Raw genomic sequence first — 86,701 nt, 5'->3', positions numbered from 1 at the left:
TTCATTAAGCTGTGGATTATGAGGTGTTTCTGTAATTCTTGCTCTTAAATCGCCAGATTCAATAGTCTTGGCTGTGGCGACTGATTGTTCCACTGCTTTAGAATCTTGTTGCAAACCATTTTTGGTAGAAGCAATATTTTCGTTGATAGCCTCTCCCATTGCTCCAAGCTCATCACGACCCCTAATGACAAGTGGTTCTGGTGCTACTTTGATTTTATGATTGAGGTAATCAAAAAATTCAAAAAGCGTATGCGAAATATGGCGAATTCTGCTTGCGATTGTAGACTTGATATATATAAACATAACAAGCGATACAAGAGCAACAGCAACTATGCCCACGATTACAAGCGCTATTTGTAGTGTAACGATAGGTTTGTTGATTGCACTAAATGGTGCAAGTGAAACAACGGTCCACCATAAGTCGGTACCGGGCCATATTTCAAAACTATTAAGTGCTACTTTTGAGTTTTGACCAATTATATTTGTATATGTATAAATTCCACTTTGATGTTTTTTTGCTGCTTCAACTATCTCTTTTGCGCTAGGGTGAGTATTGACATTTCTTAAATCTTGCGAACGCCATTGAGCTCTCTCCTCCGTTGCACTATTAAATATGATTGACCCATTGGTGTCAATTACTATTCTTTTATCACCTTCAAATACTCTTAAACCAGGGGAAGCCAAAATATCATCAATCATTTCCAAATTGAGGAAATTCCCTATAACACCCACATGCTTACCATTTTGTATAATTGGAACGATTGCAGCCTTGAGATATTGTGTCTTACCCTTAATATTGACTTGACGCGAAGGTGTCATATCTACGCTGCTTTTATTGAGTGAGTTTAAGATACTAGGCATTTCCTCTAACAAATCCTTGGGCATAATGCCTGTAGAAACACCACCTAATGCTGCATCTTCATCTATTGATAAGATTGCAAATTCGCCCGTTGGCAAGAGGTAATGATCACCTTTGATATTTTTCTGTGTATAGTCTTTTTTTATTATAATAAAGCCACCCACAGAATATCTGTTTGTATCTACAACATTTTCAAGTATGTTGATTAGTTGTCCCTCATCAAACGTAAAGCCTTTCCCTATCATCGACTCTATTACTGCATTTGCACTTATAGTAGATGAAAATATTTCACCAGTAGCCCCTACGATAAGATTTTTGTATCGTGCAGCCGTGTTGCTTAAGAGATTATCACTTTCGCGTTCCAATGTTTGCGAAGCAAAAAATGAAACAACAAGAACAATCAGTATGACACAGAGTATAACGATAAACGAAACGACGGAGATAATCTTCGTCCCAATGTTCAAGCGACCAAAAAAGCCCATGGCAACCTCCTAAAATTATTTGTGGTTTAAGTTCTTAAATACTTCGCACTTTAGCAATATACAAGTGGAAATTTAGAGAGACTAAAAAAATAGCGATTGTAGCATAAATCTAGCGTTAAGTCTATAAAGCGGAATAAAATTTGACAATTTTTTTACACCATTTGTATTTTTTATTTTTTAAGTGCTGTTCGTGTGAAAAATATAACATACTTTTTTCTATAAAATATTAAGCATACCTAGATTCTGTAGCTTATTGAATCTGGTATGTTTGGCTTTGCGTGAGGAGAGCAAAACGCGCGATTTATTCTTTTTAGATTCTATAAATTATTGCAAAATCTAAAGCGCGTTAGCCATAAGCTTATAGACTTCTTAAAATCAAATCATTGAGCTGTGCATTAAAAGTTTTCGCATTCTCTAGCGCACCACCCTCAAGCACTACCGCAGCCCCAAAGAGCAAAAGTGCACTTTGTTTGATTTTGTCCTCTTGTGCGTTTTTAAGCTTTTCAAAAATGCTATGTGTGATGTTTAGCTCAATAGTTGGCTTAGATTCTGGCATTTTTTGCCCCATTTGTGCCATAAGATTTGCCATCATAGGATTAGAATCCTCTTTAATAAGCGTGAGTGGAGCTTCGCCTAGGGTGGAGAGTTTCACTTCGGCTATTTGCCCTCCTAGCGCGTCTTTAAATCCTTTCACAACCCCTTCAAAAGCCTTTTGAATTTCTTCAGGGATAGAATCTTCCCCTAGCTCCTCTAATGCCTCTTTGGAGTTAATGCTCCTTAGGGGCGTTTTGTCATACTCGCCCACCATTGGCATAACCACCGCGTCAATCTCATCGCTTAAAAGCAATACATCAAAGCCTTTTTGTGCGAATTTTTCAAGCAGAGGTGCATTTTTGAGTGAATCTTTATTTTCGCCTAGTATATAATAGATACTCTTTTGCTCGCTACTCATTGCGTCTTTGTAGGCTTTGAGCGAGAGATTCTCTACCTTGAAGCTATCAAAGCGTAAAAGTTCTAAAATTTTCTCTTTGTTTTCATAGTCGCTATATAAGCCCTCTTTAAGCACTTTACCAAATTCTTTATAGAAATCTTTGTATTCCTCATCTTTTTTTGCGATATTTGCTATTTCACCTAGAATCTTCTTTGTGGAGGCGGATTTGATATTGGCTAGAATCTTGTTTTGTTGCAAAATTTCTCGACTCACATTAAGTGGTAAATCCTCGCTGTCTATCACCCCACGCACAAAACGCAAGTATGGTGGCAAAAGCTCCTTGTCATCATCAGTGATAAATACGCGCTTGACATAGAGTTTTACGCCAGATTGGTAATCCACACGATAGAGGTCAAACGGAGCTTTTTTAGGGATATAAAAAAGAGTGGTGTATTCTAAATTTCCCTCGACTTTTGTGTGAATCCACCTCATAGGCTCGTTGTTATCGTGTGTGAGTGTGGCATAAAATTCTTTGTAATCATTCTCTTTAAGCTCGGCTTTTGGAATTTTCCACAAAGCTTTAGCAGTATTGACTTGTGAGACTTTATCTTCTTTTTTCTCCTGTCTGTTATCGCCCTCGCCCTCGAAGCTAGATTCAGTAAAATGGAGGAAAATAGGGAAAGCAATATGCTCAGAATATTTATGGATAATGCTTTCAATCTCCCACTTAGAGGCAAAATGCGCCTCATCTTCGCGCAAATAAAGCGTGATTTTTGTGCCTTGAGTATCCTTAATGCACTCTCCAAGCTCATACTCGCCTTTGCCCTCACTCACCCACGCGTATGCCTTTTCTTCACCGGCTTTTTTACTTTCTACCACGACACGATGTGCCACCATAAACGCAGAGTAAAAGCCCACGCCAAACTGCCCAATAAGTGCAGAATCTTTTTTCTTATCGCCACTAAGTTGGGCTAGGAAGCTCTTTGTGCCGGATTTTGCTATAATGCCTAGATGTTCTTTCATATCCGCTTCGTTCATACCCACGCCATTATCCTCGATTGTAATCGTTTTTTTCTCCTCATCAAAAGATATATCAATGCGCGCATCAAAGGCGAGTGATTTAAGATTATCCTGTGTAAGTGTGAGATAAGAGAGTTTATCGAGCGCGTCAGAGGCGTTGCTGATAAGCTCTCGCAAAAAAATCTCTTTATGTGAATACAATGAATGTATCATTAAATCTAAAAGCTGTGTAATCTCAGTTTCAAATTGATGTTTTGTTGCCATTTTTTCTCCTTAGAATCAAAAATAAATTGGCAATCATAGCAGAAAATGATAAATTTGTGTAAAGTTTATATTAATATTATAAACTTTTATGAGTTAATTCATATAAAAATTATTTAGTATCCTAATGATATATAAATGCTTAAAAAGCTTGTGATATAATCTCTCTCACTAGATTCTAAAATTATCAATAATGCAAAGAAAATATCATAATGCAAAACCTAAGGAGTAGCGATGAAAATAGCTATCGTGCTTGGTGGTGGCGGTTCAAAGGGTGCGTACCACATCGGTGCGTGGCGAGGGCTAAGAGAGATTGGCATAGAGTATCAAATCATTACGGGCACGAGTATAGGGGCATTTAATGGTGCGATGATGGTGCAGGGGGATTATGAGAGGGCTTTGAGGCTGTGGCGCGAGATTGATATTGAAAAAGTTGCGCTTAATGGTTTGAATCTACGCACGGATTTAAACTACTATAAACAGAATCTTGACAAACTCCTCCCTTTTTTGAAAAGCTATGCAAATCACAAGGGTATGGATATTACTCCACTTAAGAAAATTATAGAATCTATGGTGGATAGCACATTTTTTAGCTCACCTATTGATTATGGTTTAGTGAGCGTGAAGCTCCCCTCATTTAGCCCGATAGAAAAGGCAAAGAATGAGCTAAATGCTAAAAATCTTGCGCTATGGCTACTCGCTTCCGCTTCGTGCTTTCCGGCATTTCCCGTGTGTGAGATTGAGGGGGAGGGCTATATTGATGGGGGATACTATGATAATTTGCCTGTAAATTTTGCCTTTGCACTCGGCGCACAGCGAGTTATTGCTATCGCGCTTAATCCAAATCCGCATATTTATAGTAATCACCCGCTTGTGAGGACGATACAGCCTCTTATGCCGCTTGGTGGAATGCTTGATTTTGATAAACATAGCATTGATGAAAATATAGAACTTGGCTACCTTGATACGCTTAAAAGCTTTGGGAGGTTGTGGGGTAGGGCGTATAGCTTTAGAATCTGCAAGGAGTTTATGCAGAAATGCGCCTTTGCGTTTGAGGAGGCACTTTGTTTTATGCTCCATAGTGAGATTAGCAATACAAAAGCTTTACCCTTTAGTCTCCATAAGGCGTTTGAGGTTTTTTCCCCTGCACTTTCAAGCAAGATTCTGCAACTCTTAAGTGAAGAATCGCCCTATATCTCGCATATTGAGCGTGTATGTGCGAGTGAAACAAGTGAAATAACGCACCACAGCCCATATCACCTTGCTTTGCATTTGATAGAAACCATAATGACAGATTCTAAAGCCTTTCCATATACTAGAATCTACGAGCTAGAGGAGGTTTGCACGAAGCTAAAAAATCATCATTTGAAGCATTTTGACATAGATGAGCTAAGCACACAAAATAGCGATAGCGCGTTGCTTTGGGCATTTTTTAGCCTATTTGCTCGCTATTTATAGACAAGACATATCAAAATGGCGCAATTTGAAAAATTTTACATTGAGATAAGCGATTATTGTGGGCTAAACTGCACTTTTTGCCCTAGCCACTCGCGCAAAAGTGTGCGTGGAGCAATGCAAAAGGAAGTTTTTGAATCTATATGTAGGCAAATAGAGGGCAAAACAAAGCGCGCGTGCTTTCACATACTTGGCGATCCGCTGAGCGTGAAAAACTTTGAGGACTATACACAAATCGCGCATTCTTATCATCTTAAAATTGATTTGGTAACTACCGGCTTATTTTTGAAAGAGCGACATTTTGAACTTTTGCTGCAAGAGCCTTTTGTGCAGGTTTCATTCTCTTTAAGTGCATTTTTGGCAAATCCACTTTTGCTTCATACATCACATTTGTATAGAATCTTAAGCTTTTGTGAGGCGTGCATACACGCAAATTCACCTATTTTTATCAATCTCCGCCTCCATCAAAATGATATTTTGCAAAAAAGTAGAGATTTTAATATGATTTTAGAATCTATAAGAAGCTTTTTTGGTTTATCCGCTTATGTTTTGGAGCAGTTTTTAGCAGGGAGAGATATTCGCATAAAACTTGCACCAAAGATTTTTCTAAACGCTACGCGTAGCTTTAGCTGGGAGCAAGAGGATATAAAAAAGGTGGATACTATGCGCGGTGGGTTAGATTCTCATAATCAAGTAGAGATAGAATCTAAAGATTGCAAAATTTTTAAAGATTCTAAAACACAAAGAGAGGAAAAAAATCCGCGCAAACCATTGTGCTATGGTGCGATAAAGCAGTGTGGAGTGCTAAGCAATGGGGAGCTTGTGCCTTGCTGTATTGATTACAAAGGCAAGGCGAGTTTTGGCAATGTGAAAGAGCAAAGCATAAAAAATATTTTAGAATCCCCCTCTTTTAAGGGATTTAGGCATTTACTCAAAGAGGGCATAGCACCTTGTGATCTCTGCAAAAACTGCGGGTATAAAGATATTTTGTAGATTCTTATGTATTAAAATCTACGCGAAAGCACTTGTGTATGCACGATAGCGTGATTATAAAAATATAATCTTGCTCCGCTCAATCCTCTAAGATTCTCTACTAGCTCTACTCTCTATTTTGCACATTTTATGACTTTTGCAAACTTATGGAATTATTTTTGCTGGATACAGAGGTAATGCAGATTCTAAAAGGAATTAGAATATCTATGCTAAAAGGGATTTTATGAAAAGAATAATCTTGATTCTTGCCTGTGTATTTGGATTTATTGAGGTTGCAAATGCAGTTGATTGGGCGCGTTTGCTTCTTACTGGTCGTCCAAGCGGGCATATGGGGTTGTATTATCAAGGTATGACGGGTGGCGCACCGAGCTTTGTCGATGCAAATGTCTCACTTGCGTATCAAACGCAAAGGTATCATGGCATTGGGCTGGGCACTTCTATGTGGGCTGCAACAAAACTCTACCAAGCACACACGGGGGATTTTTCTCAAGTAAAAGATGGCTTTGTCTTGACAGAACTTAATGCAAGTTTTGTGAATCCCGGACGCATTAGTATATATGCTGGGAGATTTAAAACCGATAGCGAGTGGATAAAGCACTACACACAAGGAGCGGCGGTAAAGTATGAAGATATAGAAAATTTACAGGTTGATTTTATTTGGGCGTGGAAAAATGCGTATGTTACAAATTATCGCGTGGCAAACTTCTATAATCCATTTGGCGATGTAGGTGCAATGTATCTAGGCGCGTCCCTTATTTTGCCAAATTCTCCATTGCAGGTTACACCTTATGTATATACGGCTCCAAATGATTTTGTATCATTTGGATTAAAAGTCCTAGTGGCTGTCCCTGCAGGTAGCTTTACTCTCTATGGAAAAATGCATTTTCTTGGATTTTCGGGTAAAAATGATAAGGTCATTGATGGTTCAAGAACAAGTGGCGATGGTGGTTTTGTATGGTTAGAAGGTGGCGCAAAATGGGCTGGTATTAATGCTGGTGGAGGCGTCATCTCTATGAATAAAAGTGGCGCAAGGGGCATTGATGCTTTTGGGCAAAGTAGCTACTTTGAAAGGCGAGAAGGTTTATTTTATAATAATGCTACCACATTGTATGGATTCTTGGAATATGATTTAAAAAAGTATGTGCAGCTTGATGCGGCTATACGACACACTTCTATTAGCACAAAAAATATTTTTAACTGGGAAGTTGGATTGATATCTGAGCCACAAAGTAATATAAAAGTGGGTGTTAAAGTTATAGGAATGATAAATAATGCCGATTTTACACTAGATGATTCTGTTTTTGCTAACGATGGCAGGAATTATCTCCTAACTCGTCTTTTTGGACAAGTTAGTTTTTAAAAACTTATAAGGAGACAAAATGAAGAAAGTAGTATATGTTTCACTTGTTGCAGCTTCGGCTTTGGCAATGAGTGCAAATGCTGTAGAAGTTATTCCATTTGGGCATTTAGGTGCTTTTTATCATCAAGGGTTTGGCGGGTTGCCTACTACTGATAAAAATGGCAAAGAAGTGCAACGAGCTTATGCTGATGTAAGTGCAAGAGTTGGAATTGAGCTTGGTTTAAGTCAATCTCTTAGCGTGGGACTTGGTGGTTGGGGTGCATATCCATTCTATACCACAGGACATCAAAATAATTATGTAGGCGATATTGCTATTCCTAAAAATGGTGATGTGTCCGATGCGTATTTGCGCTATGATGGTGGAAGTTTAAGCTTTATTCTTGGACGCTTTGATATGGGGCAGTTTTATCTTGGCAAAGATGGTAAAAATTATACAGGCGTAGATTGGATTTATGGCAATGTGCAAGGTGCTGCACTCAATGTCGGTAGCAAGGCAGTAAGCTTTTGGGCATATTGGAGAAACTCTCAACTTGGTGCGGGACAAGCCTATAATAGAATGGGTTATGAACTTTCAAGCTTTAATACTTATCAAAATTATAAGAGTAGCACAAAAATTGGTGAGCTTGTAAGTGCAGGGTTGGATTTTGATTTTGGTATGTTAAAGGTTTCACCTTTTGTGGCTTATCTCACTGATATGAACACTTCTATCGACACAACAAAAAATAGTCCAGGCACAGATGATATATTAAATGCTGGAGCAAAGGCGCAACTTGAGCTTGGTAGTGGGAATCTCAAATCAATCACTACATTACGAGGTATTTATGGCACAAATAATATAGTAGGCAAGGGCAAGAACACAAACGGAGTAACTTTTTGGGTTGATGAGGAATTACGATTTAATGATATTTGGAAGCTCGGAGCCGGATATGTAAGCCAAAACAAAGATGCCCATCTTTTAAATTTTGGTGATAGAGCAAGATTCTATGGCTATCGTGGTGGCTTAAGCGGCGCAGGCTATGGTGCTTATCTAGGAGGAAGTGGTCTAAATAACCATAGCACTTGGTATGTATTTGGTGGTGTAGAAGCAAAACGCGTCGCACTTGATTTGCTCTATGCTGGCGGTGATTACGAAGAGCTTTCTGCGGTTGGTTCAGTAAAACTTTGGACAAATAGCGATAATATGTATTTCTCAGTAGGTGCTGGATATGTTGGGACAGGTAAAGGAAGTCCTTTCTACGCTGTATCTAATGATAAATGGCAGCATTCAGCTCTTGCATTTGCTAAATTTGGATTCTAAAATCCTTTGAAACTTTCAAAGGCTAGAGGGTTGTCTCTAGCCTTATTCTTTCTTCTCTCCATCATAAACTGCAAATAAAGCAGCAAACTTACAAATTTCCTTAAAAGTTAATGTATAATAGTAATTTTATTAGAGCTTAAGGAGCAAAAATGGAGTTTTTATACATTAAGGCATTTCATATCATTATGCTTGTTTCTTGGATGGCAATGTTATTTTATCTTCCGCGTTTATTTGTGTATCACGCGCAACATCGTGATAACGAATCTTTTATAAATATCGTAAAATTACAAGAGTTACGACTTTATAAATATATAGGTATGCCTGCGTTTGTGCTTACTTTACTTACGGGAATAACAATGATTGTGTTAAATCCTGTCTTTCTTAAAGTATCTGAATCTGGTTTGTGGCTTCATATCAAGCTTGTATGTGTATTCTGTCTCATTATCTATCATTTTATGTGTGGATACTTTATAAAAACTTTGGGGAATGCTTCTTGCACAAAAAACCACAAATTCTTTCGATTTTTTAATGAGATACCCACTATTTTGCTTATCATCATTGCTATTTTGACAGTGTGCAAACCTATATAGAGAAATGTAATGGCGAAGTTATGGGGAGGGCGATTTAGCCAAGAATCTAGCTCACTTTTAGAGGAATTTAATGCTTCGATTTTCTTTGACAATGCACTATGGCGCGAGGATATAGCTGGTTCAAAAGCTCACGCGCAAATGCTCGGTAAAATCGGTGTTTTGCAGCCTAATGAAGTGGAGCTTATTTTAGATGGACTTACAAAAATCGCGCAGGATATAGAAGAGGGTCATTTTCAATTTAAAGCAAGTGATGAAGATATACATATGGCAATAGAATCTGCTCTTACAGAGTGTATTGGTGATGTAGGTAAAAAACTTCATACTGCAAGAAGTCGCAACGACCAAGTCGCACTTGATTTTCGTTTGTATGTTTTAAAATATAATTGTTTCATTCGCTCCTTGCTTTTAGAGATTATGGAATCTATTTTGAATCTTGCTAAAGAGCATACACAAAGCATTATGCCGGGTATGACTCATTTACAACACGCTCAACCTGTAAATTTTGGCTTTCATCTCGTGGCGTGGGCGTGTAATTTTAAACGCGATATAGAGCGTTTGGAAGATGACTATAAACGCAATAACTTTTGCCCATTAGGCAGTGGAGCATTAGCTGGCACTCCTTATGGTAATGATAGGGTATATCTTGCAGAGATTTTGGGGTTTAGCGCACCTACGCTTAATGCAATGGATTCTGTAAGTGATAGAGATTTTGCCCTTGATATGCTTTATAGCCTTTCTATGGTGATGATGCACCTTTCTCGTGTGGCTGAAGAGCTTGTGCTATGGAGCACTCAAGAATTTGCCTTTATTACCCTAAGTGATGCGTATGCGACAGGAAGTTCGATTATGCCGCAGAAAAAAAATCCCGATGTCCCCGAACTTTTGCGCGGTAAGAGTGGGCGTGTATATGGTGCGCTTATGGGCTTACTAAGCGTGATGAAAGGCTTACCTTTAGCTTATAATAAAGATACGCAAGAGGATAAAGAGGGAGTATTTGATGCGCTTAAAAATGTAAGCATATGTCTTAAAATCGCTAAAGAATGTCTTGATACTATGAGTGTCTGCACTGACAATATGGCTAAAATGGCAAAAAAAGGACATATAAGCGCTACTGATTTGGCAGATTTTTTAGTGCGTGAATGTAATGTAGCATTCCGCGATGCGCATCATATCACCGGGCGCGTGGTGGCTTTAGCTGAAAGCAAGGGTGTGGATTTGAGCGATTTAGATGAGAGTGAGATTCTAAAAGTTGATTCACGCATTAAGGCGGGGGTAAAATCTGTGCTGGATTTAGAATCCTCGATGAACGCGCGAAATACACTTGGTGGCACTTCTAGTGTGCAGACTAACGCACAGATTGATGAGCTTAGAGCGTTTGTGAGTGAGCATAAGACACAGATTCAAAAGAGAGTATAAAAAAGAATCTAGATTCTAAATAAGGCATAAGATGAGTGATAAACAAGAGCAAATTGTGAATATGTTTAATGAAATTGCACCAAGCTATGATAGAGCAAATCGCGTAATGAGCTTGGGTATTGATGTAACTTGGCGTGTAACGGGTTGCAAAAAGGCGTTTGAAGCATTAGGCAAAGATGAAATAGAATGTGTGCTTGATGTGGCGTGTGGCACCGGCGATATGTTGTGGCATTGGGACAATCAGGCAAAAAAAGCACATAAACAAATAAAACAAATGCGCGGCATTGATCCTTCAAAAGGTATGCTTGATGTCGCAAAAGAAAAGCTTGCTCCACTCAATGAAAAGCTAAAACTTGAAATAGGCGAAGCAAAAGCACTCAATATAGAATCTGAAAGCGTGGATATTCTATCAATTGCCTATGGTTTGCGCAATGTCGTGGCACTAGATTCTGCTCTCGATGAATTTGCGCGTGTGCTGAAAAAGGGCGGGGTGCTCGTCATTTTGGAATTTATGAATGATGAAAATGTTGGGATTTTGCAGCGGTTAATGCGCTTTTATACACGCAAGATTCTGCCTTTGGTGGGGGGATTGATTTCGCATAATCACGCCGCATATCAGTACCTGCCAAATTCCATAAAGGATTTTGTGAGTGCTCAAACCTTACAGAAAAAGCTCCAAACTCGTGCCATCACAAGCTATTTTATGAAAGGATATAGTGCAAATATTTCTACACTTTATGTAGGGATAAAATCCTAAAAGATTTGCAAAATATGCTTCTGCACATTTTAATTGGTGTTGTGCTTCGCGTATGTGTTATGAGTTTTTTGAATTTTGCCCTAGGTATATTCGTTAAGATTTTAGTGGCAGATTCTAAAAAATGTAACATTAAGAATAAAAAAGCGATTTTGGTAACTAAAGTATAGTTTTATTTTACTTTTTATAAACATTATTTACAAACTTCGCTTATTATAAAGCGGACAGAAAAGATTTGGTTATTATACCACATAGGCATTTAGAAAGGGGTTAGAATGGGTGAAGATGCAGACATAGTTTTGGTTGGTGGGGGTGTGATGAGCTTCACCTTAGCGGCGATGATAAAGGAGCTTCAACCTTCTGCGCATATAAGCGTGTATGAAATGCTTGAAGATGTGGCGTTGGAGAGCAGTATGTGTTGGAACAACGCAGGGACAGGACATCAATCTTTTTGTGAGTTAAACTACACACCTAAAAAGGCAGATGGTAGTATTGATATTACAAAGGCTGTGAGTATTAATCAACAATACGAGCTTAGCAAAGAGTTTTGGGCATATTGTGTGCGGGTTGGGATTCTCAAAGAGCCTAAAACTTTTTTGAATCCTGTGCCACATCTTAGCTTTGTCGTAGATGATATCGTGTCTTTTTTGAAACAACGTTATGAAACGCTCAAAACTTGCCCACTTTTTTCAAATATGCACTATTCCGAGGATAGAGATCAAATCAAACAATGGGCGCCACTTCTCCTAGAGGGGCGAGATGACAAGCAGAGTATAGCGGTTACCTATATGGAGGAGGGTAGTGATGTCAATTTTGGCGAGATTGTGCGACAATTTAAGGACAAGCTTAGCCAAAAAGATGGATTTGATGTCTATGTAAATCATAAAGTCTGTGATATTAATAAAGATGGCAACGCTTGGCTTTTGGATGTGCTTGATAAGCAAAATGGCACAAAAAAACAAGTGAAGACGAAGTTTGTATTTTTGGGTGCTGGTGGTGGTTCGTTTCCATTATTGCAAAAGAGTGGGATACCTGAGGGTAGGGGTTATGGTGGATTCCCTGTAGGTGGGCTATGGCTCGTATGTAAAAATCGCGATATTATCGATAAGCACCACGCTAAAATCTATGGTAAAGCCTCTATTGGCGACCCACCTATGTCTGTGCCACACTTGGATACGCGCATTATTAATGACAAGAAAGAATTACTTTTTGGACCTTATGCGGGATTTAATACAAAGTTTTTGAAACACGGCAGTTTTTTTGACTTCCCTTTGTCTATGCGCGCAAATAACCTCTTGCCTATGATTCAGGCGGGAATTGATAATGTGCCTTTGACAGTGTATCTCATTAAGCAGATTCTAATGCTGGATAGACAGAGAATGAAAAAGCTCAATGTGTTTATTCCTGCGGCGGAGTTTAAAGATTGGCGAGCGATGTTTGCCGGGCAAAGAGTGCAAATCATCAAAAAAGACGCGAATGGCAGAGGAAGTTTGCAATTTGGCACGGAGGTGATTACCTCACAAGATGGCACTTTGGCGGCGTTGCTCGGTGCGTCTCCGGGTGCTTCAACCGTGGTGAATATTATGCTTCAGGTGCTTGAACGATGCTTTGGTGATAAGATGAACTCTAGTGATTGGCGAGAAAAACTTACGCAAATGGTACCCTCATATGGACGCTCTATGGAGGAAAATATCACTCGTTTTAATGAGTGTCGTTCAAAAACTGCGGAAACTCTACAAATGCCATTTTGTGCTATTTAGCTGCGACAAGAACAACACAAACTATGTGTGAGTGGCTTTTTTAAAGCCCACGCACGATAAAATCGATGATTTTCTGTTATAATACGCGTTTTATTTTACTATAAGGATTTAGGCGATTAGAAAATGTAAAGAACTAAAATTGCAAGAAAGCACATCGCCGAGCGAATGGGAATCTTAGGCTGGGAAAATATACGAATAGATTATGACTTTCTTTTTATTCTTACAGATTTAAAAACTGGACGTGTTGCATGGGATGATGAGGGGCATATCTCAAAGGTTGTGAAAAAAGCGCAAGCAGGAAATTTTAAAAGGCTAGGTGAGGGAACTTGTGATGGAGGCGATGTGGTTGATTGTAACAAATTAGCAAATGAAGCTTTTGATTTAGGTGATTATGAAAAATCATATGAGTTTTTTAACAAAGCCTGCAAACTTGGAAATAATACCTCTTGTGATAGTGCGAAATATACAAAAAAGAAGCATAAAGAACTAAAAAGAATAAACAGAGACTGGCATTTTGGATTTGTTTTAGGGGGTGATGTGGGTATAGGAACTGCAAATATATGGTTCCTATACCTTATATCTCTAATGGCAACAATAGTGGCACAATTCGTTTGAGTAAGAGTATTAAATCTGGAGATTTGATTTCGTTTATAATCCCATATATACTAAAAGCAGGTGTCTTTTTGCAACGAACAAGCGGTTTATATTTAAATGCAAATATCCTTTATGGTAACTATAGCTTTACGACAATTGATAGCGAACACGATTTTCAATGCACTGGTGATCGCTACGGCTCCTGCAGTTGGGAGGGTGTTTATCTCAGTGGATTAAACTTTGAACAAAAATTGCTCGGTTGGAATATAAGGGTTGGTCGGGGCTATTATAATAAAAATAGTAATGGCGCACTCTTTATCGGTGGAGGTGCTTTAACTGATTATGGCTCAAGAATGTATAGCCATGGGTGGATTTGTGATTAACAAAGAGCTTAAAAACACTTATCCTTTTTTTGGGAAATTGGAATTGTTTTTTCATTAAATCATATATTCTTTATAGAGGGGACATACAGATTTATGTTTGATGGCAAACCAAGCGAAGATTTTGTAAGCACTGCTTCGCTCAACCTAGGTGCAGGAATCTTTTTGCCCCTATGGTAAGCATATCCCCCTCAACAAATCTTAAGTATGTCTAAATCCCTACAATTGAAAAAAATTTACTCAAATGCTATAATACGCGCTTTTGAACAATTTTACTACTTCAAAGGATACAAAATGGCAATAGGAATGAGCGAACTCAAAAAAGGACTAAAGATTGAAATTGATGGGATTCCATATAGAATCACCGAGTATCAGCACGTAAAACCCGGCAAAGGCGCGGCATTTGTGCGGGCAAAAATCAAATCTTTTCTTGATGGCAAAGTGATTGAAAAAACTTTTCACGCAGGGGATAAATGCGAAGAACCAAATTTACAAGAAAACACAATGCAGTTTTTATACCACGATGATGGTGTGTTTCAGTTTATGGATACCGCTACCTATGAGCAAATAGGGCTAAACGATGAACAAGTAGGCGATGCGGCAAAATGGCTTATTGATGGTATGAATGCGCAGGTTCTATTCCACAATAATAAGGCAATTTCTGTCGATGTGCCACTTGTGGTGGAGCTTGTGATTACCGAGACTGCACCAAACTTCAAAGGCGATACGAGTAGCGGAGGCAAAAAACCTGCTACACTTGAAACTGGTGTGGTGGTGCAAGTGCCTTTCCACGTGCTAGAGGGAGAGAAAATCAAGGTAAATACCGAGACAGGCGAATATTTAGAAAAGGTAAAATAGTTTTAAGAATCTATCATAGGATCTTAGTAATAAGTTTCAGCAATATGAGTAGCCCAAATTGGTGCTACTTGCAAAGATATTAAATCCCAAAAACAATACTTTTAAATCGAGGCAGTTTGTTAGTGTAAATTTTGCTTTGATGAAAGTATCCATAGATAATCCCCACCCATAAAATTTTTATTCGTATTTATCGCGTGTAATGGCTATCCAAAATGCACTTTTATCTCAAAATTTGAGCCTATCAAAGAGAAATGTCCGCAATGTGGCGGAATAAGCGTAGAGCGTGAATATCGCAAAAAACAAGTGCGCGAATGTCTCAAATGCAAGCATAGAATAGAAATATAAAAATTATCAAATAATGTTACTTTTTCTCTAAAAAATAGATAAACCTCAAAAACCTTTTGCTTTTAAGCAAAATCGGGGTAGGGGGGTAGAATAGCGCTTATGCATTTGTAAAATAAAAAAGGGTGGCTTGACAATGAAAACAAAAAAATTGTTTGCAAGGTTGGCTGTAATTTTATTTTTTGTGGCTTCGGCGCTTGTGGCTGAAGAGAGTGGTGTGTTTGGAGGTAATGCTGTAGGTTATGGAACTCCTCATATTAAAGTATCAAATGTTAGTGGAGATACTAGTAAGACAGATTATAATGGTATAACCTTTGCATTTATTGCTGCTTATAAGCAATTTTTTACTCCTAACTTTGGATTGCGCTACTATATAAATGTAAATACAATTGCAAAAGATGTAGGTCAAAAATTTAGAGGAACTCTAATGGATTATGGGGTAAATATTGATATGCTCTATAATTTTATCGCTCGCCCTAATGCAAACCTTGGTTTTTTCTTAGGAGCTGGAGCAGGTGCAAATACTTGGGGTAAAGATATTGGTAAGGATATTGCAGATTCAAAAAATGTTAAAAAACTGCTTTTAGTGCAGGTTTAAATTTTGGTTTGCGTAGTGTGTTTGCTAAGCATTATGGGCTAGAAATTGCTGCTCGCGTGCCATTTACAAAAACTACTATTTTTGATGGAGATAATCAAGGCAACAAAATCAAAATGACAGCTTCATATGACTATAATCTTGGACTGCGTTATATTTTTAACTTCTAAGATAAGAATCTAAAGAAGCATAGGCTTTGTGCTTTATAAAAGCGCATTGCCTCAAAAAACAAGAATAAAAGAAACAAATAAGACAAAAAAGATTTACAAAAATTAAAAAGCTAGAATCTGCACCAAAGATTCTAAAAGCCAAAACTTTGAAACATTGTTTGTTTATGATAAGGGATTCCATAATTTAGTCCGCTAAAATCATATCCGTCAAAATTATAGATTTGCAAGATGATACATAGGACAAAAAAGAGTGCCCCAAGGCAAAAACCTATGATAATTTTTAATATGGTAAAAAACACAAGCGTAGCCTTAAGATGAGGCGTGTGCTTAAAAAAATCTTTAAGTGTGCTACCAACAATAGCAAAGCTTTGCCATATTACAAACCACGGAATCATAACAATCTGCACACTCAATGTAAGTGTGATATGTAATCCTGTAAGAACAAAAACTATAATAATAGCAAGACACACTCCAAATACGATATGGCTTCTTTGCATTTTGGGATTAAAAAGAAACAGCACAGGCAGATTGACAGCTATAAGATACTTGCTTAGCACTATCGCTCTGCCTACTAACTCAACAAAGCTATGATGGTCAATAGGCACTTGGGCTATAAAGCGGCGATAGAGAAGCACGAAGAGGATACACGCCCCAATATAGAAAATAAAGATAAAGAGAGCAAAGAAGAATTTGCGTTCGCTCTCACTGTTCTTTGTATCATTGGAGCTTGGCTCTGCGGGAGTTGAGGGCTTGTAGGATTTCAATGGATTAGCACTCTAAAAGCTTCATATTAGGATAATATCTTTACCGCAGTGCCATATACAAGCACTTCTGAAGTATTTGACATAAGCGATGAAGTGACATAAGAAATACCGATAATGCCATTTGCTCCAAGGGCGCGTGCTTCTTCTATCATACGTTCAGTAGCGATATTTCGTGCGTCATTAAGCATTTCGGTATAGCCTTTAATCTCGCCACCGACAATGCCCTTAAGCCCCGCCATAATATCGCGTCCTATATGCTTTGACTGCACCATTGAGCCTTTGACAAGCCCTAAGACTTCATAACTTTGTGGTATATAAGCAACACTATAAAGTTTCATATTGCCTCCTTATTTTAGTTCATTTTTTACGCGGATATGAAGTTCTTTAAGCTGTTCATTGCTCACTATACTTGGAGCTTGAGTAAGGGGACAAGTCGCCTTTTGTGTTTTGGGGAATGCGATAACATCGCGGATACTTTGCGCCTTGCTTAAAAGCATTATCAGTCTATCAAATCCAATAGCAATGCCCCCGTGTGGAGGTGCACCAAAGCTTAATGCCTCAAGCAAGAAGCCAAATTTCTCTTTTGCCTCCTCATCGCTAATGCCAAGTAACTCAAAAACTTGCTTTTGGATAGAATCTTTATGGATTCTAATACTTCCCCCGCCAAGCTCAATGCCATTGAGCACAACATCATAGGCAATAGATTCTATCTCCTCTACATCATCTTTGCTTAAATCTTTTGGCATTGTAAAAGGGTGATGTAGGGCTTTTGTTTTACCCTCATCTTTTTCAAACATAGGAAAATCCACCACCCATAAGAATTTATATTCATTTTCATTAATAAGCTTCATATCTTCAGCAACTTTAAGACGCAATCTCCCCATATAATCCCATACTATTTTTTTAGCTCCTGCGCCAAAGAAAATAATATCTCCAACCTCTGCTTTTACGCGCGATACAAGCTCATTGAGTGCAGATTGCGAGATAAATTTGACTAAAGGACCTTTGAGTTCATTTTCTTTTACTTGAATATAGGCTAGCCCTTTTGCGCCAAACTTACGCACAAAATCCTCCGCCTCGCCTAAGCTTTTGCGTGAAAAGAATGTATCGCCATCTTTGACGCATAGTGCCTTAATGCGATTGTTTTTAGAATCTTGTGCGATATTTTTAAAAATTGCATTGCTTGAATCTACAAATAAATCTCCCACCTCTACAAGCGGCATACAAAAGCGTAAATCAGGCTTATCGCTCCCGTAAGATTCCATAGCTTGTGCATAAGGCATACGCATAAAAGGTATTTCAATCTCCCTACCGCACACACTAAAAATGTCTTTAAGCAAGGTCTCTGCCATATTGATAATATCCTCTTGCTCACAAAAGCTCATTTCAATATCAATTTGGGTAAATTCAGGCTGCCTATCAGCGCGTAAATCCTCATCGCGGAAGCATTTTGCGATCTGAAAATATTTATCAAATCCACTCATCATAAGGAGTTGTTTAAAAAGCTGTGGGCTTTGGGGTAGTGCGTAAAACTCACCTTGATGCACACGTGAGGGCACAAGATAATCCCTTGCCCCTTCAGGTGTGGCTTTTGTAAGTATAGGCGTTTCTACTTCTAAAAAGCCCATTTTTTGCAAACTATTACGTGTAGCAATAGCTGCATCAGAGCGGATTTTGAATATATTATATGCTTTAGGTGAGCGCAAATCTAAATAGCGATATTTAAGTCGTAACTCCTCATTTACGCTTTCATCACCAATGGTAATGGGAGGTGTGGGCGATTTATTTTCAATAATAAGTGAGTTTAGCACGACTTCTATCATACCTGTCTTTAACTTTGGGTTTTCAAGTCCTGCACCTCTTGCTCTTACTTTACCTTTTGCAACGAGTACATATTCATCGCGTACACTTGAAGCGATAGTGTGAGCTTGAGTGCTTGGGTCGCATACAAGTTGGACAATACCACTTTTATCGCGCAAATCAATAAAAACTACACCTCCGTGGTCTCTGTAAGTATTGCACCAGCCGCAAACTTGCACTTCTTGCCCGATATGTTCTGTTCCTAATTCTGCGCACAAATGAGTTCGTAACATAGTTTTGCCTTTTATAAGTGAAATATTTGATTAAAAATCCATATCTGTAAGAAGCTTGCGTAGGGCTTGTTCGACTTCTGCTGGATTAGATTTGGTTATGAATCCATCCGCTTTGAGACGCTCCGCCATTTGATGATTGCTATCACTACTCATTGATGAATTAATAATTACGGGTATATGGCAAGTCGCTGGCGTTTCTTTGATATTTTTAAGCACTTCAAAGCCCGATACAATAGGCATTTCTAAATCTGTAATGATAGCACCTATTCTTGCAGCCACTCCCGGATTATGGAGATAATCAAGCAAAGCCTTGCCATTAGGGAAAGTAAAGTATTCTATATCAAGCGTTTCGATGATTTTTTGGAGAGATTTTGCCGCAGGTTTAGAATCTTCTGCCAAAAGCACAATTTTATCGGTTACAATTTTGCCCAAATCATTGAGTTCTAGCTCGTCCGCAGCACCTACCGATGGGAAAGCTTCGGTAAGCATTCTTTCTACATCAAGGATTTGTATCACTGAGCCATCATCATACTTTGTAGTAGCCGTAATCTTCATATCGCTATCTATGCCGAGATTCGAGCCAGTATCAATATCTTGCCAACTTCTGTGGATAATGCGCCTTACACCCATAATCTTAAGCCCAACGGTATTGTTAGAAAAATTACAAATAACTACAAGACTTTTTCTAGTATTAAGTGAAAATTCCCTCAAGTCTCTATCTGGATCTTCTTTGCTATAATAGAGCCATCGTCTCATATCTACAAGAGGAATTGTCTCATCACGCACCGTGAGGTAGCCTAGCACAACACCGCTATTATCCCCTGCAGTTTCAGTAAGCTCGTTGTCATAGTAAATAATTTCGCGTATTTTAAACACATTCATTGCATAGAGTTGATTTGTGCCATCTTTTTCTTCTTCGAGTGTGAAGCATAAAAACTGCACTTCGTTGTTGAGGTGGAGCGAAGTGGTTTTGTCGATTGATTCTTGTGCTTTTGCCAAAGCCTACCTCCAAAACTTAAAACTAAAATGATACAATTCTATCGCAAAATACATAAAATAAGCATTATAAACTTCAAAATTTAAGGATAAATCGCGTGGATATTGTTACAACAAAAGATGAGTATAAAAGCCAAGTGCAGATTCTCAAAAAAATGGCATACCATTATTATGTGCTTGATGAGCCAATTGCCACTGACGAACAATATGACACACTCTATCACAAGGTGCTAGAGTTTGAAAAGACTAATCCCGCTCTTATGGACCCCAGCTCCCCCACACAGCGCGTAGGCGATACACCTTTAGAATCTTTTAGCAAAAATACGCATTTGGTGCGTATGTGGAGTTTAGATGATATGTTTAATGATGAGGATTTGAGTGCGTGGATTCAAAGAATCTATAAAAGCCGAGCCCAAGCGACTTTTACTTGCTCTCCTAAATTTGATGGGGCAAGTCTTAACCTCCTTTATCGTGGTGGAAAACTCATAAGTGCCACTACAAGAGGAAATGGCATAGAAGGGGAGCTTGTAACACAAAATGCGAGGACGATTCAAAGTGTGCCGCTTGAGATTGCATTTAAAGATGACATTGAGGTGCGCGGGGAAGTCATCATCACAAAAGATGATTTTGAGGCGATAAATAACGAGCGATTAGAACAGAATCTTAGCCTTTTTGCAAACCCACGCAATGCCGCAGCAGGAAGCTTAAGACAGCTAGATTCTAAAATCACAGCCAAACGCAAACTGCGCTTTATGCCTTGGGGTATTGGCGCGGGGCTTGAGAAATTTTCTAGTTTCTATGCGGCATTACAGGAGATAGGGAATTTCGGCTTTGCACCTGTGCCTTTTTTGCGCCATTGCAAGAATATGGAGGAGATTACAACATTGTATCGTGAGCTTGTTTCAAAACGCAATAATTATCCCATAATGCTTGATGGTATGGTGATTATGCTTGATGAGATTGCCTTGCAGCAGGAGCTTGGCTGGACGATAAAATCACCTCGTTTTGCTTGTGCGTATAAATTTCCCGCAGTGGAGAAAAGCTCTAAGATTCTATCTGTAACTTTACAAGTAGGACGCACAGGACTTATCACGCCTGTGGCGGAGCTTAAGCCCGTGGAGATTGAGGGAGCGATGATTTCGCGCGCAACTTTACACAACTTTAGTGAAATTGAGCGCAAAGACATTCGTTTAGGCGATGAAGTGATTATTATCCGCAGTGGCGATGTGATACCTAAAATCATAAAGCCCCTTACCGCATTGCGTGATGGCTCACAAAAGCCCATTGCTAAACCTACACATTGCCCTGTGTGTGGCGAGGAATTGTTGATTGAGGAGATTTTCATCAAATGCCAAAATCTTAGCTGTGAAGCTAGGGTGATAGAATCTATTATTCACTTTGCCTCTAAAAAGGCACTTAATATTGACGGATTGGGTGAAAAAATCGTTATCCAACTCTACGAAAATGCGATGATACGAAGCATTAAGGATATTTATAGTTTAACTTTGGAGCAACTCCTTAAACTTGAAGGCTGGAAAGAAAAACGCGCTCAAAATCTTATAGATTCTATACGAGATACCATAGGCGTGGAGCTATGGCGTTTTATCAATGCGCTTGGAATCGAGCATATCGGCGAGGGTGCGAGTAAGAAGCTCGCTCAACATTTTGGGCTAGATACTTTTAAACTAGAGTTAGATTCTATACTCTCACTAGATGGTTTTGGCGAGGAAATGGCACGCTCACTTGTAGAGTTTAATGTCGCAAATAAGGCACTTATAGAGGAGTTAATATCTATCATCACTCCTCGCGTGGAGATTATCACATATGACAAAAATCATACTTTTTACAATAAAACGATTGTGCTTACAGGCACGCTTTCTAGCCCTAGAGATGAGATAAGCGCACTTTTAGAATCTAAGGGTGCAAAAATTGCCTCAAGCGTGAGTAAAAAGACGGATTTTGTGATTTATGGAGACAAGGCGGGGAGCAAATTGGAAAAAGCACAATCTCTAGGTGTAAAAACGCTCAATGAGCAGGAGTTTCTCGCACTTATAAAGTTTTAATATCTTAGGAATATGAGGCTTTTAGATTCTATAAATTTAGAATCTAAAAGCTTTTCATTGCAAACGCGCTTTTGTTTTTGGGACATATTTTAAGGGCAAAACGAGATTGAATAATGCTATAAACCAAGCAGACATACAGACACTTTAAGCACACTTTTTTTGACTTGTGCATATTGAGATGTAGGGCTTGTATTGCTATTTGAATCTTTGCTTAGCTCTAAGCCTCCCGCGTGAGTATCTTCGGGAAAAAATATCGCCAAATCTCCAGCGCGTAAAAGTAAATTTGTGCGATAAGGTATGTGTGAATCTGTTTTTAGCGGGAGCTTTGATTGAGATTTTAGCAGATTTTTATTTAAAGTGCTAGATTCTGTATAGAAATGCGGAAAAAGGTTGTTATATACGATTAAATCCTTGCGCTCATCATAGGGGATTTGCACCTCGAAGCTCTCTCTATCGCCAATCCTCATAAACTCATAGCCCTCAACTACAAGCTGAAAATCAATAAAAGCACGATGCGTTTCAAAAAAGGCATTTTTCGCGCTTTTTAAACGATAGGTTTGCTCGATTGCACGGACATTTTGCGAGAGTGGATAAGTTATTTCTTTGCGCTCCTCATTTTCTAACTTAAGACTTATGATTCTTTTGTGAATCTCATTTGTAGAATCTAGCGCATTAAGCATATATTCCCTTGCCTCATTGAGTGCAGGGTATGCTTTAAAAAACCAATCTAAATGTGTAAGTTTGCCAATAATTGCCATTGTCACTCCTTTATAAATTTACCTCTTATGTTTTCACACAAGCGGTGCGTTGTGCGGATTTTTAGCACTCTTTATGTATGATTGCAAAAAATCTACAAAAACATCGTGCAATGTGGAAACATCACTTATTTTCACGCGCTCGTTGATGGCATGGATTTTATCATTTGGCACACCAAGTTCTACGACATCTATGCCGTATTGTGCAAAAAATCGTGCATCACTCGTGCCACCACTTGTGCTTAAAGAGGGAGTAATATCGGCTACGCGCTTAATACTCTCACGGAGTAAGGCAATCAGCGCACTTTGAGAATCTGTAATAAATGGCAAGGAATTTGTTTTTAAAGAAAGCTCATAAGGGATTTCTTTAAAAACTTCCTTAATGTATGTGCGAATAGAATCTTCATTGCTTAAAGGTGAGTTACGCACATTAAACATTATTTTGAGATTCTGTGGTGTTACATTTACAACTTCCATACCGCTTCGAATATCGGTAATTACAAGTTTGCTCGGCGCAAAATGAGAATCCCCATTATCTAATTCTATGCCTGCTAATGCACCAAGCTTGCTCCCTAATAGTTCTATGGGATTGATACATTTTTGTGGATAGGCGACGTGTCCTTGTTTGCCTTCAATGATGAGTGTGCCATTGATTGAGCCACGTCTACCGATTTTAAGCATATCGCCTGTGCGATTTATGCTTGTAGGTTCTGCGACAATGCAGCTATGAGGAAGCAAATTGCGTTTTTTAAGCTCTTCAAGCATAAACTTTGTGCCATAGATTCCCTCTCCTTCTTCATCACTTGTAAGAAGGATTGAGAGCATAATGGGTAATGAAGAAGTATTATGGAATTCTAAAATATTACAAACGGCACATATAAAGGCACTTACGCCTCCTTTCATATCTTGCGTGCCTCGTCCATAGATATACTTTTCATCTTGTGTCCCACAAAATGGTTCAAACTCCCAACCCTCTCCCGTTGGCACAACATCAATATGTCCTGCAAAACAAAAATGATGCAGATTTGATTTGTCTGCACCTTTAGGTGCAATAAGATAAAAGAGATTTTTCACCCCCTCTTTTTCTTGCTCAATGATGAATGTATCAATATGTTCCTTTTGTATGAGAGAATTTAATTTATTAAGGATAATCTCATAAATACCGCATTCTTGAGGTGTGATACTTGGACGCTTGATGAGCTCTTGTAAAAGTGAAAGAGGCATATTAGTCCTTTTTAGATTTAAGATAAGAGAGTGCTTTTGTAGCAAAGGCACTAAAGTGTGGAAAATTCATTGAAAATTTCGTGCGATAAGGTGCATAGGTATAAAGGGGTTTAATGCTTTGAATAATATCAGCTTTTTCATCACTCCAAGGTAAGTTATTTAAAATGCGCATTATGCGTTTAAGCAAGGTACGAATACAGCGGTAATAAAAAGCATAGGTTTCATTACTCACATATTTTTTAACATTTTCACTAAAAGTAACAATTTCATGAGCAGTAATGGCATAACTTTTGGCACTTTTGAGAAGTTTATTCATATCCCCCCCCCCTCTTGTAGTTGAAAGCAAAGATTGTCGGTAGTCATAAAATCGTTTTGGGCTTAAAAATACTTTTTTAGCGTAGCTAAAGCATTTTAATCCAAAAAGTATATCTTGATGAAAAATATCCTTACAGAATTTTATTGCATACTGCTGCAAAAGATTTTTTGCAATTGCTCCTTGCCAAGTATAGGTAAAAAGCACAGCCTTTTGTTCATAAAGCGTTTGTAAAAGTTCATCGCCACTTTTTGTTTGCCCTGCTAAAGTGCTCATATTAAACCAAAATTTTTGATAACCAAGTGAATGTCCCTCATCGCTAATAAGATTAAACTCTGTATAGATAATATCTAATGTAGGGTCATTTTTAAAACACTGGGCGTAATATTCTAAAGCTTTAGAGTCTATTCTATCATCGGAATCCACAAAGACAATGTATTGACCTTTGGCTCTTTTTAAACCTTCATTCCGCGCAATGCTTTGTCCAGCGTTATTTTGATGAACAAGAGTAATAAATGAATGTGATTCTGCGTAAGTTTGTGCTATTTCTCCGCTTTTATCAGTGCTGCCATCATTAATGAGTATAATTTCAAAATCTTTATAACTTTGTCCTAAGAGCGAATCTAGGCATTCTTTAAGATAGGATTGCACATTATAAATGGGCACAATAATAGAAAAAAGAGGTGTATTTTTACTCATCATCTCTCCCTTGCTCTACCTGTATAGGCTGTGTCTGCAAATGTTGATTTTGCGTATAAGTCGCTAGGGCATTTGTGTCTTTGGGTGTATGCTCTGTGGGAATGAGTTCTGCGCCCGGAAGCTTGTATATACGTCCTACGCGCCCGATAAAATGAGGCAAAAATTTTAAATCCTGTTGATAAATTTCATCAGCAATATAAAATGAATCCACCTTTAAAAGCACACTTTTATTCTCCCCAAGCTCCAGCACATCATATAAATTACACATAAAGGCGACTTTCACACCCTTTGGCACAGGAGGAAAGCCAGATTTTAGCACTTCAAGCTCTATATCAAACTCCACCGCCTCACTCATATTATAGCCTAGCTCCGCACTCGTGCTATGTAGGGCGTTTAGGTGGGTAGATTCACACATACTGATTGTGGCTTTGCGCGTATCAAGTATGTTTTTATAGCTATCTTTGTGGGTGCCATCACTCTTTTGCATCATACAAATCGCAAAAATAGGTGGATTCACACTCAAAGGCGCAAAAAAACTAAATGGAGCGAGATTTATCGTGCCATTTGGAAAGCTCGTGCTAACCCACGCGATAGGGCGAGGCGTAATGGTATTGCTTAGAATCTTGTAGTTTTGTAAGGGTGTTGAAGTTTGTGTCTCAAGTATCATTGCTTAGCCTTTTTTCATTGTTTTTTAGCAGATTCATTGTATAAGTGATAACTTCTTGCGGTGTGATAAGCTTCATACAATTATGATGTTTCAAGGGGCATTCACGCTTCTTGCAAGGTGAGCAAGGCACATATTTGCAGAGTAAAATACAAGATTCATAAGGGTTTTGCGCGTGGTGTGAATCTTGTGAAACCTGCTGTGAATCCTGTGCAGTGATAGTTGCCCTGTCTTTATCCTGTGCGCTAGATTCTATAAATTGAGAATCTATAGAATCATCATTTGTGTGGAGTAAAAAAGGTAATTTTTTTAGCGATGTGGGCTTATATGGTGCGGTTTCTTTGATATTTGTAGGACCAAAAATCGCTACCATAGGCACTTTGAGTGCGGCGGCAATGTGCATAGGACCGCTGTCGTTGGTGATAAAGACATTCATTGCGTTAATATAATCAATAAGCTGATTGAGATTTGTCTTGTCTGTGAGGTTGTGAAAAAATCGTGCATTGGAATGAGAAGCGATAGAATCCGCAATTTGCGCGTTCGTGCCTTTGGTATCGCTTGAGCCAAAAAGATACACATCATAAGAGAGTGTGAGAAAATGTTTAATAATCTCCACAAAATAGGACTTTTCCCAACATTTTGCACTGCCAAAAGCTGCTCCGGGATTTATACCTATGGCGATATTTTGTGAATCTTGTGTGTTTTGCGTGGCGAGATTCAAAGGATATGAGATAAGGCTAAGTGGCTTTTTAGCGAGAATAGGGAGCAAATCTAGCCTAAATGGCAATGAGGGGGCAGATTTGTAGTCAAGGAGCAGCTGCTCTATGCGCTCCAACCATTGGTGTAGCTGCACACTATCTTGGGGCAAAAATTCCGCTTCGTTTTCACTATCAAGCATATCTTGATAAGCCTTGTAAGCTTGTTGTTGCACAGATTCTAAAGGCGCGATGAGTTTGAGGTATAAATGCACCTGATGTGTGCCTTTGATGTGGTGTAAGGGCAGGGCGTGGGTTAAGAGAAAACTTCTAGCGTTTTTAGCATAGCCTATACGCACCTTGCTTTTACTAAAAAATAAGAAGAGTGCGGAAAAAAAGGTATTTGCAAATGTAATTGAAATATCGTGTATACCTACATTTTTAGCAAGTTTTTTGATAGCATAGATTCTACATTTCGCACTTTTGCTTTCATCAATAAAAATATGCTTTACGCGCGAATCTCGCTCATAGATTCCACAACTTGCCTTTGTGCCTACAAGCGTAAAATCTGCATTTTTAAAGCTTTGTTTAAGCCATTCAAATGCAGGAGAGACCATTACACTATCACCTAACCAATTTGGCAAACGCAGAAGTATGCTTTTGACAGAATGAGTAGGGATAGTATCTTGCGCTAAAGACATTTTTGCTCCACAAAATTTTTGTTATTTTTTAAGAATTTTAAATTTATGATGATGTTTTGAGTGTTATTGTAAAGTTAAAAAGCTAAAAATCTGCTATGAAGTGTGGAAATTTTACCAAAATAGCGTTCAATGTAGCTAAAATAAAAGATTTTTAAGATAAAATGAGTGCTTTTTAATATGTTGAAATATTGTAAAAAGTTTAAGGAGGAATGCAAAATGGCGTTGGTTACCCCTCGCACATTGAGCGGATTTAAAGATAGACTACCTAAGGAAGCCCTAGCAAAGGCACTTTTACTCAATCAATTAAGTGATGTATTTATGAAGTTTGGTTTTGTGCCTATTGAAACACCGCATTTAGAATATGCTGATGTGCTTGTGAAACAAGGAAGTGATGAGATTCAAAAAGAATTATATCGTTTTACGGACCACGGGGGGCGCGATGTGGCGTTAAGATTTGATTTGACCGTGCCTTTAGCGCGATTTATTTCGCAATACAAAAATGAAGTGAATTTGCCCTTTAAACGTTTTGCTATAGGGAGCGTGTTTCGCGGAGAACGGGCACAAAGAGGGCGATATAGGGAATTTACACAATGTGATTTTGACTTTATAGGAAGTGATAGTACCTCGTGTGATGCAGAGATTTTGCAAGTGATTTATGCTTCACTCAACCAGCTTGGTATAGATGAATTTACCATTTGGCTTAATCATCGCGGAATCCTCGATGGAATCTGTGAATATTGCGGTATTGTAAATGATAAAGATATAAATAGTGCGCTAAGGATTATCGATAAGTTTGATAAGATTGGCAAGGATGGCGTGGCTGCCGAACTACAGAAGGAATTATCATTAAGTGGCAAACAGGTTGAACAACTGCTAGAATATACTTCAATCAAGCAACAGGGCGATAGTGAGAACTTTTTTAAGCAAATTGCATTTATGAGTGAGTTTAATGAATCTATTAAAAGGGGTATTGATGATTTAAAAGCCTTATATGAGGTGCTCGCGCCATTACAAATGGATAGAGATACTTATCGCATTAACTTTTCAATCGCTAGAGGACTTGGGTACTACACAGGAATTGTGTATGAGACGACTCTAAATGCACTAAAAAGTATAGGAAGTGTCTGCTCCGGAGGGCGATATGACAATCTCACTCGCACTTTTTCTAAGGAGAGAATGAGCGGTGTGGGCGCGAGTATTGGGCTAGATAGACTTTTGGCTGCGCTGGAAGAATTGGGGCTTTTGCATATGAATGCGACTTCTGCACGCGCACTTATTGTATGTATGGATAGGTCTTATTTTGGCTATGCACATTTACTTGCCGAGACTTTCCGCCGCTCAAAAGTGCCTATTGAAGTTTATCCAGAGATCAATAAGCTCAAAAAGCAGTTTGGTTATGCTAATACAAAGGGATACGAGTTTGTAATCGTAATAGGTGAGAGTGAGTTTAGCTCAAAAACACTTACTCTCAAAAATATGGCTTCAAGTATGCAGATGAATAATATCAGTTTTCTTAAAGCCCTCACGCTTATACAAGAAGAGAAAGAGGATAGGACAATTTAAAAAGGAGCAACAATGAGAGTGGAATCTTCGCAATGGCAACTTAACGCACTTTTTAGGAACGAGAAGCATTTGGAGCGATTTATGAGCGCACACACACGCAGAACTAAGCAGTTTGCAAAGGCTTATGAGCAAAAGCTAAATACCATTAGGTCGGATTTCTTTTGCGAGGTATTAAAGGAGTATGAAGCGGTATTGGAGGGATTTTCGCGCATTATGACTTATGTGTTTTTGCGCTTTGCAAAGGATACCACGCAAGGTGATATGTATGCAAAATATGAAATGCAAACTACACAGATGCAGAATCTCGTGTTGTTTTTTGAGCTAGAATTTTGCAATCTTCCCAGTCAAAAGCGCGATGAGATTATCGCTCACGCACCTCAATATGAATATTTTTTACAAAAGCTTATTGAGCAAGATAAGTATCAGCTCTCTCTAGCAGAGGAAAAAGTGCTTTTGAGCACTTCTCCGGTGGGTGTAAATGCGTTTTCGCGCCTATTTGATGAGCATTTAGCAAATCTTAGCTTCAAAGTACCAAAGAGTAAGGATTCTAAAACGCATTCTAAAGAGGCAAAAAAATCACAAAAAGGACATAAATCAAAGCTCAATGAGGAGGAGATTCTAAGTTTGCTTCATCATCATAAACGCGAAGTGCGTAAAGAAGCGCAAAAAATCTTTACAAAAAAGCTTTATAAATCTCGACATCTTTTAGCTTATATTCTTAATATGGTTCGAAAGGATTTGCATATTAGCACACAGCTACGCGGGTATAAATTACCAGAATCTTTCCGCCACATCTCAAATGCCGCAACACAAAAAAGTGTGGATAAACTCATCGAAGTAACAAGCACCCATTATCCGCTTGTAAGTGAATACTATGAGATAAAAGCAAAACTGCTTGGTATAAAAGAGTTAAAAGACTATGATAGATACGCACCTATTGAAAGCAAAGCGCATAATCTCTCTTATAATGAGGCGATTAACCTCGTGCTAAAATCCTTTGGGCAATTTAGTGGGGAATTTAAAAGTATTGCAATGAAAGCCTTAAGAAAAGGTTGGGTAGATTCTCATCCTGCACCACATAAGCGAGGCGGGGCATTTAGTCACGGCAGTGTGCCGAGTGCGCACCCTTATGTGTTGCTAAACTATACAGAATCTCGCCGAGATGCTTTCACAATTGCTCATGAATTTGGGCATATGATTCATCAAGAGCTTTCTAAAACACAGGGTTATCTTAATATGGATACACCACTTACCACAGCTGAAACAGCCTCTGTGTTTGCAGAAATGCTCCTTTTTGATACTCTCAAGGCAACCTTGAGTAGAGAGGAGCTAATCCCGCTCTATGCAGGGAAGCTAGAGGATATTTTCTCCACACTCTTTAGACAGGTTGTGATGACACATTTTGAGCGCAGAATTCACGCGCAAAGCGATGAGTTAAAGCCTGAGCAGTTTGATGAAATATGGAAAGAAGAAAACGAGCGTATGTTTGGTAAAAGCGTGAGTTTAAGTAAGAATTATGAGGGTTGGTGGTGCTATATCCCGCATTTCATACACTCGCCATTTTATTGCTATGCATATAGCTATGGGCAGTTGCTTGTTTTGGCACTCTTTGGTTTGTATAAATCCCAAAAAACAACACAAGGCAAGGCGAAATTCATACAAAAGTATATACAATTCCTCTCGCTCGGCGGGAGCAAAAGCCCTAAAGATTTGATTAGCACTTTTGGTTTGAATCTAGAGAGCGATAAATTTTGGTTAATTGGAATGAATGAGGTGCAGAAAATGCTTACAGAATTTAAGGAGCTTATAAATGCAAAAGATTCTGTTTTCACCTGCGTTTAAAACACTCATACTCGCTCATTTGAAAGATATATTGACATTTTTGCTTGAAAAAGGCGTTGGCTTTAACATAATGTGTGATATGAAACACACGCATTTTGACCCTGTGCTACCCGAACACATTAGTAGCACTTTTGGCGATGTGGCGACTTTTGTGCTTACCGGATATAGCTTTGAAAGCATTGTGTTGCAAAAAGATGGCATAGATTTTGAAGCTGGATTTGGCAGTGAGAATATGGTGTCTTTGGTGCATATCGCCTATGAAGGTGTTGTGCTTATTTATTTGCACGATAGTGATTTGTTGCGTGATATTTCGCTTTTTACAAATGTAAGCCACCCATTTTTTTATGATATTTCAGCTGAAGAGCTCAATGAGATAGCTTCTGTGCAGGAAGAGGGCTTGGAGCATTCACGTCTTGCCTTTACTTCAAATCCAGAGAATAGTAAATTTTTAAAAAATAATTAACCTTTTAAGGGAGGGCATAAGTGAAATATGCTAGAATCTGCCTTTTATGATGAAAATATTAAGAAGTTTGCTTCATTAAGGAGTCTTTATGGATAAAGTGAATCTTGAAGTCTTTAGATTCCAAGCGGGTGTGGATTATCTGCCTTATTATACAAAGCTTGTTTTTACCTTTAGTTCTCAACATAAACTTTCTCATTTGCTTACTTTTTTGCACGATGAAATAGGCGATTATGGTTATGACAAGACATATTTAGCATTGCGTATTAATCATATAGTAATTTTCGAGGATATGAGCATTACAGAATTAGTGCAGAGATTTGGCACAGAATGGCAAATCGAGCCATTGAGTATATATTATGCTAACAAAGATTTGCTCCTTAATAAAGATGCTTTGTGGCGTAAGTATGATACATTTTTTACAGAGGCTGATTTTATAAGTGAAGTGGAAAAAAAGGAACTAGGCAAATACTTAATATTGAATCTTATCACATCTATGGAGAATGAGGATTATTTAGGTGATGGGTTTTTTCTTTATCTCAAGTGGCTTATCTCGCGTCACCCACACAAAATGCAGTTTTTTACAAAATGGCTTTTAGATAAAAATGGCGGAATCTTATATTTTGTGAGCCTCGCAGATATGGTTTATCCACGCGCAAATACGCTTGATGAGGAGATATGGGAATTGATGAGGGATATTGTATTTTCTTATGAGAGTAAGCAGATAAAAGCTCTAACGACTTTGAAGTGCGGACGAAAAGGATAAACTATGAAATATATCATCTACGATAAATACGATAGTGCGCTAAATCCGCAAGGATTGCTCTCTACTACAAAAGCTTTGTTTGCTGCACTGAATTTAGAGGTGATTTCTCCTGCTTCGTTACAAGCGCAAGGTTTGTTTGATTGCGGTGGGTATTGGGCTAGATTAGCACAAAAAAACGATTTATTGCGCAATGTCGCTTACAATCTCGCTCTTGCAAATGCTGCAGATGCTACACTTGTTTTTGTCGAGGAAGACGCATATGCAAATGCCTTTTATGCAAAGAGTTTTATAGAATCCCATAGTCATATTATGCGTGAGATAGAAACGCAATATTTACATCAATTTAATCTCCTTTACGATAGCAAGGTGCAAATGTGTTACTTACCCGATTTGCTTAATAGCATTGATATTAGCCCATTAATCCAAAAAAGATTCACACAATTTCTCACTGCAATCGTGCGTGGTGGGTATCAAGCCTATGTGCCAAAAAGCACAAATCATAGAATTTACAACCAAGTTGGCTTAAAGGTGCTCGAGACACCGCTTGCTAATCAATATTACGCACACTTACTGCAAGTGAATCCACAGGTTGCATATGCAAATAGTGCGCGATTATTTTTTGATTTAGCAGATTTAGGCGTGGATTTCATACTTTCATACTCACTTAGTCAGTTTGCTATGCTAGATTCTAATCGTGCTAAGATTTGCAAGGCTTGTAATCGCGATAATATTGCTATTCCTGTGCTGTTATTACCTCAAATATTGTTACTCGCTTTAGGACAGGAGGATAGAAATACTCTTGGATTCACATACCATAAGCAAAAGGTGGAGATGTTTTAATGCAACTTTTTTGGAAATTTCTTTTTGCGGCAGTCATTGGTGCGACTTGGTATCATTTTGGTGGTGAAGATGCGGCAATGGCATTGGTGTTTTTCCTCATCATTTTGGGAATGCTTTTTATGAAGCCTATTCGCTACCAAGATCCAAAAAAACGTGAGGAATTTATGCAGAAAATTCGCGATAGTAGGGAACGCAAAATTGCGCTTGAAAATGAACGTATGGAGGAATTAAAACGACTAAAACAAAGCACTAGAGAGCAAGAAGAGCGTCTCAAGAAAGATTTTGAAAAGCGCATAAATAAGCGTTGATTCACAAAGTGATTTTTGCTACAATCACATAAAACTACACATTAAAGGATATTATGTAATGGAAATTTTACTTTTACTTATTGCTGGAGTGGTAGTGTATTTTCTTTACAATACATTGCAAGATTATCTTAAAAACCCCATTAATCAGCAGTCTTACCCAAAGCAGCTTGAGGATACAAACATAAATTTTCAAAATGCTTACGAGCAAGTGAGTGTTGTGGAGAAGGCAAAATCAAACGAATTTTCTGTGTTGGCAGCTATTTTAGGTAATTTTATTGTGTGGAGTAAGATGAAAACGTGTCCGCTCGAAAAAGAATTGCTTGATGGAATACTTACAGATATGGCATCAGAATCTAAAAATCCAAAGTTAAGTAAAGAAGAATTAAGCAAAATAGTGATGGAGCAAAAAAATCACGACACTACAATCCAGATTGATGAGTTATGTGAGGAATATGTAGCACTCACAAAGGGCGAGTATAAAAAACGTCTTAAAGTAGTGGAATTTTTGTTTGCCCTCGCTTATGCCGATGGCGTTTTGAGCGAAGATGAAGAAGATTGTATTATCGATATTGCGGCGTTTTTTGAGCTAGCAAATGATGATTTTAACGCGCTATATGAGTCTTTTAAGCAAATTTATGCACAAGCAAAAACTATGAGTGAGAAAGAGGCTACGGCAATATTTGTTCTTCAGGATTCAAAAGATTTAAACAAGCGGGATTTAGAGCAAAAATATCACGATTTAATCAAAAATGCTAAGCAAAATATCTTTGATAGTAAAAACATTAATAAGACTTTCCGTGATACCTCGCTTTCGCGCATTAAGGAGATTGATGAAGCCTACACACTTCTTAAGCCTTTGGCACAAGATAGGCGAAGTTCGCAAGAGACGCAAGGGGATTCACAGGATTTAGAGAATCTGCAAAATTCACAAGTTTTACAAGATTCGCAAAAAGATGAAAAAAGCACAACAGACAAGCCACGCTCTAGCTGGGACTTTTAGGAATGATGTTTGCTTGAAATAAGCTATTAAAAATATTTAGAAAGGGAGGTAGGCAATGGATATTACAAAAGTTAATCATAGCGGTGTACAAGGAATGCTTGCAAACATTTATAATGTTCAAAATCAGCCTCAAAATGTTAATAGCAAAGAAAGTGAGCAAAAGCCAAATGGTGTGGATTCTATAAACAATACCGATAGAAGTGTGCAATCACTCCAAAGCGCAGACATCACAAGGCGCATTGAAGATAGATTCTCTCCATCACAGGAGCTGCAAAAGGCGCGTGAAATCGGTGGAGAGCTTGAGGGAGGTTTTAGCAGTAAAGGTTCTTTTGATAGGTTATCTTCCATACTTAGAGAGCAGGGGTTAATCAACTCTAATGAACAGGTGGCTATGGATTATTTAAAAAATCACGCACCAAAACTCGATTTCGATGAATTTGCAAAAATTGCAAGTAATGACAATCACAGCAAAGAGATGAAAGGACTTATAGATTCGGTTGTTAAGACTATGGATTTTGTGGATAGCGTTAATGGAGGCGTTTTAAGGGAGAGTTGATTGAGCGGAAAAAGTTATTTACTCGATACTTCCATTATCCTTGATGATACGCAAAACATCGTTTATTTGTGGCAGGATTCACAAAATGCGCTTTTTATTGCGGAGGTAGTGATAGAGGAGCTTGATAAAAAGAAAGATTTGCAAAATGAAACAGGCTTCTTCGCGCGTGAATTTTTTCGTTGTATTAATAGCGATAGCGATGAGACGTCGCAGGAGATTTTAAATCACAGCGCAGACATTACAATTTCACAGAATCCACAATCACACCTTACACACTCTTATGTTGCAAAATCTACTGCAACTCCACACATAAGAGCAAATAACATAGGATCTGCAAATCCAAATCATAATGGCGTGCAAGGCAATACTGCACAGGATTATATGCAGACTATATATTTTCGCCTTGGCGATATGAGTATCCCGCTCACTTTGATTTATCGCTCCACATACAAGATAAAGCCACAAGAACATAGTTATAATGATTCTAAACTGATTGAAATTGCTAAGGATTATCGTCTCACACTTCTTACCAATGATATTTCGCTTAAGGTGCGCGCGCAGACGCAGGGTATAAGCGCACAATCACTCTTTCGCGACAAGGTTGAAAATCCAAACGATATTGACTTTTGGGCATATTTTGAAATACACAAGGACGAGCCATCAACAAAACTCAAAGAACTTGAAGACTTTATGAATCTTACACAATGGAGCTTGATACAAGTCGATGAACTTGATAATACCGATAGTGCGCTGTATAAAACAGGCAAAAAAACTTTTGGCTTGAAAGTGGGACAGGAGTTTATAGAGCTAAAACTTGATGAGATTCTAAAACTTCATCAGCCCTATATTATGCCTATAAATCTCGAGCAAAAAATGCTCTATGCCCTGCTTACATACCCACAAAATAACCTTACAATTGCCACAGGTTCAACAGGAAGTGGAAAAACGCTTATTGCGCTTCAAGCTGGAATTACATTAGTAAAAAATGGCGTGGTCGATGGTATAGTATATATGCGTAACACTATTACTGCAAATGATAAAGAAGCAGAGCTTGGCTATCGCAAGGGTGATGAGGGGCAAAAACTCGGTTATTTTATGTATCCACTTTATGGTGCGATTAATTTCACCATCGATAAACTACAAGAGCAGTCTTTGGCAAAACGTATTGAGTATCGCGGCGAGGTCAATGGTGTGCAAAAGCAAGATGCGACAGAATACTTTTTGCAAAAGCATAAGATTGAAGTAGTAGATATAGCTCACGCGCGCGGTATTAGTATTGGCAATAAATTTGTAATTTTTGATGAAGTGCAAAATGCCTCAAATGCGACAATTAAGCTTATTGGCACACGCATAGGCGAGGGAAGCAAGATAGTGTTTTTAGGAGATTGGGCGCAGATTGATCACCCTTATTTAAGCAAATTTCGCAATGGTGCTTTAAGTCTTTTAAGTAAGGCGCTCAAAGATGATTTTATTGCTGGAATTCAGTTGCGACAAACTATACGCAGTGATGTGGCAAGTTGGTTTGGAGAGAATTTTTAATGGGAGTGTTTAAAACTTTTAGCTATAAGATTCTATAAAATCTCACAACCTTTTGAGGGGGCAAGATGTTTTTTAGAATCTGTGTTGTGTTGCTATGGAGTTTAGGTGTGGTTTATGCAGCGCGCCCTATGATTACCGATGATGCACGCGTGGTGGATAAACGCTCCTGTCAGCTGGAAACTTGGGGGTTATATGATGGCACAATAGGCGAGTATTGGGCAGTACCGGGCTGCAATATGTTTTGGAATCTTGAAATTAGTATGGGCGTAATGATAAGTAATGCCCCCATAAATGGTATAGAGGAGAGATTTAGAACACAGCAGCTTGTAATGGGCGCAAAAAAGATTTTTAACGATTTAGAAGAAAAAGGATATGCCTACGGCGTGGTAATAGGCAATACCTATAATTTTTTGTATTCTAAATATCGCAACGACCATTATATCTATTTACCTGTGAGCGCAGCATTTTTGGATAACACTCTGCTTTTACATTCAAACTTTGGCTACCGATTGAAGCGCAACGAAAATGAGCCGCATATTTATCATATCGGCTTAGGATTAGAGCAGCAGGTATCCCAAAGGTTATGGGTTTTAGGCGAAGGTCTCTATGAGCGCACAGATGATTTGAAATTTCAAATTGGGCTTAGAATCTGGCTCTTACAGGATAGGATTCAGCTCGATGGCACTTATGGTAATGCCTTTAAAGGAGGGCAGAGCTGGGTATCTTTGGGGCTAAGATTCTTAAGCCCAGAATTGTTTTAGAAAGCAAAAAGAAAAAGTGTTAAAATTTTGCGAGACAAGAAAACACAACAATGTACTATGTTTAGAAAAAGAAAGGATTAAAATGATGAAAAAAGCTTTCATTTATGTATTATTCGCTTTATTTTTTGCCTCTTGTGCGTCTTTAGGTGAGCCAAAAGCACTTTCTTATAGTGTGCAGGTAGGGAGCTTTAATAATGTGGAAAATGCAGGAAATTATGTGGATTCACTCAATGACAAGGGACTTGATGCGTTTTTATTTAAAGAGAATGGCTTATATAAAGTGCGCTTTGGCAATTACCAAAGCATAGAGATTGCTAGGGAGAATGCGCAAAAATACCACAAAAGTGGCTTAATAGGGGATTTTTTTATTGTTTCTCCGCAAAAATACGCTATCAACAAAAAATCCAAATCAAAGACACAAAAAAGCAAAGGTGTGCGTGAAGATATCGTGGAGAGCGCACATCAATATTTAGGTGTGCCTTATAAATGGGGTGGGACTTCGGAGGCTGGATTTGACTGCAGTGGGTTAACAAGCGCAGTTTATAAACTCAATGGTATAGTGTTACCTCGTTCCTCTTATGAGCAATATCACAGCGGAGATTTGATACAAAAAGCCAAGCTACAAAGGGGTGATTTGGTGTTTTTTATCACAAATAGGGGCAAAAGAGTTAATCACGTAGGTATATATATAGGTGATAACGAATTTATCCACGCGCCCAGCAGGGGTAAGGTTGTCAGTAAAGCACGATTAGATTCAAATTATTGGAATAAGGCATATAAGGGTGCTAGAAGCTATATAAAATAATGCGCTAAGTCGCGTAAGCTGCATTAAAAGTATTGTCAAAACCCACACTTGTAAGTATTTCCTCCCTTATAAAAATAAGTTAAAGATTCTAAAATTTACCAAACAGGGATTATATAATCTTTAAACTCTTTGTAATACTACTTCTTCGCAAACAAAATTCACCCATTTAAACAGCATTTCTACGCTGCTAAAGCCATTTGCTGCGTGTGAAAGATAATATTGATTCTAATGAGACACTCACTTCTGCCACAAAGAGACTTACCGCATTTTTAGGTTTAATTGCGGGAGTAAGCTTAGTTGTAGGGGGAATTGGTATTATGAATATAATGCTCGTTTCCGTAACAGAGCGCACCAAAGAAATTGGAACGCGTATGGCTATTGGTGCATTGCAGAGTGAAGTGCTTATGCAGTTTTTAATAGAATCTATTACCTTAAGCTCACTTGGAGGAATAATTGGAATTATTTGGGCATTTTTTGCTTCATTGAGCCTAAGTTATTATATGGAAATTCCTTTTATTTTTGATATTCCAACGGCTATCATTGCCTTTTTATTTTCGGCTTTTATTGGTGTTCTCTTTGGTTATCTTCCCGCAAGGAGAGCTTCAAAGCTTAATCCTATTGATGCGCTGCGCCACGAATAGTTGAGTAGATTCTATGGGAGAGAAAGAATAGGATAGTCGTGTTTATTACTTATAGGAAGCTCAAAGTGCCACCATTCTGTTTTTATACTCTTTAATCCAGCTTGGCTCATTATCTCTTGGAGTTTGTTACGATGAGTGCAATTTTGTGTTTGGGATTGCGGACACATATAATCACGCCACGCTTTAGGGCTAAATTCATCAAATGCGCTTGGCATACTTAAAGCTTCTCCATTTCCTTGAGCTAAGCCCACATCAATGGCAATCCCCCTTGAGTGATTTGAGCCTTTCTTTGGGTGAGCGACATAGCGCGTATCAGGCACAATGCTCCAAGCAAGCTCTTGTGCGGCTTGCGGACGGAAACAATCATACACAATAAGCTTTAAATTTTTACGCCTTAGAATCTTGGCAAGTTTTTGCATATGCTCTTTCATATCTTTATGGAGATAGCATTTGTGTAAAGAAAAAGGTGTATAGATATTTGTTTTCATAAAGTTTTCTTTACTATCATAAACAAGGTGCGTGATAAAAGTATCTTTATCTATTTCTTCAAGTGCAAAAAGCCCAATATTACGCATTTTATCTTCAATTAGAGAATCTTTGCCTTGCGCAAAGCTACATATAATTATAATTAAAAGCAAGGCAAATTTCATTCTTTAGATTCTCTCAACATATGTCAAATTTTTAAAACGCATTTTGAATCTCTCTGCTAAGCTTAGGTTCGTTTTCTCTCCATTTTTATGTAAAAAATTCAGCAACATTCCCCAAAAGCCTATTTCATTTTTACCTAACTCTTGCTTCTCAATGGCTGCTTGTTCTTGCGCAATATTAAGCACACTCAAAATATCTCCTTTAGCAAGTAGAGAAAATACTTTATATCTTAAGTTTTTCTCACTTTGGTCTTGGAGATGCTGCACATATTCATCAAAATTGTGATATGTTGCATAAAAGGTATCAATACAAGATTGGATATACTCTAGCATTAAGGGGAGTTTTTCTTTGATAGTTGTTATTTGGGCTTCATCAAAGGGCTTTTTACAAGGGATTACATAAAAGCTTTTTTTTGCTCCTATATTTTCGCTTGACACAACAAAAGAACCATTTGCTCTCAAAGCATCACTTTTGTAAGTTAAGCATTCTTCTGCTTCTGTAATTTCCCAATAGAGTCTATCCATCTCATAGCCTTTAATCTCTACACTCCAAATGCCTGTATGATATGTATCTGGACGCCTATGTAATAACTCATAATGCACACTAATAAAATCATCTCCATTGCGTTTATACAAAATCCAATTTGAGTAAGTTTTAAATCCCTTTGCTTTGGCTAATACTTTAAAATAAGATTCTAATTCCTTGCTTATACTCTTATCAATTTTTGCCACTTCTCCTCCTAAAGCCTCTTATCGTGCTTGGTTATGATGAATTACACCATTATAGCAGAGGATTATCTATAATCATAGCTGCTATAGCCTTCATAATCGGCATTGATAAGGGTGCTATCAATACAGGAGGGAATCTCCACATCATCATCTACTTCGATACATTTTAGATTCTTACACTCGCTTAGCCACTCTGGTAAAGCTTTTATGGGATTGTCATTCAAACATAAAATTTCTAAAGATTGTAGATTTTATACTCTCTGGCAAAGATGTAATGTTATTTTCACCTAAGTAAAGTTCTCTTAAAGATTCTAGTTTGCCAATTTCTTGTGGGATTTGTGTGAGTTCATTATCAAATAAATCCAAAACTTCTAAACCCTTGATTTCACATATTTCTTTAGGAATGCTTTGAATGGATTGTCTCTGTGCTACAATGGCTTTTAAGCCCTTTAATGCACCTAATGTTTTTGGTAAATCTTTTATTCCCTTAGGGCAATTGTCATCAAGTGCAAATAGTCTTGTTTCCAAAAGCCAATCTTCAAGTTCGCTAGGGTCTAAATCTGCAGGATTTTCATCGCAATATCGTAAAGAATCTGTCATATCTTCAAGCATTAGCCCACAATCATCGCAATTACTCCATAACCAATTACTTAATTCTTCAAATTGTTTAGAGGTAAGTTTTGAAGTATTATCCTCTTGTTTCATTGTTTCTCCTTTTTGTTTTTACTATTATTATATCACGCATTTTTTTTTTTTTTTTGAATAATAATTTTTAGAGTTTTTAGTAAAATTTTAAAATAAGTTACAATAAATTACATTATTTTTCTTTTATAATTTTAGTTTGCATAAAATAAATACATATAAAATATAAATATTTATTACTTTTTAGCAATCAAAGTGCCAAAATTCACCCATTTAAACAGCACCTCCACGTATTCAAAGCCCACATTACGTAAAAGCGTGAGATTTTCCTCAAGGCTAAAGGGAATGAGCACATTCTCTAATGCTTCGCGTTTTTTACTAATCTCGCCTTGCGTATAGCCCTGCTCACGCTTATAGCGTAAATAACGTTCAATCATCTGCTTATCAAGGATTCTATGCGGAGAGCTCATTTTCTCACTCACAATCAAAACTCCGCCCTTATCCAAAGAATCATAAATCCTTTGAAGGAGGCTTTGACGTTGTATTGGGCGGATAAATTGCAAAATATAATTGGCAAGCACCGCCGCGCAAGATTCAAATTGATACTCAAGTAAATCCGCACACTCAAAGCTAATCTCCGCCCCATAAGCTTGGGCTTTAAGCCTTGCTTTTTCCACCATTGCACGAGAATTATCAATGCCGATGAGCTGCCAATTTGATTCTAGCACTTGTTGGCTATGAATGCTAGAATCCTGCGCATTAAGCGTCTGGTGCAGGGCTAGAAGCGTGCTACCTGTGGAGCTACCCAAATCATAAATGCGTCTTGTTTCACATTCTGCCATATTCATAGCGCAAAAATCCACGATAAGCCCTAACACTTCCTTGTAATGCGGGATTGAACGCTCAAGCATATCATCAAAAACACTCGCCACTTGCTCATCAAACTCAAATTGCTTATTTGGCTCTTGTGTAAAAATCTCATCTTTCATATACGCTTCTTTTTTGTATGTTCTTGTTTTTATCGTGCTGTTTGTCATATCACTTATAGCTTTTTGCACCGCTTTGGTGCTTTTTAACTCAATTTTAGAATCTAGCTAAGTTGCGCCATTCCCTCAAGCGGAGAACTTGCACTTGCATAGGCTTTGCGAGGTATGCGTCCTGCGAGATAACTTGCTCTTCCAGCTTTCACTGCGTATTTCATCGCCTCCGCCATAAGAATAGGATTCTGTGCTTGAGCGATTGCGGTATTTGTAAGCACCGCATCAGCTCCTAGCTCCATAGCGATACTTGCATCACTCGCACAGCCTACCCCTGCATCAACAATCACAGGCACTTTAATCGCCTCTTTGATGAATCCTATATTGTAGCGATTTTGAATCCCAAGCCCACTGCCAATAGGCGCAGCAAGGGGCATAACCGCACTTGCTCCGGCATTTTCTAGCCTCTTTGCCATAATAGGATCATCATTTGTATAAGCCAACACGCAAAAGCCCTCATTAGCAAGAATCTCGGTGGCTTGGAGCGTTTCTATCACATCAGGGTAGAGCGTCTTTTGCGTGTCGCCGATGATTTCAAGCTTGATAAAGCTAATGCCTGTCGCCTCACGCACCAAGCGAAAAAGTGTAATGGCTTCCTTAGCATTGACGCACCCAGCGGAGTTTGGCAAGAATTGAATCTGTGTATCCTTAAAAGTCTCGAGTAGATTCTCACTTTTGTTATCCATTATATTTACCCGCCGCACCGCCACGGTAATCATCTCTGCACCACTTGCCAAAGTCGCCTCTTTAGTCGTGGCGAAGTCCTTATATTTCCCACTGCCCACGATGAGACGAGAGGTAAATTGATGTGAACCTATATGCAATGTATCCATAAAAATCCTTTATAAAGTGTGTAGAAGTCTTAAAGATTCTATGAGAATCTGCGGGGTGAGCGCGTATGAGGCATTATGCTTTAAAGCCACTTTTGCACTTAGGCTATGCGCGAGTGAGCCTTGTATTGCGCTGTTTAATCCATTTTGCCCCTGTGCAAGGAGTGAGCCTATAATACCACTTAACACATCGCCACTTCCACCTTTTGCAAGCGCACTTGTCCCAAGAGGATTGATATAAAGCTCCTGTCCCTGCGCGATAAAGACATTTGCCCCTTTAAGTAAAAGTGTGGTATGCGGATATTTTTGCGTGAAATTTAACATAAAATCCACTTTTTTTTGCGGGTTATACTCACCCAAATCGCATATTTGAAGCAACGAAGCAAACTCTTTGGGGTGAGGGGTAAGCACAATCTCTCGCGTAAAATCCAATGTCCGCTGCTTGAGGCTTTTATCTAAAAAAGTTTTAATCATTGGTGTATGAAAGCAATCCGCGTCAATCACGCAGGGTAGGGGGCTTTCACATAAATTTTCTAAAATCTTTGCACTTTTATCTATACCTAACCCCATACCCAACGCGATAGCACTTGCCTTTGTAGGCAGATTCTGCTCTTGCATAATTTCTGGAGGTATGAATCTCTCCTCATCTGTAATGAGACTCACAAGTCCCACGCCAAAGCTTAAAGCACTCTGTGCGCTAAGGATACTTGCGCCTACTTTTTCCCCACTAAAAACTGCCAAAAATCCATAATTGCCCTTATGCGTATTATTCTCCCTACGCAGAGGCAAAGCGAGGTCGCTTGTTTCTAATAATTTGATATTTGAGCTAATTTGATAATGGTTAGCACTTAGCCCGAGCTTACCGATATGTAGCTCCCCTACAATGTCCTTTGCTCTATCGCTTAAACACGCAAGGCTAATCGCGCCCATACAAAGCGTGTGATGAGTCTTAAATACAAAGCCATCATTTTGCTCACTTAGCCCACTTGGGACATCACATGCAATGTTGATACGCGCACATTTTTGTGCTGTGGTTAAAACATCGCAAATTTCAGAATCTAGCGTGCCTTTTAATCCACTCCCCACGACACAATCCACCACCACATCACAGGGCAAAATCTTTTTGATAAACTTAATCTCACATTGGGTAGCTCGCTCATAGTTTTGCACGCAAAGAGGGGACTTTGGCTCTTTTACTTGATAGATTCTTACTTGATAATCCCCGCTTAAACGCCTAGCTAATGCATAACCATCGCCGCCATTATCACCACCACCGCATAAAATCGTAATCACGCTTCCCTTATGCGTTAAAGAAACAATGAGAGATTCTAAAGCGCAGGCAGCATTTTCCATAAGAATCTCGCTGGTAAGGTGGTATTTTTCACACGCGCGCTTATCTAAAAAACTCGTGTTTTGATAAATGTTTTTCATTGCTTTTATGCCCCATATCGCGCACTTAGAGCAGCGACAATGACACTTACTACATCATCTTCAGGCTTCGCATCTGGTTCGGGCATAAGCTCTTTAATTTTACTTTCAATATAAGAAGTATCAAAATATCCTCGCCTAAAGTCTTTATCATTACAAATATTAATGAGAAAGGGAATTGTTGTTTTCACGCCTTTAATGGTAAATTCATTCAAAGCTCGCGAGAGTTTATTTACTGCAAGATTATAGCTTGAAGCTTTCACAATGAGCTTTGCTACCATAGAATCATAAAAGGGTGGAATAACATAATCTTTATAAATACAGCTATCCACACGCACAAAAGGTCCTAGGGCAGGATAGTAAGTGGTGATTTTACCCGGATTTGGCACAAAGTCATTTGCCACATCTTCGGCATTGATTCTCGCCTCTATCGCAAAGCCTTGAGCGCGTATATCGTGCTGTGTGAGGTCTAAAATCTCTCCTTGGGCGATACGAATCTGTCTTCCTATCAAATCATAACCTGTAATCTCCTCTGTAACGCCGTGCTCAACTTGTATGCGCGTATTCATCTCCATAAAATAAAAAACATTGTTTTCATCGAGCAAAAATTCCACCGTTCCAGCATTTGTGTAATGCGCCGCTTTCGCTGCTGCCACTGCCGCCGCACCCATTCTACGGCGTAAATCATCGCTAATAAATGGGCTAGGGGCGATTTCAATCAACTTTTGATGTCGGCGTTGAATACTACAATCGCGCTCCAGCAAGTGTATCACATTACCATAATTATCAGCGAGGATTTGAAACTCAATGTGGCGCGGATTCACAATATATTTTTCCATAAAAACATCATCATTTTTGAAAAATGCCATAGCCTCGCGTTTGCAAGCTTCAAAAGATTCCATTAAATGCTCTTCTTTTTCTACCACGCGTATGCCACGACCACCGCCACCGCTACTTGCCTTGAGTATCACAGGGTAGCCGATTTTTTGTGCGAGTTTGGCTATTTCGCGCATAGAGCATTTATTCAGCGGCTCGGTGCCCGGCACAATAGGGATACCATTTTTTTGCATAATCTCTCTTGCAGCATTTTTATCGCCCATTTTAGCAATGGTGAGTGAATCTGGACCAATCCAAGTAATCCCTGCTTCCTGCACCTTTTTGGCAAAGGCGGCATTCTCGCTTAAAAATCCATAGCCGGGGTGAATTGCATCAGCTTCACAGCGCAAAGCGGCTTCGACTATCAAATCCGCGTCAAGATAGCCTTTGAGCGGGTCATCGCTAATCTCATAGTTTTCATCAGCCATTTTCACGTGCAAACAATCTCTATCCGCCCTCGCATATATAGCAACACTTTTAATGTTTAAATCCCTACAAGCGCGGATAATACGCACAGCTATTTCGCCACGATTAGCAATGAGAATCTTTTGAAACATAACGCCTCCTTAAAGAAAAATATTGCTAGAATCAAGCAAGATTCTAGCCCTTGTATGCCTTGATTGATTTGTCTAAAATCTCTTGAGCGACATTTTTATCTTTAAAATCCTTGACTTTCACCCATTTGTTTGGCTCTAGGGTTTTGTAGGTTTCAAAGAAATTTTTGATTCTATCAAGAGTGATACGCGGTAAATCAACATAAGACTGAATCTTATCAAAACTAGGATCAATCTTTGAAACAGGCACGGATAGGAGTTTTTCGTCCATTCCGCTTTCATCTTCCATAATAAGCACACCGATGAGGCGCACAGCAATCATACTTCCGGCTTGAAGCGGGTAGGGATTAAGCACAAGAACATCAACAGGGTCGCCATCATCTGCGAGTGTATTGGGGACAAAACCATAATTAGCAGGATAAAACATCGCACCATACATCACTCTATCTACGACAACTAAACCGCTATCTTTATCAACTTCGTATTTGATATTTGAACCATAAGGGATTTCAATGATGACATTGACTTTATTTGGATTTTCACCCACTGATACTTTACTTAGATTCATAATCACTCCTTTAATTATGTAGTCAAAGTAGCGATTATACCAAAAGATTTGTGATTTACTTAAAATGAAAGTGCAATTTGTGCTTTTGTGCTAAAGCCCGGCTCATAAAGAGGTGTATTACCTGAATCCATTGAATAAAGCTCATTAAGCGGAGTGTAGGGATTAGCATAGGTTTTGTTTGTAATATTTAAGAATGCTAAGCGCAGACTTAAATGCGACTTGACATCATAAGTAAGGTAGATATTATGCACATCGTAGCTCTTTTTGTTGATAGAGGCTAACTCCCCACGATACATATTATAGCCCCGATAATTTATACCTTCGCCAAAGCGACTAAGCCATAGAATCTTAAAATGTGGTAGAGAGCTAAAGGGGCGCAATCCCGCACTGAAATAATAGCTTCTCCCGCTCACTGCCATAAGCTCAAAGGTATCGGTAATTGTTTTGCCATTGTATGTGGGGAAGTTTTGCGCGATACCTAAATGCACATCTAAAAAGTCAAAGTCTAGCCCAACATTTGCTTCATAACCCAAAACGCGTATATGTGAGTCCATATTTTGACGGAAGCTATCATCGTGCGAATGCCCGCTACCTGTGTGATTACCTTCGTTTGCATAGCTATTGATGAAATTTTTAAGATACTGATGATAAAGCCCGATGTGCGCGCTAAAAAGGCTATTGTCATAGTCTATATCAAATTCCGTATTGTGCATTCCCTCCGCCTTAAGAGGCTTAATAATGATATGTGGATTCCCAAGCAGCGAAGCGTCCATAGGCGTAGCCCCGCGCGTATTGTAGTTTTGCGTGAGTTTGAAGCTCAACTCATTTGTAGGTGCAAAAAAGAGCGTGGCATAGGGACTGAATCCTTGTGTATTGTGCGTTTTGCCAACTTTATCTTCATATATAAAGCTATCATAGCGCGAACCTAACTCTAAGTTTAAAGATTCTAGCAGATTAAAATTCGCACCGATAAAGCCCCCATAAATCGCACCTTTTTCGTGCCCTGTGTTATTACTAAGTAGTGCGTGGTCATCTAAATCCTTTGCCTTTGTGAGTATCAGCTGATAATTGAATCCATATTTTATAGAATGCTTTGACCCGCCAAAATAATTCCTCAAAATCACATCAGAGCCGAGATTCACAAGATTTAAATCCATAGCACCTTCGTGTGAATCTTGCGCTTGTAACGCGCCTTGCGGTAAAAGCTTGAGATTCTTATTTGCATAGTAGGCATTGATATGCGCGTGGAAATTCTCGCCAAGCGCGTAATCATATTGTGCGCTCGTGGAGTGAGACAAGAGGGTATTATCATAAAGCTGTGGATTTGGGGATAGAATCACATTTGCGCCATAGGGAGCAACCGCGCCGACATTATTAAAGTGATAATTCACATTAAATGAGTGATTTTCCTTTGGCAAGAATGTAAGCTTAAAAAGCGCATTATGGTTTTTTGCAGGAGAAGAGGGGACTTTATCACCATTACCTGCACGATAATATGGCACATCATCAAAACTATAACTTGCGACTAGCCCGAGTTTTTCTTTTATCTTACCATAGGTTGCAAGTGAAGTGCCAATGCCTCTATTGCTTTGCCCGCCGAATGTAAAATGTGCCCCGTAGCTACGATTTGCACCAAGTAAATCAAAGGCATTTTTTGTTGTAATATTTATCCCTCCGGCTAATGCTCCCGCGCCATATTCTACATTTGCTAAACCCTTTTCTATTTCAATATTTTTTACAAGGAATGGGTCAAAGAGGAGATTGCCTTGGTGGTGAAAGAGATTCCCCCCTTGCGTAATGCCATCAATCCTAATACGAAACATTCTATCCTCAAAGCCACGAATATAGAGCTTTTGTGCGATTTGTGAGCTACCGCCAACTTGAATTTCTGCGCTTTTATTGAAAACCTCACGCAAGTCTTTTGCTTGGGTATTTGTGATAAAAGTATCATCTACAACACTAACATTAGCATTACTAATAGGGTGAGCTAGAGAAGTAATTGGTGAAAGTTTAACAGAAGTCATATTTTGGGTGTTTTCATCAGCAAAACTTATGCTTACAAAAGCCGCACTTATAATGCCTGAAAACGCAGCCATACTAAAAACTGAAGGCACAGAAGCAGAGCGAATATGTGTCATTGTCAAAACCTTTAGAATAAAATATGCAAAATGAAGCGTGGAGTCTATCACATTTTATAAAATGTAGTGTTATATTTTATAAATTTTTTTTTTACATTTTTGTAGCATTTTTTTGTTACTATCATAATGTAATTTAAGTAGCTGTGATAATAATCAATCTCTTAAAGACAAAGGAGTTTTTATGGAATGTCCTTATTGTAAGCATTCACTTTCTCATAGTGAAGTCGTATCATTGCTTAAAAGTCTTGATAAAGCAAAAAAAGATTGCCAGGTGTGCCATAAACCATTTATTGGAAGCAAAAGTGCAAAAACTTGCTCAAGTGCTTGTCGCTCAAAGGCATATAGAATCCGAAAAGCAGCCCAGATTCACTAAAGCAAGGTGAAATGCCCTGCCAAATGCGCATATTACCAAGAAATTTTATAGCTTATTTATTTTAGGTATTAAATTCTTACACAATATTGCGCCTTTCTTGTTTGCCTATATCACAAACCTTACTAAATTATTTCTTTGGTTTGTGCTTTATCTTTTCCACGCCTTATCTTGTAAAACGCATCATAGCAATTAAAAGCTTTATAACTTTGAATCTTAATACAAAATAGAGAAATTATGGTGGAGCTGTGGGGAGTCGAACCCCAGTCCAAAAATGAGAGCTTCTTAAGAATCTACATGTTTAGCAGACATTGAAGTCTTTTTGTGGCTATCCAATGTCCCAAGATAGAATCCACAAGCAACCTAAATCTTTTCCCTTGCCATAGGTAAAAGCAAAAGAGCATCTAGCAAAGATGACGAGGATAGCTTTCCGCTAGAAAGAAATACTATGCTCGGCTCCAAAAAGCGATAAACTTACGCGACTCTTGCGTAAGCTGGAGCGTAATTTGCGTTGTTTGCGTTTAAAAAATGTGGTAGTTTGAGAGCGTGCCGGCTCACATGCACCTAAGCCTCTTCATTCCTGTCGAAAGCCAATCAGCCCCATAAGATGTGGATAGGGTGCGAATTATATTTTTTTTTCACGCTATTTGTCAATATATTTTTTAAAATATTTATCAATACAATAAATGAGTATCAAACTCCCTATAAAGCCAAGAATAGCTCCTGCTAAAACTTGTAAAGGCGTATGCCATAAGCTCAAAATACGCGAATATCCCACAAAACAAGCTAAAATAAAAGCAAATATACCCCATTTCTTACCCATAAAGTGCCACATCAACGCAGACGTTGTAAAAGCAGCTGTGGTATGTCCGCTTGGGAATCCTTTAAACTTTCCATTAATAGGGCGTTTAGCAATTTCTAGTATGCCTTGTAACCACTCTATATCACCATAATGATGAGCGAGATAAGCAAAAAGTAGCTTACACGCAAAGGCTATGCCTAAAATTACTATTGCCACGATGATGAGATATTTCAAGTGCTGAAATTGCTTTTGAATAAACCAAAAAAGCCCAAGTGCGACAAGCATAAGGCGAAATACATCGCCATATACGACTTTATCATAGAGCCACAATCCAAGTGCAAATATACCAATAAGACAGATTACAAGATTATGTTGTATATTTGATTTTATAAATCTATTCATTGATGATTCTCCTTTTTGTTAAGATTATCCATTACTTCAGCGACTTCGCGGAGTCGCTCGCTATCAAAATGCGTATAGATTCTACTTGTGTTTAAATCCGAATGTCCCAATGCTTCTTGCACCATCACCAAATCGTGTTTTTGCTGATAGAGCAGGGTGGCAAAGGAGTGGCGCAGCATATGCGCTCCATTTTTTTCCTTGCGGATTCCCGCTTGTAAGAGGATATTTTCCACATTTCTATAAATATAGCTTTGCGTGAGTGCCTCGCCTTTTGCATTACAAAAAAGCAAATCGTGCTTAGGAGCGAAGCTTGGGCGTTGCGTAAGCCACGAATCAAGTAGGCTTTGGATATGGCTTTGACTTATCATCACCACACGTGGCTTATTGCCCTTACCCCGAATCTGCACAAGATAGTAGTCAAGATGTGGAAAAATATCTTTTCTGCGGAGATTGAGTGCTTCGCTCACGCGGATTCCGGTATAGACGATGAGTTTGATAATGAGCTTATTACGCGCTGTAACCTTTGCTCCAAGCTGCGCCTCATCAATGGCTTTCAAAAAGTGTTCTAGCTCATCTTGGCTCAAATACGCAGGGAGCTTCGCTCCTGCTTTGCCCTGCAGCGCACTAATTTTAAGCGTGATGTCATACACATACGAGCTGCCCTCGCTCTCATTTTGCTTATCAATATAGCCAAAAAGCCCAATGAGCGCAATACGATAATTTTTCTTACTTGCATTTGAGAGGGTGCTTGTCTCCACGCTTAAAAAATCGCTTAAAACCTCCTCGTCAATCTCCTCCATTTTCTTAAGAGCGGGGATTCTGCTTTGGGTAAGAAATATGTAGAGCTTAAGTAGCGGGGTAGAGTAGGTGTTTATCCCTATCATTCCGGCTTTACGCACACTCTTGCAGATAGAATCTAGCGCTTCAATGGAAAGTATCTCATCATTACTTAAGAGATTAATCGCTTCAAGCACATTCTCTTTGTCATAGACTTGGTGATTAGAAAGCGTGGTGAGCTTATAGCGGATAAATCGTGTAATCCAAAACAGCAATGTCGCATTAAAATGGTCTTTATAATTGAGTGGGTATTTCACATTGAGCCTCTTTTTTTGAGTTGTTGTTGTGGATTGTATCATATTTTAGTTATGAAAACTATACTTTTCAAACTTTTTTATATAAACCCCAAAATACCCATCTTTATATTCCTCTCTTGCTTTGTGCCATAAAATATTATATTTTTAATGCTAGAATGCGTGAAAAATGAAGTCAAAAATCAAGGAGACTTGGAAATGAAAAATGTTTTAGTGCCGATTGCTAAGGGATTTGAGGAGATTGAGCTAGTATCCGTGGTGGATATTTTGCGCCGTGCAGGTGTGCGTGTGGCACTCGCAAGTCTTGATTCACATAAACGCGTTTTGGGAGCGCATCATATTGTGATTGAAGCGGATTCTGTCCTACCCGAGCTAGAATATGCTGATTTTCACGCTATTGTGTTGGCTGGAGGCTATGTTGGTATGCAAAATCTTGCCAATAACGAGCTTATCAAATTGTGGCTGACAACTTTCAAGCAAGAGCAAAAGCTCATAGCGGCGATTTGTGCCTCCCCTATTGTGTTAGACAAGGCAGGTGTGCTTGAGGGTGAATTTACTTGCTATCCGGGCTGTGAGGCTGAAATGAGTAATAAAAATAGAAAAGATACCGCTGTTGTCAAAAGTGGCAATATCCTCACTTCCACCGCACCCGCCACCGCTTCAGTTTTTGCACTTGAAATAGTGCGTGAGTTATGCGGCAATGAAAAAGTAGAAGCACTTGCCAATGAATTGTGCTTCCCTACCCTAAAAGCACATTTAGCTTCTCTTTAATAAGAAACATCAAAGGAGCAAAGATGAAATTTTATGATTATACAAACGCTACTCTTGTGCGTAAGGTATGTCGCTTCCCGCTTGTGCATAAAAACAATGTGATCTCTCTGCTTGTTTTTAATTTTCCACTTATCATCCAAAAGAAAACCTACCGCAATGCTTATAATGCTACGGGGGGGGGGGATAATATTAGACTATACGCTTAGAATCTGTGGCATTAAAGTAAGAAAGACGAAAAATTACAAAAAACTACTCCGTTTTCATCATATTTATCCAAATCTTTGGTTTCAAGATTCTATCCCTACACTTAAAGAAACTTCATCAACAGAAAGAATTATACACCTTACGCAAGGTTTGGATAAAGAAAGCACAGATTTAATTTATCGTATCATTTCACGCACATTAGAGGCAGACGCACACCCTTTGAAGTTATATTTTGCTCTTTCAAAAAAAGAGGTGGAAGCATTAGATTCGCTACAAAATGACTTTTTCCCAAATATCTTTCATATCGCGCCAAATCTGTATTGTTGGAATGGTTATTTCCTACCCAAGCGACACGGCATTGAAGTTTTTTGGTATCGGCACGGCTTAGATAAGCTTAAAAATTTAGATTCTTTAAAAGATAAGGATATTATTGATGTAGGTGGATATATCGGGGATAGTGCCCTCATCTTACAAGAATACACTCACAATAAAGTGCATAGCTTTGAGGCTACGACACAAAATTATGAACTTATGCTTGAAACTATTGCAATAAATAAGGCTGCACGTATTGTGCCTGTGAAAAAAGCTTTAGGGAGCGCACCAAGCAAAATGACAATTAGCGTTAATGGTGGTTCTTCATCTTTTAATCCCTCCCCACACGCAAATGATAAAGATGAAAATGAGGAGGTAGAAATCATTACCCTTGATAGCTATGTAGCAGAGCACAAGATTCAAGTAGGTTTTATTAAAGTAGATATTGAAGGCTTTGAAATGGAGTTTTTAAAGGGCGCAAAAGAGACTATTTGCACTCAAAAACCTACAATGCTTATTAGTATTTATCACTCCTTAAATGATTTCTTTGAGATTAAGCCTTTGATAGAATTCGTGGAATCTCGGCTATACTTTTTCTATACATAAGCCTATTGATTATACTATTTCAGTAGAAACAGGATTATTTTGCGAAATATTATGAGCCATACACCTGCATACTCACGCAATGTAAACTGCCGTGCCATAAAATCAATGAGCAACAATCTACGCCCACTACCCTATACTTTGGCAATGCTTTGCTTAGTATTTCAAGTGCCTTTTTATCATTTTTATCCCCATAAGTTGGCACAAGCAATCCACCATTAACAAAAAGAAAATTTGCATAGCTCGCAGGTAGCCGTTGTCCTTGTTCATCATAAATAGCTTGAGTAAAAGGCAGAGGAATAAGCTTATATGGCTCTCCATTAGATTGTTTTAAAGCGCGTAGCTCCGCCTCCATACTCTTAAGAGATTCAAAATGCTCATCTTGCTTATCATCACAAGTGATGTAAGCAATCGTATCCTCACTAATAAAACGCGCTAGTGTATCAATATGACTATCTGTATCATCTCCTGCAAGATAGCCTTGTGTAAGCCACAATACAGAATCTAATCCAAAATACTCTTTAAGCTTAGATTCTATTTTATCTTGGCTAAGATGAGGATTGCGATTTTTTTCAAGGAGACATTGTGTATTAGTAAGCAATACCCCTGCCCCATTGCTTTCTATACTGCCACCCTCAAGAATCATATCAGTTTTTATGGGACGATAAGATGAAAAAATTCTTTTTACAAGTGGCGATAAATGAGTATTTTTGAAAGCTTCACAAACAATATTTTGCGTAATTTGATTGTCATAATTTGCAGGATATTTTAGCCCCCAACCATTAAAGACAAAATCAAATAGGGCTATGCCCCCCTCTGCTTCCACGCTAATACCTCCAAAATCCCTCGCCCAAGTATCATTTGTGGGCACACGAACAATATGAAGCCCATATTGTTGATTATACGATTTAAATGTCTCATTTTGAGCAAATGTAATATGTTTTTTAAAATGTGTGTGCAATAATGCCATTCCCTCATCATCATTAATATCCACACAAAGTATTACTGATTCAAAATATAGAATCTGCTCTATAATACGCACAAAACATTCTCGAGCTACCTCAATATGTATTGCCCAATCGCTATTTTTGTGCGGAAAAGCCATTAATATAGCTATTTGTTCCTCCCATTCCGCCTTAAGTCTATATTTGATTTTTTTCATAGATAATCCTTTAAACTTCTTATGTATAATCTTAGCATACTTTGGAATTTTTAAGGAATTTGCTTATGATCTTAAGCATAGAATCAAGCTGCGATGATAGCTCACTTGCCCTAACGAGCATTAATGATGCTTCGCTTCTTTATCATATCAAACTTTCTCAAGATGAAGAACATAGCACTTATGGTGGGATTGTGCCAGAAATTGCTTCAAGACTTCACGCTCAAAGACTTCCAGAGATTCTAAAAAAGCTCAAAGCATTTCTCAATAACGATTTATCTCCTATTAAAGCAGTCGCGGTAACCACGCGTCCGGGACTAAGTGTAACACTCATTGAAGGTTTGATGATGGCAAAGGCACTTTGTCTTGGTTTGCAAGTGCCGCTTATTTGTGTTAATCACCTTAAGGGACATATTTATTCGCTTTTGATTCATAAAGCCACTTCAGATATGCAAGCCATTCTCCCTAAAAACACCTCTCTGCCCCAACCTCTTGGCATTTTGCTTGTATCTGGCGGGCATACACAGATTCTCCATATGCGCGATTTTAATGCCATAAGCCTTATCGCTCAAAGCCTTGATGATAGCTTTGGGGAAAGCTTTGATAAAGTAGCTAAATATTTGGGATTAGGTTATCCAGGTGGTCCTGTTATAGAATCTTATGCTACAACTTTTATGCGCGACTTTCCACATATTGCGCCTCATAGTTTTCCTGTGCCACTTTTGCATAATCAAAAACTACAATTTAGCTTTTCGGGTTTAAAAAATGCCGTAAGACTTGCCATTCAAGCTCTGCCCCAACCTCTTAGCCCCAAAGATAGAGGAAGTATCTGTGCAGGATTCCAACAAAGCGCGTGTGAACATATCGTGCGCAAAGTAAGATTATATTTTCAAAGCGTGCAGGCACAAGATTTAGAACATTTTGCTATTGTAGGAGGAGCAAGCGCAAATACATACCTACGCACCACCCTAAATGAGCTTTGTAAGGAGTATAATAAACAGCTTCATCTCGCTGACCTTGCTTTTTGTGCTGATAATGCGGCAATGATTGGCGTGTGTGCCATAGAGCATTATAAAAGGGGAGATTTTACACCCATAGATGAAGCGCAAATCTCACCTAAAAGCTTGCCTACTGATTTTTGTGAGAAATAAGAATCTTGTCTATAAGGATTAGATTCTAATCCTTATAGAATCTATTATAATTCAAGCCCAAGCTCTATCATACCCACATAGTTAGTGCTTGCAGGATAATTAACATTTGTAGCCGTAAGTTTTGAATCGCTCATATTTTCATATTTGCCAATAGCTTTAATATAAAATCCTAGATTTGGCGTAATATTGCTCACATAGCCCAAACTTGCCTTAATCATATAGTTTGTACCCCCAAGCTTTGAGCTTACATCATTTTGCAAAAGATAATTTCCCGCAAAGAAATGATAGTAACCTACGAGATATTCTATCTTTGAATTATTGCGAGTAGGTAAGAATCCTTCAAGCTCTGCCCCGCCTAATTCGCGTGAAAGCCCCACTCCTTTATCTTTTGTATTTGTAGAGAAATTATCCCAACCATATACAGCATTGACAAACAAAGGAAGGTGTTTGCTTGAAATATTTAAACCAATCTTAAAAGAAGCCTCTGTAAAAACTGAAAGTGGCTTTTCATCAAGAGTTGCGAAGTATGCTCCACTTGCTTTTGCGCTCCCTACGCCTATTTTTCCGCTAAGTTCGCTCATAAGCCTTTGTTTGAGAGTGCCACGTGCTGCAAAAGAGAGATAGCCACCTGTGCTACTTATATTATTTGCTCCTTTGCCATCTAAGGTATGATAAGCTCCCCCCACACCTATGCGAAAGCTTGAGCAGTTAGTTTCTTCACAATCAGCGGCAAGGCTTAAAGAAGTTATTGCGCCTAAAAATGCAAGAGAAAGCAACAAGTTTCTAAGAAATTTCAACTGCATAAATCCTCCTTAAAAAATTAAGGGCTGGTGATTACCACCAACCCTTCTTTTGACCATATTTATCAATAGCCAAAACAACCAAAGCTCCGCCTAAACCAGAGAAAAATTCCCCCTTAGTTTCTTTCATCTCTTTATCAGAAAGAATAGCAACATTATTACTTTCTTGCTTACCAAATTTGTTCCACCTTTGATATTAAAATACAAAAATGGAACACTATATTTTTAATAAAAATTATTTAATGAATAATTTTTAATTTTTATTTTTTTCTAACTTTAAAAAAGTATGTTACAAAAGGTAAAATTACTTTTATCTTTTAAGAGAGTTCAAGCATTCTATCAAGAGCGATTTTTGCCCATTTTTGAATCTCATTATCCAAAAACACTTCATTAATAGGCTTATTATCTTCAAAAGCAAGAAGCACATCACGCACATCTTCAAGAGTTGTTTCATTCATTGTAGGACATTGAGGCTTACTTGAGCTAAGGACAAAGGTTGTTTGTTTGCCATTATATTTAGGACGCAAACGATTGACAAGATTAAATTCTGTGCCTACTGCCACTTTTTGCTCTAAAGGCAAATTTTGCACATAAGCAATGATTTGACTTGTCGAGCCAACAAAATCAGCAAGTTCTACGACACTCGGGTCGCATTCAGGATGCACGACAATTTTAATATCTGCAAATTTTTCACGATAAAAGGTAATATCTTGTGGCGTGAAAAGCTGATGCACAGAACAGAATCCATCATAGCAAATCACATCAGCACTAAGCACTTTTTCTTTACTATCTGTGCGTAATAATGCAGATTTTTTGCTATTTAAACGCGCAAGATTCTCTCCTAAGCACCTATCGGGGAGAAAAAATATCTTTTTGCCCTGCTCCTTTGCAAAATCAAAAATTTTTGCAGCGTTTGCGCTTGTGCAAACAAGCCCGCCCATTTGCGCAACTTTTGCTTTAACATCAGCATTTGAATTAATATAAGTAATAGGAAAGATAGAATCTTTGCTTAAGCCATAAGATTCTAAAAGAGCAATGCTTTCATCATAATAATCACTATCAATCATTCTTGCCATAGAACAACACGCTAATCTTGGCATAATCACACGCTTTTGTGGAGCAAGCACCTTAACGCTTTGCCCCATAAATGCCACGCCACAAAATACAATGAGATTTTTCTCACTTTGCGAAGCCTTACGGGAAAGCTCCAAACTATCTCCACATAAATCTGCTAAAGCGACAATTTCATCTTTTTGATAATAATGTGCTACAAGTAGCGCTTCAAGCTTATGAAGTAATGTTTTGATTTCATCTGTGATTAGATTATGAAGTGTGCTAGACATATTATTCCTTATATTAGATTCTACGCATAAGTGCCTAAATCTTGGGCAAATTTTACTTTTTGATTAATATTTATATCGGGGATCATCTGCTCCATAAAAAGCACAATAGTTGAACCCATTTTAAACATACCTAATTCCTCGCCTTTTTTCACGCTTATGGGCGTAGTATAGGTATAGGTTGTATTATGCGCTTTGGCATTACTTTGAATCTTAGGCTCACAATGCATTACCATAGAGCCGACATTGAGCGCACCAACAGCAACAAAATAAATCCATTTATTGCTTGATGTTTTTGCTACCACGACTACGCGTTCATTTCTCACAAAAAGGTTTTGATTTTTTTGCAAAGAAGGGAGATTGACCGGCAGCAGCTCTCCGCCAAAATAGCGCATTTCACAAATCTGCATATCACAAGGCGCGTGATAGCGATGATAATCTCTTGGTGAGAGATAAAAATTTATATAATAAAACTCCCTATCAAGCTTCTGTCCTAAAAGCTCTTCAACAGAATATTCCATACCTTTAATCTGCAAGGCGTATTTATCGCTTGTCTTGCCCATTTGCGTAATAAGCGAATCACAAGGAGCGATAAGCACAATGGGATTAGGATTTATCGCTCTAGGTTTAGACAGAGAGCGGGTAAAAAGTGCATTAAGCGAAGTATAGCTAGAGGCTAGTGCAAACTCACTCAAATCTATATCAAAAATCTTTACATACACACTATTGATAAAATGCTGCAAAAAAGACGGAAATTCACAAGAGGCAAATCGCCCAAAAAGTCGTGAAAATTTGTTTAAAAGATTCATATTCTACCTCATTTTGTAGTAATTTTTGGCTGCTTATATTTGCGTATTGCCAATATATAAAACAATGGCGTATCACAAAGAGCTAAAAAGACTTTTATACAAAAATCTGCTAAAAGCATCATTATAACTTGCTCCCAAGGATATATAAATAAAAATGCAATATGAAAGAAAATCATCGTGTCAATGAATTGTGAAATCATTGTGCTTGCATTATTGCGTAGCCACCACAGGCTTGGAAAGCGATTTTTAAGATAAAAGAAAATATGCACATCAAGATTTTGTGAGACAATAAAAGCACATACACTCGCTATGGCAATGCGTGGCTCACTCATAAAAAGTGAGGGGAAAAAAGCTAGGAATAGCCCCACCCAAAGCGTTTTTAATACTTGGGCTTTGCTGTATTTCTCGCTCAAAATATCCATAAGCAAAAAACTAATGGGATAAGTGAGCGCACCATAGGTCAGCGGAGAGCCTAAAATTGGATACTGCACGGAATAGTTTGCCACTATGATAATGAGGGCAAAAAACACGCTAGAACCTATGAAAGTAAAAAAACTCATTTCTTTCACTCACTCACTCCTTTTTTGTCGTGGATTTGGTTGTAGAAGATTCTAAAACTTATGCGCATTTGCAGCTACACCCCCATATCGTGCGCTTTAGAATCTACATCATTTTTAGAATCTTGGCTTTTAGAAATTTCTGCTATCCCTAGATTCTCTAAAATTTGATAAGAGAGTTGCGAATTATAATCAATCAGGCTTGTTTTTAGCTGAGACTCCCACGAAGCAAAGCCTTGACGCATTTTGTCCTTGAAGTCCTCCTCGTTTATTATCTCATCAACACTATTAATCGCATAATCACTCGCCACAAAGAATCCTATCGCACACAAAGGCGCAAAGCCCCCACACAAAAGTGAGCCACCACCCGCACCTATCGCACCACTCAAGCTTTTTTTTGCCACGCTTTTGCCTATCACTTTTGCTCCGGTTTTAGCAACGGCTTTGCCCGAGGCTTTAAGAATCATCGCCCCCACTATACTTGCGCTTAGTAGGGCTGCCACGCCATCACTTGCGCGAGGATTGAGGAGTTCTAAGCCCTTGCTAAACTCATCAAAAGATATAGCTTGTGTGATATGCGCGTTTGTGGGGTTTCTATGCAGCGTGAAAAAGCCAAAAGTCTGCTCTAAACGCGTTTTGAGCGCAGAAAAATGCGTATCATAAAGCGCGTTTAGCCTCTCTTGTAAATCATAAGGCGTATAGGTTTTAAGCAAAAAGATAAACTGCTCTTGGGCTATATCCTCGCCCTTGCCAATAGCAGCATAAAAAAGCCTTGTATATTCGCCACGCACACTAAAATACCAGCTTGAATATTCATCAATGATTTTTTCTTTTTGCGCGAGATAAGCATTTAAAATCTGCTCTGTATCGGCGTTTATACCAGATTCAAAATCTGCTAGATTCTCCTTGATTTTACGCTCTAACGAGGGCAAATCACTCGTGCTAATGAGATTGTGTGTGCCTTGCAAACTGATTTGAATATATTGCTCATTGTCTTTTAGAATCTGTGAGCTTATGAGCGGTGGGAGATTCTTAGACTTTGCTAAGGGTTGGAGGTGGATACTGATATTAAAGGCGATATAGACAAAAATAAGGAAAAACACCATAGCGAAAAATTGCCTAAAGGCGCGGGTTTGTGTGAAATCTTGCACTTTAGCACATTGAGTGCTAGAAAATTTTGAATCTAGCGTATCTTGCGGTATTGTGGGCGTATTAGACGCTAATATTTTTGTATCTAATGCTTGAGATGTAAAATTATCGTGTGTATTCTTAGAATCTTGCACGATTGTGTCCTGCGCGCCATTTGGGGAGATTCCCCCCACGCACAAAAGTGCGAAACTCGCAAATGAGGCAAAATGCCCACACGCAAACAACATAATAAGCCCAAAGCGCAAATAGCTATCGGCGACATTGAGATACAGCACATCAAGGAAAGATTTTTTGAGTAGCACGAAACCAAAGAGTTCCTGCCAAAAATGCGAGTGCATTTGCGCGATATTGTAGCTCTGTATAAGCGCGTGATAATGCGCATACACATCTCCTTGCGGCGCACTAGATTCTAAAGGTGCTATGCCATTAAGCATAAGCTCGAATACAACAGCTAAGACAGCAGCGATAAGAGCGGTGTATTTTTTTGCTAATGTGGTGGCAAATTCAATGCTTATATTCGCGCTACAAATCATATGCACGATTTTGAATCCATACACGCTACAAGGTACAAGAAGGCAGAAAATGAGTATATCGCTCCCGCTAGGAAAAAGGAGCATAAAAAACAGCGACACGCTCCCAATAAGGGCAACGCCAAAACTTAGAATCTTCGCGACAAAAAAGCGTCCAAAATAGCGATGAAAGATAGAATCTAGCTTGTAGTAGGCTTTAATCGTGGCTTGTTTTTTGATTTTTAAAATATCATAAGTATAGACAAAAAGAGCACAAGTTTGCAGCATAAAAGCAATATAGAGTAAAAATGATAAATGCGGATAGAATCCCACGCATAGAATACACATCACCGCGCATATAAAACATACAAGTAAAAAAAATCGTTTGAATGGCTTTATCATTATGTGGTCGCCCCTAGCCAAAAGGCTAGAAGGTTTGTGTTATTTTGTAATCGCAGTAAGTGAGATTTCAACGCGGCGATTTTTTGCGCGTCCCTCTGCAGTTTTATTTGAAGCAATAGGCTCACTTTCGCCAAGCCCTTCAATCACAAATCGTGCTTCTTTGACTTTTTGACTTTGCAAATATGCCGCTACGCTTTGAGCTCTTTGCTGTGAAAGAGTAAGATTTTTTGCCGCACTGCCTGTATTATCTGTGAATCCAACAACAGAAACGATTGTTTTGTCATATTTATTCAGCACTTTTGCCACAGAATTAAGCACCTTGTAAAAATCCACGCTTAAGTCCGCACTCCCGCTCTTAAATGTAATATCGCCGGGCATATTAAGGGTAATTTCATTGCCATTTTTAGTAACACTCACGCCTGTGCCTTGCAACTCTTCGCGGAGCTTTTTATCTTGTATATCCATATATCCGCCCACTGCGCCACCTGCCAATGCGCCAACACCCGCGCCAATAGCCGCACCTTTTGCCCTGTCTTTCTTGCTTGCCAATGCGCCAATCCCTGCGCCCACTGCTGCCGCGCCCACTGCGCCAATAGCAGTCTTGCTAATTTGCGATTCGCCTGTGTAAGGATTTGTCGTGCAAGCTGCCATAAGAAGCGCGCCACAAAGTGTGATAGAGATTTTTGAAGTCGTTGTCCTTAACATAAATTTTTCCTTTTGTGATAGATCATAAACCCGCGCATTATATCCACAAAGAGTTTATTTTTATCTTAAAATAGGCTTAGGTTTGTGATTGAAATGACTACAAATGTAGATATTTGAGACAAGCTGAAATGGCTCGTTTGCGATGAGATATGGCATTTTTAGCACTTGGAGTAAATTCTGCTAAAGTCTGCTTATGCGGATTTAAATCTAAAGGCACAAAGATAGGGTCATAACCAAAGCCTTCCGTACCCCTCGCTTCACTTATGGCTATGCCCTCTAAACGCCCCTCGAAACATTCAATATAGCATTGCTCTATGGGTGGCAATGGCAAAGATTCTACAAAAATAAGGGCGATATGCGCGGTAAAAAACGCAGGAGTTGGCGCAAATGGGGCGATATGCTCTATAAGGCATTGGAGATTCTCACTATCGGTGCTATTGTGCGCGATGTGGGAGGTATTTAAACTCATCGTAGGCAGTTCTTGTGATTGCGCCGAATCTAAATGCGTATTAAAATGCTTAAAACTCGCATATCTTGCGCTATAAATGCCCGGCTCTCCATTGAGTGCGGGGACACATAAACCGCTGTCTTCAGCGATAATAGCAAGGGGAGCTTTGAGGGGATACATTGCTGAATATGCTAGATTCTGCGAGTTTGCAAAGTCTGTATTTACGCCCTGCCCTTGAGTTTGTGTGTTTTGCGTAAGTCTAGATTCTGTATTTTGCGAATCCTGTATATATTTTGCATATAGGGCTTGATAAATAGCCTTTACCTTAAGTGTGGCATTCTCACTAAAACTCGCGCCACTTTCTACAATCTCTAAAGATTCTAATATCTCCTCATACGCATACACTTGCGCGTCTGTATCGCCTAGCATTGCCTCAAATTCGCGGATTTTGTGCTTATTTCCTGTGGCAAGTATGATAGTCATTTGAAATCTCCTTAAAATTTAGAATCTAAAGCCTTTATGAGCCTTTTTTGCGGACTTATTACCTTGAAATCCAACAAAAATCAAGTTGTATTAATGCCATATCTTGCGCCGTGGCAGTATGTATTTTTTGCGTGTGAGTTTGCCAAGGGTGTGGATTCTAATCCTGTGCTTTGCGGCTCTTTTTTGAATCTTAAGCCTATCTTTTGGGGCAATAGCAAGGAGCATTTCATAAGTTTCTCCGCTATGGAGCAAATGCCTAAAGCGCGGTGCAAAAATGGGAAAATATGCCTTGAATCCTAGCCGATTTATCGTGCAAAGTTGCACAATATCGCTTAAGATTCCGTCTGAAATATCCATACCGCCCCTAAGAAATGGGGCGCATTCTCTTATGAAACCCGTGCGGATAGTGGGGCGCAAAAATCTACCTTTGGCTTTCAAACGAGGTTTTATGCTTGTAGATTCTGTATCAATATTCGTATTTTTAGCTTTAAACCCCTCGTATTTATGGGTATTAAGCAAGTTTTTTAGCACTTTTGATATTTGAGTGATAGAATCTCTAGGATACCTATCGCTTGTGTAGCAAAGGAGGCTATGTAATGGAATCTTATCGCGATAAAGCGTGTGCTTAGATTTTTTAGCAAAAAGTGTAATATGAATCTGCAAAGAAAGCGCGGTTATGGTGTCTCCGCCAATAAGTTTAATAGAATGTGAGCGACAAAATGTCTCTATGCCACGCACAAAATCCTTTATCTCCGCCTTTTGCCACGACTTAGGCAATGCCACGCTCAAAGTCGCATAAAGAGGCGTGGCATTCATCGCTATGATGTCGGAATAATTGACTAAAAAAGCTTTGTAGGCAATATCATAGGGCGAAAACCACTTCATAAGGAAATGCACACCCTCGCAAAAACTATCCGCACCAACAAGAAAAGATGTTATATCCTGTGCGTGTATGTGGGCTTTGTGCGCTACGCGCGGAGGTGGAGTGTAGCGGGAATATGGAGAATGGCAAAATGTGGAATGATAAGGCGAGGCATTACAATCTAAAATGCAGCAATCATCACCCACGCCCTTTGTGATACCACTTTTTTGCAGCAATGAAAGAAAGTAAGATTCTCTATCAAAGCCTAGCATTGGCTTATCCTGCTCTTTATGCTTAGATTCACACACGCATTACACATATTAAAGCAGTGCAAGGCGGATAGAAAATCAAATCTTAGCACGACACAAGTCCTAGCTTTCAATCTTAAGACTTAAATCCAGCCATTGTGCCTGATGAATAAGAGAGCCTATGCTGATAGCTTCCACGCCGCTTAGGGCGTATTCTCGTATATTTGAAAGACTGATATTGCCACTTGCTTCAAGCGTGATATGCGGGGCGTTGGCATTGCGATAAGCGACTACTTCTTGAATCTGTGCTATATTCATATTATCGCACATTATCACATCAACACCGGCATTTATAGCTTCTTTTGCCCTGTCAAGATTCTCGCATTCCACTTCAATGGGACACATAAATGGCAGTCTCTCCATAGCAGTGCTAATAACCTCTTTCAAATCCCCAATATGCGCTAAATGCGTATCTTTAAGCATTAGCATTGTATCAAGCCCAAAGCGGTGATTATGCGCCCCACCATTGCGCACAGAGTATTTCTCCAGCTCCCGCAACAATGGGCGGGTTTTGCGCGTATCAAGGAGCTTTACCGAAGTATCTTTTATCGCCTCTATATAGCGATGTGTGAGCGTGGCAATCCCGCTACTATGGGCGAGAATATTCAGTAATACACGTTCAACCTGCAAAATCTTTATGTAATCCCCCTCTATTTTTGCCAAATACGCTCCTTTTTCAAAAGATTCACTATCTTTATATGAATCTATAAGTGTAAGGTTAAAATACTCAATGAGTGCGCGGAGATACACTTCGCCTGAAAAGATTCCCTCCTCTTTAGCTAAAATATAGGCTTTAGCATTCTTTGTCGGTGTGCATAATTCATACAAATCGCCCCTGCCTAAATCCTCGCTTAGAGAATCCGTAATAAAGCGTAAAACACTTTGTGCCGTCATAACATACCTTTGTAAGTAAAAAAATGTAAGTGTAAGAGCAAGGATAGCATAAAATGCAATCACAACCCCTTAAACCAATGTGGCTAAGGGGGAGATTGCGGAGAGTTGAGGAATTATTTTACGGGGTGAAGCTCATTAGCATAAAACTTGAATGATTCAATCCCGCGCTCAATCGCCCATTTATAAGAAACAGACACAAAAGCCCAATTAATATGCTTCCAAAATGCCTCCAAATACGCAGGACGCGCATTTCTATGGTCGATATAGTAAGCGTGTTCCCACACATCTACCACCAAAAGCGGCACTTTACCTTCAGTTACAGGTGTAGCAGCATTGCTTGTTTGCACGATTTCAAGCTTTTTGTTTTGTGGGTTATACACGAGCCAGTTCCAGCCAGAGCCAAAGAGCGTAGTGCTTGAAGCGATGAATTTTTCTTTTAGCCCTTCAAGTGAGCCAAACTCTGCATTAATCGCCGCACTTAGTTCCGCGCTTAAATCGCTTGTCTTTGGGCTTATGCAGTCCCAATAAAAATCGTGATTATACACTTGCGCTGCATTATTAAACATACCGCCGCTAGATTTAAGAACGATGTCGCCAAGCTCAGCTTTTTCAAACTCTGTGCCTTTGATGAGATTATTGAGATTATTCACATAGGTTTGGTGATGTTTGCCGTGATGATAGGAAAACGCCTCTTCAGTGAGGAATCCGCTAAATTCGTTTGTGCCATAAGGTAATGTGCGTAGTTCAAACATATTTTACTCCTTAAGTATTGTGCGTATTAAGATTCTATGATGTTGCAATAATTTATAGAACCCATAACGGCTTTTAACAAAAATGCAAAAGCGCGGTATTATAATCAATTTTTTTTAATTTTCATTCCACAACTTGATAAAATGTATCTAGCCCTACTCTGCGCTGCTTTATAACGCCTTTTTGGCATAGCTCATCTAAGAGTGCTAAAGTTTTAGAATCTAGCATATTATGCGTATCAATCACGCTCAAAGGTCGCCGCTTAAGTAAGCCCAAAAGCTGCTCGTGTGTGTAATATTTACGCGATTGTGAAGCCTCTAAACCTGTTTGAGATTCTAAATCTTTTTTAGAATCCGCACGAGATTCTAAATCAACCGCGTGAGCGCGTTTAGGGAGATTCACTTGCAAATTCTTATACGCATAAAAGCACTGCGCGAGTTCTGCGAGTGTTTCCTCACTCACCGCCTCGACTTTGTAGGCTGGTGGGCGGTCGATACTGCCTATATCTACACGATGAAGTGGCAAACTCGCCAAAAACGCAGCAACCTCCTTAGCTTGAGCTAGGCTATCGTTTATACCCTTGACAAAAAGCACCTCGGCGACTATCTCGCCTTTAAATTCCGTACAAAAACGCGCTATACCCTCTTTGATTTGTGCTAGAGAAAGGCTAGAATGCGGTCTATCCACGCGCTTAAATGCTTTCTCCTCCAAACTATCACAAGAAAACTTCACAATATCAAGATTCTGTAATGCCTCACGTACCTGTTTTTTCCATAACAGCGAAGCATTTGTCAAAAGAAGTAATTTTATAGAATCTGGCACAATCTCATTAAGAGTGCTAATTAACTCCTGTAAATGCGGATAGAGCGTTGGCTCACCATTTGCAGTAAGCGTCAAAACATCGCATTGATGAACTTCTAGTGCCGCTTTTACAGCTGATACAATCTCGCCAACAGACACAATATGCGACATAAAATCCACGCTCTTAGCCCCTTGTAGCTCACAATACACGCAGTCAAAATTACATTGCTTCCCCTGTGGCGATAAATCAACGCCGAGTGAGCGACCAAATCGCCTAGAATGCACCGGACCAAAAACAATTTCCATATCTCCCGCCTTTCATCTCTTATATCTGTAAAATCCGCTCAATACGCCCTCAATCGCGCTTATTCTTTAGTTTAGTATCCTTTACATATCAGTATCAAATTTATACTTGATAAACAATTTATCAAATCTCTTATAATACTTAACAGCCTTGTTTGCCTAATTCCCTCATAAAAGCTTCAAAAAAAGCGCAGAAGCTTACCTCAAGACATTATTATTTAGAATCCAGACTAAATAATAATGTGGATTATAGTTAAAGAAAACTTAAATTTGTAAAGATTCTATGCAAGATGGATTTATTTACACGAGATTCTCTAAAAGCCGTGCGATTTGCCCCTGCTTGCTTCTCGATTCATATCTCTTAAAAGCCTCAAAATGGATAAAATCTTAACTTTTTACGATAGAATCCGCAACTTTAGCTTGATAAAGCGCAAAGTTTTGATTTTAGTAATGGAGTATGTTTTGTCTATTTTTGCCTCTTTTTGTTGCCAATGTGCTTTCCATCTTTGCGCCTTCTCTAGTCTCTTAACTCGTATTCGTGCATTTATGCGCTATTTCCTTAGCTTTTGTGTCGCACTTAGCATACTTTGCCTCTTGCAATCCTGTGCTACTAACAATACCTATGTGGACATAAATGATGATCCACACTATGCAATAAGGCAAATTGCGGGGAATCAGCTCCGTTCCTATGCAAATGACAATAAGGCACTCTTACGCAATATCCAAGAAGCCAAAAAGCAATACAATAAAATTACCCAAACCCTTAGTGGCAATGTCGCAAAGCAGTGGGCAAATGAGGATATATCCCTGCCCAGCGCACAAACCTATGTAAAATACTCAAACCAATACAAGATAAAAACAAGCATAAATTTTGCTAATGGCGCGATTCGCATAGAGAGCTTAGCGGGGGCTATCGCGCTAGAAAAGGCGATTTCAAACACACTCTTAATGCCACAGAATCCTAGCAATGTAGATTTATACTCAAGCGCGGATTTTAAAATCGAGGGTAAGCCATTTTTAGCCGGGCTTGTAAAAGATAATGAGGGGCAGGATATTCTCACGCAGTGGCGCGCGGATAGATATGCGAAATATTTAATAGAAAATCACCTCAAAACGCGTAAGGATAGCAATGGTAAGAGCGTGGATTATGTGGATTTGCAAATGGTGGGAGATTATCAAAGTAAAAGCGAGCATAGATATGAAGAGCTTGTGCGTAAATACGCGCATAAGTATAATATCTCTCCCGCGCTCGTGCTAGGCATTATCCAAACTGAATCTAATTTTAACCCTTATGCAGTGAGTGCTGCACCTGCTTATGGGCTAATGCAAATTGTGCCAAGCACTGCAGGAGCAGACGCATATGAGCTCATAAATGGCAAAAAGGGGCAACCCACAAAGCAAATGCTCTTTAACCCCGAAACAAATATTGAATATGGCGTAGCGTATTTAAGCATACTTTTTAATCGCTATTTGCCAAATGTCAAAGATAAACAAAGTCAAGAATACTGCGTAATAACTGCCTATAATGCAGGGGCTGGAAGTGTGCTAAGGACATTTCATAATGACAAAAATCAAGCTTTTAATCGTATAAATGCCCTCTCATCGTCTAAAGTCTATGATACCTTGCGCTCTAAACTCCCATCTGATGAAGGCAGACGCTATCTCCTCAAAGTCAGCACATTTAAGAAAAATTACGAGCATATTAAATGATGCGATTGGTTGAATTTTACTCTGAGCAAAAGACTTGCAGCTATATAGATTCAAAGCAGAGTTTGTTTCGGTATTTTCATATCCAAAATGTAACACCGACATTCTACTATGGACTACTTGAACGTGGTTGGAGACGCTTTGGGAATTATTTTTTTACGCCTATGTGTGAAGGCTGCACCGATTGCATTTCAATACGCACCTTAATTGATGATTTCACTTTTAGCAGAAATCACAAGAGATTGCTAAAAAAAGCTCAAAATATTGATATTTACATACAAAAACCCACTATAACTCAAGCACACATAGAGCTTTATAATCGCTACCACCGCAAGATGCAAGACAAAAAAGGTTGGGAATACACTCCAACCACGCCAGAATCTTATATGGATATGTTTGTTGAAGGACACCAAGACTTTGGCTATGAGTTTTTATACTTTTTAGATTCCCAACTTATAGGCGTGGGGCTTGTCGATGCACTTTTTGATAGTATCACAGCGGTGTATTTTTACTATGACCACGACTTTGCCGCTTATAGCCTTGGCACACTCAATATTTTAAAACAAATCCAAATTGGCAAAGAAAATGGGCTTAAATACTTTTATCCGGGCTATTGGATAAAAGACCATTATTGTATGGGCTACAAAGAGCGATTTACGCCTTTTGAAGTGCTTAAAAATATCCCTGATGTGTTTGAAGCACCCATTTGGGAAATGTATAATGGATAAGAAGTTATGAATCCTAAGTTACAAGGCATTTATGCGATTTCAGATGAGATTCTCACTCCTTATGAGATTTTGCCTCAATGTTTAGAATCCGCTCTCAAAGCAGGGGTGAAAATCTTTCAGTTGCGTGATAAAAGCCATAGTGATTCTTGGCTTTATCCTAAGGCAAAAGAGCTTATGGCATTGTGTGAGAAATATAATGCGCTTTTTGTGATGAATGATAGATTGAATCTCGCCTTAAAACTAAACGCTCCTGCTTTGCATTTAGGTAAAGATGATGGGGTAATCGCTCAAGCAAGAGAAAGTTTCAAAGGAATTTTAGGTGCTTCAAGTTACGCAGATGTGCAGAGAGCAAAAGATTTAGAATCTCTTGGTGTGGATTATGTCGCTTTTGGAGCGTTTTTTGCCTCTCCTACGAAACCAAATGCCCCTCTTGCACCTTTAGAGATTCTAGAATCTGCCAAAGCAAGTTTAAACATTCCCATTTGTGCTATCGGGGGAATTAGCACTCAAAATATACATTTGCTAAAAAATGCTGATATGTGCGCTGTCATCAGCTCTCTATGGCAGTGTAAAATACAAGATTCGCCCTTAGAGATTAAATATCAAAATATCTATCACAATGCCCTTGCCTTGATTCAATCTTTAGAATAAGATAAGACAAATATCAGTAGAATCTAACTTTTAGCATTTATTAAATTGTTGTGGGGGAAATTATGCGTTGTTTGCTCTTGTTTATCTGTGTTTTATGGTTTTGTGGTTGTGCTCATTTGAGTGTAGATTCTCAAGTAGATTGTGGTAATGCAGAGGATTGTATGGCAAAAGGCTTTGAATTTTTTGATGAAGCAAACTACACTCAAGCAGCACCATATTTTACCAAAGGTTGTGATTTAGATAGCAGAGGTTGCTTTATTTTGGGCGTTCTGTATTATGAGGGTAAAGGTGTAAAACAAAATTACAATAAAGCTAGAGAATTATTTGAGAAAGTTTGTGAGTTAGGTGATGAGGGTGCTTTGGGCTGTATGTCTTTGGGTCAATTATATTATGAGGGCAAAGGTGTGAAGCAAGATTATATAAAAGCAATAGAATATACCACAAAAAGTTGCAATATGGGTGAAATTGGGAGTTGCTATAATCTAGGACTTTTATATGGAAAAGGTGAGGGTGCAAATCAGGATTCTCTAAAGGCTAAAGAGATTTTTACTCAAGTTTGTAATCATAAAATAACCGCAGGAAAAAGTGGTGGTATTCCCGTTACAGACTTAATGTATAAACCTATGGGTTGCACTGCGCTGGGAGATATGTATTATTATGGATATGGTATAAAGCAAGATTATATAAAAGCAAGAGAATTTTATACTAAGGCGTGTGAGAGTATAAGGGGTGTAGCTGGAGCTTGCACAAATCTAGGTATTTTATATGATAAAGGTATGGGTGTGAAGCAAGATTTTGCAAAAGCACAAACGCTTTATATCAAAGGCTGTGAGCTAGGAAGTGGAGCAAGTTGTGGTAATCTAGGTTTAATATACTATCAAGGTAAAAATGTCAAGCGAGATTTTACAAAAGCAATGGAGCTTTTCACCCAAAGCTGTGATTTAGGCACAGCAAAGGGTTGTTATCAATTAGGTGAGATGTATTATCGTGGTGATGGTGTTTTACAAGATGATAGAATCGCATATGAATTTTTGAGTAAGGCTTATAGTATGGATAAAAGTCTAGATTACAACAACTTAGGCTTACTCTATGCTTGGAGTGAAAATGTCAAGCACGACTATGCAAAGGCAAAAGCAATTTTTAGCAAATCTTGCGATGAGGGTAATAGTATAGGTTGTGTGAATCTCGGTGTTTTGTATGCCTATGGCAGAGGAGTAATGACAGATTATACAAAAGCAGTGGAACTCTATACACAAGCTTGTAATATGGATAATCGTGTTGGTTGCTATAATCTAGGATTACTTTATGACGAAGGGTATAAAGGAGTTCGGCAGGATTATTTCAAGGCGAGGGAGCTATATGCTAAAAGTTGCGATATGGGCAATGGCTCTGCTTGTTTTAGTTTAGGTTTGCTCTATAGCGAGGGTAAAGGCGTAAGGCAAGATTATATCAAGGCAAGAGAATTATATACAAAGGCTTGTAATATGGGTGAAGCAGGGGCTTGTAATAATTTGGGAGTTTTTTATACTTATGGAAAAGGTGTGAGGCAAGATAAAGCTAAAGCAAGAGAGCTCTTTGGCAAAGCTTGTGATATGGGGAATCAAAAAGGTTGCGATAATTACAGACAATAAATAAATCTAAATCTACCACTCCTCCCCAATGCCGAGCATAATGCACTTATCAAATCGCGGCAATACGCAGTAAGCATAAATCTTGCGCCCTATGCCAAAAAATTCCATATCTGTCAAATATCGTCCATCAAAATTAAGATAAAATATATGCTCATCATTTGGGGTAAGCCTTGCGCCAATGCCTACACCGCCCAAATGGCTGTATTTAATAAATTCGCTAATAAATGCTCCCACAAGCACGATACCGCCACGCAAAGATTCTCTATCTTGCTGTGAGAGTGTGCGATAGGCACTATATTCTACAATAGGACGCGCAGGACGTGAGGAATAAAGAGGATAATCTTTCTCTAAAGCTTGCTTTTTGACTTGCTCTAAGTAAGATTCTAAAACTTCCGTATTGCGCTCTAAATAATATTCACCATTTTTTGGGAATCTAAAGGGATTTGGCTCTTGGTTTATTACAGCATTCCCCTCTGCTAAAGCTACACTAGCCCATATAAAAGCAATAAAAAAATATAGAATCTTCACAAATCCTGCTCTATCATCTTTTCAAAGCTCTTAAAATAAAGCTCACTCATCTCTTCAAGGCTAATATTAATCTCATCAACGCAAAAAATATCCCCGCCCACGCAGCCTATCTCATTCAAAGGTATTTTATGCTTTTTAGCGAGATTCATAAGTGTAGGGAGATTCTCGCCTACAACCTCTACAATAATGCAGCTTTGAGAGGGCGCAAAAAGCAAGTGAGAGGGTAAGCTCGTATGCACATTACAGCCTACAAGATTCCCTTTATCATTGCATAGAGCCATTTTAGCAAGGCTTATAGCTACTCCGCCCTCACCCACATCTTTTGCCGCACTTAGAATCCCACTATCACGCGCTTCTAGCATAAGATTCCATAAATCGAGTTCTTTTTGTAAATCTATGTGTGGTATTGCCCCATATATACGCCCCTCACACAGCTTTTGCACAAGTGAGCCGCCAAATTCAGCCCTTACCTCACCTAGCAAAACGAGCGTATTTCCTTGTGTTTGAAGAGACGAAGGCAAAGCCTTTTTGACATCATCTATCATACCTACACTCACAATACTGGGCGTGGGGTAAATATCTATGCCATCACTTTGATTGTGTAATGAGACATTCCCGCTCACCACAGGAGTATTGAGAATCTTACACGCTTCCTTAATCCCCTCGCACACCTCTTTAAAGCTCCACATCACCTCTTTATTGTGTGGGGAGCCAAAGTTGAGGCAATTACTAATCGCTAAAGGTTTCGCGCCATTGACGATTGAGTTTCGCCCTGAAGTTGCTACCGCGATTTTTGCGCCCTCTTGCGGATTAAGATAGCAATAGCGCGGATTGCAATCCACACTCATACTTAAACCTATATTGCTATTTTTTATGCGTATCATACTCGCATCGCCACTTCCTGCAGGAGTGATAGTGTTGCTTTGCACACTGCTATCATATTGGCTATATACCCATTGTTTATCTGCAATTTCCACGCTAGAAAGCAGTTTGCAAAAAATCTCTTGTGTGCCTAAATCTGTCTTAATGCTATCTGCTTTATCCTTTTGGGTTGGGATTTCTCGCACAGGCATATCAAGTATTGGCGCGTTCTCGCTTAGCTCTTTAATTGGAATCTCCGCACATTTCTCTCCGTGCCAAAAAAGCTCCATAATGCCACTTTTTGTAACTTCTCCAATAATTGCTGCATCTACTTCCCATTTGGCAAAAATATCTAATACCTGTTGCTCACAACCTTTTTTAGCGCAAATAAGCATTCTCTCTTGAGATTCGCTTAACATCAATTCATAAGGATTCATTCCTTCTTCGCGCATAGGCACTTTATCAAGGTGCATAATCATTCCGCTACCGCTGCGCCCCGCCATTTCAAAGCTCGAGCTTGTAAGCCCTGCCGCGCCCATATCTTGAATCCCAACAATTAAATCTTGCTTGAAAAGCTCTAAACACGCTTCAAGCAAAAGTTTTTCTGCAAACGGGTCGCCTACTTGCACCGCGGAACGCACAGCCTTTGAAGTAGAGCTGAAACTATCACTGCTCATCACTGCTCCACCTAACCCATCACGTCCTGTCTTACTCCCTACATAAATAACAGGATTCCCTATCCCTTCAGCTTTTCCATAAAAAATCTCATCTTTTTTGACTAATCCTAAACAAAATGCATTTACTAAGATATTACCATTATAGCAAGATTCAAAACTCATTTCTCCGCCAATGGTAGGCACACCCATACAATTTCCATAACTCCCTATGCCCTCTACCACGCCACGCAGTAAATAGCGATGTTTGCGCCCTAATGCACCTTTATCATTCACATCGCCAAATCGTATGGAGTTTAGCATCGCCACAGGACGCGCACCCATTGTGAATACATCACGCATAATGCCCCCTACTCCCGTAGCTGCCCCCGCGTGAGGTTCAATAAAACTCGGATGATTGTGGGATTCTATTTTGAAAATCGCACATAGATTATCACTAATCTCAATTACACCCGCATTTTCACCGGGACCTTGCACGACCCAAGGCGCACTCGTAGGAAAACCCTGCAAATATTTCTTGCTCGATTTATAGCTACAATGCTCACTCCACATAGCCGAAAAAATGCCTAACTCTATGAGATTTGGCGCACGATTTAAAATCTTCACTATCTCATCATAATCTGATTGTGAGAGCTTGTGAGTCTTAAGTGCCTCATCAATCTCTGCAATCTCACCCAAAAGATGTGTAATGTCTGCCATTCTCTACCTCGCACACAATGTTTATAAATCTGCTATCTGCATAAGCTCAAGCCTTAAAACCATAAAAAAGCGCGAATTTTATCATAAGTTAGCTTTTTTTTGCTTTATGGTAAAGAATGCGACAAACTGAACTCAAAAGTTATATTAAAAAGCTGAAATTTAAGTTTGCGATAAACTTTGATTAAATACAATTTACGCGCTTTAAATGCACGATAAGGAGAAAGCGCAAAATGAAGTATATTAAGTTTTTTAAAGAGCTGAATAATAAAGATGTGCCAATCGTTGGTGGCAAAAATGCAAGTATTGGAGAGATGTTTCAAGAGCTTGTGGGTGAGGGTATTAAAGTCCCTAATGGATTTGCTATCACAAGCGAAGCATATTGGTATTTGCTCGATTCTGGTGGCATACGACAAAAAATTATTGATTTGCTTGATGGCGTTGATGTAACTGAAATTGATGTACTTAAAACGCGTTCTAAAAAAATTCGTGAGCTTATTTTTGGCACACCTTTTCCTGCTGATTTGCGCGAAGAGATTTTCGAAGCATATAAAAGACTAAGTGAAGAATATGGTATGAAAGATGCTGATGTAGCCGTGCGCAGCTCTGCAACTGCTGAAGATTTGCCCGATGCAAGTTTTGCAGGACAACAAGATACATATCTCAATGTGAAAGGTAAAACAGAGCTTATACACTATGTCAAATCTTGCCTTGCTTCACTTTTTACTGATAGAGCGGTAAGTTATCGTGCTTCAAGGGGGTTTGACCACTTTAAAGTTGCCCTTTCTGTGGGAGTGCAAAAAATGGTGCGCGCGGATAAAGGAAGTGCAGGGGTGATGTTTAGTATTGATACAGAGACAGGATTCAAAGATGCGGTATTTATTACCTCATCTTGGGGGCTTGGCGAAAATGTCGTAGGCGGCACAGTTAATCCTGACGAATTTTATGTATTTAAACCTACACTTAAAGAGGGTAAGCGCCCTATCATTAAGCGACAATTAGGGCATAAACACCAAAAAATGGTTTATGCACCGCGTGGAAGCGAACACCCTACAAAAAATATCAAAACAACTCAACGCGAGATGAAAACTTTTTCTATTACAGATTCAGATATTCTCACACTTGCGCGTTATGCGATAAAAATTGAGGAGCATTACACAAAAGAGGCGGGAGAATATCGCCCTATGGATATGGAATGGGCAAAAGATGGCGATAGTGGCGAAATTTTCATCGTTCAAGCCCGCCCAGAAACCGTGCAAAGCCAAAAGAGCAAAAAAAGTGATGGGCAAAAGCTAGAAAAGTTTAAGTTCGTTAATCCCGAAATTAAAAAGGAAGTTATCCTTGTAGGTAAAGCGATTGGAAGCAAAATTGGCACAGGTAAAGTGCGTATTATCAATGACATAGAGCATATGGATAGCTTTAAAGAGGGTGAGATTCTCGTAACTGATAACACTGACCCTGATTGGGAACCAGCAATGAAAAAGGCAGCTGCGGTAATTACAAATCGTGGCGGACGCACTTGCCACGCGGCGATTGTTGCTAGAGAAATCGGTGTGCCAGCTATTGTTGGTGCGATCGGTGCAACTGATAGACTATATAGCGGTATGGAGGTAACTATTTCGTGTGCAGAGGGTGAAGAGGGCTATATCTATGATGGTATCCACGAATATGAAATTGAGAGTATTGAGCTTGACAATCTCGGCACTCCAAAAACAAAAGTTTATATGAATGTGGGTAACCCTGAAAAAGCTTTTGGTTTCTCACAGATTCCAAATCACGGCGTAGGTTTGGCGCGTATGGAGCTTATCGTGCTTAATCAAATCAAAGCACACCCTCTTGCTCTCCTTGATATCCAAAATGGCAACACAAAAGGCTTAAAGGAAAAAGCAGAGATTGAAAAGATTATGAGCGGATATGAGAATCCAAAAGATTTCTTTATGAAAAAAATCGCTGAAGGTATTGGTATGATTTGTTCGGCATTCTATCCAAATCCTGTTATCGTGCGCACAAGCGACTTTAAATCAAATGAATATCGTGGTATGCTTGGTGGAATGGGATATGAGCCACACGAAGAAAATCCAATGCTAGGTTATCGTGGAGCAAGCAGGTATTACTCTGACCAATATCGCACTGCATTCGAGTGGGAATGTCAAGCGTTAGCTATGGTGCGTAATGAAATGGGACTAACAAATATGAAAGTAATGATTCCATTTTTACGCACACCTGAAGAGGGTAAGAAAGTGCTTGAGATTATGCGGCGCAATGGTTTAGAATCTGGTAAAAACGGCTTAGAAATTTATGTTATGTGTGAATTGCCTGTAAATGTGATTTTGGCTGATGATTTTTTAAGTATGTTTGATGGATTTTCAATTGGTTCAAATGACCTTACGCAACTCACGCTTGGCGTAGATAGAGATGGGCAACTTGTAAGCCATATCTTTGATGAGCGCAATCCCGCAATGTTTGCAATGTTTAAGAAAGCTATAGAATCTTGTAAACGTCATAATAAATACATTGGTATTTGTGGGCAAGCTCCAAGTGATTACCCAGAAGTTACTGAATTTCTTGTCAAAGAGGGCATTAGCTCTATTTCACTCAATCCAGATTCTGTAATTGCTACTTGGCAAAAAGTTGTGGAAGTAGAAAAAGCATTGAAAAAATAAGAAATATCGCACACAGGATTCAAGAAATGGGTTATTTTGATTTAGATATCCATAAAATACGCGAAGAAATGATAAGTGAATATTCAAAAAGCATAAATTTTAAGCTATCTTTGTGAGAAAATCGATGAGTGGTGGGATACTCATCAACATTTAAATTCTTCTTTTCAACAGATAGCTTTTTTGAATTTTCTATTTTTGAATCTTCAAAAAGATGATTTGGCACAAATCATTCAATTTAATCTTAAAAGCCGTATTTTTGCTTTTTTTATTGATGGACTTCCTCAAAATACAGATTTAAAGAAGGACATTTATTTGGTGAGTAGGGAATGGGATTGGGTGCTATTTCACTGCATTCAGATGATATTTATGAAAGCTTAGATATTGATTTTCTATCTTTAAGTGTTTGTAGAGACATAACTTTTACGCCTACAACTTTTCTACACACCAACGATATTGTATCCAACCTTACTGATAAGGAATTTTTGAGTATGTTTAATACTAAAGCGCGATTTATATCAGGCAAAAATGTCAAAGGCAACAAAACTCAAATTAAACCACTTGCATTTTACAAGCAGGGAATAGGTGTTGGATTCAATCTAGACTTTAGGATAGACAGGAATGTAGGAGAGTGATAGGACTTGATAATACATCAAAGGCACTTATCAACAAACTAAGAGAGATTTTAAAAGAATGCAGTATTAATACTTTTGGTCAAGATGGAACTTTTGCAATACTTGCCAATAAAAAAGTTTTACACGGACGAACAAAACTTAATCAAATAGATAAAATAGAACAAAAAGAGTATAATCTACACTCGGCTCTGCGTGTGCTTTTGCATAGCAAAGGTATTGCAAGAAAGGATTTTATGGAGAATGTAATATGAAAAAAGATTATTTCATAAATGGTTTAAAAGATTCCTCTATATTTGGTGTATCTTTTATATTTCTTTATCTCTCTATTGGTGCTAATGCCTATGCAAATGCTCTAGGAATCTTTGAAAGTATTGCTACTACTTTGTTTGTGTATTTTCCACACCTTTACAATTTCTCCTTGTGCAGAGTTATCAAGAGGGCTATAATATTCTTATCCCGCTTATATTGGCGATGAATGCAAGATTTTTGCTTATGAGTGCTACACTCTCACCCTATCTCAAAAAAACAAAGTCTTGTGTGGCTAGCACTCTCAAGCATTCTTATCTGTCCATCTGTATTTAGTGGCTGTATATCGAAGTTTAAATCAATGAGCGCATATCCATTTGCTTATTTTGTTGGGCTTGGATTACCTATATGGATTGTATCGCTTATCTGCACGGGCATAGGTGCGAGTATGGGTGCAACCCTCAACTCACCAGAATTAAGGGAAATTATCGCTCTCGTGCTACCATTGCAATTTACCGGACTTGCTGTGAAACATTATCCTAATATGAAAGAAGTAGAAGCTATTTTTGGGGTTTTCTGTTAGCTCCTTTTGTTATAGCACTTTAGCTCACATTACTACCTCCTTATTATCCCCTTTATAGTAGGTATGTTAATGTTAGCCTATGACGAGACACAAAGAGCAATATAAGACAAAGCGACATCAAACACAAACTAAGGAGCAAGAATGAGTATGTTTTGGATTCTATTACTTTTTTCAGCAATCACAATCTTTATATGCAGAATCTTACCATTCATATTTGCTAATCACGCATTACTTGGTAATACAGACGGCGCATTTTATCGATTTCTCACTTATAGCACACAAGCTATGCTCGGGGCTATCGTGTATTCTACCGCATTTTTCACACACGATATTGTAAGCTTTCTTGGTGATTTTGCCTTGATTGATGGAGTGAAACTCATACTTTTAGCTTTTGTATTCTTTGCTACTCTTTGGACTAATCGCCTATTGAGTGCATTTTTACTCGCGCTTGTCATTTTTGTGGGATTTGTGTTGGGTTTTACGTGAAGTGAGCGCGAAAAATAACTAAGCAAATTCTCAACAATCTTTCAAACACACGCGCAACACAAATAAACACCTTAGATTCTTATAGAATCTAAACAAAAATAACAGGAATATCTGGATAATTTTGGGTATTAGGATAATCTAAGCCCGGAAGTGTCGCGCTACCCACAATGGGCTTTGCATCATTTGGCATTAAGTCTTTACGCAAATATGATACTTCTATAACAGGACAAAAAAACAAATTTTCCGCAAATAACAACTCCGCATTATTATTAAAATGTGTATGGATAGGCACAAAATATTTATTTATCTTTTCTAATATGCTTAGTCGCCTTTGCGTGAGGGCTTCATCATCAGGGTAGCAATTATGAAATTCAAATAGAATCTGCGGAAAATATTGCGCTAAAAGTGCTATATCAATACCCTCTAACACCTCCCATTCCACATCTTCAATATCACATTGCAAAATGTTGTGGGCATTTTCATCAAAATGATTGTCTTTAATAATCTGCTCTAAAGTAATTGTGTTGTGAGATTCTGCTGCGCCGACAAATTTTTTAAAAAACTTAATGTTTGGGTGTTTGGGATAAGGAGAAGATTCTATACTTGCATCATACTCAAGAACTTCATAACCCATATCTGCCATTTCTAAATCAAAAGGAGAGGATTCAGATACGCCTAATGAAACAACTTTTGGAGAAGAATTGCTTTTAAGCGCGGGGGGGGGGGCATAAAAGAACATACCCACCATCAGTTTGCCCGCCGATACGCACAAGATTAAATGAAAGTGAGCGCACGGGATTTATAAGTGAGAAATAAGCAAGGGCTTTTTCTTTGTTGCGTATTATCTCTGCTTTACTAAAGCTCTTTGCTAGCTCAAGCACAACATCAAGTTTGTCGATATGAGCCACCATTTGTGCCGAGATGAGAGAATGAAGCAATTTGTCTTGTGTCTCGTATATAGCTTTAACCCGAGATGGCATCTTAATGATATTTTTCATATATCTCATATATCTACGACATTGCATAAAATCTCCTTGTATCAAAATAAGTGCGTATTGTAGCATAGTTTTACAATACCCTTAAGCTTAAGAAGTGCGTATTGCGACTTTAAATCTTTTTTATAAAGAGCCTTATGTGCGTCTATTTACTCGCATTACTTTTTTTAAAATAATCTCTCACCACTTCCCTATCATCAAAATGTATTTTTTGTGTGCCGATGATTTGATAATCCTCATCGCCCTTACCTAGAATCAGCAACACTTCATCATCTGCTAGTTCATCAAGGGCGCGGTGTATAGCTTCTTTACGATTAATCTCTACACATACGCACTCACTCCTTTCTATCCCGTTTAAAATATCATCTATAATGCTCTGCGGGGATTCTGTGCGCGGATTATCGCTTGTAATATATATTTTATGGGCATAATATGCCGCACACGCACCCATTTTAGGACGTTTGCTTTTGTCTCTATCGCCCCCTGCACCAAAGACAACGGCAAGTTTTTGATGCCTAAAACTTTCAAAAATCTGCTTCATACCATCGTGTGTATGGGCAAAATCCACAATCACAAGCGGTTTTGTATGCACGACTTCCATACGCCCACCTACACCGCCAAAATTCCCCAAAGTCGCGGCAATAGATTCTAAAGATGTATGGGTGAGAATCTTCACTCCAGCAATACCAGCAAGAATATTATACAAATTATGTTTGCCATATAAATGCGCCTCTATCGCGCTTTTATCCACTTCATTCTTATGCTGCCACACGATATGCGCGTCTATGCCAGATTCTAAAGCATAGGCAGAAACATTCAAATGCCCTCTCTTTTCCACACCATAGTAAAACGCCTCCTTATCCGCACATCGCGCGTGTGGCTCATCAGCATTCAGCAATTTTGCACCCTCGCCCTCAAAAAAGCTATTTTTTACTCGGCGATACTCCTCAATACTTTTATGATAATCCAAGTGGTCGCTCGTAATGTTTGTGAGAATCTTCAAGGCAAACTTAAGTCCTGCTACGCGCTCTTGCTCAATGGCGTGCGAACTTGCTTCCATAATGAAAAAATCACAACTCTCTTCTTGTGCGATACACAAATCCTCATAAAGCTCGAGCAAACCGGGCGTTGTCAGCCCCTTTTGCCTTATCTGCTTGTCATTTGCAAAAAATCCTCTCGTGCCAAGCAACGCCACCTTATAGCCCAAATCAAGCAAAATCGAGTAGATAATCGCCGCGGTTGTTGTTTTGCCATTTGTGCCCGTAATCCCTACGATTTGCATTGCGGATTTGGCAAAAAGCACATCATAAAGCTCATTTGCCTCTATAATATGAATCTGCGAACAGGGAGTTTTCATAAGCCCCTTAGAATCTACACAAACTTTGCCTTTTTTGGAAACTTCATCTCCTTGAGAATCCATAGAATCCACATTAGATTCTAAATCACCCTCCGTGCTTTGCAAGGCTATGTGCTCTTGGAGTTTTGCCACAAATGGCGTGTTTTGCTTGGTTTTCACAAGGAGTAAGGAATCGAGTTTTAGTTTTTCATCTTGCGCTACTTGATTACTCAAAAACGCCTCAATCACGCGTGTATCATCGGTTAGTGCGTTATAAACTTTGCCCCTATGCTTTATGTTTTTTGTGAATATCATTGCCAACCTTTTGCAGTATTTTCTCAAATTCCTTGTCGTACATAATATTTTTCTTAAGAGATTCTATATACTCAAGCGACATATCTTGATAATCATTCTCCACCAATTGATTAAGGAACTCGTAAAAATCACCCTTGTTTGTAAAAATAATCTTCGTGCTGAAAATCAAATCCTCAAAGGCTCGTTTAAAATTATCCTTAGCTATGCGCTTAAAATCCTGATACAAAATCCCATCAATCGCGTCTGCACGGAGATTCTCTATGCCTCTTAGAAACGAAAAAATCTTATTTGTGCTTTTATCAAGACTTTGAATTGTTTTTAGAATCTGCGCCCTAGCCTTTGTCTTGCTTATCTCTTGTGAAAGTAAAATTTGGTAATACTCATATATGCCTAGAGCTTGTTCCTCAAAGTCCTGCGCCATATCCGCTAAAAGGAGCCCGATAAGTGATTCTGTATTCTCCGAATCAAGCTGTAAATTGTGTGAGAAAAGCTCAAAGGCTTGTTTGTATTGCTTTTGTATAAAAAGTGCAAAAGCTCTCTTATTGTTTTTATTGACTTCACGTCTTGTGCGTATATCTGTTAATTTTATCGCTTCCATACTGCCTCGCTTATTCTGTGCTTTCTGCCCACAAGATTCGCAAATTTTATAATGTAGTTTCTTCTCCGTGCCTAACATTCACAATGCTAATATCGGGGTGAATTTCTTCTTTTAAACGATTTTCAATAGCATACTTGAGCGTATTTGCTGAACTTGGACAGCCCTTACACGCACCCTCAAGCCTCACATACACTTTAGCATCTTTAATACCAAGCAGAGTAATATCGCCACCATCTAATGTTAATGTTGGTCGAACCTTCTGTATCACCATTTCAACGGGCATTTGCAGTTCTTCATCACTAAATGGAAACACCATAACTCCTTAAGAATCTTCATTTTATTTTGTTTCATTGCTAGAAAAACCTATTCTAGCCTATTTTTTCAAATACTTATCAAATGCCATTTTTTGCCTCATAGCGTATAATTAAGAGTGTAGAATTGTTTATAAATCACACATAAGAAGCGCATTTTCATATCAAATTCCGCTCTTATAATGAATCTTAATGCTTTTTATATATAGAATGCAACAAAACTCAAAAGGAGTAGCAATGAAAAAACTTTCAATTTTAGCCCTAATCAGTGCAATAAGTTTAGGGTTTATAGGCTGTGGTGAGGGCGAAAAACAAGCAAAGCAAGATGTTTATAAGGTAAAATTTGCCCACGTAGTGAGCGCAAACACACCCAAAGGTCAAGCTGCTGATTTTTTTGCTAAGCGCGTAGAGGAACTAAGTAATGGCAAAATCAAGGTAGAAGTTTTCCCGAGCGCACAACTTGTTGATGATGATAAAGTCTTTCAAGAGCTTACGCGTAATAATGTGCAAATGGCAGCACCGAGCTTTTCAAAATTTACCCCTATCGCGAAAGAGTTTAATATTTGGGATGTGCCGTTTTTATTCCGCGATACAGAGCATTTGCATAAGGTAATGGATGGTGAAGTGGGGCAGATTCTAAAAGATATAATTTCTAAGCGGGGCATTGTTGCATTAGATTATTGGGACGCAGGTTTTAAACAATTTAGCACGAATAAAAAGCCTATTGTCCTCCCAGAAGATGCGAAAGGGCAAAAAATGCGTATTATGAGCTCAAAAGTGCTAGAGGAGCAAACAAAGGCAATTGGTGCGATTCCACAAGTGTTACCTTTTGGCGAAGTATATTCTGCACTCTCTACCGGTGTGGTCGATGCGGCTGAGAATCCTCTCTCAAACCTCTATAACTCAAAGTTTTATGAAGTGCAAAGCTCTGTTACACTCTCAAACCACGGCTATTTGGGTTATTTGGTAGTTGTAAGTGATGGATTTTGGAAGCAACTCCCTGATGATTTAAAAGATATTTTCACTCAAGCTTTACACGAGGCTACAGAGTTTGAACGCATAGAGAGTGAAAAAGAGGAAAAGATTCTATTAGAAAAGCTAAAAAAAGACGATGCAACAAAAACACAGATTTTTACCCTCACAGACGAGCAAATCGCTACTTGGAAAGAGAATATGCAGGCTATTTATCCTAAGTTTTATAACATCGTGGGACAAGACTTGATTGAAAAAGTATTGCAAGTAGAATAAGGGTAATTGAGGTTGAAAAATGCTTTCTTTTATTGCTAAACCATTTGTGTGGGCTCACCATAACCCACGCGTTCTTCGAATCTTTGCTATCTTAGATAAGATTATCGCCTCTATCAATAAAACTATTGCGGTAATGGGCTTAACCATTGGTGTGCTTATCACAGCAATAAATGTATTCTGCCGCTACCTCACAGGGCTTTTTCCCGATACTTTCCAGCTCTCACTTACTTGGGCAGAGGAAGTTGCGCGCTATTGCTTTTTGTGGTCGGCGTTTTTTGGCGCAGCGTATGGATTTAGAAAAGGTGTGCATATTAGCGTAACTATGCTTTTAGATAAATTTCCTCCAAAGCTCGCTAAAGCTTGTGTAATATCTATACATATCATCAATTCTCTTTTTCTTGCATTTATGGCTTATGCTGGGATTATGGTGTGCTATGATAATTATATGCTTGGCTATATGAGCGAGGCTCTGCATAATGTGCCCTTATGGATTTTCTTGCTTTGTTTACCTTTTGCTTTTTTTGGCGCAACTTATCGTTCGATTGAAAAAATCTATGAAGTATCTTGGACAGACGCAGACAAGGTTGTAAGAAACGCAGAAACTGAAATGATACACGATTCAGTCATAAAAAATTAGTAGGGCTATCAATGAGTGTCGCATATTTATTGCTTGTGTTGTTTGGGTTGCTTCTTTTGGGAGTACCCGTAAGTATTGCCTTAGGCGTAAGTGCCATAAGTGCGCTTTTCTTTTTTACTTCATATAATATTGTTGGCTCGGCTGAAATTATGTTTAATGGCTTGAAACCTGCGCTTATGGCAATTCCTATGTTTATCTTAGCTGGCTCTTTGATGAGCAAAGGTAGCTCAGCTCAACGCATTATTAGCTTTGCTACTTCGCTTGTGGGGCATTTGCCCGGTGGGTTGCCTATGAGTGCGATTTTGGCTTGTATCATCTTTGCTGCGGTAAGTGGCAGCTCTCCTGCAACCGTTATCGCTGTTGGTTCAGTGATGTTTGTGGCTATTAAAAACGCTGGTTACCCTAAAAGCTATGCTGTGGGTGCAGTCACCTCCGCGGGGAGCTTGGGGATTCTTATTCCGCCTTCTGTGGTAATGATTGTCTATGGCGTAACTGCCGAAGTATCGATTGAGAAGCTATTTATAGCTGGGATAGTCCCAGGTGTAATGATAGGTGCTATGATGATGCTCTATGCCTACATAGGTGCAAAAAGGCTGGGATTCAAAGCAAGCAAACCTGAAAGCTTTAAAATAAGATTTAAAAAATTCCGCGAAGCGTTTTGGGCTTTACTTATCATTTTTGTCATCATTGGTGGTATTTATGGGGGTATTTTCACCGCCACAGAAGCCGCGGGTATTAGCGCGGTGTATGCGTTTATCATCTCTGTTTTTGTATATAAAGACATTAAGTTTAAAGAACTTTATGGTGTTTTTTTAGACGCGGCAATTACCACTGCGATGATATTTTTCATCATCGGCTTCGCTGTCGTTTTCGCACATTTTTTGACAAATGAGAGAATCCCTCATCTCATCGCCGAATTCCTCGTGGCACAAAATATGAGCTGGTGGGCATTCCTCATACTTGTTAATCTCGTGCTATTTGTTATGGGGCAGTTTATGGAGCCAAGCTCTGTCATTATGATTATGACACCCTTACTCCTACCTATCGCATTAGCCTTAGGTATTGACCCCATACACTTTGGTATCGTTATGGTTGTCAATATGGAGCTAGGAATGCTCACACCGCCTGTGGGACTAAATCTTTTTGTGGCAAGCTCACTTACTGGACTAAGTCTCAAGGATGTAACAAGTGCCGTGTTGCCTTGGCTTTGCGTGATGCTGGTTGGCTTGCTACTTATTACATATATCCCGCAAATCTCTCTCTGGTTGCCAAACCAAATTTAATCAAGCTAAAGGAGGTTTTATGGAGTTCAAAGACATAAAGCACATAGAAAAAGCGCAGAAATTTAATCGCGAAGACGGCATTAAGATATTTGTTGTCCTCATATTTTTCTTAGTCATTTCGCTCATTGCTATATTTGTTCATACAGGACACAACACACTTCTGCTCGTGTTTGCTACTATCGTAGGCGGCTATATGGCGATGAATATTGGCGCGAACGATGTGGCAAATAATGTCGGTCCAGCTGTGGGCTCTCAAGCCATAACGCTTGTAGGCGCGATTATCATAGCGGCTATTTGTGAAGCAATGGGAGCTATCATCGCTGGTGGAGAGGTGGTAAGCACCATCAAATCCGGTATCGTAGATGCTAGCCAAATTACAGAATCTAGAATTTTTCTCGCACTTATGTTAGCCGCCCTACTCTCTGCTGCGGTATGGCTTCATCTCGCCACTATTATCGGTGCACCTGTCTCTACTACACATTCGCTTGTAGGAGGTATTTTGGGGGCAGGTATCGTAGCTGGTGGAGCTGGAGTGGTAAATTGGAGTGAACTTTTACGCATTGCTTCAAGCTGGGTAATTTCACCGGTGCTTGGTGGCGTCATTGCTGTGCTTTTCCTCATCATTATCAAAAAAAGTATTACCTATAAAGAAGATAAGCGCGAAGCCGCTAAACGTGTTGTGCCTATCCTTATTTTCATTATGACTTGGGCTTTTAGCCTCTATCTCATCATTAAGGGCTTGAAAAAAGTCTTGCCAGAAATTGACTTTGGCATAGCTGCAGGGGTTGGATTTGTCATAGCGGTGATAACATTTTTTATCGTGCGCCCAATTGTTGCAAAAAAAGCAGATTCAATCCTCAATACAAAAGAGGATATAAACTCGCTTTTCACAATACCGCTTATCTTTGCAGCCGCACTCCTAAGCTTTGCACACGGCGCGAACGATGTGGCAAATGCTATTGGACCACTCGCGGCTATTAGCGAGGGACTGCAGTCTATGGTTAGCGATGCAGTCGCTGCTAAAATTCCTGTGCCATTTTGGATTATGCTTATTGGAGGTTTGGGAATCTCACTGGGACTTGCCCTTTATGGTCCTCGGCTCATACGCACCGTTGGAAGCGAAATTACAGAACTTGACAAAATGAGAGCATTTTGTATTGCTATGAGTGCGGCACTTACCGTGCTTCTTGCCTCTCAACTTGGCTTACCTGTCAGCTCAACACACATTGCGCTTGGTGCAATTTTTGGTGTTGGATTCTTAAGAGAGTATTTAAAAAAGCGTTACTACGAGATGCAGCAAACAATCATCGAAGCACACAAGGGTAAAGACGCGCAGGAAGTGGAAGCTTTTTTAGAGAGATTCAATAAGGCGAGTATTAAGAAAAAAGGCTTAATGCTTGAAGCTTTGAAGAACAATAAGAGTCTTAACACAATGCCTCGCCTTGATAGAAAAGAGCGCAAATCACTCAAAAAAGCCTATAAGCAGGAGCTTGTAAAGCGAAGTGCTATTAATAAGATTATTGCTTCTTGGCTTATCACGGTGCCAGTATCTGCGCTCCTTGGTGCTTTTACTTATTTTATTATTATCAGTGCCGGATTCAATGTATAGAATCCATAAATGTATGAATCTGGAGAGTAAGTCAATATAGCAACCTTACCCCGATTTTGTGTAAAAGGATATTTTAAATCCATAAAGTGTTATACTTTTTGCCTCAAGAGGTATTTCACATTTTATAGAATCCCACCCAAGCATCAAGACTCTAGCACTTCCATTCCTTTAATCTACTTAAGACTCAAATCTTAAGTAGATTATAATGCTTAGAAGTTATAAATATAGCGCACACTGACATCGTATTTATATCCTACTATAAGATTCCCTGTCGCTTGGGAAGCAGTAATCTCTATATCACGATGTTTAACAATCACTAAAAATCGAGGGCAAAATCAAAGCTCGTCCTAGTTGTTGGTATATTACTAGGAATCTCATCAAATGCTTCGGTATTCACAAGAGCAGATATTAATAATCCTAAAGCTACAACCAAACCTATCAACAGCTTTTTTATTGAAAGCATCTTCATTTAATAAATTTGCATTAATGCAGTTTCAACTCCTCTCCCACAATTTTTATATAAAAACAAAGTCAAAGTGAAGTAAGGTAAGGAAAAAAAGGTAGGTAAAGCAAATAAGTAGCATTTACTTATTTGCTTTAATGTCTTTCTTATTCTAATATACTTTGGCAAAGTTTCTAAAAGAAGTGAGATTTGATAAATCTTATAAGAATCTTTAAATAAGG

Annotated in this window: 86 protein-coding genes, 1 other RNA gene and 2 pseudogenes; 44 read left to right on the top strand and 45 right to left on the bottom strand. The window is 38.8% G+C overall.

Annotated features, from left to right (window positions below; translation table 11 throughout):
• Positions 1-1,341: pseudogene (locus LS67_RS05915) on the bottom strand (methyl-accepting chemotaxis protein); the annotation flags it as partial.
• A gap of 358 nt (positions 1,342-1,699) precedes the next feature.
• Positions 1,700-3,556 (bottom strand): molecular chaperone HtpG, encoded by a 1,857-nt coding sequence (gene htpG / locus LS67_RS05910; protein ID WP_034327259.1) that lies wholly within the window; start codon positions 3,554-3,556, stop codon positions 1,700-1,702.
• Positions 3,557-3,787: 231 nt separating this feature from the next.
• Between htpG and LS67_RS05905 the strand changes: the two genes are divergently transcribed.
• The 13 genes from LS67_RS05905 to LS67_RS10115 all read left to right on the top strand — a co-directional run bounded on the left by LS67_RS05905 (position 3,788) and on the right by LS67_RS10115 (position 16,117).
• Positions 3,788-5,011, top strand: a complete 1,224-nt coding sequence (locus tag LS67_RS05905; protein ID WP_052099871.1) for a patatin-like phospholipase family protein — start codon at positions 3,788-3,790, stop codon at positions 5,009-5,011.
• A gap of 15 nt (positions 5,012-5,026) precedes the next feature.
• Positions 5,027-6,001: a radical SAM/SPASM domain-containing protein gene (locus LS67_RS05900; protein ID WP_034327261.1), complete on the top strand. Its 975-nt coding sequence runs from the start codon at positions 5,027-5,029 to the stop codon at positions 5,999-6,001.
• 223 nt (positions 6,002-6,224) lie between these two features.
• A complete protein-coding gene (locus LS67_RS05895; RefSeq protein ID WP_034327263.1) occupies positions 6,225-7,361 on the top strand; it encodes an Opr family porin in 1,137 nt (378 codons plus the stop codon).
• Positions 7,362-7,380: 19 nt separating this feature from the next.
• Positions 7,381-8,658: a hypothetical protein gene (locus tag LS67_RS05890; RefSeq protein WP_034327265.1), complete on the top strand. Its 1,278-nt coding sequence runs from the start codon at positions 7,381-7,383 to the stop codon at positions 8,656-8,658.
• Positions 8,659-8,807: 149 nt separating this feature from the next.
• Complete coding sequence (gene hemJ, locus LS67_RS05885; RefSeq protein ID WP_034327267.1) at positions 8,808-9,248, top strand: protoporphyrinogen oxidase HemJ; 441 nt, start codon at positions 8,808-8,810, stop codon at positions 9,246-9,248.
• Positions 9,249-9,257: 9 nt separating this feature from the next.
• Positions 9,258-10,664, top strand: a complete 1,407-nt coding sequence (gene argH / locus LS67_RS05880) for an argininosuccinate lyase (RefSeq protein ID WP_034327269.1) — start codon at positions 9,258-9,260, stop codon at positions 10,662-10,664.
• 31 nt (positions 10,665-10,695) lie between these two features.
• Positions 10,696-11,421 carry a bifunctional demethylmenaquinone methyltransferase/2-methoxy-6-polyprenyl-1,4-benzoquinol methylase UbiE gene (ubiE, locus tag LS67_RS05875; protein ID WP_034327271.1) on the top strand — a complete coding sequence of 242 codons (726 nt, stop codon included), beginning with the start codon at positions 10,696-10,698 and terminating at the stop codon, positions 11,419-11,421.
• 272 nt (positions 11,422-11,693) lie between these two features.
• Positions 11,694-13,178, top strand: a complete 1,485-nt coding sequence (gene mqo / locus LS67_RS05870) for a malate dehydrogenase (quinone) (protein ID WP_034327273.1) — start codon at positions 11,694-11,696, stop codon at positions 13,176-13,178.
• A 165-nt stretch (positions 13,179-13,343) separates the two neighbouring features.
• Positions 13,344-13,793 (top strand): tetratricopeptide repeat protein, encoded by a 450-nt coding sequence (locus LS67_RS05865; RefSeq protein ID WP_034327274.1) that lies wholly within the window; start codon positions 13,344-13,346, stop codon positions 13,791-13,793.
• The gene (locus LS67_RS05860; protein WP_034327276.1) at positions 13,790-14,155 is read left to right on the top strand and encodes a hypothetical protein; all 366 of its coding nucleotides are present in this window, start codon (positions 13,790-13,792) and stop codon (positions 14,153-14,155) included. The genes LS67_RS05865 and LS67_RS05860 overlap by 4 nt, the downstream gene beginning before the upstream one ends.
• 291 nt (positions 14,156-14,446) lie before the next feature.
• A complete protein-coding gene (gene efp / locus LS67_RS05855; protein WP_034327277.1) occupies positions 14,447-15,010 on the top strand; it encodes an elongation factor P in 564 nt (187 codons plus the stop codon).
• 478 nt (positions 15,011-15,488) lie between these two features.
• Positions 15,489-15,950, top strand: a complete 462-nt coding sequence (locus LS67_RS05850; protein ID WP_052099872.1) for an outer membrane beta-barrel protein — start codon at positions 15,489-15,491, stop codon at positions 15,948-15,950.
• A 17-nt stretch (positions 15,951-15,967) separates the two neighbouring features.
• Positions 15,968-16,117 carry a hypothetical protein gene (locus LS67_RS10115; RefSeq protein ID WP_268902984.1) on the top strand — a complete coding sequence of 50 codons (150 nt, stop codon included), beginning with the start codon at positions 15,968-15,970 and terminating at the stop codon, positions 16,115-16,117.
• Between the two features lie 131 nt (positions 16,118-16,248).
• On the opposite strand, the gene LS67_RS05845 is transcribed toward LS67_RS10115, so the two are convergent.
• From LS67_RS05845 to LS67_RS05830, 4 genes are read right to left on the bottom strand one after another with little or no spacing between them, the layout of a single operon-like run.
• On the bottom strand, positions 16,249-16,881 hold the full coding sequence (locus LS67_RS05845; RefSeq protein ID WP_052082147.1) for a hypothetical protein: 633 nt from the start codon (positions 16,879-16,881) through the stop codon (positions 16,249-16,251).
• 26 nt (positions 16,882-16,907) lie between these two features.
• Positions 16,908-17,219, bottom strand: a complete 312-nt coding sequence (locus tag LS67_RS05840) for a YbjQ family protein (RefSeq protein ID WP_034327278.1) — start codon at positions 17,217-17,219, stop codon at positions 16,908-16,910.
• Positions 17,220-17,228: 9 nt separating this feature from the next.
• Positions 17,229-18,974: an aspartate--tRNA ligase gene (aspS, locus tag LS67_RS05835; RefSeq protein WP_034327279.1), complete on the bottom strand. Its 1,746-nt coding sequence runs from the start codon at positions 18,972-18,974 to the stop codon at positions 17,229-17,231.
• A 30-nt stretch (positions 18,975-19,004) separates the two neighbouring features.
• A complete protein-coding gene (locus LS67_RS05830; protein WP_034327280.1) occupies positions 19,005-19,973 on the bottom strand; it encodes a chemotaxis protein in 969 nt (322 codons plus the stop codon).
• 101 nt (positions 19,974-20,074) lie between these two features.
• Here LS67_RS05830 and ligA point away from each other — a divergent pair, with 101 nt between their 5' ends.
• Positions 20,075-22,033 carry an NAD-dependent DNA ligase LigA gene (gene ligA / locus LS67_RS05825; protein ID WP_034327286.1) on the top strand — a complete coding sequence of 653 codons (1,959 nt, stop codon included), beginning with the start codon at positions 20,075-20,077 and terminating at the stop codon, positions 22,031-22,033.
• A gap of 116 nt (positions 22,034-22,149) precedes the next feature.
• Here the strand turns inward: ligA and LS67_RS05820 are convergent, their stop codons facing one another.
• From LS67_RS05820 to LS67_RS05800, 5 genes are read right to left on the bottom strand one after another with little or no spacing between them, the layout of a single operon-like run.
• A complete protein-coding gene (locus LS67_RS05820; protein WP_034327281.1) occupies positions 22,150-22,791 on the bottom strand; it encodes a YhcH/YjgK/YiaL family protein in 642 nt (213 codons plus the stop codon).
• Between the two features lie 33 nt (positions 22,792-22,824).
• Positions 22,825-24,012: a succinyl-diaminopimelate desuccinylase gene (gene dapE, locus LS67_RS05815; RefSeq protein ID WP_034327282.1), complete on the bottom strand. Its 1,188-nt coding sequence runs from the start codon at positions 24,010-24,012 to the stop codon at positions 22,825-22,827.
• Position 24,013: 1 nt separating this feature from the next.
• Positions 24,014-25,024, bottom strand: a complete 1,011-nt coding sequence (locus LS67_RS05810) for a glycosyltransferase (RefSeq protein ID WP_161594479.1) — start codon at positions 25,022-25,024, stop codon at positions 24,014-24,016.
• Positions 25,017-25,691: a flavin reductase family protein gene (locus LS67_RS05805; protein WP_081953940.1), complete on the bottom strand. Its 675-nt coding sequence runs from the start codon at positions 25,689-25,691 to the stop codon at positions 25,017-25,019. Before LS67_RS05805 ends, LS67_RS05810 begins: the two co-directional genes overlap by 8 nt.
• Positions 25,681-27,084: a glycosyltransferase family 9 protein gene (locus LS67_RS05800; RefSeq protein ID WP_058122056.1), complete on the bottom strand. Its 1,404-nt coding sequence runs from the start codon at positions 27,082-27,084 to the stop codon at positions 25,681-25,683. Before LS67_RS05800 ends, LS67_RS05805 begins: the two co-directional genes overlap by 11 nt.
• A 222-nt stretch (positions 27,085-27,306) precedes the next feature.
• Between LS67_RS05800 and hisS the strand changes: the two genes are divergently transcribed.
• The 12 genes and pseudogenes from hisS to LS67_RS05740 all read left to right on the top strand — a co-directional run.
• Entirely contained in the window at positions 27,307-28,647 is a 1,341-nt protein-coding gene (gene hisS / locus LS67_RS05795; protein WP_201274022.1) for a histidine--tRNA ligase, read from the top strand.
• A gap of 18 nt (positions 28,648-28,665) precedes the next feature.
• Positions 28,666-30,489: a M3 family oligoendopeptidase gene (locus LS67_RS05790; RefSeq protein ID WP_201274021.1), complete on the top strand. Its 1,824-nt coding sequence runs from the start codon at positions 28,666-28,668 to the stop codon at positions 30,487-30,489.
• Positions 30,458-30,952, top strand: a complete 495-nt coding sequence (locus LS67_RS05785; protein ID WP_034327937.1) for a hypothetical protein — start codon at positions 30,458-30,460, stop codon at positions 30,950-30,952. The genes LS67_RS05790 and LS67_RS05785 overlap by 32 nt, the downstream gene beginning before the upstream one ends.
• Positions 30,953-31,040: 88 nt before the next feature.
• Positions 31,041-31,715 carry a DUF5644 domain-containing protein gene (locus LS67_RS05780; RefSeq protein ID WP_034327940.1) on the top strand — a complete coding sequence of 225 codons (675 nt, stop codon included), beginning with the start codon at positions 31,041-31,043 and terminating at the stop codon, positions 31,713-31,715.
• Positions 31,716-31,718: 3 nt separating this feature from the next.
• Positions 31,719-32,555 (top strand): HdrB C-terminal domain-containing protein, encoded by an 837-nt coding sequence (locus LS67_RS05775; RefSeq protein WP_034327944.1) that lies wholly within the window; start codon positions 31,719-31,721, stop codon positions 32,553-32,555.
• On the top strand, positions 32,555-32,863 hold the full coding sequence (locus LS67_RS05770; protein WP_034327946.1) for a hypothetical protein: 309 nt from the start codon (positions 32,555-32,557) through the stop codon (positions 32,861-32,863). The genes LS67_RS05775 and LS67_RS05770 overlap by 1 nt, the downstream gene beginning before the upstream one ends.
• Before the next feature lie 58 nt (positions 32,864-32,921).
• A complete protein-coding gene (locus LS67_RS05765; RefSeq protein WP_034327949.1) occupies positions 32,922-33,863 on the top strand; it encodes a TerB family tellurite resistance protein in 942 nt (313 codons plus the stop codon).
• Between the two features lie 55 nt (positions 33,864-33,918).
• The gene (locus LS67_RS05760) at positions 33,919-34,419 is read left to right on the top strand and encodes a hypothetical protein (RefSeq protein ID WP_034327952.1); all 501 of its coding nucleotides are present in this window, start codon (positions 33,919-33,921) and stop codon (positions 34,417-34,419) included.
• Entirely contained in the window at positions 34,420-35,958 is a 1,539-nt protein-coding gene (locus tag LS67_RS05755) for a PhoH family protein (RefSeq protein WP_034327954.1), read from the top strand. It abuts the gene before it with no gap.
• A 65-nt stretch (positions 35,959-36,023) separates the two neighbouring features.
• Positions 36,024-36,719, top strand: coding sequence for a hypothetical protein (locus tag LS67_RS05750; RefSeq protein WP_034327955.1), 696 nt, complete (start codon positions 36,024-36,026; stop codon positions 36,717-36,719).
• An 82-nt stretch (positions 36,720-36,801) separates the two neighbouring features.
• On the top strand, positions 36,802-37,524 hold the full coding sequence (locus LS67_RS05745; protein WP_231944870.1) for an NlpC/P60 family protein: 723 nt from the start codon (positions 36,802-36,804) through the stop codon (positions 37,522-37,524).
• A gap of 230 nt (positions 37,525-37,754) precedes the next feature.
• Positions 37,755-38,165, top strand: a pseudogene (locus LS67_RS05740) (ABC transporter permease); the annotation flags it as partial.
• An 11-nt stretch (positions 38,166-38,176) separates the two neighbouring features.
• Here the strand turns inward: LS67_RS05740 and LS67_RS05735 are convergent.
• From LS67_RS05735 to LS67_RS05695, 10 genes are all read right to left on the bottom strand, one after another.
• Positions 38,177-38,740: a M15 family metallopeptidase gene (locus LS67_RS05735; protein WP_161594478.1), complete on the bottom strand. Its 564-nt coding sequence runs from the start codon at positions 38,738-38,740 to the stop codon at positions 38,177-38,179.
• A gap of 78 nt (positions 38,741-38,818) precedes the next feature.
• A complete protein-coding gene (locus LS67_RS05730; protein WP_034327958.1) occupies positions 38,819-39,544 on the bottom strand; it encodes a hypothetical protein in 726 nt (241 codons plus the stop codon).
• Positions 39,545-39,606: 62 nt separating this feature from the next.
• On the bottom strand, positions 39,607-39,765 hold the full coding sequence (locus LS67_RS09615; RefSeq protein WP_161594477.1) for a hypothetical protein: 159 nt from the start codon (positions 39,763-39,765) through the stop codon (positions 39,607-39,609).
• Complete coding sequence (locus LS67_RS05725) at positions 39,758-40,246, bottom strand: leucine-rich repeat domain-containing protein (protein ID WP_052099905.1); 489 nt, start codon at positions 40,244-40,246, stop codon at positions 39,758-39,760. The genes LS67_RS09615 and LS67_RS05725 overlap by 8 nt, the downstream gene beginning before the upstream one ends.
• A 173-nt stretch (positions 40,247-40,419) precedes the next feature.
• Positions 40,420-41,172 carry a carboxy-S-adenosyl-L-methionine synthase CmoA gene (cmoA, locus tag LS67_RS05720; protein WP_034328196.1) on the bottom strand — a complete coding sequence of 251 codons (753 nt, stop codon included), beginning with the start codon at positions 41,170-41,172 and terminating at the stop codon, positions 40,420-40,422.
• Between the two features lie 101 nt (positions 41,173-41,273).
• Positions 41,274-42,053 (bottom strand): thiazole synthase, encoded by a 780-nt coding sequence (locus tag LS67_RS05715; RefSeq protein ID WP_034328189.1) that lies wholly within the window; start codon positions 42,051-42,053, stop codon positions 41,274-41,276.
• Positions 42,054-42,062: 9 nt separating this feature from the next.
• Complete coding sequence (locus LS67_RS05710) at positions 42,063-43,481, bottom strand: bifunctional ADP-dependent NAD(P)H-hydrate dehydratase/NAD(P)H-hydrate epimerase (protein ID WP_034328187.1); 1,419 nt, start codon at positions 43,479-43,481, stop codon at positions 42,063-42,065.
• Positions 43,482-43,486: 5 nt separating this feature from the next.
• Positions 43,487-44,911, bottom strand: coding sequence for an acetyl-CoA carboxylase subunit A (locus LS67_RS05705; protein ID WP_034328184.1), 1,425 nt, complete (start codon positions 44,909-44,911; stop codon positions 43,487-43,489).
• 43 nt (positions 44,912-44,954) lie between these two features.
• Positions 44,955-45,476 (bottom strand): inorganic diphosphatase, encoded by a 522-nt coding sequence (gene ppa, locus LS67_RS05700; RefSeq protein WP_034328182.1) that lies wholly within the window; start codon positions 45,474-45,476, stop codon positions 44,955-44,957.
• Positions 45,477-45,535: 59 nt separating this feature from the next.
• The gene (locus LS67_RS05695) at positions 45,536-47,614 is read right to left on the bottom strand and encodes a TonB-dependent receptor plug domain-containing protein (protein ID WP_081953944.1); all 2,079 of its coding nucleotides are present in this window, start codon (positions 47,612-47,614) and stop codon (positions 45,536-45,538) included.
• Between the two features lie 181 nt (positions 47,615-47,795).
• On the opposite strand from LS67_RS05695, the gene LS67_RS05690 reads away from it, so the two are divergent.
• Positions 47,796-47,987: a hypothetical protein gene (locus tag LS67_RS05690; RefSeq protein WP_034328179.1), complete on the top strand. Its 192-nt coding sequence runs from the start codon at positions 47,796-47,798 to the stop codon at positions 47,985-47,987.
• Positions 47,988-48,222: 235 nt separating this feature from the next.
• Here LS67_RS05690 and ssrA read toward each other — a convergent pair.
• The 3 genes from ssrA to LS67_RS05675 form a co-directional block, all read right to left on the bottom strand.
• Positions 48,223-48,586: a transfer-messenger RNA gene (ssrA, locus tag LS67_RS05685) on the bottom strand.
• 41 nt (positions 48,587-48,627) lie between these two features.
• Positions 48,628-49,188, bottom strand: a complete 561-nt coding sequence (locus LS67_RS05680) for a phosphatase PAP2 family protein (protein WP_236096359.1) — start codon at positions 49,186-49,188, stop codon at positions 48,628-48,630.
• Positions 49,185-50,282: a tyrosine-type recombinase/integrase gene (locus LS67_RS05675; RefSeq protein WP_034328177.1), complete on the bottom strand. Its 1,098-nt coding sequence runs from the start codon at positions 50,280-50,282 to the stop codon at positions 49,185-49,187. Before LS67_RS05675 ends, LS67_RS05680 begins: the two co-directional genes overlap by 4 nt.
• A 195-nt stretch (positions 50,283-50,477) precedes the next feature.
• Between LS67_RS05675 and LS67_RS05670 the strand changes: the two genes are divergently transcribed.
• From LS67_RS05670 to LS67_RS05660, 3 genes are read left to right on the top strand one after another with little or no spacing between them, the layout of a single operon-like run.
• The gene (locus LS67_RS05670; RefSeq protein ID WP_034328174.1) at positions 50,478-51,050 is read left to right on the top strand and encodes a DJ-1 family glyoxalase III; all 573 of its coding nucleotides are present in this window, start codon (positions 50,478-50,480) and stop codon (positions 51,048-51,050) included.
• Positions 51,051-51,073: 23 nt separating this feature from the next.
• Positions 51,074-51,256 carry a hypothetical protein gene (locus LS67_RS05665; RefSeq protein ID WP_138109632.1) on the top strand — a complete coding sequence of 61 codons (183 nt, stop codon included), beginning with the start codon at positions 51,074-51,076 and terminating at the stop codon, positions 51,254-51,256.
• Complete coding sequence (locus tag LS67_RS05660) at positions 51,216-52,172, top strand: FkbM family methyltransferase (RefSeq protein ID WP_236096358.1); 957 nt, start codon at positions 51,216-51,218, stop codon at positions 52,170-52,172. Before LS67_RS05665 ends, LS67_RS05660 begins: the two co-directional genes overlap by 41 nt.
• Positions 52,173-52,221: 49 nt before the next feature.
• Here the strand turns inward: LS67_RS05660 and LS67_RS05655 are convergent, their stop codons facing one another.
• Positions 52,222-53,331 (bottom strand): agmatine deiminase family protein, encoded by a 1,110-nt coding sequence (locus LS67_RS05655; protein WP_034326587.1) that lies wholly within the window; start codon positions 53,329-53,331, stop codon positions 52,222-52,224.
• 65 nt (positions 53,332-53,396) lie between these two features.
• Between LS67_RS05655 and tsaD the strand changes: the two genes are divergently transcribed.
• Positions 53,397-54,479: a tRNA (adenosine(37)-N6)-threonylcarbamoyltransferase complex transferase subunit TsaD gene (tsaD, locus tag LS67_RS05650; RefSeq protein ID WP_034367605.1), complete on the top strand. Its 1,083-nt coding sequence runs from the start codon at positions 53,397-53,399 to the stop codon at positions 54,477-54,479.
• Positions 54,480-54,523: 44 nt separating this feature from the next.
• Here tsaD and LS67_RS05645 read toward each other — a convergent pair whose 3' ends face one another.
• The 11 genes from LS67_RS05645 to LS67_RS05595 all read right to left on the bottom strand — a co-directional run bounded on the left by LS67_RS05645 (position 54,524) and on the right by LS67_RS05595 (position 65,602).
• On the bottom strand, positions 54,524-55,282 hold the full coding sequence (locus LS67_RS05645; RefSeq protein ID WP_034326584.1) for a hypothetical protein: 759 nt from the start codon (positions 55,280-55,282) through the stop codon (positions 54,524-54,526).
• A gap of 314 nt (positions 55,283-55,596) precedes the next feature.
• Positions 55,597-56,622, bottom strand: coding sequence for a quinolinate synthase NadA (gene nadA / locus LS67_RS05640; protein ID WP_052099847.1), 1,026 nt, complete (start codon positions 56,620-56,622; stop codon positions 55,597-55,599).
• 20 nt (positions 56,623-56,642) lie between these two features.
• Positions 56,643-57,428, bottom strand: coding sequence for a phosphatidylserine decarboxylase (locus LS67_RS05635; protein ID WP_034326580.1), 786 nt, complete (start codon positions 57,426-57,428; stop codon positions 56,643-56,645).
• Between the two features lie 8 nt (positions 57,429-57,436).
• Positions 57,437-57,988: a queuosine precursor transporter gene (locus tag LS67_RS05630; RefSeq protein WP_052082240.1), complete on the bottom strand. Its 552-nt coding sequence runs from the start codon at positions 57,986-57,988 to the stop codon at positions 57,437-57,439.
• A 74-nt stretch (positions 57,989-58,062) separates the two neighbouring features.
• The gene (locus LS67_RS05625) at positions 58,063-60,045 is read right to left on the bottom strand and encodes a hypothetical protein (protein WP_201274020.1); all 1,983 of its coding nucleotides are present in this window, start codon (positions 60,043-60,045) and stop codon (positions 58,063-58,065) included.
• A gap of 39 nt (positions 60,046-60,084) precedes the next feature.
• A complete protein-coding gene (locus LS67_RS05620) occupies positions 60,085-60,750 on the bottom strand; it encodes an OmpA family protein (RefSeq protein WP_034326575.1) in 666 nt (221 codons plus the stop codon).
• Between the two features lie 97 nt (positions 60,751-60,847).
• On the bottom strand, positions 60,848-61,681 hold the full coding sequence (locus LS67_RS05615; RefSeq protein WP_034326573.1) for a non-canonical purine NTP pyrophosphatase: 834 nt from the start codon (positions 61,679-61,681) through the stop codon (positions 60,848-60,850).
• Between the two features lie 90 nt (positions 61,682-61,771).
• Positions 61,772-62,851 carry a thiamine-phosphate kinase gene (locus LS67_RS05610; protein WP_236096357.1) on the bottom strand — a complete coding sequence of 360 codons (1,080 nt, stop codon included), beginning with the start codon at positions 62,849-62,851 and terminating at the stop codon, positions 61,772-61,774.
• Positions 62,852-62,914: 63 nt separating this feature from the next.
• A complete protein-coding gene (nadC, locus tag LS67_RS05605; RefSeq protein WP_034326605.1) occupies positions 62,915-63,745 on the bottom strand; it encodes a carboxylating nicotinate-nucleotide diphosphorylase in 831 nt (276 codons plus the stop codon).
• A gap of 113 nt (positions 63,746-63,858) precedes the next feature.
• Positions 63,859-64,497: a superoxide dismutase gene (locus LS67_RS05600; RefSeq protein WP_034326568.1), complete on the bottom strand. Its 639-nt coding sequence runs from the start codon at positions 64,495-64,497 to the stop codon at positions 63,859-63,861.
• A 121-nt stretch (positions 64,498-64,618) separates the two neighbouring features.
• Entirely contained in the window at positions 64,619-65,602 is a 984-nt protein-coding gene (locus LS67_RS05595) for a radical SAM protein (protein WP_034326565.1), read from the bottom strand.
• Between the two features lie 372 nt (positions 65,603-65,974).
• On the opposite strand from LS67_RS05595, the gene LS67_RS05590 reads away from it, so the two are divergent.
• From LS67_RS05590 to LS67_RS05575, 4 genes are all read left to right on the top strand, one after another.
• Positions 65,975-67,309: a murein transglycosylase domain-containing protein gene (locus LS67_RS05590; protein WP_231944864.1), complete on the top strand. Its 1,335-nt coding sequence runs from the start codon at positions 65,975-65,977 to the stop codon at positions 67,307-67,309.
• Complete coding sequence (locus tag LS67_RS05585) at positions 67,309-68,034, top strand: arginyltransferase (RefSeq protein ID WP_034326601.1); 726 nt, start codon at positions 67,309-67,311, stop codon at positions 68,032-68,034. The genes LS67_RS05590 and LS67_RS05585 overlap by 1 nt, the downstream gene beginning before the upstream one ends.
• A 6-nt stretch (positions 68,035-68,040) precedes the next feature.
• Positions 68,041-68,685 carry a thiamine phosphate synthase gene (gene thiE, locus LS67_RS05580; RefSeq protein ID WP_034326563.1) on the top strand — a complete coding sequence of 215 codons (645 nt, stop codon included), beginning with the start codon at positions 68,041-68,043 and terminating at the stop codon, positions 68,683-68,685.
• Positions 68,686-68,747: 62 nt separating this feature from the next.
• The gene (locus LS67_RS05575; RefSeq protein WP_052099846.1) at positions 68,748-70,316 is read left to right on the top strand and encodes an SEL1-like repeat protein; all 1,569 of its coding nucleotides are present in this window, start codon (positions 68,748-68,750) and stop codon (positions 70,314-70,316) included.
• A gap of 12 nt (positions 70,317-70,328) precedes the next feature.
• Here the strand turns inward: LS67_RS05575 and LS67_RS05570 are convergent, their stop codons facing one another.
• On the bottom strand, positions 70,329-70,844 hold the full coding sequence (locus tag LS67_RS05570) for a hypothetical protein (RefSeq protein WP_052099845.1): 516 nt from the start codon (positions 70,842-70,844) through the stop codon (positions 70,329-70,331).
• Complete coding sequence (purL, locus tag LS67_RS05565; RefSeq protein WP_034326560.1) at positions 70,841-73,078, bottom strand: phosphoribosylformylglycinamidine synthase subunit PurL; 2,238 nt, start codon at positions 73,076-73,078, stop codon at positions 70,841-70,843. The genes LS67_RS05570 and purL overlap by 4 nt, the downstream gene beginning before the upstream one ends.
• Positions 73,079-73,308: 230 nt before the next feature.
• Here purL and ppsA point away from each other — a divergent pair, with 230 nt between their 5' ends.
• From ppsA to LS67_RS05535, 5 genes are all read left to right on the top strand, one after another.
• On the top strand, positions 73,309-75,738 hold the full coding sequence (ppsA, locus tag LS67_RS05560) for a pyruvate, water dikinase (protein ID WP_034326559.1): 2,430 nt from the start codon (positions 73,309-73,311) through the stop codon (positions 75,736-75,738).
• Between the two features lie 332 nt (positions 75,739-76,070).
• On the top strand, positions 76,071-76,370 hold the full coding sequence (locus LS67_RS05555; protein WP_138109630.1) for a hypothetical protein: 300 nt from the start codon (positions 76,071-76,073) through the stop codon (positions 76,368-76,370).
• Positions 76,367-76,621, top strand: a complete 255-nt coding sequence (locus LS67_RS05550) for a hypothetical protein (RefSeq protein ID WP_034326555.1) — start codon at positions 76,367-76,369, stop codon at positions 76,619-76,621. The genes LS67_RS05555 and LS67_RS05550 overlap by 4 nt, the downstream gene beginning before the upstream one ends.
• A 245-nt stretch (positions 76,622-76,866) precedes the next feature.
• On the top strand, positions 76,867-77,199 hold the full coding sequence (locus LS67_RS05540; protein WP_052082231.1) for a hypothetical protein: 333 nt from the start codon (positions 76,867-76,869) through the stop codon (positions 77,197-77,199).
• Between the two features lie 141 nt (positions 77,200-77,340).
• Positions 77,341-77,685, top strand: coding sequence for an AzlD domain-containing protein (locus tag LS67_RS05535; RefSeq protein WP_052082230.1), 345 nt, complete (start codon positions 77,341-77,343; stop codon positions 77,683-77,685).
• An 88-nt stretch (positions 77,686-77,773) separates the two neighbouring features.
• Here LS67_RS05535 and LS67_RS05530 read toward each other — a convergent pair whose 3' ends face one another.
• From LS67_RS05530 to LS67_RS05510, 5 genes are all read right to left on the bottom strand, one after another.
• Positions 77,774-78,433 (bottom strand): hypothetical protein, encoded by a 660-nt coding sequence (locus tag LS67_RS05530; protein ID WP_231944863.1) that lies wholly within the window; start codon positions 78,431-78,433, stop codon positions 77,774-77,776.
• The gene (locus LS67_RS05525) at positions 78,393-78,710 is read right to left on the bottom strand and encodes a hypothetical protein (RefSeq protein WP_052082229.1); all 318 of its coding nucleotides are present in this window, start codon (positions 78,708-78,710) and stop codon (positions 78,393-78,395) included. The genes LS67_RS05530 and LS67_RS05525 overlap by 41 nt, the downstream gene beginning before the upstream one ends.
• 115 nt (positions 78,711-78,825) lie before the next feature.
• Entirely contained in the window at positions 78,826-80,331 is a 1,506-nt protein-coding gene (locus LS67_RS05520; protein WP_034326554.1) for a UDP-N-acetylmuramoyl-L-alanyl-D-glutamate--2,6-diaminopimelate ligase, read from the bottom strand.
• Positions 80,303-80,929, bottom strand: a complete 627-nt coding sequence (locus tag LS67_RS05515; RefSeq protein ID WP_034326590.1) for a hypothetical protein — start codon at positions 80,927-80,929, stop codon at positions 80,303-80,305. Before LS67_RS05515 ends, LS67_RS05520 begins: the two co-directional genes overlap by 29 nt.
• Before the next feature lie 46 nt (positions 80,930-80,975).
• Positions 80,976-81,242, bottom strand: coding sequence for a NifU family protein (locus LS67_RS05510; protein ID WP_034326552.1), 267 nt, complete (start codon positions 81,240-81,242; stop codon positions 80,976-80,978).
• Between the two features lie 235 nt (positions 81,243-81,477).
• Here LS67_RS05510 and LS67_RS05505 point away from each other — a divergent pair, with 235 nt between their 5' ends.
• The 4 genes from LS67_RS05505 to LS67_RS05490 are packed head-to-tail and all read left to right on the top strand — an operon-like array spanning position 81,478 to position 86,017.
• Positions 81,478-82,488, top strand: a complete 1,011-nt coding sequence (locus LS67_RS05505) for a DctP family TRAP transporter solute-binding subunit (protein WP_034326550.1) — start codon at positions 81,478-81,480, stop codon at positions 82,486-82,488.
• Positions 82,489-82,507: 19 nt separating this feature from the next.
• Entirely contained in the window at positions 82,508-83,125 is a 618-nt protein-coding gene (locus LS67_RS05500; RefSeq protein ID WP_034326548.1) for a TRAP transporter small permease, read from the top strand.
• A gap of 11 nt (positions 83,126-83,136) precedes the next feature.
• Entirely contained in the window at positions 83,137-84,408 is a 1,272-nt protein-coding gene (locus LS67_RS05495) for a TRAP transporter large permease (protein ID WP_034326546.1), read from the top strand.
• 19 nt (positions 84,409-84,427) lie between these two features.
• On the top strand, positions 84,428-86,017 hold the full coding sequence (locus LS67_RS05490) for an inorganic phosphate transporter (protein WP_034326544.1): 1,590 nt from the start codon (positions 84,428-84,430) through the stop codon (positions 86,015-86,017).
• 316 nt (positions 86,018-86,333) lie between these two features.
• Here the strand turns inward: LS67_RS05490 and LS67_RS09610 are convergent, their stop codons facing one another.
• Positions 86,334-86,486, bottom strand: a complete 153-nt coding sequence (locus LS67_RS09610; protein ID WP_156407282.1) for a hypothetical protein — start codon at positions 86,484-86,486, stop codon at positions 86,334-86,336.
• Positions 86,487-86,701 (bottom strand): hypothetical protein (locus LS67_RS09955; protein WP_236096356.1); only part of this gene is annotated, 215 nt, incomplete at its 5' end.

It is taken from the genome of Helicobacter sp. MIT 03-1616 (assembly GCF_000765685.2).
Classification (GTDB): Bacteria; Campylobacterota; Campylobacteria; order Campylobacterales; family Helicobacteraceae; genus Helicobacter_C; species Helicobacter_C typhlonius.
The sequence above is the reverse complement of the archived record's forward strand: the minus strand, read 5'-3'. Positions and strand labels throughout refer to the sequence as shown.

Bases quoted from the DNA above. Each gene is read 5' to 3' on its own strand.
- htpG (WP_034327259.1), bottom strand. From the start codon at position 3,556: ATGGCAACAAAACATCAATTTGAAACTGAGATTACACAGCTTTTAGAT.
- LS67_RS05905 (WP_052099871.1), top strand. From the start codon at position 3,788: ATGAAAATAGCTATCGTGCTTGGTGGTGGCGGTTCAAAGGGTGCGTAC.
- LS67_RS05900 (WP_034327261.1), top strand. From the start codon at position 5,027: ATGGCGCAATTTGAAAAATTTTACATTGAGATAAGCGATTATTGTGGG.
- LS67_RS05895 (WP_034327263.1), top strand. From the start codon at position 6,225: ATGAAAAGAATAATCTTGATTCTTGCCTGTGTATTTGGATTTATTGAG.
- LS67_RS05890 (WP_034327265.1), top strand. From the start codon at position 7,381: ATGAAGAAAGTAGTATATGTTTCACTTGTTGCAGCTTCGGCTTTGGCA.
- hemJ (WP_034327267.1), top strand. From the start codon at position 8,808: ATGGAGTTTTTATACATTAAGGCATTTCATATCATTATGCTTGTTTCT.
- argH (WP_034327269.1), top strand. From the start codon at position 9,258: ATGGCGAAGTTATGGGGAGGGCGATTTAGCCAAGAATCTAGCTCACTT.
- ubiE (WP_034327271.1), top strand. From the start codon at position 10,696: ATGAGTGATAAACAAGAGCAAATTGTGAATATGTTTAATGAAATTGCA.
- mqo (WP_034327273.1), top strand. From the start codon at position 11,694: ATGGGTGAAGATGCAGACATAGTTTTGGTTGGTGGGGGTGTGATGAGC.
- LS67_RS05865 (WP_034327274.1), top strand. From the start codon at position 13,344: ATGGGAATCTTAGGCTGGGAAAATATACGAATAGATTATGACTTTCTT.
- efp (WP_034327277.1), top strand. From the start codon at position 14,447: ATGGCAATAGGAATGAGCGAACTCAAAAAAGGACTAAAGATTGAAATT.
- LS67_RS05850 (WP_052099872.1), top strand. From the start codon at position 15,489: ATGAAAACAAAAAAATTGTTTGCAAGGTTGGCTGTAATTTTATTTTTT.
- LS67_RS05840 (WP_034327278.1), bottom strand. From the start codon at position 17,219: ATGAAACTTTATAGTGTTGCTTATATACCACAAAGTTATGAAGTCTTA.
- aspS (WP_034327279.1), bottom strand. From the start codon at position 18,974: ATGTTACGAACTCATTTGTGCGCAGAATTAGGAACAGAACATATCGGG.
- LS67_RS05820 (WP_034327281.1), bottom strand. From the start codon at position 22,791: ATGGCAATTATTGGCAAACTTACACATTTAGATTGGTTTTTTAAAGCA.
- dapE (WP_034327282.1), bottom strand. From the start codon at position 24,012: ATGCCTCTTTCACTTTTACAAGAGCTCATCAAGCGTCCAAGTATCACA.
- LS67_RS05810 (WP_161594479.1), bottom strand. From the start codon at position 25,024: ATGAGTAAAAATACACCTCTTTTTTCTATTATTGTGCCCATTTATAAT.
- LS67_RS05805 (WP_081953940.1), bottom strand. From the start codon at position 25,691: ATGATACTTGAGACACAAACTTCAACACCCTTACAAAACTACAAGATT.
- LS67_RS05800 (WP_058122056.1), bottom strand. From the start codon at position 27,084: ATGTCTTTAGCGCAAGATACTATCCCTACTCATTCTGTCAAAAGCATA.
- LS67_RS05785 (WP_034327937.1), top strand. From the start codon at position 30,458: ATGCAAAAGATTCTGTTTTCACCTGCGTTTAAAACACTCATACTCGCT.
- LS67_RS05780 (WP_034327940.1), top strand. From the start codon at position 31,041: ATGGATAAAGTGAATCTTGAAGTCTTTAGATTCCAAGCGGGTGTGGAT.
- LS67_RS05775 (WP_034327944.1), top strand. From the start codon at position 31,719: ATGAAATATATCATCTACGATAAATACGATAGTGCGCTAAATCCGCAA.
- LS67_RS05770 (WP_034327946.1), top strand. From the start codon at position 32,555: ATGCAACTTTTTTGGAAATTTCTTTTTGCGGCAGTCATTGGTGCGACT.
- LS67_RS05765 (WP_034327949.1), top strand. From the start codon at position 32,922: ATGGAAATTTTACTTTTACTTATTGCTGGAGTGGTAGTGTATTTTCTT.
- LS67_RS05760 (WP_034327952.1), top strand. From the start codon at position 33,919: ATGGATATTACAAAAGTTAATCATAGCGGTGTACAAGGAATGCTTGCA.
- LS67_RS05750 (WP_034327955.1), top strand. From the start codon at position 36,024: ATGTTTTTTAGAATCTGTGTTGTGTTGCTATGGAGTTTAGGTGTGGTT.
- LS67_RS05745 (WP_231944870.1), top strand. From the start codon at position 36,802: ATGATGAAAAAAGCTTTCATTTATGTATTATTCGCTTTATTTTTTGCC.
- LS67_RS05735 (WP_161594478.1), bottom strand. From the start codon at position 38,740: ATGCGTAATATTGGGCTTTTTGCACTTGAAGAAATAGATAAAGATACT.
- LS67_RS05725 (WP_052099905.1), bottom strand. From the start codon at position 40,246: ATGAAACAAGAGGATAATACTTCAAAACTTACCTCTAAACAATTTGAA.
- cmoA (WP_034328196.1), bottom strand. From the start codon at position 41,172: ATGAAAGATGAGATTTTTACACAAGAGCCAAATAAGCAATTTGAGTTT.
- LS67_RS05715 (WP_034328189.1), bottom strand. From the start codon at position 42,053: ATGGATACATTGCATATAGGTTCACATCAATTTACCTCTCGTCTCATC.
- LS67_RS05710 (WP_034328187.1), bottom strand. From the start codon at position 43,481: ATGAAAAACATTTATCAAAACACGAGTTTTTTAGATAAGCGCGCGTGT.
- LS67_RS05705 (WP_034328184.1), bottom strand. From the start codon at position 44,911: ATGTTTCAAAAGATTCTCATTGCTAATCGTGGCGAAATAGCTGTGCGT.
- ppa (WP_034328182.1), bottom strand. From the start codon at position 45,476: ATGAATCTAAGTAAAGTATCAGTGGGTGAAAATCCAAATAAAGTCAAT.
- LS67_RS05695 (WP_081953944.1), bottom strand. From the start codon at position 47,614: ATGACACATATTCGCTCTGCTTCTGTGCCTTCAGTTTTTAGTATGGCT.
- LS67_RS05690 (WP_034328179.1), top strand. From the start codon at position 47,796: ATGGAATGTCCTTATTGTAAGCATTCACTTTCTCATAGTGAAGTCGTA.
- LS67_RS05680 (WP_236096359.1), bottom strand. From the start codon at position 49,188: ATGAATAGATTTATAAAATCAAATATACAACATAATCTTGTAATCTGT.
- LS67_RS05670 (WP_034328174.1), top strand. From the start codon at position 50,478: ATGAAAAATGTTTTAGTGCCGATTGCTAAGGGATTTGAGGAGATTGAG.
- LS67_RS05665 (WP_138109632.1), top strand. From the start codon at position 51,074: ATGAAATTTTATGATTATACAAACGCTACTCTTGTGCGTAAGGTATGT.
- LS67_RS05660 (WP_236096358.1), top strand. From the start codon at position 51,216: ATGCTACGGGGGGGGGGGATAATATTAGACTATACGCTTAGAATCTGT.
- LS67_RS05655 (WP_034326587.1), bottom strand. From the start codon at position 53,331: ATGAAAAAAATCAAATATAGACTTAAGGCGGAATGGGAGGAACAAATA.
- tsaD (WP_034367605.1), top strand. From the start codon at position 53,397: ATGATCTTAAGCATAGAATCAAGCTGCGATGATAGCTCACTTGCCCTA.
- LS67_RS05645 (WP_034326584.1), bottom strand. From the start codon at position 55,282: ATGCAGTTGAAATTTCTTAGAAACTTGTTGCTTTCTCTTGCATTTTTA.
- nadA (WP_052099847.1), bottom strand. From the start codon at position 56,622: ATGTCTAGCACACTTCATAATCTAATCACAGATGAAATCAAAACATTA.
- LS67_RS05635 (WP_034326580.1), bottom strand. From the start codon at position 57,428: ATGAATCTTTTAAACAAATTTTCACGACTTTTTGGGCGATTTGCCTCT.
- LS67_RS05630 (WP_052082240.1), bottom strand. From the start codon at position 57,988: ATGAGTTTTTTTACTTTCATAGGTTCTAGCGTGTTTTTTGCCCTCATT.
- LS67_RS05625 (WP_201274020.1), bottom strand. From the start codon at position 60,045: ATGATAAAGCCATTCAAACGATTTTTTTTACTTGTATGTTTTATATGC.
- LS67_RS05620 (WP_034326575.1), bottom strand. From the start codon at position 60,750: ATGTTAAGGACAACGACTTCAAAAATCTCTATCACACTTTGTGGCGCG.
- LS67_RS05615 (WP_034326573.1), bottom strand. From the start codon at position 61,681: ATGACTATCATACTTGCCACAGGAAATAAGCACAAAATCCGCGAATTT.
- nadC (WP_034326605.1), bottom strand. From the start codon at position 63,745: ATGACGGCACAAAGTGTTTTACGCTTTATTACGGATTCTCTAAGCGAG.
- LS67_RS05600 (WP_034326568.1), bottom strand. From the start codon at position 64,497: ATGTTTGAACTACGCACATTACCTTATGGCACAAACGAATTTAGCGGA.
- LS67_RS05595 (WP_034326565.1), bottom strand. From the start codon at position 65,602: ATGGAAATTGTTTTTGGTCCGGTGCATTCTAGGCGATTTGGTCGCTCA.
- LS67_RS05590 (WP_231944864.1), top strand. From the start codon at position 65,975: ATGGATAAAATCTTAACTTTTTACGATAGAATCCGCAACTTTAGCTTG.
- LS67_RS05585 (WP_034326601.1), top strand. From the start codon at position 67,309: ATGCGATTGGTTGAATTTTACTCTGAGCAAAAGACTTGCAGCTATATA.
- thiE (WP_034326563.1), top strand. From the start codon at position 68,041: ATGAATCCTAAGTTACAAGGCATTTATGCGATTTCAGATGAGATTCTC.
- LS67_RS05575 (WP_052099846.1), top strand. From the start codon at position 68,748: ATGCGTTGTTTGCTCTTGTTTATCTGTGTTTTATGGTTTTGTGGTTGT.
- purL (WP_034326560.1), bottom strand. From the start codon at position 73,078: ATGGCAGACATTACACATCTTTTGGGTGAGATTGCAGAGATTGATGAG.
- ppsA (WP_034326559.1), top strand. From the start codon at position 73,309: ATGAAGTATATTAAGTTTTTTAAAGAGCTGAATAATAAAGATGTGCCA.
- LS67_RS05535 (WP_052082230.1), top strand. From the start codon at position 77,341: ATGAGTATGTTTTGGATTCTATTACTTTTTTCAGCAATCACAATCTTT.
- LS67_RS05530 (WP_231944863.1), bottom strand. From the start codon at position 78,433: ATGGTGGGTATGTTCTTTTATGCCCCCCCCCCCGCGCTTAAAAGCAAT.
- LS67_RS05525 (WP_052082229.1), bottom strand. From the start codon at position 78,710: ATGCAATGTCGTAGATATATGAGATATATGAAAAATATCATTAAGATG.
- LS67_RS05520 (WP_034326554.1), bottom strand. From the start codon at position 80,331: ATGATATTCACAAAAAACATAAAGCATAGGGGCAAAGTTTATAACGCA.
- LS67_RS05515 (WP_034326590.1), bottom strand. From the start codon at position 80,929: ATGGAAGCGATAAAATTAACAGATATACGCACAAGACGTGAAGTCAAT.
- LS67_RS05505 (WP_034326550.1), top strand. From the start codon at position 81,478: ATGAAAAAACTTTCAATTTTAGCCCTAATCAGTGCAATAAGTTTAGGG.
- LS67_RS05500 (WP_034326548.1), top strand. From the start codon at position 82,508: ATGCTTTCTTTTATTGCTAAACCATTTGTGTGGGCTCACCATAACCCA.
- LS67_RS05495 (WP_034326546.1), top strand. From the start codon at position 83,137: ATGAGTGTCGCATATTTATTGCTTGTGTTGTTTGGGTTGCTTCTTTTG.
- LS67_RS05490 (WP_034326544.1), top strand. From the start codon at position 84,428: ATGGAGTTCAAAGACATAAAGCACATAGAAAAAGCGCAGAAATTTAAT.
- LS67_RS09610 (WP_156407282.1), bottom strand. From the start codon at position 86,486: ATGAAGATGCTTTCAATAAAAAAGCTGTTGATAGGTTTGGTTGTAGCT.